The following is a 110,785-nucleotide window of genomic DNA, read 5'->3' on the forward strand; positions in this document are numbered from 1 at the left end:
AACATCCCCGCGTTCGTCGTCCCGGTCGTCGAGGACTCCGAGGACGAGCCGGGTCGCGAGACGGTGGTCGTCGAGGTCGGCGGCAAGCGCCTGGAGGTCTCCCTCCCGTCTGCGCTGGGTATGACCCTGGCCCGTACGGCGGCCGCGGGCGGCGCGAGGCCCAAGCGCCGCGCCGCCAAGAAGTCCGGCCCGGCCGCCTCCGGCGACACCCTCGCCTCGCCCATGCAAGGCACGATCGTCAAGGTCGCCGTCGAAGAAGGCCAGCAGGTCAACGAGGGTGATCTCATCGTCGTCCTCGAAGCCATGAAGATGGAACAGCCCCTGAACGCGCACCGCTCGGGCACGATCCTGGGCCTCGCGGCGGAGGTCGGCGCGTCCCTCACTTCGGGCGCGCCCATCTGCGAGATCAAGGACTGACGTCCTGGACCAGGGGTCCGGGGCTTCGGCCCCGGACCCCGACCCGGGCTGCGCCCGGCGCATCCCGCTACGCGGGGAGAAGTCCCCTACCCGCCCTTCCACCGTTCCCCGGGCACTGCCCGGACCCGGTCCTCAAACGCCGGACCGGCTGAAGGGGGAGAGGGTACCGGGCTGCGCCCGGACCCCCTGGGGCTCCGCCCCAGACCCCGGTCCTCAAACGCCGGACGGCTGAAAAACCCAAGCGCCGGACGGGGTGGGAGGCCTCGTGCGCCGGACGGCTGAAAAGCCTCGAACGCCGGACGGGCTGGAAAGTCTCAACCACCGGACGGCTGAAGGGCCTTGGGGCTGCGGGCCGGGTAACGTGCCTGATCATGCTCGCCATACGGTTCGACCGGTTCGGCGGTCCCGAAGTGCTCATGCCCGTCGATGTGCCCGTCCCGGTTCCCGGGCCCGGGGAGACCCTGATCACCGTGGAGGCGGCCGGCGTCAACTTCGCCGACACGTTTCAGATGGACGGGTCCTACCTCTCCCCCGACCTGCTGCCCCACATCCCCGGCAGCGAGGTCGTCGGCCGGACCGAGGACGGCCGCCGGGTCCTCGCCAAGGTCACCCACGGGTACGCGGAAATGGTGGTCGCCCGGGAGTCGGGCCTGGTCGAGATCCCCGAGGAGCTGGACGCCCCCCGGGCCCTCGCCCTGCTGATGCAGGGGGTCACCGCCTGGCACCTGCTGCGCTCCGCGGCGCGGCTCCGACCCGGTGAGAGCGTCGTCGTGCATTCCGCCGCGGGCGGTGTGGGCAGCCTCGCGGTGCAGCTGGCCCGGGAGTTCGGGGCGGGCCGGGTCCTGGCACAGGCGTCCACAGCCGAGAAGGAGCGGATCGCCTTGGGGCTGGGCGCCGACGAGGTCGCCCGGTATCCGCTGGCGCTGCGGGCCGACGTGATCCTGGACGCGGCCGGCGGCAGTCTCTTCGACCACGCGCTCGGCTCCCTCGCCGACTTCGGCCGGCTCGTCACCTACGGCAACGCCTCCCGTACCGCGTTCGCCGCGCTCGACCCGGCGCGGCTCAGCCGGCTCAACGCCGCCGTCGTCGGTTTCTGGCTGCGGCCCACCCTGGCCCGGCCGGGGGCCCTGGCCGAGGCGTTGGAGGAGCTCTTCGCGCTCACGCTCCGGGGGCGGCTGCGTCCGGTGACCGGCGCCGAATACCCGCTGGCCGAGGCCCGTACGGCCCACACCGACCTGCGGGAGCGCCGTACGACGGGCAAGGTCGTGCTGCGGCCCTGAAAGCTGCCGGAAGGCCGCGTGCGAGGCGATCCGCACGCGGCCTTCGTGGGAGGGGTCGGTGGTTTAGTAGAACTCGGTGTCCGGGTCGAGTCCGACGAGAACCCGGCCGTACGCCTCGAAACCGCCGAGCGGTGCCATCAGGCCGTGCAGCGCGAGCCCCTGGATGTCGCGGTGCACCCGCTGGAACGGCTGGGAGCGCTGGATGACCGAAGCACCGCTGACCGAGTGCAGGATGTCGACGGACTCCTTGGCCAGCAGGACCGCGTAAGTGATCTGGCTGCGGATCTCCACCCGGTCGTTCAAGGACAACCGCTCGTCCGCGTCCGCGGCGGCCTGCATGCGCAGGGTCCAGCTGTCGGCCAGTGCCTGGGCCGCGGAGATCTTGTTGGCGGCGGCGGCGACCTGGTACTGGATGTGGGGGTGCGCGCTCTGCTCTTCCCAGTGCGTGTAGGCGATGCCCTTGCCGGGCAGCCGGTCGAGGAAGAGTTCGAGGCCGGCCCGGGCCATTCCGACGTAGGCCGCCGCGGACAGTGCCATCACGTACGCGGTGAGTCCGTACTCCCGGCCGCTCCCCGCGGTGTGGGCCCGACCGGAGACCTGGCCCTCCAGTACCTCCATCCCGTCCACGACCCGGTGAGCCGGGACGAAGAGGTCGGTGACGGAGGAGGTGCAACTGCCGGTGCCCGCGGCCGAGGTGACGTCCCAGTCGTCGGCGATGCTCATCTCGTCGGCGCGCACCACCGCGTAGACCTCCTCGTGCACGCCGTCGGAGCGGTCGACGAGGGCGGCGAGGATGTTCCAGTCGGCACCGCGGATGCCGGTGTTGAAGCGCCAGCTTCCGTTGAGGACGAAGCCGCCGTCGGTGCGGGTCGCCCGGCCGGTGGGGGTGAAGCCTCCGGAGACCTTCAGCGAGCCCCCACTGGTGGCGTAGATCTCCTCCTGCGCGAGGTCGGGGTACTGGGAGATGATCCAGGCGCTGGAGATCCAGGCGTTGGCCACCCATCCCGTGGAGCCGCAGCCGCGGGCGATCTCGGCGATTATCGCGAACTGGTCGGCGAGCGGCAGGTCCAGCCCGCCGAACCTGCGCGGAACCGCGGACCGGAAGACGCCGGCCTGATCCAGCAGATCGATGTTTTCCTGCGTGAGCCAGCCACGCTCCTCGGTCAGGCGCCCGTTCTCACGGAGTACGGGGGCTATGTCCCGAACCGCTTTCAGTACCGTGCCGGTGTCGATGTCGACCGTGGCCATCCTGCCTCCTCTGCCGCGATATTCATTCGATTCGGCCCCGACTGTACCGCCGTTTCATTGCACCGCTTCCGGAATTCCCTCACACCTCGATCATTGCCGGGACTATGAATTGATGAGTGTCCGGTTACCGCTCTATGGGAATCTTGAAGGTTTTCACCGGCGGCCGAATGCTGATCACCAGGTTTCCGGAACGGGCCCGGCGCGGACAAGGGGCCGATTCACCTGTCCGCGCCGGGAGTCGGAGCCGGCGGTCAGCGCCCGCTCTCGTCGGTCCAGATGCGGCTGCTGAGGTCCGAGCCCCGGAGCACCTGCACCCGCCAGGGGTCGATGCGCAGGACGTGGTACTTGGGGTCCTCGGGGCCGCCGCGCCAGAAGTTGAGCGGGTTGTAGCCGACGCCCGCGGGGCTTCCCTTGCGGTAGAGGTCCCAGGCGTACTGCCTGGTCTCCTGGTCCTCGGCCCAGGTGGAGACGCTGTCGACGAACACCGCGTTCTGGCGGGGAGACCAGTACGAGTAGGTGGTGGCCGGGTTGTTGGCCAGATGGGCGACCTTGACGGGTGTCTTGTAGGCGGCCAGCCAGCCGACCGGCTTTCCGTCGACCACTTCCCAGATGGGCAGGAGCACCCGGGCCCGGGGGCGCGATTTCTTGTCCACTGTGATCATGGTGCAGTAGACGATGTCCTGGATGTAGGAGAAGAATTTGTCTTCGATTTCCGAGAAGGATTTCACGCTGGTAGCCATATCAAATTCCTCTCGGCATCCGACTCTTTGCGGCAAGGGCCACTGGAAAGCCCCTTCCGGTACAAGCATGCGACACGGCCGCCCGTCACGGAAGAAGGCACTTTGAAGTCACCGACTTATCTCGCGGATACCGTCAGGGACGTGGGCGGACCCGATCGATGACGGAGGCCCGGCTCCCGGCGTGACATCGGCGCCGGTCGTCCCGCTCTCCGCACCAGGTGGTCCATCGCGGCCGCACCGGATCCCGGGACTTGCCCGGCGCCCCGGCCGGGTCCCGCTTCCCGGGCCCATAATTTCCACGTCCGCTTCGGATTCGCCATCGGTCACGAGTTTCCGTATTTCCCGGCCCACGGGACGGGAATCATTCCCTTCACGCACTGCTCAAGATTCTTTCAAGGCTCCGGTGAGAGAGTGGTACAAGAATCCGAATATAGATTCAAACCTTGGAGCGGGGGGCAATGAGGTTCAGATTGCTAGGGCCGTTGGACGCGATATCGGCGGACGGACCCGTTGCCCTGGGCGGCACGAAGCAGCGCGCGACGCTCGGCTATCTGCTGCTGCACGCCAACCGCGTGGTGGCGACGAGCAAGCTCGTGGACGTCCTGTGGGAAACCGAGGACGCACCGGCCACGGCCCGGAAGATCCTGCACAACGCGATATGGGGGCTGCGGACGATCCTGGCCGAAGGCGCCGGTCCGGCCTCCCCCGATGCGCCGGAGCTCGTGACCAAGGCGCCGGGATACGTCCTGCGGGTCGATCCGGACGATGTGGATCTGCTGGTCTTCCGCCGGTGGGTGACCGCGGGCAGGGCCGAACTCGCCGCGGGTTCACCGGACGCGGCCTCGCGGCTGCTGAAAAAGGGGCTCGACCTCTGGGCAGGCCCGCTCCTCGCCGATCTGGCCGAGTCGGGCATCGCCTGGCCGGAGCTCGACGCCGCTCGCCGGGACCGGCTCGACGTCCTGGAAGACTTCTTCGAGGCCGAACTGGAGTGCGGTCGCCATCACTCCGTACTCGGCGAGCTGACGATGATGGCCGAGGCCGAGCCGTGGCGCGAGCGGGCCCGCGGGCAGCTGATGCTCGCGCTGTACCGCTGCGGACGGCAGGCCGACGCCCTGAACGTCTACGAGCGGGGGCGGTCCTCCCTGGTGGAGAACCTCGGTCTGGAACCGGGCCACGGCCTGCGTACGCTCCAGCACGCGATCCTGACCCACGACCCCGTGCTGGCCGCGCAGGTCCCGGCTCCGCGACGCGAGGCCGTCACCGCGGGCCTTGCGTCCCGGGCCCCGGCCGAACAGCCCGTCGCCGCCCCGCTCGTGGTTCCGCGCCCGGGCCGCACGGCCGCGGCGGACCGGATCCCGGTGAGCGCCCTGCTCGTGGGGCTCCGGCTGGGCAGCCTCGACGAGGCGTCCCCCGGGGAGATCGACGCGGCCCTCCACACCGTCGAAGACGTCATCACCCGGTTCGGCGGCACCGTGGTCGCCGCGATCGGATCGGTCACGCTGGCCCTCTTCGGCGTCCACGGACCCGGGGAGGACGATCCCGAACGGGCCGTACGGGCCGCCCTGACCCTGCGGGAGCGGTTCTCGATCGACGTGCGGACCTCCCTCAGGGCGGCGGTGACCACCGGCAGGGCCCTGGTCCGGCTCAGTGCGGACGCCGAAGTCGCTCGCCCCTCGCCCATGGGAGCCGTGCTGGACGACGGCCGGGCCATGCTGGCGCGGGTGCCGGACGGCGAGGTGTGGATGAGCGGTGCGGCGCGCCTGGCGACCACGGCGTCCGTCGCGGCGAAGCCGGCCGCCGGCTCGCCGGACGGGTGGCAGGTCCTGGGGCTGGTCGGGGACGAAGCCGGTTTCCGTACCGACCGCGAGCACGAACTGGGGGTGCTGAACGGTTTGCTCGACTGGGCCCGGCACAGCTCCGTTCCCCATCTGGTGACCGTCCTCGGCGCGCCGGGCGTCGGCAAGTCCCATCTGCTGGCGGAGTTCGAGCGCAGCATCGCCGTGCAGTCGCCGGCCACCGCGCGGGTACTGAGCGCCCGGGCCACCGGACGGGGCGAGCCGCTGTCCGTGGCCGGGCTGATCCTCTCCGGCTACTGCGGTGTGCTGGCCGAAGACGCGGCCGAGGTCTCCCGGGCCAAACTCGCCACGGCCGTCTGGCGGCTGCCCCTGCCCAAGGCCCGCCGCGTCCACGTGTACCAGCGCCTCCTGCCGCTCCTGCCCTCGGGCGGCTCGCCGGTGCACCCGGCCGACCGGGGCGAGGTCCTGGACGTGTGGGCGGAGCTCCTCGCGGCGGCTGCCGCGCTCGAACCGGTCGTGGTCTTCGTCGACGACGCCCACAGGGCGGCGGACGTCTTGCTGGACCGGCTCGAGTCGCTGTCCGACGGCGCCGGCACGGCCCCGTTGCTCACCGTCACCACGGCTCGGCCGGAGCTGCTCGACCGCCGCCCCGGCTGGGGCGGCGGAAAGCACCGCGCGTCGACGCTGACCCTGCTGCCGCCGCGGACGGACCGCTCCGCGGAGCCTTCGGCGGCCGATCCGTACGCGCCCTCGCGCGAGCGGAAGGTCGCCGTATGAGGCCGCGGGACCGGGAAGGGGCCCCGCCGGTGATCCGGCGGGGCCCCGGCACGTCGGGTCCGCGGCGAACTCAGACGTTCCAGACGCCCCGTGCGGCGGCGTCCTTCACGAAGTCGGAGAAGTCCCGGGGCTCACGGCCCAGCACGCGACGGACCGTGTCCGTGGGGGTGGCGTTCTTGTTGTCGCGGATCTGGGCGACGAGATCGGCGACGAAGAGCGCGTAGTCGGCGGGTACGTCGTAGCCCACGAGCTCGTCCACGTAGGCCTGGTGCTCGACGGGGACGTAGCGGATGTCCCGGCCGGTGGCCCGGGCGATCTCCCCGACGGCTTCCTCCAGGGTCAGGGCCCGGGCGCCGCTCAGCTCGTAGGTCTGTCCGGCGTGGCCGTCTTCCAGCAGGGCCTCGACCGCGACGGCGGCGACGTCCTCGGTGTCGACGAACGGCTCGCGGCCCGATCCCGCGGGCAGGGACAGCTCGCCGGCGCGGACACCGTCCAGCAGGACCCCCTCGTCGAAGTTCTGGAAGAACCAGTTGGGCCGCAGCACGGTCCACTCGGCACCGGACTCCTGGACGGCGCGCTCGCCGGCTATCAGGGACTTGCCGCCGACCGGCTCGCTCACCCGGGCCTGGAGCAGCACCAGCCGGCGGACCCCGTTGTCGACGGCGAGGCCTGACAGCTTGCGCAGGGCCGCCTCGGCGTCCCAGACGCCGGGCTTGTCCTGCGCGTCCACCAGGTAGGCGACGTCGACGCCGGCGAGCGCGGGCTCCCAGGTGCTGAAGTCGTCCCAGTCGAAGCGGACGTCTCCGGAGCGGCTGGCGGCGCGGACGGTGGCCCCGCGCTCCTTCAGCCGGTTCGCGACGCGGCGGCCGGTCTTTCCCGTGCCGCCGAGGACGAGGACGGTGGTGTCGGTCATGGCAATGGGCCTTCCTGCAAAGGGGATGTACGAGACCGGGCCGCCCGCGCGTGCGGGCGGCCCGGTGGCCGGAGCGTTCCGGTCATCCGGAACGGTGGATCACAGGAACGGGGTGTCGGGAGCGAGCCCGAGGATGGCCCGTCCGTGCACTTCCTGGTTGGTGTTGAAGGCGAACAGGGCGTGCAGGGCCAGGCCCTGGATGTCCCGGTGGAATCGCTGGAGCGGCACGTCCCGCATGATCACCGAGGCACCGCTGGCCTCGAACAGCCCGTCGACGGCTTCCTTCGCGAGCTGGATGGCGTAGGCGGCCTTGCCCCGGGCGGCGGCACGCTCGTCCACGGACGGACTCGTACCGGCGTCGGCGTGCTTCTGGAGCTGACGCAGCCAGGTCTCCTGGAGCGCCTCGGCGGCCGCGATCTTGTTGGCGGCGACGGCGACCTGGATCTGGGTGACCGGCGACTGGCTCTGGTCGGTCCAGGAGGTGTAGGTGATCCCGCGGCCCGGCAGGCGGTCCAGGAACAGCTCGTAGGCGCCCTTCGCGAACCCGATGTACGCCGAAGCGCCCTGGGCCATGAAGAAGGGGACGAAGGCGTAGTTGCTGCCGGTGGCGCCGGTGTTGGAACGGTCGCCGGTGGTGCCGCCGAGCACCTCGATCAGGCTGACCACGCGGTGGGCCGGGACCGTCACGTTCTCGGCACTGACCGTGGAGCTGCCGGTGCCCGCCGCGGACGAGGCGTGCCAGTCGTCGGCGATGCTGAGCTCGCTGAACGGGACGAGGGCCGCGTACGGGGCCGGGGTTCCGTCCGGTCCGGCGAGCAGAGCGGACAGCAGCGCCCAGTTCGCACCCCGGGAGCCGGAGATCCACTTCCAGGAGCCGCTGAGGGTGTAGGAGCCGTCGCCCGCCGTCAGCGTGCCGGAAGGGGTGAAACCGGTGGAGACGCGCACCGCGCCGCCGGCGTAGACCTCCTCCTGGGCCTTGTCGGGGAAGAGGCTGGGAACCCAGGAACTGGACACCCAGATCATCGAGACCCAGCCGGTGGCCGTGTCGGCACGGGCTATCTCGCTCAGGATCCTGACCTGGTCGGCGACCGGCGCTTCGAGGCCACCGAAGCGGCGCGGGACCGCCAGGCGGTACACGCCGGCCTTGTCGAGCAGTTCGATGTTCTCGTCGGGAATCCAGCGACGGTCCTCGGACTCGGGCCCGCTCTTGCGAAGCGTGGCGACGAGGGCTGTCACCTCGTCCAGCACCGCGGTGACGGCGCTGTCGGTCGTGGTCATCCTGTCTCCTAAGAATTTGCCACAGCAACTTTACGGCGCATGTTTTCTTTACGCCGACGGGCATTCGTATTCTCTCTGGGGACAGGTCATGTACAGGTAATCCAACACTCTCGGCAAACTGCTGAGCAGGCGATTACCGAGGAATGGGGCCACACAGGAAATGGCATTGCCCTGACCTCCCGGGGGATGGAGGCCAGGGCAATGCTGTCTGTGCGCGCCGGCTGGTTCGCAGGCGCGAGAACTACCTCGACGCCTCCACGGGCTCCACCGGAGCGAGCGTCTCGACGGGTGCGGAGGCGGCGTCGTCCGCCCCGTCCCGGCTGCGCAGACCGAAGGCGCTGATGAAGGCGGCGACGAGGGCGGCGACCAGCGGCACGACCAGGGCGGCCTGGTAGCCGTCGAGGAGGGCTGCCGGGGAGGTGCCGTCCGTGGCGGCGATGTTGACGGCGGCGACCGAGGACAGGCCGAGCGCGGCGCCGAACTGGAAGGACGTGTACAGCAGACCGCCGGCGACGCCCTGCTCCTCCTCGGCGATGCCGTCGGTGGCCACGATGGTGAGCGGTCCGTAGGCGAGGGAGAAGGCCAGGCCCAGGATGATCAGGCTCGGGAACATCGCCAGGTACGTCCAGTCCGCGCCGATCGGCAGGAACAGGGCGTAGGACAGGGCCGCGAGGAGCAGACCGCCGAAGATCACCCGGGCGTTGCCGAACTTGGCCACGAGCTTGGGGGTGAGGGTGGGAGAGAGGATCGCGTCCACACCGATGACGATGAGGGCGAAACTGGTCTGCAGGGTCGACCAGCCGCGCAGCTCCTGCAGGTAGAGCACCGCGATGAACTGGAAGCCGAAGAAGCCCGCGGCGAAGAGCAGGCCGGCCAGGTTCGCGCGGACCAGCGAGCCGTTGCGGAAGATGCCCAGGCGCACCAGGGGCGAGGACGACTTGCGTTCGATGGCGACGAAGGCGATGAAGAGGATCAGGCTGGCCCCGATCGTGGCGGTCGTCACGGCCGCGGAGGCGTGCGTGGCGCGCTCGACGCCGAAGACGAGGAGCAGGATGCCGCCGGTGACGGTGATCGCGCCCCCGAGGTCGACGCCCTGGCCCGTACGGTCCGGGCGCGCCGACTTGGGGATGAGCGCGATCGCGGCGATGAGGATGAGGAGCGAGAGGATGACCGGCGCGAAGAAGACCCAGCGCCAGTTGACGGCGGCCAGCAGACCGCCGACGACCAGGCCGATGGAGAAGCCGCCGGCAGCGGTGCCGGAGTAGACGAGCAGGGCCTTGTTGCGCTGCGGGCCCTCGTCGAAGCTGGTGGTGATGATGGACAGGCCCGCCGGGGTCATGAAGGCGGCGGCGACACCGGTGACGAAGCGGGCGACGATCAGCATCCAGCCTTCGGTGGCGAAACCGCCCAGGCCGGAGAAGAGCAGGAAGATCACGAGCCAGAAGACGAACATCTGGCGGCGTCCGAACAGGTCCGCGGCCCGGCCGCCCAGCAGCATGAAGCCGCCGTAGCCGAGTACGTAGGCGCTCATCACCCACTGGAGCATGCCCGTGGACATGTCCAGGTCCTCGCGGATCGAAGGCAGGGCCACGTTGAGCATGGCCACGTCGATGCCTTCGAGGAAGATCGCGCCACACAGCACGAACAGCACGCCCCACGCGCGCCCGCTCATGCGGTCGGTGCCGCTGCCTGACGGCGATTGCAGTGTGGACACAGAATTTTCTCCTTGAACGCGAAGGAATAGCGAGAGGGAACCATCCGCATTGTCGCGACGGGCGCGTGGCGTTCCCTTGAAGTTCGCGTGAGAACCCGGCCGGCTCGGACGAGTCGCAAAGAAGCAATTCTGCTGGTTCCCACTTGTAACCACTGGCAGCATGCGGCACCGTTGGGAGCTATGGAAGAACGCACTTTAAAGTCACCGAGTCACTGCACGGGTACCGACCAGGACTACGACATCCACCAGTGGGACACCCGCGAGGGGTGCGAGGTGAGGCAGATCCTCGACCGCGTCGCCGACAAGTGGTCGCTGCTCGCCATAGCGCACCTGGAGCGCCAGACCCTGCGCTTCTCCGAGCTGCGCCGACGCATCGAGGGCATCAGCCAGCGCATGCTGACGGTGACGCTGCGCCAGCTCGAACGGGACGGCCTGGTGAAGCGGACGGTGCACCCGGTCGTTCCGCCGCGCGTGGACTATGAACTCACCCCGCTCGGCGCGACCCTGCACACCACGATCCGGGCCCTGGTCGACTGGACCGAGGACCACCAGGACGAGATCGCCAAGGCCCGGTCCGAGTACGACAGCCGGCTGGACGCCTTGGAAACGGTCTCCTGAACCCGGCGATCCGAGGTGACGACCCGGCCCGTCCCGTGACTCGGGGCGGGCCTGCCGTTTTCTTTCGGGTCCCGTACAACCGTTGTGCGGTCTCGTGGGTCCTCCTTCTGCAGCGCCCGGTGCGCTGGCTTCGTTCGCATCTCTGAGGGAGAACCGTCCGTGCTTCAAGCCCGTTCGACCCTGCGTCCGGTTCTGTTGGCCGCCACCACCACCGTTCTCGCCGTCACGCTCGGCGTGGTCGGGCCCGTCGCCGTCGCCCCGTCCGCCGCTGCCGCGCACGCGGCCGGTGGGACGGCGGCCGGGGTGGCCGCCCCGATAGCGTTTCCCAAGGATTCGGAGGTGACCGAGGCCGGGCTGACCGGGTTCCTGTCGCGGCCGAAGGGCGGTTTGGAGAAGCGCTGGACCCGGTATTCCGACGGGGCCTCGACGGGGCAGAACTTCGCGACCGTGGTGCGGTCCTCGCGGACCGCGGACTATCTGGTCACGTCCGGGGGGTTGTCCGTGACGTCGGAGAACCTGTCGACGAAGTCCTGGCTGAGCGTCACGGTGGACACCAACGGTGCGACGTACCTCGGGTCGGCGGGGAACGCCGTGTTCACCAGGGCCGGCGACGGAAGCACGGTGCGGATGCACCGGCACGAAGCGGAGGGCGGCACGGTGAGCGTGGCCGGGCTGCCGGCCGGCGCGAGCGCCGTCCGCTTCTCCCCCGGTACCCCGGAGGACGCCCTGGTGACCTTCAACGACGGCGCGGTCGCGAAGTGGGGGCTGGTCGACCTCGCCGCCGGCACCGTCAGCGGGATCCGCACGCGGACCGCGGCTTCCGTGGGCGCTGCCATGGCCGTTTCGCAGACGCACGTCGCCTGGGCGGAGACGGAGTTGGGCGGGACGTACAGTCCCGCGCTGTTCCTGCTGGAGCGGTCGTCCGGCACGGTCCAGCAGGTCCCGCTCCCGAAGGAATGGTCGAGCGACCTGCGGATCGGCCTCGTCGGCGGCTGGGTGGTGTACGGCGAGGCGGGCGGCATCGCCAACGGTGACAGCAGTCCGCTGTACGCCCTGACCGGCTACGACCCGGCGACGAAGAAGACGGTGAAGCTGCTCGACCACCTCACCTCGCTCGCGGCGGCCCCCGACGCCCTGTACGTGCGGGGCGGAACCATTGCCCTGGGCGAGGGTCTGTACAAGCTCGCGCCCGGCGCGGGCGGCGCGGCCCCGGTCGTCGGCATGGTGGCGAGCACCGGCGAGCCGACCCATGTCGTCATCGAGGGCAACAGCGTCCCCGCCGTCGTCGACCTGGACCAGAACGGCGGGAAGGCGGACCTCACCTGGCAGCTCTCCCGGCACAGCGTGGACGTGAAGGTCACCCTGCGGCACGTCCGGACCGGGAAGACCCGGGAGTTCAGCGTCACCCACCCGCGGAGCCGTACGGTGACGTTCGCCTGGGACGGCACGATCGGGACGGACTCCACCAGCGCGTACAACGGCGCGTACACGTGGGAGATGACCGCGGCGCCGACCAACGGCATCGGTCCGTCCACCTCCGCGTCGGGCACCTTCCAGGTCTCCCGCAAGACCGTGCCGCACGACTTCGACGACAACGGCAGCGCGGACGTGATCGACCGGGACGCCGCCGGCCGGCTGTGGCTGAGCGACACCGCGTACTACAAGGAGTACGGCCAGCTGACGGCCCAGTCGCGCCGGCTGATCGGCTCGGGCTGGAACATCTACGACCGGATCGAGGCGACGGGGAACGTCGGCGGGACGGCGGTCGGCGACCTCGTGGCCCGCGACAAGGCCGGTGTGCTGTGGCTCTACCAGGGCAACGGCCGGGGCGGGTTCGCGGCGCGCACGAAGGTCGGCGCCGGCTGGAACACCTACGACCGGATCGCCGCGGGCAGCGACCTGAACGGGGACGGGCGTCCCGACCTGCTCGCCACCGACAAGGCCGGCGTGCTCTGGTACTACAAGGGCACCGGCTCGGCCGCCGCCCCCTTCGCCGCCCGTACGAAGATCGGCGGCGGCTGGCAGATCTTCAACGAGCTGACGGCCGTCGGGAACATCGCGGGCGGCCCTGCGGGCGACCTGCTGGCCCGGGACAAGGCCGGGGTCCTGTGGCTGTACCTGGGCAAGGGCGACGGCACGTTCACGGCGCCGACGCGGATCGGCGCCGGCTGGGGGCAGTACCAGCACCTCGTCGCCATCGGCGACGGAGACCGCGACGGCCGCCCCGACCTGGTCGCGCTCGGACCGACCGGCGGATACCTCTACGGGGGCACCGGCGCGTGGCGGGCTCCGCTGCGGGCGAGGCAGTCGGCCTCGCTGCCGTACGTCGGCGACGCGGGACATCACGTCGCCTGACGCTTGAACTTCTCTGCCGCCCCCGCCCGGTCCGTTCGACCGGCGCGGAGGGCTGTCAGAGGGCAATGAGAATGTGGATCTTGGGCGGCGGGCCATCCCACCGCCCTGTACTGAGCAGGGGGAATCCCATGAATTCAATTGCACGTCGCGGGCTGGTCGCGGCAACCGCCCTCGCGGTCGCCATGGGCGTGATGGCCGGTTCGGCGTTCGCCGCCGGGGACCCGGCCTCGGCCGAGGCCCTGCGCGAGGCCAAGAAGCAGCAGGCGCAGGGAGCGCCGGCGAAGCGTGCCGCCGTGACGGTGGAGACGCCCACCTTCCCGCTGTTCGGGGTGAACAAGAAGAACTTCCAGCTGGACCTGTTCTTCCCGAACGGCAAGGGCGGCTTCGCTCCCAAGCACAACCTGCCCCTCGACTATTCGGGGTTGTCCGACTTCATCGACGTGGACAACGACAAGGACGGTTTCAGCGACGGGACCTGGATCGCCGAGAAGAGCGGCCGGCTGTCCTACTCCTGGATCGACGACGCGGACGAGTACCAGGAGAAGCAGGTCGGGACCGGCTACCACATCTACGCCGGGAAGCTCCTGTCGCCGGGTCAGCTCGGCGGGGGCGCGTCGGCCGACCTGCTCGCCGTCGACAAGGCCGGCGTGCTGTGGGAGTACCTGGCCTACCCGAGCGGGTCGCTCACGGCCCGGATCAAGATCGGCGCCGGCTGGGGCCAGTACTCCCAGATCGCCGGACAGGGCGACCTGACCGGTGACGGCAAGGCCGACATCGTCGCCCGGGACACCTCCGGCGTGCTGTGGCTGTACAAGGGCACCGGCAACTACTCCGCGCCCTTCGCGCCGCGCACGAAGGTCGGTGCGGGCTGGAACATCTACGACCGGCTGGTGTCGGTCGGTGACCTGAACGCGGACGGCAAGAGCGATCTCGTGGCGCGCAAGCCCAACGGGGAGCTCTTCCGGTACTCGGGCACGGGCAGCGCCTCGGCGCCGTTCCAGAAGCCGGTGAAGATCGGCAGCGGGTTCCAGGTCTACAACATCCTCTAGGGGGTGGGACGGTACCCGCGGTGGGCAAGCCCTGAAGGGGGCCGCCCCGGCAGCATGCCTGCCGGGGCGGCCCCCTTCGGGGTGGTGCGGGTCGGTTCGGTGGGGCGGAGGATCAGGCGTTGATCCAGACCGGTGCGGTCTGACGGGAGATGCCGTAGACGAAGTTGGAGAGGGTGCCGTTCGCGTTCAGCACGATGATGGTGTTGTCGGACTGGAGGATCACGGACTTGCCCTTGGCGACGTAGGTCCAGTTGCTCCAGGTGCCGCGCGAGGTCATCTGGACGCCGTACAGACCGTCCTTCTTCACCAGGCGGACCTTCGTGCCGCCCGCGACCTTGTAGACGCCGAGCTTCGGGGAGACGGTGGTGGCACCGGTCCAGCTGTGGATCTCGCCGTCGCTGGTGAGGCGGACGTAACGGTCGCCGAGCTTACGGACGTCCTGGTAGGCGGTGGGCGCCGGGTTCAGGAAGCCCACGCGCTTGCCGTTCTCGATGATGTACGCGCTGAAGTCCTGCGCACCGGCCTTGTAGGTCTTGACGGTCAGGCCGCCGTACTTCGTCGTGGAGTAGAGGCTGCCGGCGGTGTGGCAGTCCTTGGGCAGCTTCGGGAACGCGGTGGCGGTCCACGGGGTGTCACCGCCCTGGGTGCGCTGCTTGAAGACCGGGGCGGTGGACAGTACGCCGTCGATCCGCAGGCCGCTGGACAGGTCCAGCGGCTTGGACTGGTCGACCGTGCCCAGCACCTTGCCGCTCTCGTCGCGCAACTGGGCCTTGGCGCCGGTGTGGGCGCTGTTGGTCAGCTTGACCGTCAGGCCCGCGAACACGGACGGGATGACCTTGGTCTTGACGCAGTTCTCGGCGACTACCTCGGTGCGCGCGGGGGAACCCTGCGGGGCCGGGGAAGAGGCCGCGAACGCCGTGGCGGGGACGGCGATCACCGCACCGAAGAGGGCGAGGGTGGCGGTGGTGGCGCGGAGGGCGGTGCGCATGACGACTCCTTGGAACTGTGCTGTGGGTGTAAGGAGAGCCGTATGCCGTGGTCTCTTCCGGTGGAGGCCGTCGAGTTCGGGCTGTTGGCTGCAGACAGAAAATTAGTGATCTTGTGGGGTGGAACGGTCCGGTCCGCGTCACAGGCGTGTGACGGAACATCCCGAGGCGTCCGCCGTACAACCATGCCGCGGGGAGGTGAGTCTTGCTGCTGCGGGCGGGAGCGCCCTTGACGGAGGAACTTCATGCGTATGCGTATGCGTATGCGTATGCGTTGTGCAGTGGCGGCGGCTCTGTGTGCCGCCGTGTCCAGTGGACCGGCCTTCGCGCAGCCCGTGGCGGCTCCCGGGGCCGTGCTGCCGGGCGACGTCAACGGTGACGGCTATCCCGACGCGGTGATCGGCGCCGCGCAGGCGAACGTGAACGGCGTCGGGTGGGCGGGGTACATGACCGCGCTGAACGGGTCGGCCCGTGGTCTGACCACGACGGGGGGCAAGCTGATCAGCCGGGCCAACGTCGCCGGGGATCCGTTGAGGACGGCATCCTGCCGGGGCACGTCACCATGGGGGACGTCAACCACGACGGCAAGGCCGACGTGGTGGTCCGGGGCATGACGGTGGGCGCGGACGGGAGGGCCTCGAAGGACACGGCCGATCTGGTCGTCGGCGCGTACCGCGACAACAACTACGCTCGGGCGGGCCTGGGTTCCGAAGGGGGCCGGCCACCGGCGGCATCACCGGCGCCGGCTCCATCGGCTTCACCGGCACCGCCTTCGGCGCCCCCGAGGGCCAGGACTGGTACGGCGCCGCGATCTCCGACTGACGGCGCGCGGTGCGGGCGGCGGGTACGCGTGAGGGGGTGGTGGCGCTGTGGCGCCACCACCCCCTCGTCGTGTCAGTTCACGGCGTGTCGGGTCAGCGGAGGCCGGACTGGTCGCGGATGGTGAGCTTGCCGTTCTCGAAGAGGAAGGTCGCGATGCCGAAGGTGGTGGCCTGCTCGCAGTTGTAGATCGACATGCTGTCCGTACGGGACAGGGTCTGGGCGACGCGCACGCAGGTGCCCTTGCCGGCGGTCTCGTGCATCTGGGTGATCGTGCTGCCGACCTTGATCTTGCCGTACTTGGTCCTGGTCATCTTGCCGTTGGACTCCACGCCGTCCAGGTAGAACTGACCCTTGATCTCCAGCTTGCCGTTCACGAAGTCGAACGAAGCGCTGCTGTAGGGCTTGTTGCCCTTGCACTCGTAGTGGCGGTAGGAAACGCCGCCGGAGGCTTCGCTGCTCTTGAGCTTGCAGGCGCCGCTGTCGGCGATGCTGTGCATCTTGGACGTGGTGGTGCCGAGCTTGATCAGGTCGTACTCGGCCTTGCTGATGGTGGCGGTGGCGGCGGCGCTTGCGCTCGGCGCGGCGACGAATGCGAGGCCGGCGGCCAGAACGGGCGCGGCGAAAAGGTGCATGCGGGACATCGGGATTCCCCCCAGAATCAGCGTCCTGCCGATGCAGGACTTGATCATGGTGCCAAACCCGGACGCATGCACGAAAGTCTCAGATTGTTGCAATTTCAACACGAGCATCGACCTGCCCCACCGTCACCACCCGTCACGGTGTATGGAGCCGGCCGGGCTCTTCATTTCCGCCCTACGCCTCGAGGGGCTCCAGGACGACGCCCCGTCGGCGCCGTCCCCGAAGAAGCCCTCCGCCCATCGGGTGCGGCATCAGGCCGCCTGGTCGGCGGTGGCCGGCGCCCCCTGGCGCCCGGCCTCCAGCTGGCGCAGGCGCGCCGCGCCTCCCGACTTCAGGTGCAAGCTGTACGAACCGGGCTTGCCCGCCTCGTCGGCCAGGTGCTTGGGGATGACCTTGCAGACGAGTTCCTTGAGCTTCGCGCCCGGACGGCCGTCGATGGTGAACCAGACGGCGACGTCGGCCCGGTTGGCGAACTGGAAGATGCCCGCGTTCCGGCCCAGGCTGATGCACTGGGCGGCGAACGGCCGGTTGAGGGTCGCCGGCGTCTCGTCCGCGATCCGGCTCAGGACCGTGTCCGCCGCCCGTGCGCCCAACGGCATCGCGGCCTGGCAGCTCATCCGCAGCGGCAGGCCCGACGGAGCCGCCGAGTCGCCGGCCGCGACGATCCGTACGTCGTCCACGCTGGTCAGCGTCTCGTCCGTGAGGAGGCGGCCCAGCGGGTCCGTGGTCAGACCGCTGCGCACGGCCAGGTCCGGCACGCTGAAACCGGCGGTCCAGATCGTCACCGCGCTCGCCACCTCGCGCCCGTCCTCGAGGCCCACGGCTTCGCGGGTCACCACCGTCACCTTGCTGCCGGGGCCGTCGACGACGCTCACCCCGAGGCGGGCCAGCCGCGCGGCGACCGAACGGCGGCCCCGGGCGTGCAGGTACGGGCCGAGCACCCCTCCGCAGACCAGGGTCACGGCCCGGCCCTGCTCGGCCAGTTCGGCCGCCGTCTCGATGCCCGTCGGCCCGGCCCCCACCACCGTCACCGCGGCCGCCGGGGACGCGGCGTCCAGGGCCGGGCGCAGTCGCTGCGCGTCCTCCAGCGTCGCGATCGGGTACGCGAACTCGGCCGCTCCCGGTACGCCCGGGTCGGCGCTGCCGCTGCCCACCGCGTAGACCAGGTAGTCATAGCCGAGCGTGGCGCCCGAGGTCAGCGCCAGGCCGCGGTCGCCGGCGTCGATCCGCGCCACCGTGTCGACGACCAGGCGGACGCCCTCGGCCAGGACGTCCCGGTAGGCGATGACCGCGGCGTCCGACCCGCCCACCAGCTGGTGCAGACGGACCCGGTGGACGAAGTCCGCACGCGGGTTGACCAGCGTCACCGTCACATCACCGCGCCGCGTCAGACGGTTCGCGGCCATCACGCCCGCGTATCCACCGCCGATGACGACCACTGCGGTGTTCGTGTTCGTGTTCGTGTTCGTGTTCGTGTGCGCGTTGGTGTTCGTGTTCTGGTTCATCGTGTCTCTCCGTCGCTCCGTCGCTTCGAGGCTTCCGGGCACAAGACACCGGTGCCCCGGCCCGTGTGACAGATCCGGTGATGTGACCTGGGCCACAGCGCTCGGCCGGGTGCGGGGCGGCGGTCACGGAGTCGGCCGGGCGGATCGGGACGGCACGGCGGGGGCCCAGGGAGGCGGCCGTCTGACGTGAACGAGCGGGCCGGGCGCCGGAGGTCGCCGCGGCGACCGGGACGGCCCTGAAGGCGCCGGACGCCTTGCCGTGATGAGTGGCCGGAAAGGGGTGGACCACTACGCCACGTCGGAGTGGTGGCGCTACAGGGTTCGTGGAATGTCACTCGAATCGGGCTCGAGTGATCCGCCGGATTCCGCCGAACAGGCTACGCGAGATGCTTCAATGGCCACCGTCAGGGGCGCTATTGGATCAGCAGGGAGCGGGCACGGGGATGCGTAAGTCGTACGTCGCGGCGCATGTTTACATGATCGTCGGAGTGCTCTCCGGGTTGTACTACCGCGAGCTCACCAAGATCAACGATTTCGAGGGCGAGACCCAGCTCGGCGTCCTCCACACCCACTTGCTCGCGCTGGGCATGCTGGTCTTCCTGATCGTCCTCGGCCTCGACAAGGTGTTCGGACTCTCGGGGGCGAAGCAGTTCACGTACTTCTTCTGGTTCTACAACACCGGACTCACGATCACCTGCCTGAGCATGTTCTACCGGGGCACCCAGACCGTGCTCGGCAATGAGGTTCCCGAACTCTTCTCCCTGGTGGGAGGCTTGGGCCACATCATCCTGACGGTGGGACTCGTCCTGCTCTTCATCCTGCTCGGCAAGCGGGTCAAGGAGCACGAGGGCGCGCGGCCCGGGCAGCCCGAGCAGTCCGAGCAGGTGAACAGCTCGGTCTGACCCCTCCTAGGCCGCCGGGCCGGCCAGGAGGCCGGTCAGGGCGGCCAGGCGCTCGCGCGTGAGGTCCGGGCGAAGGCGGCGGCCCCAGGTGAGGGTGGCCAGGCCGTGCCAGGCGCTCCACAGGACCTCGGCGACGAGGTCGGGGTCGCGGTCGGCCGCAACCGGCTCGACGGCCTGCCTGATCTCGGCGAAGGCCGCCAGGAGCGGCTGCGGCGTACCGGCCTCGGAGTGCTCCAGGCCGACGTCGAGGGTGAGCATGGCCTCGTAGAGGACCGGGCCGCGGGCCGCGAAGTCGGCGTAGGCGCGGGCGACCGCGTCGAGGGCCGCGTGCGGGTCCTTCGAGGAGAGCCGGGCCGCGTGCAGCGCCGCGGTCAGTTCGGTGAACCCCTCGAGCGCCACCGCGTTGACGATGGCGTCCTTGTTCTTGAAGTGCTGGTAGAGCACGGGCTGGCTGTACTCGATGCGCTCCGCCAGCCGTCGCGTGGTGACGAAGTCCCAGCCCTCCGCCTCGGCCATCTCGCGGGCCGTGGTGAGGATCAACTGGCGGCGCTGGGCCTGCTCACGGACTCGGCGCTCTTTCAGGGTCATGCGAACTACGGTAGCACTGTCGGTGAAATTCTAGTTGTCAGTGATAGGGTTTCTGTCTTTGGGTGGGGCCCTTTTCGGACGGTGTCCACAGCGGTCGTCTAGTGGCCTTCGAGGTGCGGTCGGCAGCATGCGGGGCAAGACCGCCCACGGAGAGGCCACCCCCATGCAGACCCCGACCCCCCTGGAGCAGCTGCTCGACCTGGCGGCGGACCTGCTGGGCCACGACCGGCGGACCCTGCCCGCCAGGGCCTCCGGTTCGCCGTTCATGACGCTGGGCGGTGGGCTCGGCCAGGCCATGCGGCTCCAGGCCCTGGCCGGCGAACAGCTGGAACTCTCGCTGGACATACCGCAGCTGCTCGGCCCCGTCCCCCTCGCGGACGTCCTCGCGCGGGCCGTCGCCGTCCCGCGCGGCCCGGAGTCCGCCGCGCCCCGGGCGGCGGACTCCGGGCCGCGCGCCCTGCTGCCCGGCCAACTGGCCACCCTCACCGCGCAGCAGTACACCGGGGCCGCCGCGGTGCACCGCATGCTCAGCGCCGAGCTCACCGGGCCGCTCGACCTGGGCGCGCTGCGTACGGCCCTGGACGCCCTGGGTTCGCGCCACGAAGGGCTGCGGACGGCGTTCGGGTCCTCGCCGGGAGGCCCCGTACGCCGTGTCCTGGACGCGTACACGCTGCCGCTGGTCGTCATGCCGAAGGTGCCCGCCGGCGTCGGCGAAGACCCGGTGGCCGCGGCGCACGCCCGGCTGGCGGCGGACGTGGAGCACCTGGCGGGACATCCCCGGCGGCCGCCGCTCGCCTTCGCCCTGACCCGGCTGGCGGCCGACCGGCACCTGCTGACCTTCCTGTACCACGAGGCCGCGGTGGACTGCTGGTCCGTCTCGCTGGTCTGGCGGGAACTGCTCGCCGACTACGGCCGCGCCGTACGGAGCCGGCCGCTCGACCGCAGTGAGCGCTCCGGTTCCGACGCGGTCGCACGGCGGGCCGAGGGACTCGACCGGTCCGGTGCGCTGCGCGCGCTGGCGGCCCAACGGGTCGAACGGCTGCGCGACTTCCCCGCCGTCGTGGACCTGACGGAGCCGGGCCGGCGGCCGGCGGTGTTCGACTTCCGCGGCGACCGGGTGCTGTTCGGCCTCGGCCCGGGACTGCGCGAGGCGGTCGACGCGACGGCCGCGCGGGCCGGGGTACCGCACGCGGTGGTCCTGCTCGCCGCGTGGGCGCTGACGGCGGGGCGGCGCTCGGGACACGAACGGCTGCTGGTGGGCACCGAGATGCCGCGGCGCCCCACGGCCGAGCTGCTGGGCACGGTCGCGCCGTGCTCGGCGACGGTGCCGGTGTGCTGCGAGCTGGAGGGCGGGGTCGACTACTTCCTGCGGGGCGTCGCCTGCGCGTTCGGCGAGGCCCTCGGTTACGCGGACCTCGATACGGCGGCCCTGGCGCGCGAGCTGGGAGTACCGGGCGACCGGTCCCGGCCCGCCCTGACGCAGGTGGTCTTCGCGGCCTGCGACGAACTGCTGCCCGAGACGCTGGAGGCGGGACCGCTCACGTCGCGCTTCCACCACGGGCACCTGGGCGGCACCACCGCGGACGCCGCACTGCGGGTGCTGCGGTGGGGAGGGGATCCGCTGCTGAGTCTGGAGTTCGCGTCCGGCGTGTTCACCCATGCCGAGGCGGAGAGGCTGGCGGGCGAGCTGCGGGACTGTGTGGAGGCGCTGACGGGCGCGGACCCGCAGGATCCCGTCGAGGACCTGCCGGCCCACGGGCTGGCGGGCCAGGGGCTGACAGGCCACGGGCTGGCGGGCCACGGTACATCCGGTGTGCGCGCGACCGGGGGATGATCCGCGCACACCGGATGCCATGGGCCCGGACGGCGGGGGATGGACGTCCGGGAGTTCGGGGTCAGCCGGCGAGGCCGGGGAGGCGGGTGGCGACCTCCTCCGGGGACGGCATCGCGGCGATCTCTGCCGCGATCTTGCGGGCCGCGTCCCGGTAGCTCTCGTCGGCCAGGATGAGGCGGGCCTTCTCCGTCACGGCGTCGGCCGCGAGGTCGAAGACGAACTCGCCGGCGCCGGCGGCGTGCAGGGCCTGGCCGTTGGCCGGGCCGTCCGCGCCCTGCGGGATGATCAGCTGGGGCAGTCCGGCCGAGAGCGCGGCCAGGGTCGTGCCGCTGCCACCGTGCTGGACCACCAGCGAGGCGCGCCTCAGGACCTCGGACTGCGGAACCCACGGCGCGGCGATCACGTTGTCGGGCAGTTCGCCGAGCTCGGCGAGCTGGATCCGGAACCCGGTGGCCACCAGGACCGGTACGCCCAGCGGGCGCAGCCCGTCGATCACGGTGCGCAGGTTGTCCGCGGAGCCGAGCGCGGTGCCCAGCGTGAGGTACACGAACGGGTCGCCGGAGGCGCCCAGTCCGCCCGGGATCTCGCCCTGCTCCACGTACGGGACGGGGCGCAGCTCGACGCGCGGCTGGCCGGACTCCAGGAGGCTCCGGTCCTGGATGGAGGGCGGGCAGATGTCGATGAGGGTGTTGCCGAGGGTGCTGACCCGGTCGGCGGGAACGTCGACGCCCAGGTCGGCCGCGGTGGCGAGGATCTCCTGCCGGAGCCGGTCGGCCTCGTGGTCCTGCGCGAGCAGGCCCACGTCGTGCGCGACGGCCGGGATGCCGGCGAGCCGCGCGGCGAAGCCGGCGCCCGGGTTGAGCACCTCGTGGACCACCAGGTCGGGGCGGTAGGTGGCGAAGGCCGTGGCCAGGTCGGCGGCGATCCACCGGGGCAGCACCGAGCCGAACACCTTGATGTGCAGGTCAGCGAGGACCGACGCCGGAACGTCCTGAGCGCCCACCTCGCCGCCGTGCGCCTCGAGGAACGCTTGACCGCCCGCTGCTTCGATGAACGCCTCGGGCACGGACCGGCCCGCCGTCACCGGCTCGAACCCCGCGTCACGGAGGGTCTGGTGGAACTGCTCACCCGTGGCGAACGCCACCTGGTGGCCGGCTGCCCGTGCGGCCCTCGCCAAGGGAAGCAAGGGGAAGACGTGCCCGAAATTGCCCACGCTGGCAAAGAGGATTCTCATGAGGCCTCAGCGTAGGGACGCCGCCGGGCTGTGTCTAGTGTTGCTAGAAATTTTGCCGCCGGTCTATTATCTGTCGAGGCTCGCTCCAGTGGCGGCCGATCGAGCTCCCCCATCCTCGCGATGCGGCCGCCTGCCCCTGGGCATGCGGAACAAGGCGAAGGAGCCATTGATGATCACAGCCCAGACGGTGCCCGCGGGCCTCGTTCCGAGTCTCGGGCGACGGTTCACGCTGTCGGCCCAGACCCTCGACAGCACGGTCACGCCCAACGCGGTGTTCCGCGCGTGGTTCGCGGAGCAGCGGCGCACCAACCGCTACGACGTGCGGCGCATCCCCTTCTCCGAACTGGTCGGCTGGCACTTCGAGGACTCCACGGGGAACCTCGTCCACGACAGCGGACGGTTCTTCTCCGTCGTGGGCCTGGACGTGCGCTCCGAGTGGAACGGGTTCGGCGCGTCCTGGTCGCAGCCGATCATCAACCAGCCCGAGATCGGCATCCTGGGCATCGTCGTCAAGGAGTTCGACGGCGTCCTGCACTGCCTGATGCAGGCCAAGATGGAGCCCGGGAACATCGAGACGGTCCAGCTGTCCCCCACCGTGCAGGCCACCCGGAGCAACTACACCGGCGTGCACAAGGGCGCGGCCGTCAACTACATCGAGTACTTCCGCCCGCCGCGGGTGGGCTCGCGGGTCCTCTACGACTCGCTCCAGTCCGAGCAGGGTTCCTGGTTCCTGCGCAAGCGCAACCGGAACATGGTCGTGGAGGCCATCGGCGACGTGCCGGAGCACGAGGACTTCATGTGGCTGACCCTCGGTCAGATCCACCAGCTGCTGAACGAGTCCAACGTGGTCAACATGGACGCCCGCACGGTCCTGTCGCTGATCCCCTCGTTCGCCAGCGAGGGCACTCCGCTGCACACCACGGAAACCCTGCTGAACCGGCTCACCGAGATCAAGGCGCTCCGGGAGCTCGTGCAGACCACCATGCCGCTGTCGGACGTACAGCGCTGGCAGCGCACGGACTACGCGATCGAGCACGAGACGGGCCACCACTTCAGCGTCATCGCCGCCTCCGTGCAGGCCGCGAACCGCGAGGTGAAGAGCTGGACCCAGCCGCTGATCGCCCCCGCCGAGCAGGGTCTCGCCGCCTTCCTGGTCCGCCGGATCGGCGGGGTGACGCACCTGCTGGCGCAGGCCAGGTCCGAAGCGGGCGTACTGGACGTGGCCGAGCTGGGCCCGACCGTCCAGTGCCAGCCGGCCCGGGCGCTGACCCTGCCCCCCGAGCAGCGGCCGCGCTATCTGGAACTGGTCCTGCGGGGTCAGGGCCGGCTGCTGTACGACACCGTGCAGTCCGAGGAGGGCGGCCGCTTCCACCACGCGGGCAACCGGTACGTGCTCGTCGAAGTGGGGGACGATTTCCCCCTCGACGTTCCCGAGGACTTCCTCTGGGTGACCCCGGGACAGCTCGCGGGCCTGCTGCGGCACAGCAACTACCTCAACATCGAGGCCAGGACGCTGCTGACCAGCCTGCGCGCGACCCGGGCGCTGGACGGGGAGTACGGCCTGTGAGCGGGAGCGGAATCGGAAACGGAATCGGAAACGGGAGCGGGAGCGGGAGCGGTACGGAGCCTGCGGCCGGGAGGCTGCGGATCGGCGTGCTGGGGTGCGCGGACATCGCCGAGCGCCGCATGCTGCCCTCGATGCTGGCGCAGCCGCTCGTCGAGGTGACGGCCGTGGCCAGCCGCGGGATCGAGCGGGCGCGGCGGTTCACCGAGCGGTTCGGCGGCGCCGCCGTGGCCGGGTACGAGCGGCTGCTGGAGCGGGACGACGTGGACGCGGTGTACGTGCCGCTGCCGCCCGAGCTGCACGTGGAGTGGACCCTGCGGGCGCTGGCCGCCGGCAAGCACGTGCTGTGCGAGAAGCCCTTCGCCACCAGCCTGGCCGACGCGGAGAAGGCCGTGTCCTTCGCCCGGGAGAGCGGCCTGCTGCTGATGGAGAACTTCATGTTCCTCCACCACTCCCAGCACGCGGAGGTGCGCCGGCTGGTGGCGGAGGGCCTGATCGGAGAGGTCCAGCTGTTCGGCTCGGAGTTCGGCATCCCGCTGCGCCCCGACGCGGGGCCCGGCGGCCTCCCGCGGCGCGCGAGCACCCTGCCGGAGGTCGCCGCGTACCCGATCCGGGCCGCCCGGCTCTTCCTCGGTGACGGACTGCGGGTGGCGGGTGCGCAGGTGCGTCCGGACAGCCCGTACGGTCCGCAGCCCGCGGGCAGCGCGCTGCTCGTCGCCCCCTCGGGGGTGGCGGCCCAGCTCGCGTACGGGGTCGAGCACGGGTACCGCAGCGGCTACGCGCTCTGGGGCAGCGAGGGCCGGCTGCGTCTGGAGCGCGCCTTCAGCACGCCGGACGAACTCACGCCCGTACTCAGGGTCGAGCGGGGTGGCGACGTCACCGAGATCCCGCTCCGGCCGGACCGGCACTTCACGAACATCGCCGGCGTGTTCGCCCGGGCCGTGCTGTGCGGGGAGGACTTCACCCCGCACACGGAGGCGATCCTGGCCCACGCCCGGCTCGTGGACGAGGTGGAGCGCGCCGCCTCGTCCTGACGGCGGACGGGGAGTGCGGGACGGCCGATGGGCCGGTGCGTGCGGTGAGTTCCACCGCACGCACCGGCCCATCGGCCCGTCGGCCGCCCGTGGGGTGCTACTCGCCCCGGCCCGCGTAGAAGTCGGCGCCGAGCTGGTGGAACATCCCCGCCACGTCGAGCTGGTCCCAGTGCTCGGCCAGCAGGCCGTCCTCGACCCGCCAGATGTCGATCGTCTGGAAGGTCAGGGTGCGGCCGGTGGCCGGTATGCCGAAGAACTCGCCCTGGTGGGTGCCGGAGTACTCGAAGCGGCCGACGATCCGGTCACCGTCCACGATCAGGTCGTGCACGAGGATCTTGACGTCCGGGAAGGCGTCGAAGATCTGCTGGAAGAAGGCCGTGTTGGCCTCGATCCCGTCCGCGACGATCGGGTTGTGGTCGATGTGCCCGGGAGCCGTGTGCTCGGCGATGGTGCTCACGTCGTGACTGTTGATCATGTCCACGAAGCGCTGGATGAGTTCGCGGTGGTTGTCAGACATATCGGGTGCCTCTCTCGGGCTCTCGTCACCGGTGGCCGGTGGATGGTCGGCGGTCCGAGGATCCACAACTCCGGTCGAGCCGTTCTTGAGGACGCCTCGCCCTCGGCCGGGCGGTCACTTCCGCCAGAAGAGGTGGTGCGTCACCCCGCTCGGGCTGGGGACCACGTCCATGTGGAACCGGTCGAGCAGTTCGTCGGGGGACTCCCAGAGGCGTACTCCGGTCCCGAGCTTCAGCGGTGAGACCACCACGTGCAGGGTGTCGACGAGGTCGGCGTCGAGGAACTCGCGGATGGTGGTGGCCCCGCCGCCGAGGCGGACGTCCTTGCCCCGCGCGGCCTCCCGGGCCTGCCGGAGGATCTCGGCGGGCTCGCCCCCGACGAAGTGGAACGTGGTGTCGGACAGCGTGATCGAGGGACGCCCGTGGTGGGTCAGGACGAACACCGGGGTGTGGAACGGGGGCTCCTCACCCCACCAGCCCTGCCACTCGTGGTCCTGCCAGGGACCGCGCTGGGGCCCGAATTTGTTGCGGCCCATGATCTCGGCGCCGATGTTGCGGGCGTAGTCCCGCGTGAAGTGGTCGTCGAGGCCGCGGCTGCCGCCGGGATCGGTGCGCATGGGCCAGCTCGCCGTGGCACCGGCCCAGGAGAACAGCCGCGCGGGATCGACATGGCCGAACGGCCTCTCCAGGGTCTGGTCCTCCCCGGCACCGATCCCGTCGCTGGAGACGTTGAAGTTCTGGACCCTCAGCAGCTGAGCCACGCGTTCCTCCTGGGTTGACGACGTCGACGACGGTACTGAGACCTGCCGGCCGGGGAAAACTCATCGCCGCGTCCGATACCCGTGTCACATCGGCGGTCCGGGTGACGCCGTACGGCCGGTCCCCCATCCCGGCTCAAGTGCCCGCTCCTAGCCTTCGGTGCCTTGACATCCTCCCCCTCCTAAAGGAGGGGGATTCCCACACCCTCGCGGGTCGGGGTTTTCTGCTTCACTGACTGTCGCCTCTCAGGAGTGCTCCGTTGAGGTCTTACACCGTCTCCACAGACAGACACCGCCAGCCCGGCGGCCAGAATGTTCTTCGCCGCGTTCACGTCCCGGTCGTGGGTCGTTCCGCAGTCGCACGTCCACTCACGGACGTTGAGGGGCATCTTCGACGCGATGGTGCCGCAGACCGAGCACAGCCTGGAGGAGGGGAACCACCGGTCGATCACGACCAGGTTCCGCCCGTACCACTGGGCCTTGTACTCCAGCATCATGCGCATCTCACGCCAGGCCGCATCCGAGATGGCGCGGGCGAGCGTGTGGCTCTTGACCATGTTGCGGACGGTCAGGTCCTCGATCACGACCGTTTGGTTTTCACGGACGAGTCGAGTGGTCAGCTTGTGCAGGTGGTCACGGCGCCGGTCCGCGATCTTCGCGTAGACCTTCGCCGCCCTCACACGGGCCCTGGACCGGTTCGCGGAGCCCTTCGCCTTACGAGCGAGGTTCTTCTGTGCCCTGGCCAGACGTTCGCGGTCACGGCGTTCGAACTTCGGGTTGGTGATCTTCTCCCCGGTGGAGAGCGTGACCAGGCTGGTGATCCCGGCGTCGATCCCGACGGCAGCGTTCGCGGGTACGGGCATCATGGTCCGGTCCTCGCACAGCATCGAGACGAACCAGCGTCCGGCCGCGTCACGGGACACCGTCACCGTGGACGGCGCCGACCCTTCCGGGACCGGCCTGGACCACACGATGTCGAGCGGCTCGGACATCTTCGCCAAGGTCAGCCTGCCGTCCCGGAACCGGAAGGCGCTGGAGGTGTACTCGGCACTGGCACGGGACGTGTGCTTCGACTTGAAGCGGGGGTACTTCGACCGCTTCCCGAAGAAATTAGTGAACGCGCCCTGCAAGTGCCGGAGCGACTGCTGGAGCGGGACCGAGGACACCTCGGTCAGGTACGACAGCTCTTCGGTCTTCTTCCAGGCCGTCAGCATCGCCGACGTCTGGTTGTAGTTGACCCGCTCCTGACGCGTCCACGCTTCCGTGCGGGCGGCGAGCGCCAGGTTGTAGACCTTGCGTACACAGCCGAACGTGCGCGACAGCTCGGCTGCCTGCGCATCGGTCGGATAGAAGCGGTACTTGAACGCCCGCCTCACCAGGTTCGCGGCCATGAGTCAAAAACTAGAGGCACAGAATGTGAAGACCAAACCTGCTGGTCAGGACACTGCGATCCGCCCCGGCGGCGAATCCCAGCCCATTGCCCCGCTCCGCAGGAGCTTCTTTTCCTCCCCCACCTAAAGGTGGGGGTATCCACGAAGGAGTCAAGATGAAAGCTCTCGTGCTCTCCGGCGGGGCCGGAACCCGCCTGCGCCCCCTCACCCACACATCCGCCAAGCAGCTCGTTCCCGTGGCCAACAAGCCGGTGCTCTTCTACGGCCTGGAGGCGATAGCCGACGCCGGCATCACCGAGGTCGGGATCGTCGTCGGGGACACCGCCGAGGAGATCCGGGAAGCCGTCGGCGACGGGTCGAAGTTCGGGCTCCAGGTCACCTACATCCCGCAGTCCGCGCCGCTGGGCCTGGCCCATGCCGTGGTGATCGCCCGCGAGTTCCTCGGCGACGACGACTTCGTCATGTACCTCGGGGACAACTTCATCGTCGGCGGCATCCGCGATCTCGTCGCGGCCTTCCGGGCGGAGCGGCCGGCCGCGCAGATCCTGCTCACCGAGGTCTCCGACCCGAGGGCCTTCGGGGTGGCCGAGCTGGGCCCCGACGGCCGGGTCGTGGGCCTGGAGGAGAAGCCGGAGGTCCCCAAGAGCAATCTCGCCCTGGTCGGGGTCTACCTGTTCACCGGCGCCGTGCACCGGGCCGTGCGCGCCATCGAACCCTCCTGGCGCGGCGAGCTGGAGATCACCCACGCACTGCAGTGGCTGATCGACGCGGACGAGGACGTCCGCTCCACGACGATCTCCGGGTACTGGAAGGACACCGGGAACGTCGCCGACATGCTGGAGGTCAACCGCTCCGTCCTCGAACTCGCCGAACCGCACACCCGCGGCGAGGTCGACGAGGCGAGCGAGATCATCGGGCGGGTCCAGATCGACGAGGGCGCCAAGGTGAGCGGATCGCGCATCGTGGGGCCCGCCGTGATCGGGCAGGGCACGGTGGTCTCGGGCTCCTACATCGGCCCGTTCACCTCCGTCTCCCGCGACTGCCGGATCGTCGACAGCGAGATCGAGTTCTCCATCGTCCTGGACGGGGCCTCGGTCCGCGGCGTCAGCCGTGTGGAGGCCTCGATCATCGGACGCCACGCGGAGGTGACCCCCGCCCCGCCGGTGCCCGCCGCCCACCGGCTCATCCTCGGAGACCACAGCAAGGTGCAGATATCATCATGACCACGACACGCATCCTGGTGACCGGCGGAGCCGGGTTCATCGGCTCCCACTACGTCCGTACCCTGCTGGGCCCCCAGGGGCCGGGCGACGTGGAGATCACGGTGCTGGACAAGCTCACCTACGCGGGCAACCCCGCCAACCTCGACCCGGTCCGCGGGCACGCCGGCTTCCGCTTCGTGCGGGGCGACATCTGCGACGCGGAGCTGGTGCGGGAGCTGGTGGCCGGGCACGACCAGGTCGTGCACTTCGCCGCCGAGTCCCACGTGGACCGCTCCATCCTCGGCGCCGGCGAGTTCATCACCACGAACGTGCTGGGCACCCAGACCCTGCTGGACGCGGCGCTGCGCCGCCCCGGCGGCAGCGCGCGCTTCCTGCACGTCTCCACGGACGAGGTGTACGGCTCGGTGTCCGAGGGGTCCTGGCCGGAGACCGATCCGCTGAAGCCCAACTCCCCGTACGCGGCCTCCAAGGCCTCCTCCGACCTCATCGCCCTGTCCTACCACCGCACGCACGGCCTGGACGTGCGGGTCACGCGCTGCTCGAACAACTACGGGCACCACCACTTCCCCGAGAAGGTCATCCCGCTGTTCGCCACCCGGCTCCTCGACGGGCTGCGCGTCCCGCTGTACGGGGAGGGGCTCAACGTCCGGGACTGGCTGCACATCGACGACCACGTGCAGGGCCTGGAACTGGTGCGCACCGGCGGCCGGCCCGGCGAGGTGTACAACATCGGCGGCGGCACGGAGCTCAGCAACAAGGAGCTGACCACGCTGCTCCTGGACCTGGCCGGCGCGGGCTGGGACAGCGTCGAGCACGTGGCCGACCGGCTGGGGCACGACCTGCGCTACTCGGTGGACTGCTCCAAGATCTCGGCCGAGCTGGGCTACCGGCCGCGCAAGGACTTCGCCGAGGGGCTCGCGGAGACCTTCGCCTGGTACCGGGACAACCGCGCCTGGTGGGAGCCGTTGCAGCAGCGGGCCGCCCTGTCCTGAGCGGAGGGCGCCAGGGGCGGGCACACGAAGACGCGGCGGGCACGCACATCGCCCGCCGCGTCTTCGTGTGTGCCCGGATCAGCGGGCGAGGCGGTCGGCGTGGGCGTCCGCGTAGGAGTCCCCGTAGGAGGCGACGGCCTGCTGGTAGGTCGGGAGCAGTCCGAGGGCGGCGGCCTGCGAGAGGCTCGGCGCGGCGGCGTCCTTCTCGGACCTGATGAACGGCTCCGAGCCGTTCCACGGTATGCCGATCTCCGGGTCGAGCGCCTGGATGTCCACCATGGTGCCCGGCACGTACTCCTCGGAGCAGAGGTAGTTCATGCAGGTGTCCTCGGTGAGGGCGAGGAACGCGTGGCCGAGGCCGTCCGCGAGGTAGACGCCGATGCCCGAGTCCGCCTCCTGGAGGGTGGTGTCGAACATCCCGAAGGTGGGCGAGCCGACCCTGAGGTCCACGACCACGTCGAGGGCGGCGCCCCGTACGCAGGTGACCAGCTTGGCCTGGCCGGGCGGCAGCAGCGTGCCGTGGATGCCGCGGAGCGTGTTGCGGCGGGAGACCGAGAAGTTGACCTGCCGCACGGTGAACGGCTGGCCGGACAGTTCCGTCAGCTCGCCGACGCGCCAGGCCTCGAAGAACCTGCCGCGGTTGTCCGAGAGCGGTGACGGCGTGATCCGGAAGGCGTCCTGGATCTTCATCTCCTCAATGGGCATGTTTCCTCGGTTCGTTGTCGTAGGGCGTGAACTGCGGGCCGGGTCAGAGTCTGTGACGGCCGGCTCCGGCACCGCTCGGAGCGGGCTGGAGCGGACATGGCGACGGCCTCCGCGCGCGGGCGCGGAGGCCGTCGACGTCGACGTGCGTACGGGGTACGGGGTACGGGGCTGCGGGCTAGCGGACCGCGGCCGGTGTGGACTCCTCGGCGGCGGCCACCGAAGCGGCCGGGGCCGGCGCCGGAGCGGAGGACCGGGACGCGGACTGGGACGCGGACGCGGACTGCGCGACGGGCGGTCCGCCCGCCTTACGGCCCGGGGCGATCAGCATGGACAGGGTCGCGGCGGCCACGGCGGCTGCGCCGACCCACATCGCGGGGACGAGGCCGTCGACGAAGTTCTCCGCGGAGGCGTACCCGCCGTTGGCGCTGAAGATCGAGGCCAGGAGGGCCACGCCGAGGGCCGCGCCGACCTCGCGGGTGGCGGCGGTGACGCCCGAGGCGATGCCCTGCTCGTGCTCCTTGACCGAAGCCATCGTCAGGTTCATCAGCGGGGCGTAGAAGAGGGCCATGCCGGCGCCGCAGATCATCAGGGAGGGCAGCTGGGCGACGTAGGAGGCGCCCGGTTCCAGGACGAAGGCCCACCAGACCATGCCGGCCGTCATCATGGCGAGGCCGAGGGTGACCACCGGCTTGCCGCCGATGCGGTCGGAGACCATGCCGCCGAGCGGGGCCACGACCATCGGCATGGCGGTCCAGGCGAGCAGCCGGACGCCGGTCTCCATGGCGCTGTAGCCCTGGATGCTCTGGAAGAACTGGGTCATCAGGAAGATCGCGCCGAACATGCCGATCGACATCAGGGTGCCGGCCAGGTTGATCGCGGTGAACGCCTTGATCCGGAACAGCCGCATCGGCACCATCGGGTGCTCGGTGTGGTTCTCCCAGAGGACGAAGAGGACCATGAAGACGGCTCCGCCGATCATGGAGCCGAGCACCAGCGGCGAGGTCCAGCCGTCGCCGTGGCCCTTGACGATGCCGAGGACGATGCCGAACAGGCCGATGCCGCCCAGGATGGTGCCGACGGCGTCGAGGCGGGAACCGGAGATCTTGCTCTCGGCCAGCATGCGCAGCGAGATCGGCGCGAGGATCAGGCCGATCGGGACGTTCAGCCAGAAGATCCACTGCCAGGAGAGGTGCTCGACGATGGCGCCGCCCACGAGCGGACCGGCGGCGACCGAGAGTCCGTTGACGGCGCCCCAGATGCCGAGGGCCGTACCGCGCTTCTCCGCGGGTACCGCGGCGGTCAGCAGGGTCACCGACAGCGGCATGATCATCGCCGCGCCCGCGCCCTGGACGGCGCGCGCCGCGATCAGTTCGTTGATGCCCGGGGCGAGCGCCCCGGCGGCCGAGGCGGCCGTGAAGAGGAGCAGGCCCAGGACGAAGACCTTGCGCCGGCCGAAGCGGTCACCCAGTGCGGCGCCGAACATCATCAGCACCGCGAAGGACAGCGTGTAGGCGTTGACCGTCCATTCCAGGTCCGTGAGGCTGCCGCCGAGTTTGTCCTTGATGGTCGGCAGCGCCGTGATGATCACTAGCTGATCGAGCCCCGCCATGAAGGAGGCGACGCTGGTGGTGAGGATGGCCCATAAGACCACCTTCTTGTTCCCACCGCCCGAGGCTGGGGGGTTGACGGCGCTCATTCAGAGCTTCCTTTCTGGAGGGTGACACATGCCGAGCCGGCGCTCCTGACGCTACGGACGGAACCTCAAGTTCAACTTGAGTTCCGGTCGGGTGCCGCAACGCTGCGGGGCCCCGCACCGGTGTCGGTACGGGGCCCCGCATCAGCGCGAAGGGCGTACCGGGTCAGCCGAGCTGACGCTGGAACGTGGCGATGTCGAAGTAGAGGGTCTCGTCGACCAGCACGTCGCCGTCGAAGTGGAAGAAGACGGCGACCGGGGCGTCGATGGACTTGCCGAGGTTGGGTATGCCCCGCCAGTCCGCCTCCTGCTTGCCGCGCGCCTGCGCCTCGAGGATGACCGCGGTGGGGGTGTGGTGCACGTGGTGCAGCTCGTGCTCCAGGTTCGGGAACGCGGCCTGGAGCTCGGCGAAGTAGCCCTTCTTGATGGCCTCCGCACCGATCAGCGGGCCCTCCTCGAAGGCCTGGATGCGGTAGATGCCACCGCGCGGGAAGGTGGCGAGCACACCGTCGATGTCCCAGGCGATCTCGGCGACCGTGTGCTCCAGGATGACCGCTTCGCGCTTCTTGCGCAGTTCGGCATCGGGCTGGGGCAGGTCCGCACCGGGCAGGATGAACTCGTGCTCCATGGCCATGACATTTCCTCCACGCAGGTGACCGTCTTCTGATGCGGCTGACGCTAGGAGGCGCGCCTCGGCGCGCCCTCGCGTCCCGCTCGAATACCGGTTCGTGCGGGTGGACGTACGGGCGAGGACGGGAGCGGTCAGGCGGCGCTCCTGCTCTGCTCGGCGCGCTGGGGCGGACGGTAGGTGGGGCGGTATCCGCAGGCCAGGCCGACCGGCGCGAGCAGGGTGGACAGGGCCATGTCCACGGCGTGGGGGCGGCCAGTGACGGCCCGGTACTCGTCGCGGAAGCCCAGGGCGAGCAGCGGCATCTGCAGGAAGGGAGTGCCGTCGGGGCGCAGCCGGCCTTCGCCGGCCAGTCCCCAGAGGGTTTCGAAGAGCTGCTCGGTCCGGTAGGCGGGAGTGACGCGCCAGGTCATCCGGGCCCGCTCCGGACCGTCGTTCCACATCGAGTGGGCCACACCCGGCGGGATGTGGAACTCGGCTCCCGCGCCGTACGTGTGCAGGGTGCCCTCGAGCCGGACGTTGATCTGCCCGCTCTGGACGCGGAAGAGTTCGGTCTGCTTCGGGTGGTAGTGCGCGGGCGGCATGTGGGCCGCGCTCGCGTAATCGACCTCGACTTCCAGGTAGGCGCCGTCCGTGTCGGCGGCCGTGGCCAGGAAGGTGAGCCGGTCGGCCCCCATGTGCAGGGTGTCTCCGGAGCGTGCCATCGGATGTTTCTCCCATCGGTCCGGACGGTCAGGCTGCGGGGGCCTCGATGTAGCTGAGGGCGTTGAAGATCGTGCGGTCCGGGTCGGTGATGGCCCGGCGGCCGTGCATGACCCGGGTGTTGTCGATGAGGGCGGCGTCGCCGTCCTGCCAGTCGAGGTTCTCCGTGAGGCGGGCCGTCACCGACTCGACCTCGGCCAGCAGCCGCGCGGACAGCTCGGTGCCGTCGGCGAAGGTGATCTTCGGCTTCTCGTAGTTGAAGGAGGGGCCCAGGATGCTGTTGGCGAAGGAGGGCCGCTCGGCGAAGACGGTGCGGCCGGCGGCGGGGGTCCGGAAGGAGTAGCGGACCCCGCCGTCCTCCTGGGCCACGATCTCGGTGCCGGGCGTCCGGTCGCCGAGCGCGATGAGGTCCGCGACGTCGATCTCCGCCGCGGGCGTGGTCCCGCCGAGCAGGTGGTGGGCCATGGCCCGCCACTGGGCCTCGGCGACGTACCGGCTGTAGACGATGTCCTGTGCGGCGAAGGCCTCGCGCGCGGCGGGGCTGAGGGCGTCCCAGACGCGGTAGCCGTCGCAGACGGTGGTCTGGGAGCCGGAGGACGCGGCCTTCTGGCAGAAGAACCAGGCCAGGTGGGAGCGGAAGGGGCTGTTGCCGTTCTCGGTGTGCAGACCGACCTCGTCGAAGCCGGCGTCCACCTTCTGCGCGACCTCGGAGTAGAAGTCGCGGGCGGGGTCGATGGTGGTGGAGGTGGAGGTGGACTGCACCAGTGCGGTGAAGCCGGCCATGTCGGAGCCGGTGAAGCCGCGGAGCAGCAGGAAGCCCGCCTCCGCCAGCAGGTCGCGCAGGACCTTCGGGTCGATGTCCGCGAGGCTTCCGCCCTCGACGGGCTCCACGAGCAGTCCGGTGCCGGTGCCGTAGGGGGTGGTTCTGACAGCGGTCCTCGTGGCGGCGGCCGTGGTGACAGCGGAGGTCATGCCTTCTCCAGGTTCTTCTCGTCGGTGGTGTGGTCTTGCAGTACGTGGGCCCGTACGACGTCGCGCCGCGGGCGGCCGGTGACGGTGAAACAGGTGGCGTACCGGGGGTCGTCCTCGGGCATGAGGTGGATGACCGCGGCGCGTTCGATGCCGGAGAGCCGCTCGCGGCCGAACTCCTCGATCCGGCTCCGTGCGGTGGCGGGATTCAGGGCGGCGTCGACGACGAAGAGGCCGTGGACCTGTTCGAGGCCGTCGGCGATGATCGCGGCCTCGCGGATGAAGCCGAGTTCGCGGTAGCGGGACTCGACCCACTCCGGGGAGACGTTGCGGCCGCTCGCGGTGATCACCATGCTCTTCTTGCGGCCGGTGATCCGCAGGTAGCCGTCCTCGTCGATCTCGGCGAGGTCGCCGGTGTGCAGCCGTCCCTGTTCGTCCACGACGACGCTGGAGGGGTCCTCCCGGGTGTACCCGGCGAAGAGCGAGGTGCTGTGGATCAGCAGTTCGCCGTCCTCGGCCAGTTCGGCCTTCACGTGGTCCAGCGGGCGTCCCACGGTGCCGAAGCGGACCTCTCCGGGGAAGTTCCAGGACACCACCGAGGAGTTCTCGCTGAGCCCGTAGCCCTCGTGGACGGTGAGGCCGTACGCGTCCAGGCGCCGCAGGACCTCGGCGGGCACGGGGGCTCCGCCGCAGGCGATGAAGACCGGGCCGTCGTGGCCGAAGATCCGCTGGTGGCGCTCCCGCACGCTCTCCCCGGGCCGCTCGTCGCACAGCGCGAGGAACAGGGCGGCGACCGTGGGCGGTACGACCAGGGCGGTGGGCCGGGCCTGGCGCAGCAGGGTCAGCATCCGGGGGCCGGCGTCGGCGGCGGTGCCGACCAGCGCGGTGCCGGGCGGCAGGAAGGAGACCGACCCGCCCGCCAGGAAGGGCATGTAGAGCCCGGCGACCTGCTCGATGAGCAGGCTCAGGGGCACGATCGAGAGGTAGCGCTCGAAGAGGGCCGGCCTGGCCCGGGCCCGCAGCGAGGTCAGCAGCTCGTCCAGGCCGTGCCGGCGGATCCGTACCCCCTTGGGGGCCGAGGTGGTGCCGGAGGTGTGGATGACCTTGACGACCGCGTCCTGTTCGGGGACTTCGGGGACTTCGGGGCGGGGTCCCGCGGCCGGCGGCCCGGCCGGCAGCGCCGGCAGGCCGACGGGGGTCACGGGGCAGCCGGCCGGCAGGACGGCGGCCCGGGTGTCCGCCGTCCAGCGCTCCAGGGCGCGGGCGCCGCTGTCGTCGACGAGGCAGATGTCGGCGCTCTCCAGGAGGGAGGCCGCCTGCTCGGCGGTGAAGGCGGTGGGGACCGGGATCTCCACGGCCCCGCTGAAGAGCAGCGCGAGGTCGGCGACGACCCACTCGGGGGAGTTCTCGGCGAGCAGTCCCACCCGGGCGGGGCGGCCGTGCTCCCCGGCCCAGTCCCGCAGGCGTCCGGCCCAGACGAGGGCCGCGCCGATGATCTCGCGGTAGCTCCAGGTGGCGGCGGCCCGCGCGGGGGCGCCGTCCGGGCCGGCGGCGGCGAGCACCCGTACCATCACGGCGTCGCTGTCGGCCTGTTCCAGCAGTCCCCCGGCGAGGGACACCCGGGGTGTGTCACGCGGCACGGGTCAGCACCTTCGCCTCAGGGCGGTTGCTGACGAACCGCATGTCGATCGTCTCGAAGCAGTAGCGGCCGATCGCGGCGAGCAGCAGCGTGCTCTGCTCGGCGGCTATGGCGTAGCCGACCATCGGCCGGGTTTCGTAGTACGAACCCCAGGTGGCGGCCTCCTCGGTGGACAGCCGGTCGGGCGAGGCGTCGGCGAGGGGGTGGAAGACCACGCCGAGGCGCTGCATCAGGGCGGCGAGCCGGTGGGTCATCGTCATCACCGCGTAGGGCCGGCCGAGGCAGGCCATGACCAGCGGGATGGCCTTGATGATCTCGGCGCCGGCGGTGGCCCGCACCGAGGAGATGTTGCCGACCTGCATGACCTGGGAGCGCTTGACCGGCCCGTCGACGGAGGCGCTGATGACGTCCTCGACGGGACCGTCGAGGTAGCGCTCCAGCAGGATGCTGCTGCCCTCCACCTCGGGGAAGGTCAGTCCCGCACAGGCGAGGGCTTCCTCGGTCCCGTCCTCGGCGTCCTCGAAGAAGGCGAGGAAGCTGTCCGGGTCGGGAGCGATGCTGGCCTGGTACTGCTTGGCGAACACCTTCTGGGAAAGCTCTGCGGCGACCAGCCAGTCGGGAGTGCCGCGCTCGGAAAGCGTGATTCTCATGTGCCGCCCCTTTTGGAGGGTGGAGTGGGAGGAGAGGTGGGGTGATCAGCGCAGGCTCGCGACGGCGGTGCGCCGTGTCACCGGCTTGGCGGCGACGGCGAGTCCGGCGGCGTGCACGGCGCTGTTGATCGAGGTCTCGGCGAGGATGCCGGGGGCGGCGACGGCGTCGCCGATCAGGAAGACGCCGTCCCCGCGGTCGACGGCGGGGCGGTCGCGCCAGCTCAGGCCGGGCAGGTCGAGGGCTCCGGTGCGGCCGCGGGAGACTCCGTCGCGGCGCCACAGGATGCGCTCGCGCCAGCCCGGGGTCGTCAGGTCGAAGAGCTTCTCCAGCCGGGCCAGCGCCTCGTTCTTGGACTCGCCGGGCCGCAGCGGCATGGCCCCCTGGAAGAGGGCCTCGCCCTTCGGGGCGAGCGAGGGGTCGTGGTCGGAGTACTGGGAGGTGAAGCCGCCCTCGTCCATGTCGAAGGAGACGTTGCCGTCCTTCTTGGAGCGGGTCACGGCCATGTCCAGCAGGGCGGAGGTGCCGCTGGGCCAGTCCAGCGATCTGTCGCCGAGCAGGCTGCGGGCCGAGGCCAGGGAGGTGGCGACGATCACCGGTCCGTCGGTGGGCAGTTCGGTGAGCCGCGACCCGGTCTCGATGACCACGCCGTGCCGCTTGGCGACCCGCTCCATGCGCTCGATGACGGTGCCCCAGCCTCCGATGAAGTACCGGCTGGGCAGCGGGAACCGGGGGGTGCCCACGCGCAGCAGCCGCTCCCAGACGAAGGCCGCGGACAGCCGGCCCGGATCCCCGTCGAAGAGGATGGGGCCGAGGAAGCCGAGGGCCTCGTTGACGGTCTGCTGCTCGAAGCGCTCGCTCGCCCAGTCCTGGAAGGAGCGGTCGACGGGGACCTCGATGTCCCGGTGGAGCCAGCACATCTTCATGTAGCCGCTCGGCAGGGTCATCCGGAGTTTGCCCTGGTGGCGGAAGCGCATCCGGGTCCACTCGTGGAACGACAGCCGTACGTAGCGGCCGGCCAGGCCTCGCTGGACCAGCCAGTGCCAGACGGGCCCGTTGTCCATGATGGTGTGCGGGCCGTCGTTGGTGACGTAGGGGGCGGAGGCCGACCGGGCGCGCCCGCCGAGGTGCGAGTGGGCCTCGTGGACGGTGACGCGGGCGCCCTGCTCGGCGGCGGAGATCGCCGCGGCCAGGCCGGCCAGTCCGCCGCCGATGATCGTGATGTTCGCCATGGTCAATCACTCACTCACGTTGGGATGGACGGTTTTCAGCCGTCGAGGGTGGCCATGGCGCCGGCGGGGTAGCGGTCGCCCACCGTGCTGCCGTGGGGGGCGATCCGGTCGAGGGCGGCGAGGTCGTCGGCGCTCAGTGCGACGGAACTGGCGGCGGTGTTCTCCTCCAGGTACTTCACCCGCTTGGTGCCGGGGATGGCGACGACGTCGTCGCCCTGGGCCAGTACCCAGGCCAGCGCGAGCTGTCCGGTGGTGATCCCCTTGGCCGCGGCCATGGCTTCCAGCTGCTCGACGACGTGCAGGTTGGCGTCGAGGTTGTCCTTCTGGAAGCGGGGGGCGATCCGGCGGAAGTCGTGGGCGGCCAGGTTGTCGAGGTTGCGGATGGCTCCGGTCAGCAGGCCCCGGCCGAGCGGGCTGTAGCCGACGAAGCCGATGCCGAGTTCGCGGACCGTCGCCAGGACGCCGTTGACCTCGACGTCGCGCGTGGAGAGGGAGTACTCCGTCTGCACGGCGGTGAGGGGATGGACGGCGTGGGCGCGGCGGATGGTGGGGGCGGCCGCCTCGGAGATGCCGAGGTGGCGGACCTTGCCGGCGGCCACCAGCTCGGCCAGGGCTCCGAAGGTCTCCTCGACGGGGACGTCGGGGTCGACCCGGTGCAGGTAGTAGAGGTCGATCCGGTCGGTGCCGAGCCGGCGCAGGCTGCCCTCGACGGCGGCGCGGATGTACTCCGGGCGGCCGTTCTGCTTGCCGGTGATCTGCCCGTCCGGGGTGACCTCGTTGCCGACCTTGGAGGCGACGACGACCTCGTCGCGCCGCCCCGCGATGGCCTTGGCGACGAACTCCTCGTTGGTGTGCGGACCGTAGAAGTCCGAGGTGTCGAGCAGGTTCACGCCGAGTTCGAAGGCCCGGTGGGCCGTACGCAGGGCCTCCTGGTCGTCGGCCGGGCCGTAGGCGAAGGTCATGCCCATGCATCCGAGACCCTGCTCGGACACCACCAGGCCCTGGCTGCCGAGCTTTCGTTGCCGCATCATCATGCGCCTTCCGCGGTAGTTATCGACGCTAGAAATACTAGCAGAGCTAGACTAGAGAGCTGCCGGAGCCGCCCTCGAGGCCTTGGGCCGGGAGGGCGGCGATCCGGCGTGGAGCCGTGGTCAGGCGGCGGAGGTCAGTTCGGTCGTGACGGAGGACCAGGTGTGCTCCCGCTCCGCCGTGTTCCCCGCGGCGAGCGCCTCCCAGGGATCGGCGCCGAGCGCCTCGGCCGCGGCCTCGCGCAGCCACACGTCGAAGGCCTCGCGGGACTGCCCCAGCCGGATCGCGGCCCCCGCCGGATCGCGCGCCTCCACCCGGTGCACCAGCACGTCCCGGTCGCCGAGCCGCTGGAGGGCGAAGGACTCCTGGAGGATGCCGGCCCTGCGCCGCGAAGCCTCGTACTCCCTCAGGCGCGGCCCGGAGAACTCCGCCTGTACGTCCTTCCAGCGCGCGGCGCCGCCCTCGGGCAGCGACAGCAGCACGGTGGCGGGCTCGACGCTCCGGCGCGCCGAGGCGCGGGCGGCGGTGCGCGAGGAGGGGGCCAGGCGGCGCATGCCGAGTACGGAGAGCATGTTGGACTCGACGCCGATGCCCCAGCGTTCGGCGATCAGGCCGTCGTCCAGCAGCCGCCAGACCACCACGCCCTGGAACTCGATGTAGCGCCCGGTGGGCGGCATGCCGAGGAACTCGCCCCGGTGCGTGCCGCGCCAGGTGTTGTGGATGACGACGTGATCGCCGTGGGCGCTCATGTCCTCGATGGTCACGTGCAGGTCGGGGAAGCCCTCGCGCAGGCCGGCGATGGTGTACTTGACGCCCTCCAGCCCCTCGGGCGCGCCCGGCAGCGGCTGGTGGTCGACCATGTCGGGGCTGTAGATCTCCTCCACGATGGAGAAGTCGCCCCGGTTCACGAAGGTGTCGAAGACCGCACGGATGGTCTTCTTGTTGCGCTCCTCCACGCTCACCGCGCTGCGCACCGTCTCTTGTATCGACACGTTCCGTCCTTAACTGGTGGGGAAGGGTGCTTCCCAGGTGAGGGTGAGTCCCGCGTACACGTAGCGGCTGGCCTCAATCGCGAGCAGCAGCACGGTGTCCCCGGGCCGGATGCGGCCCTCGGTCCAGCCGGCGTCCAGCGCGAGGGGGACCGCGGCGGAGCCGGTGGCTCCCACGTCGGTGAGGTTCTCCACGATGATCTTGCTGAGGGTCGCCTGGTCCTCGGCGGACAGTCCGGCCGTGCCGTACTCGCTCGCGAAGTACTCGGCGTTGCCCTCCGGCAGCACGCACGCGTCGATGTCCGAGAGGGCGAGCCCCGAGCGGCGCAGCATGTCGTGGATGCCCTCCACGAAGACCTTGGGGCCGAACTGCGCGGTGCCGGGGATGTCGAGCTTGATGTCCATCAGCCGCTTGCGCTGCTGCTGTTCGTGCAGCGGGGCGTCGGTGCCGCCGCCGACGATCAGCATGCCGGGCTTGCGGGCGCCGCCCATGGACCGCGTGGCGAACACCTGGCGGCTGCCCTCGTGGGCCGAGCCCTCCTCGCCGCCGCGCAGCACCACGGCGCCGGCGCCGTCGCCGAAGGTGTAGACGGTGAGCCGGTCGCGCATCCGCACCTTGTGCGGGTCGACGCCGAGGAAGACGGGTGCGAGCAGCGGCGAGACCGACTCCGCGCCGATGACGAGCGCGGTGCGGTAGGTGCCGTCGGCGAGCAGGCGCCGGGCGATGTCGAAGGCCTGGACGGCGCCCACGCAGCCGGCGCGGACCTCGATCACCGCGCAGTTGGCCAGGCCGAGCTGCTCCTGGACGTAGGTCGCCGCCACGGGCAGGAGGTAGTCCGGGCTGGCGGTGGAGAGCACGATCAGGTCGACCTCGGCCGCCTCCACACCCGCCCGCTCCAGGGCCTGTCTGGCAGCGGCGGTGGCCATGGCGGAGGTGCTCGTACGGTGTTCGCCGGTGACCGGGTCCACCATCCAGTGGCGGCGTTTGACCTGGATGCCCTCCAGGACGTCGTCGGGCAGCGGCCCGCAGACCCGGGCCAGGGCGTCGTTGTCGAGGGGCTCGCCCGGCAGGTGGGCACCGGTGGCGAGGATCGATACGTGTCGGTCGGTGCTGGGTGACATGGTCAGTTCTCCGTAGCGGGACGCAGGACGAGGCTGATGTGGGTCCCCCCGAGCGAGGAGCTGTTGATGAGGACCGGTCCTCGGTCCAGGCCGTTGTCCCAGCCCGTGAGGGCGAGCACGGCCGCCAGCTGCGCTCCCGCGCCCGCCGGTTCGCCGAGCGTCCGCTTGGGGGTGTGGACGGGGACGGAGCCCGCGCCTTCGAGCCGGCCGGCGGCCAGCTCCTCGGGGGCGTCGGCGCTTTCCAGGCCGGCCGCGTTGGCCCAGATCCCGGTCAGCTCGCCCGGCTGGACGCCCGCGTGGGCCAGGGCCCCGCGCATGGCCCGCTCCACGCCCTCGCCCGTGGCGTCCCAGCGGCCGATGCCCTGGGCGTCGCAGGTGGTGGTGTGGCCCGCGAACTCGGCCAGGATCCGGGCACCGCGGGCCCGGGCGCTCGACTCGCGCTCCAGGACCAGGGCGATGCCCCCTTCGGAGAGGGTGTAGCCCTCGTCCCCGAAGAGGGGCAGCCCGCGGTAGGCCTCCAGTACGCCCGGGGAGAGGTCCTCCACCGCCGGGCACAGCACCGCGTCCGCGCGGCCCTGGAGCAGCAGGTCGTAGGCGACGGTGAGGGCCGAGGCCCCGGCCGCGTGGCCGGTCGTCACCGTGGAGGTGGGGCCCTTGGCGCCGACGTTCATGGCGACCTGGCCGGCGGCGGCGTTGAAGACGGTGTTGGGGAACACCGCCGGGCTGCCGTAGGAGGGGCAGATGTCGAGGACGGGCCGCAGGAAGTCCTCGATGCTGCGCATCGGGCCGAGCCCGGTGCCCAGGACGACGCCGACCCGCTCGTCGGCGGTGAGGCCGGCGTGCTCCAGGGCGACGCGGCAGGAGGCCACGGCGAGCTGGCCGAGGCGGTCCACGCGGCGCCGCTCGGCGGGCGTGGTGTGCGCCGCCGGGTCGAAGTCGGCGCGTGCCACGCGCAGTCCGTCCTCGTCGGCGCCCAGCGGGCTGCCTTCGCTCCAGGCCCGCCACAGGGCGTCGGCGCCCGTACCGGCCGAGGTGATCGCGGCGAAGCCGGTGACCACCACCTTTTCTCCGGCGGGCGGGACCTCGGCGGTGAAGCGCCGGCCGTCGGGACGGCCGAAGGCCACGCACGCGTTGGCCCCGGCGAAGGCGAAGTTGTTCGACAGCGCGGCGTCCATGGCGTGCGGGCGCCCGGCGTCGGGCACGGCGTCCAGGCCGCACTTGGGGTCCACGCCGGTGAAATTGGCGGTCGGCGGGGCGATCTGCTCGACCAGCGCCTGGACGGTGACGATGGCCTCGACCGCGCCGGCGGCGCCCAGCAGGTGGCCGATCATCGACTTGGAGCTGCTGAGCGGGGTCTTCTCGGCGGCCTCGCCGAGCGCGGCGCGGACCGCGTTGCTCTCGGCGGAGTCGTTCTTGGGCGTGCCGGTGCCGTGGCCGTTGATGTAGCCGACGTCCTCGGGGGTGAGGCCGGAGGACCGCAGCGCGCCGCGGATCGCGCGGGCCGCGCCCTCGCCCTTGGGGTGCGGGGCGGTGGCGTGGTAGCCGTCGGCGGAGAGGCCGTAGCCCAGGACCTCGGCCAGGACGGTGGCGCCCGCGGCGCGGGCCACGGACTCCTCGGCCAGGACGAGCATGCCCGCGCCCTCGCCCAGCGAGAGGCCGTCGCGGTCCTTGGAGTAGGGGGCGGCCGGCTTGCTGGACAGCGACTGGAGGCTGGTGAACCCGGCCCACGCCGTCTCGGTGAAGGCGTCGCTGCCCCCGACGAGCATGGCGTCGGAGTGGCCCGAGCGGATCGACTCGACGGCGTGGGCGATGGCGTGGGCGCCGGAGGCGCACGCCGTGTTCACCGACAGGGACGGCCCCTTGAGGTCGAAGGCGCTGCTCAGCGCCTCGGCGATGGCCTGCGGCGGCACCAGCAGGTAGTGCCGGCCGTCGTCCTCGGGCGCCTCGCCGGCCCGGGCGCGGCGGGCGAGCTTCTCCGCACTGCGCAGCCCGCCGTTGCAGGAGCCGAAGGAGACGCCCCAGCGGGCGGCGGGCACACCGCCGAGGTCCGCCTGGTCCAGCGCCTCCCGGGCCGCCGCCAGCGCGAAGTCGACGGCGGGCTCGCGCTCCCGCCCGCCGAAGGCAGCCAAGTAGTCGTAGCCGGGGGCGAGTTCGCTCTGGACCTCGCCGCCGATATCGGTGCCGTAGCCGTCCATCGGCATGCCGCGCACCGGTCCGATGGCCGAGAATCCGGCCCGTACGCCCTCCCACAGCGCCGTGGCGGTGGCTCCCTGGGCGGTCACGGCGCCGACCCCGCAGACCACCACGGTCCGGGTCCGGCCGCCCGCGCCGTCCGGCGCGGTGTCGTGCTCGTACACGTCGTCGGTCATGTCCGCTCTCCGTCCGGGGGTGTCCGTATGTCCGTCATCAGGCCCGCCCCATGGCGATGGCCACCGCCTGGCCTTCCAGGCCGCGGGCGAGGGCCAGTGCGCTGTCGGGCCGCGTCTCGCGCGGGGTGAGCGGTACGTAGTCGAGGTCGCACTCGTCGGCGGGGTGGTGCAGGTTCTGGGTGGCGGGGACGACGCCGGAGTTCAGGGCGAGCGCGCTGACGGCCGCGTTCAGTGCCCCGGCTCCGCCGACCAGGTGGCCGGTCTGCGGTTTGATGCTGCTGATCTGCGCCGCCTTGGCGGCCGTGCCGAGCGCGTCGTGCAGGGCGAGCGTCTCGCTGGCGTCGCCCTGGACGGTGGCGCAGCCGTGCGCGGCGATGTAGCCGCCGTCGTGGAACACGCCGCCCGCGTCCTCGAGCGCCCGGACGATCGCCCGGGACAGGCCGCGGGCCCGGGCCTGCGGGCTGGGCGGGCGTACGCAGTCGTTGCCCGCGCCGTAGCCGGTGACCTCGGCGTAGCAGTGGGCGCCGCGCGCCAGGGCGTGTTCGCGCTCCTCCAGGACGAGGAGGGCGGCGCCCTCGCCGAACACGGAGCCGCTGCGGTCCCGGTCGAAGGGCCGGAAGGCCTCCTGACCGAGGTCGGTGCGGGTGGACAGCACGCCGAGGCCGTCCATCTTGGACATGGCCCACCAGCCGGTGGCGTCGTCGTACCCGCCCGCGAGCACGATGTCGGCCTCGCCGCGGCGTACGGTGCGCATGCCGCGGCCGATCGCCATGGCGCCGGCGTCGGCGGTGCCCGCGAAGTAGGCGTTGGCGCCGCGGATGCCGTACTTCTCGGAGATGTGGAAGCCGGCCGCGGGCTGCAGCCCCTCGACGAAGAACAGCGGGGCGATCACCGAGGAGGCGGTCTGGCCCAGCTTGTACAGGTCGGGGGTGCCGTCCTCGGCGCGGACCGCCTGGAGCTGGGCGATCAGCTCGTCCATGCGGGGCATTTCCTTGTTGCTGCCGAGGAACAGCCCGGCGCGCTGGCCGAGGTCGCCCGCGCCGTCCAGGCCGGCGTCGCGCAGCGCCAGGGTGGCGCCCGCCAGGGCCAGTTGGTCCCCGCGGCACAGCATGCGCAGGGTGCGCCGGCTGGCCCACTGCGTGGGGTCGAAGTCGGGGATCTCCGCGCCGATCCCGGTGCGCAGCGGCGCCGGGTCGTAGGCGCGCAGCGGGCCGATCCCGCTGCGGCCCTCGAGGAGGTTCTCCCAGGTGGGTGCGGCGCCCTGGCCGATCGCGGTCATCAGACCGATGCCGGTCACCATCACGCGCCGCCTGTCGTCGCTCATGCTGTGCCCTCCCTGGGCTTCTCTGCGCTCACCAGGGTGAGGAGGCGAGCGGCGGCAACCACACGGCCCTCGACCCGGGCGGTGGTCCGTACATCGGTCGTCTGCGGCGTGCGGCCCGTCACCTCGACGGTGATCTCGACCTGGTCGCCGGGGGCCACGAAGTGCTTCCAGCGGACGCCCCGTACGGAGGCGAGCCGCCATCCGGCCGGGTCCCCGCCCGCGACGGCCTTGGCCAGGTCGGCCATGCTCTCCAGGAGCAGTACGCCCGGCAGGATGGGGTGACGGGGGAAGTGGTGGTCGAAGACGGGCAGGGTCGCGGGGATGTTGCGGACGGCGGCCGCCCGTTCGCCCGGGGCGAGCTCGACGAGCCGGTCGAAGCCGTGGGGGACCTCGGCGGCCGGGGTGCCGACCTGCGTCGCGGTGCTCACCTCCGTCGCGGTGCTCACCCGCGTCGCGGTGCTCACGCCTCCTCCTGCGGGGCGCCTATGACGATGCTGGTGTTGCTGCCGCCGAAGGCGAAGGCGTTGATGAGGACTCCCGACACCGGCATGGGGCGCGCGGTGTGCGGTACGTAGTCCAGGTCGAGGCCCCGGTCGGGCCGGTCGAGGTTGAGGGTGGGCGGTACCAGGGAGTGCTGCATCGCGTTGACGGCCGCGAGCACGCCGAGTCCGAGGCTGGCCGAGGTCAGGTGTCCGGCCATGGACTTGGGTGCGCTGACCACGATCCGCTGGGCTTCGGCGCCGAACACCTTCTTGATGGCGGTCGTCTCCGACTGGTCGTTGCCGTGCGTGCTGGTGCCGTGCGCCACGACGTAGTCGATGCCTTCGGTGCCCAGGCCCGATTCGGCGATGGCGCCCTCCATGGCCTGGATCGCTCCGGAGCCGTCCGGCGGGGAGTCGGTGATGCGGTAGGCGTTGAGGGTGGAGCTGTAGCCGAGGACCTCGGCGAGGATGGTGGCGCCGCGCTCGCGGGCCGCGTCCATGTCCTCCAGGATGACGGCGACGGCGCCCTCACCGACCACGAAGCCGCTGCGGTCCGCGTCGAAGGGGCGCGAGGCGTGCTCGGGGTCGTCGTTGTACTGGTCCGTCAGGGCCCCGAGGAGGCTGAAGCCGAGCAGGTCGAGCCAGGTCGTCAGCGAGTCGTAGCCGCCGGCGATCATCAGCTTCGCGTCGCCCTCCTGAATGGCGCGGTACGCCTCCCCGATGGCGTGCCCGGATCCGGCGCAGGCGGTGCTGATGCCCAGCATCGGACCGGTGCCGCCGACCATCCGGGCCATGGCGGCCAGGGGCACGTTCTGGTCGTCGGTCAGGGTCAGGGCGGGGGGCTGGCAGATGAAGGCGTCCGCCTGGCCGGTGGTGGCCCGCAGGTGCCCGATGTCGAGCAGCGCCTGGAGCTCGGGGCGGCCGACGCTGGCCCCCATGGCGACGCCGCGCTCGTCGGCGGCGTACACCTCCTCGGAGAGCGTGTCGACCCCGGCGGAGCGCACCGCCTCCCAGGCCGCCGCGACGCCGAACTGGCCGACGCGCGAGAGGTGCTTGCGCCCGACCTTCGCCGGGATGGCGGCCGCCGCGTCGAAGTCCTTGACCTGCGCGGCGATCCGTACGGGGAAGCCGGAGGCGTCGAAGGTGGTCAGTGGACCCACTCCGCTGCGTCCGGTGGCCAGGCCTTCCCAGGTGCTGTCCGCATCGTTACCGAGAGGGGTGACCGCCCCGACTCCGGTGATGGCTACGCGCTTCATCCGACCGGTCCTCCGCCCTGCAGCTGTCGCGCCATGCGCGCCGTGTTCGCCGGGTCGTCGAGACGCTCGGCGTCGATGAGCGCGCACATGATGCCGCTCGCTTCCAGGACGGTCTCGCCGTCCACCGTGACGGTGCCGTCCAGGATCGCGGCGTCGTCGTTCATCGATTCGATCCTGGCCTCCATGCGGAGCACCTCACCGGGCACCACCGGACGGTGGGCGGTGGCCTCGCCGACCGCGAGCAGCGCCGCGCGGAGCTTGTGGTCGGTGCTGAGCATGATCAGCCAGGTGGCCGACTGGCACAGGGCTTCCAGCGCGAGTCCGAAGGGCAGTGCCGGGCCGTTCGCCGTGTCCTGCCAGTAGTCCTCGTCGACGGTGGTGACCTTGCGGGCGGTGATCCGCTCGCGGGGGGTCCAGGTCTCGATCCGGTCGATCAGATGGAATCGCATGGTCGTCTCTTCGTCTCTTCGTCTCTCGGGGTCTCTTCCGTTCCCTCCGGTGCGTTACGGGCGGCCGATGCCGAGCTGGGCGGAGAATCCGCCGTCCACGGTGAGCAGTTCGCCGGTGGTGTAGCCGGAGTCCGGGCCGGCCAGGAACACGGCGGCGGCGGCGACCTGCTCGACGGTGGCGAAGCGGCGCAGGGGGATCTGGCGCTTGATGCTCTTGCCCCCGTCGCGCTGGAGGACCTCGCCCACCAGTTCGGTCGGGGTGAAGCCGGCGAGGACCGCGTTGACCCGTACGCCGAACCGCGCGAGTTCGATCGCGGCGGAGCGGGTGAAGGAGTTCAGGGCGCCCTTGGAGGCGGAGTAGTTGGACTGTCCGATCCAGCCGCGCTCGCCCATGGCGGAGGAGATGTTGACGACGGTGGCGTCGCCCTGGGCCATGAAGTGCTCCATGACGGCGTGCGTGCAGTGGTACGCCCCGCCGAAGTTGACCTTCATGACGTTCAGCCAGGCGTCCGGCGCGGAATCGTAGATCAGGCCGTCGTCGCTGGTGCCCGCGTTGTTGACCAGTACGTTCAGGGAGCCCAGCTGACGGATCGCCTCGGCGACCAGTTCCGCGGCCTCGGCGGGGTCGGAGACGTCGGCGCCGATCGCCACGGCCCGGCCGCCCGCCGCCTCGATCTCCTTGACGACCGCCAGGGCGTCCTCCCGGCGTGAGCGGTAGTTGACTGCGACGGCCGCCCCCTGTTCGGCCAGGGCCAGGGCGATGGCCCGGCCGATGCCCCGCGAGGCACCGGTGACCAGGGCGGTGCGGTCCTTCAGCTTCATCTGTCTCTTCCCGTTTCTGCTACGAGGTAGGCGTCCTGGCTGCTGCGGCCGGCGGGCGCCCTGGGTCGTCTCTTTCGCGGGCCCGGCAAGATCCGAAAGAGACGGCCCAAGGGCCCCGGCGCCACCCCGCGTCCGCCCGGCCCGTCGGTGGGGGCCGGGCGGATGCGGGAGGGCATGTCAGGCTGCGGCGGCCGCGTGGGCGCGCTCGGTCAGCAGATCGGTGAGGTTCTGCACGGTGAACAGGCCGAGGACGCCTTCGGCGGTCAGCGGCTCGGCGAGCTGGTTGCGGTCGAACTGCGGCAGGACCTTCTCCAGGTGGCTCAGGCCGGTGTCGTTGACGACCTCGTTCTCGTCGCCGAACTCCTCGTCCGGGATGCCGCCCTGGAGCAGGTTGGCGATGTCGGCCACGGTGATCTTCACCTTGGTGGCGCGCTCCAGCCGGAAGAGGATGTCGAGCAGGTCGATGGACTCGGCACCCAGCGCCCCGAGGAGGGTCGCGTCGGGAACGGCCTCGGCCTCGTCGATGCCGAGGGCGTCGGCTATGGCGGCCTGGACCGCGGGGAGGTAGTCGGTCGACAGGGTGGTCAGGGTTTCGGGCACCGTTTGCTGCCTTTCAAGTGGATTCTCACGGAGGGGCGAGAAGGAGGGTGGAGTGAGGAGGAGGGGACGGAGGGACGGGCGGGCGTACGCGGCTACGCGGCGGCCGCGCCGATGACGGACTCCGCGCGCAGATCGCGCAGCAGGGTGGCGACGCGGCGCTCGTCGTTGGTGCTGCGCACCAGGGCGCCGGGCACGCAGCGATTGGCGAAGCCGCTGAGGACGCGGCCGGGGCCGACCTCCAGGTAGCCGTCCACGCCGTGCACCGAGGCGGCGGCCAGTACGTCGACCCAGCGGACCGGGCCGGCGAGCTGGCGCCGGAGCAGGTCGCGGGCGTGCGCCCCGTCCCGCACCGCGCCGCCGGTGACCGAGCTGATGACGAGCAGCCGGGGCGCGGAGAACGTGGTGCGCTCCAGTTCGGCGGTGAACTCGTCCTCGACCGCGCTCATCAGCGAACAGTGGAAGGGTGCGGAGACCTTCAGCGGCACGGCCCGTTCGGCACCCGCTTCCAGGGCGAGCCGGCTCACCTCGGCGACCGCCCCGCTCTGGCCGGAGACCACCGTCTGGCCGGCCTCGTTGTAGTTGGCGACCTCCACCACGCCGAGCGGTGCGGCGGCCGCGCAGAGCTGCTCGATCCGCTCGGGAGCCAGTCCCATGACCGCGGTCATGGCCCCGGACACCCGGCGCGAGACGCCGGCCATCAGCTCGCCGCGGCGGCGTACGAGGCGCAGCGCGTCGCGCGCTTCGAGGACGCCCGCGGCGATCAGGGCGGTGTACTCGCCCAGGCTGTGCCCGGCGACCGCGGCGGGCCGGAAACCGGTCTGCTCGCGCAGTACCTCGTACACCGCGAGGCTGGTGGCGACGATGGCGGGCTGGGCGATCTCGGTCGGCGCGAGGTCCGCGTCCGGGGCCGTGGTGCACAGTTCCGTCAGGGGGAGTCCCGTGGCCTCCTCCGCCCGGGCCAGGACGCGCCCGACCGTGCGGGGGTGTTCGCGGAGGAGGTGTCCGGCCATGCCCGCGCGCTGCGAGCCCTGACCGGGAAACATCGTGAAGAGATTGTCGATCATCCCCGTTCCTACCTCACTGAGTTGTGGGTGACAGGTCGTCGAGCCTTCGGGCCGTCGACCCGTTGGGCCGCAGAACCACAGGGCCTTCGGCGACCGGTCCTCGACCCCGTGAAATCTGGCATCACGTTCTGGCGCATTCCTCGAATGCGCCTCGACTCACTCGGCGGCCGCGCCGGGCGCGGTGGCCGGCTGCGCGGCCGCCCGTCCCGGGGCCTTGGCCCAGCGGGTGCCGTAGGCGACCTGGCCCTTCTCGGCGGCGCCGAAGGCCTTGGTGTTCCAGTTCTTGCGCATGAAGGCCTCCCGCGCCTTGATCAGCAGCGGGTTCTCGACCGAGCCCATCTGGCCGATGCGCCAGGCGATGCGCTGGAGGGGCGCCGTGCGCGCGCGGCGCTCGGTCTCGTAGCCGCGGAGCGCCGAGACGGGGTCGCTTCCCGCCCGCTCCAGGTGCTCGGCCAGGACCAGGGCGTCCTCCAGGGCCTGGCAGGCGCCCTGGCCGATGTTGAAGGTGATGGGGTGGGCGGCGTCCCCGAGCAGGGTGACGCGGCCCTTGCCCCAGTGGCGTTCGGGCTTGCGGCCCTCGACGTCGCCGCGCAGGATCCACTCCTCGGGGGTGGCGCGCAGGATGTCCGCGACCGGGCCGCCCCAGCCCTCGTGGCGGCGCAGCAGCATGTCCCGTACGCCGGGCTCGTCGCGCCCGCCGGGCGCTCCGTTGGCCACGCTCATCCAGTGCACCAGGCCCGGTGCGACGTCGTAGTAGGTGAAGCGGGTGCCCGGCCCGAACATCGCGTTGAAGGTGCCGGCCGGGATGTCGGCGTGCTCCATCGGGGCCCGGCCGCGCCAGGCGATGTAGCCGCTGAAGCGGTTCTTGGCGGGGCCGAACATGGCGTCGCGCACGGCTCCGTGGATGCCGTCGGCGCCGATCAGCAGGTCGCCGCGGTCGCTGCCGCCGTCGGCGAAGCGGACGGTGACGCCCTCGGCGTCCTGGTCGAAGCCGATGACCCGGGCGCCGGTGCGGACCACGGGGCCCTGGAGCGCGTCGCGCAGGATGCCGTGCAGTACGGAGCGTTCGACGGCGATGGTGGGCTGGCCGTACCGGGTGACGAAGTCGCCCACCGGCCAGGCGCCGAGCACCTCACCGCGCCAGGTGCTGAAGTGCGCCGTCTGCTGGGCCGGGGCGATCTCCAGGACCTTCTCGGCCAGGCCCAGGTAGTCCAGCGCGAGCACGCCGTTGGTCCAGATGTGCAGTCCCGCGCCGCCGTCGCGCAGTTCCTCGGCGCGCTCGAAGACGACGACCTCGAAGCCCTTGCGCTGGAGTGCGAGGGCCGCGGCGAGACCGCCGATCCCTCCGCCGGCGATGAGTACGCGACGGGGACGTCGTCCTATGGCCATGTCTAGCTCTCCTCAAGGCTGTCCGGGCGGCCGGGCCGCTCCCATCGGGTACGAGATCCCTGACGGACTCCGGTAGTTGTCAACGCTAGCATTACGAGCGCCGATGTTGATAGTGTCGGCAGGACATCTAGCATCGCTATATCCCCCGTGGCACGACGGCCACGCGGCAACCGGCAGAACGACAGAGGTGGTTGTGATGGAAGCGCTCCTGCTCACGCTGGCCGTGGTGGCCACCATGGCCAACGCGGTGGTCTACGGAACCGACGTGTTCTCGGCACTCGTCCAGCGGCCGGCCATGGCCCACGTCGACGACGCGGCCCTGACCAGTGCCATGGGCCAGATCCACCGCTTCGGCGACAGCCGGATGCCCGTACCGGGCGTCTTCGGCCTGGTGGCCACGGTCGGCACCGCGGCCGTGGCCGGATTCGAGGGCAAGACCACGCCGTCCGTGGCCTCGGGCGTGGCCGCCCTGGCCCTGGTGGTGTGGCTGGTCATCTACAACAAGGTGAGCGCGCCCGTGAACAAGGAACTGACCGGCGCGGCGCTGGACTGCCGCGTCGCGCCCGACGCCCGTGGCCTGCAGCGCACCTGGGACAGCGTCATCAACGTCCGGGTGCTGCTCCAGGCGGTGGCGCTCGGCGGGATGTGCGTCGCGCTCGCGGCCTCCTGAGCCGAGAACCCGCCGCGATCCCCCGCACCTTCCCGGCACCTCCCCGCACCTTCCCGCACCTCCCCGCACCTCCCGGAACCCCCCGGAAACCCACGCATCCCGGGGCTTCGAAGGGGACCCACCGACCGGTGGGTCCCCTTCGGCATGCGCCCCCGCCGCCGGGACGCGGCTGTGCGGGAGGCCGGGAGAGGGGGCCGGTTTTCGTGGTTTTCGCCAAGGCTGATGGCCCGTCCGTTGGGGAGAGACTGCCGGTCAGAGGGCTTGTCCGCCGTGTCCGAGGGCGGGCGCCGGGCCCTCCCGCACGGTGCGGAACCAACGGGGAGGACGGCACGATGAGTGCACAGGAGCAGTACGACGAGATCGGTGAGGCGTACGAGGGGTTCAAGGCCCTTCCGCTGGAGCAGTGGGCGATCGTGCCCGGGTTCCTGGCCCTGGTCGGGGACGTGGCGGGCAAGTCGGTGCTCGACCTGGCCTCCGGTACCGGCTTCTACAGCCGGGAGCTCAAGCGGCGCGGCGCGGGCGACGTGCTCGGGATCGACATCTCCGGCGAGATGGTCGCCGTGGCGCGGGCGATCGAGGAGCGCGACCCCCTGGGTGTCCGCTACGAGGTGGGCGACGCGGCCGAGCTGCGGTCCTTCGAGGAGCCCTTCGACATCGGGCTGGCCGTCCAGCTGCTCAACTACGCCTCGGACATCGCCAGCACGGAGCGGATGTGCCGCACCATCCACCGGAGCCTGAAGCCCGGCGCCGAGCTCTTCCTGATCAACCAGTCGCCCGACTACCGCTTCGACGGGCCGACCCCGGAGAAGTACGGCTTCCGCACCGAACTCACCGGTGAGGAGGTCGAGACCGGGTTCAAGGTGCGGACCACGGCGCTGCTCGACCCGCCGGTCTCGTTCGTCGCGAACTTCCCGCGCCGCGAGGTCTACGAGGCCTCCCTGAAGGCGGCCGGCTTCAGCGAGCTGACCTGGATCCCGGTGATGGTGTCGGAGGCCGGCCTGCGGGAGTTCGGTGCGGAGCACTGGGCGAACCTCGCCGACAACCCGCCGCTGGAGATGCTGCGCTGCGTCGCCTGACGGTGCGGTGTCCCGCTCCGGAGCGGCCGAAGGCACCCACCCGGTTGGCGCCGCCGCGAGGGGTTCCGCCTCGAGGCCCGCGGCCCGGTGGTGCTCGGTGCCGCCCGGTGCTGCCCGGTGCTGCTCAGAGGCTGCGGGCGGTGATGTCGCCGTACGAGGTGGTCGCGCGGATGTCCAGCCGCGCGGCCGCGTCCCCGGTGCTCCTCAGCGCGTTGTGGATCCTGCCGTAGGAGGTGCCCGCGTCCAGGGAGGCGCTGACTCCGGCGGCGGCGCCGACCGAGATCCCGCCGGACTCGGTGCGCAGCACGACCGTGCCGTGCACGGCCTCGGCGATGGCGATGTCGCCCTTGAGGGTGCTGACGTCCGCGGGACCGTTCAGGCGGCCGACCGCGATGTCGCCGGACTGGACGGTGAGGCGGGCGCTCGCGGTCTCGTCGAGCTTGACCGAGGCCTGAGCGCCCTCGAAGGCGACGTCGCCGAGCCGTCCGACGCCCCGGAGCTCGGCGGCGGCCGCCTTCGCCTCGACGCGGGAGCCGGCGGGGAGCTGGACGGTGACCTCGATGGATCCGGCGCCGCCGAGGATCCGGTTCTCCGGCTTGGGGACCTCGATGCGCAGGACGCCGTCGGCGTAGGAGACCGTCGTCCGCTCCGCCGTCTTCACGTCGCGGCCCTTCGAGGCGTCCGCGGGCAGGACCTCGACCGTGGTGTCGGCCCGGTCGGCGGCGATGAGGCGGATGCGGCCGGCGGGGATGTCGAGGACGGCGGCGATCGGGGTGGTGGTGGCGAACTTCTGCATGGTTTCTCTCCTGTGCGTTTCCGTGGTGCCGGTTGTTTCCGACAAGAGAAAAGCTACGTTGCGTTCCAATATCCCGCAACATACTCGTTGCACAGAACCCTTATATGCGCAGCTCAAAGGCCCATTATCGTTGCAATGGTCTTGAATTCAACGCAACGGAGGACGTGTAGACGTTGCAATGAACTGGGAGTGAACGCTATGCTGGCGATCATCGGGGACCTACAGAGGGAGATCACGGTGCCGGGAGGCAGACTCACCCAGCAGGAGCGCCAGCAGATCGCGCTGGGGCTGGCCGACGGGCTGGCCTACGCGGAGATCGCCCGGCGTCTGGACCGGCCGACCTCGACGGTCACCCGCGAGGTGATGCGCAACGGCGGCCCCGCCTCCTACCGCTCCGACCTGGCCCACCGCGCCACCGAACGCCGCGCCCACCGGAGCAGGCAGACCGCGCCCCGGGGGCCGCAGGCCTCCCCGCAGACCGACGGGCGCGACGCCGAGGCCGTGCGCGCGTACGAGGAGACCTTCGCCGGCATCTTCATGCAGTCGGGCCTGTCCCGGATGACGGCCCGGGTGCTGGCCGCGCTCTACACCACCGACGCGGGCAGTCTCACCGCGTCCGAGCTCGTCCGGCGCCTCCAGGTCAGCCCGGCGACCGTCTCCAAGGCCATCACCTTCCTCGAGGGCCAGTCCCTCGTCCGCCGCGAGCCCGACGAGGGCCGCCGCGAGCGCTACGTCGTCGACGACGACGTCTGGTACCAGGGCATGATCGCCAGCGCCCGTGCCCACACCCTGCTCGTGGAGACGGCCCGGCAGGGCGTCGGCGTCCTCGGTCCGGGCACTCCGGCCGCCACCCGCCTCGAAAACATCGCGCGCTTCGTCGACTTCGTGAGCGAGGGCATAACCCGCGCCGCGGAGCAGGCCCGCGAGGTCCTCCACACGAAGCCCGCGCCGCGGTCCCCGGAGGACTCCGCCTGAGGGCACGCGGGTCCCCCCTGTTCCTCCCCTGAACTTCACGTGGGTCGCTGCTTACACAGGTGAGCGACGTCTGCAGATTCTGGCCAGGCTCTGAAAACGCGGTGTGTTGAACCCGCGCCCCGGCCCGCGGAAGCTGTGAAGCACGGTCCGGTCAGCTGTCCGCCGGGATCGAGACCAAGGGAGTGAGCATGTCTCAGCTCGGCTCGCGCGAAGACCGGGTGGACCAGGTGGAGCGACTGGACCGGCCAGACCGGCCAGACCGGCTGGACACCGATGTCGTCGTCGTGGGCGCGGGGCCCGTCGGGCTGATGCTCGCCGGTGAACTGCGGCTCGGCGGCGCCGAGGTGACCGTACTGGACCGCGGGGAACTGCGCGGGCTCACCGTCACCGAGGAGCACGTGGAGGCCGAGGCCGTCGGCCCCGCGGGACCCGTACGCGTCCGTGGCCGCTACCTCGTCGGATGCGACGGCGGGCACGGCACCGTACGGCGCCTGACCGGGGCACGGTTCCCCGGCCGGGTGCTCTTCGCGGGCGACGCCGCCCACCGGCGGGCGCCGGCCGGCGGGCGGGCGCTCCACCTCGGCCTCCAGGACGCGGTCGACCTCGGCCGGCAGCTGGCCGCCGCCGTACGGGGCTGGGCGCCGCCCGGCCCGCTCGACAGCCACGACCCCGAGCGGCGCGGCCCCGAGCGGCCCGACCCCGAGCGGCGCGAGGCCGGCCGCCGGGGCCCGGCCACCATCAGGACCCGACCGCACCCGCCGCCCGGTACCGAGCCTCCGCGCACGGTGCCGGGTACGCGGATCCCGTACGCCCGGCTGGTCACGCCCTGGGGACCCGTCATGACGACGACGGCCATGCTGCGCCCGGGCCGCGGGCTGCTGCTGGACCTCGTCGGCAGCCCCGCCCTGCGCCGCACGGCCCGCCCCTGGGCGGACCGGGTCGTCTTCGTCACCGCCCGTCCCGAACCCGGAGCGCCGCCGGGCCCCCTGCACGGCACCGGCGCGGTCCTCGTACGGCCGGACGGCCACATCGTGTGGACCGCACCGGCCGGAACGGGAGCCGGTACCGACACCGGAGCCGGAGCCGGCCTGCCGCGGGCCCTGCTGCGGTGGTTCGGCGCCGGGCAGGACGCGCCACCCCCCAGCGGAACCGGCGACTGAGCCGGACGGAACGAGGCCAGAGCTCCGCCCGAGGGCCGCGCCCCCACCACCAGGAGGCGACGAGTCCCCCTCCGCCGTACCCCGGAACACCGTCCACCCTTCACAGAAGGCGGTACACACCATGACGTTCCAGAACACATCCACCTGGCTCGAACGGTTGCCCGATCTCCCGGCCCTGCGCGCCGCGGACACCGCGGCGCGCATACGGATCATCGAGCAGTACATCTGCCAGGAGCTCACCGAAACCCTCGACATCCCGCCGGCCTACCGGATCAACGTCCGCCGGCCGCTGCGCAGCCAGGGGGTGGATTCGATCATGGCCATCCAGCTCAAGCGGAAGCTGGAGACGGCGCTGGGCGTCACCGTGAAGGCGGCGGACCTGCTGCGCGACGACAGCGTGGCCGAGGTCGCCGCCCTGCTGTGCGCGCTGATGCCGGACCGCCGGGAAGCCCAGGCCCGGTTCGCCGCCACCGCCGGCGCGGGCCGATGAGCAACGCCGCCGGGACGGCCCGGATCACCCCACCCGACCAGGACATGCACCTGTGGGTGTGCCATCCGGACCTGACGGAGGAGAACCAGCACGCCCTGGTCACGGACGAGCTCGACGCGAAGGAGCACAAACGGGCCGCCGCGTTCATCAGGCCGAACGACCGGCTGACCTATCTGTCGGCCCACATCGCGCTGCGGCGGCTGCTCTCCGCCTACACCGGTACCGCGCCGGGCCTGCTCAAGTTCGGCCGCGACGCCTGCCCCTGCTGCGACCGCCCCCACGGCCGGCCGGTGCTCCTCGACTCGCCGCTGCCGCTGCACTTCTCCCTGTCGCACAGTCACGGGGTGGTCCTCATCGGGATCGCGACCTCGACCGTGGGCATCGACGTGCAGCGGGTGCCGTCGCTGGAGACGACCGACCTGTGCTCGCCCGATCTGCACCCGATGGAGCAGAAGGAGCTGGCCGCCATAGAGAAGGCGACGGACCGCCAACTGGCCTTCGGCCGGCTCTGGACGCGCAAGGAGGCCTACTTCAAGGGCCTGGGCACCGGGCTCGGGCGGGAGCTGTCCGCCGACTACCTCGGCACGGACGAGGGACCGGACGCGCCCGAGCGTCCCGAGGGCTGGATCGTCCAGAACCTGCCGAGCTGCCCCGCCCACGTGGCGGCGTCGGCCCTGCTCACGGACGGACCGCACGAGATCACCGCTCGCTTCGTGACGATGGAGATGCTGACCGCCGCCGACGCCCTGGAGCTGATCGCCGCGGAGCCGTCGATGTGCTCGGACTTCGAACCGTCTGCCGACCGGTAGACGCAATGACCCATACAACGGGGAGGAAGCAGCGCCGTGGTGACGACACAGCAAGGTGACGGGGTCGGCGCACCGCCCGACCGGCTCGGAGAACTGGCCCGCATCAAGGAGGAGACCCGCGAGGGCGCCAATCCGGCGGCCACCGAGCGCCAGCACGCCAAGGGCAAGCTGACCGCGCGCGAACGGATCGGCCTGCTCCTCGACAAGGGGAGCTTCACCGAGGTCGAGGGCCTGAGGAGACACCGGGCGACCGGTTTCGGCCTGGAGGACAAACGCCCTTACACCGATGGCGTGGTCACCGGCTGGGGCGAGGTCGACGGCCGGACCGTGTTCGTCTACGCCCACGACTTCCGGATCTTCGGAGGGGCGCTCGGCGAGGCCCACGCCCAGAAGATCCACAAGGTCATGGACATGGCCCTGGCCGCCGGGGCCCCGCTGGTCTCGCTCAACGACGGGGCGGGCGCCCGGATCCAGGAGGGCGTCTCCGCGCTCGCCGGCTACGGCGGCATCTTCCAGCGCAACACCAAGGCCTCGGGCGTGATCCCGCAGATCAGCGTGATGCTCGGGCCGTGCGCCGGCGGGGCCGCGTACTCGCCGGCGCTCACGGACTTCGTCTTCGCCGTCCGCGACATCTCGCAGATGTTCATCACGGGTCCCGACGTGGTGCAGGCGGTCACCGGGGAGCAGGTCACGCAGAACGGCCTGGGCGGCGCCGACGTCCACGCCGGGGTCTCGGGCGTGGCCCACTTCGTCTACGACGACGAGGAGACCTGCCTCGCCGAGGTGCGCTACCTGCTCTCCCTGCTCCCCTCCAACAACCGCGAGCTGCCGCCGGACGTGCACAGCGAGGACAGCGCCGACCGGCACTGCGACGCCCTGCTCGACACGGTCCCGGCCGACGGGAACCGCTCGTACGACATCCGCGAGGTGATCGCGGAGATCACCGACGACGGCGACTACATGGAGGTCCACGCCGGCTGGGCGCCGAACCTCGTCGTGGCGCTGGCCCGGCTGGGCGGCCAGGTGGTGGGGATCGTCGCGAACCAGCCCGCGGCCATGGCCGGGGTCCTGGACATCAAGGCGAGCGAGAAGGGCGCGCGGTTCGTGCAGTTCTGCGACGCCTTCAACATCCCGCTGGTCACCCTCGTCGACGTACCGGGATTCCTGCCCGGCGTCGACCAGGAGCACCAGGGCATCATCCGGCGCGGCGCGAAGCTGCTGTACGCGTACTGCAACGCGACGGTGCCGCGGATCTCCGTGGTGCTGCGCAAGGCGTACGGCGGCGCGTACATCGTGATGGACTCCCGCTCGATCGGGGTGGACATCGCGCTCGCCTGGCCGACCAACGAGATCGCCGTGATGGGCGCCGAGGGCGCGGCCAACGTGGTCTTCCGGCGGGAGATAGCCGCCGCCGAGGATCCCGAGGCCATGCGCCTGCAGAAGATCAACGAGTACAAGACCGAGCTGGTGCACCCCTATTACGCGGCCGAGCGCGGTCTCGTCGACGACGTGATCGACCCGCGCGAGACCCGCTCGGCGCTGATCCGCTGCCTGTCGATGCTGCGCACGAAGGACGCCGCGCTGCCCCGCCGCAAGCACGGCAACCCGCCCCAGTGAGGAGGACCCGGAGATGACCGAGACCGAGGTACGAGACGCGGTGCGCGAGAAGCACCAGCCGTTCCTGGTGCGCGTGGAGAAGGGCAGTGCGAGCCCGGAGGAGGTCGCCGCGCTCACCGCCGTCCTGCTGGCCAGGGCCGCGGAACCGGGGCCCGCCGCGGAACCGGTCCACCCGCGGCGGCCGGCGGCCGGCTGGCGCCGCCCCGAGCGGGTCGGCGGCTTCGACGGACCCCGCACGTGGCAGGCCCGTACGCACGGGCCGAACGCATGAGGGGCCTGCGCATCCATCGGTTCTCCTACGAGGTCGTGCGGAGCAACGGCGGACCGGCCGGGGCGGGGGCCGGCGACTGAGCCGGGGCGGTCCGCGCGAGGGTGTCCGCGGGGAGGACGGCCCTCGCGCGCAGACCGGGAAGGACTCCGCGCGCCCCGAGTTCGAGGCGGCCTCCCGAGGCGGCGAGCAGGGCGGCGGCGATCGTCAGCCCGAGGCCGCTGCCCCGGACGCCGCGGCCCGCACGGCCCCGCCAGAAGGGTTCGCAGGCGTGGGCGATCTCCTCGATGGTCATCCCCGGGCCCTCGTCGCAGACGTCCACGGCCACCTCGCCGGGGGCGTCCCGGCCCACCGACACCCGTACCGTCGCGCCCGGCGGGGAGACCTTGAGCGCGTTGTCCAGCAGGACGTCGAGGGTCTGCTCCAGCGTGCCCCGCTGCTGGAGCAGGGCCGCCCGCTCCCCGATGATCTCCAGGTGCGTGCCGGCGGCCCGCGCCGCGGCGGACCAGGCCTCCACGCGCAGGGCGGCGACGGCCAGGGCGTCCGCGGTCTCGGCCCGTACCGCGGCGTGCTCGACCGCGCCCCAGGCCAGTACCTGTTCAAGAACCTCGGAGAGCCGCGCCACTTCGCGCAGGATGGCGGCCACCTCCCGGGCCGGGGCGGGATCGGGCGCGTCCTGGAAGCGGTCCTGGAGGAGTTCGAGGCGCAGTCGTACGGAGGACAGCGGGCCGCGCATCTGGTGGGCGGCGGCCACCGCGACCGAGGGCGGCTCCGGCGCCCACTCGGGGGGCGCGTTCGTGGCGTTCACGACGCCTGCGGCTGCGGGACGGTCAGGCGGTAGCCGACGCCCCGGGCGGCCTCGATCCAGTCGTTGCTGCCGAGCTTGCTGCGCAGGGAGCCCACGTGGACGTCCAGCGTGCGGGTGGAACCGAACCAGTTCTCGTCCCAGACCCGCGCCATGATGTCCTGGCGTTCCATGACCGTGCCCGGTTCCTCCAGCAGCATGGCCAGCAGCTCGAACTCCTTGCGGGTGATGCGTACTTCCGTGCCGTCCAGGTACACCTTGCGGGCGCGCCGGTCCAGGCTGAGCGGGCCCGCCCGCAGGATGCCGCCGGCCTCGTGACCGGCTTCGCGACCGGCTTCGTGGCCGGGCTCGTGGCCGTGTACGCGGTCGTGGACGCGGTCGTGCACGTGTACGCGGCCGGCCCCGGGCGCCGGTCCGTTCGCGGCGGCCGCGCCGTCGTGCCAGGGGCAGTCGCCGGAGCGCCGGAAGACGGCCTGGATGCGCGCCATCAGTTCGTAGCGGCCGAAGGGCTTGGCCACGAAGTCGTCGGCGCCCATGTGCAGGGCCATCACGCGGTCGAGTTCCTCGGCCCGGCCGCTCAGCGCGATGACGGGGACGCAGGAGCGCTCCCGGATCCGCCGGCAGACCTCGTGACCGGCGAGGTCGGGCAGGCCGAGGTCGAGCAGGACCAGGGCGGCGTCGTCCAGCTGCTCCAGGGCCGCGGCCCCGGTGCCGGCGATGCACGTGGCATAGCCGTGCACGATCAGCGCCTGTTCCAGAGCCTCGGCGATTCCGTCGTCGTCCTCGACGATCAGTACGGTCCTCATCGGTGCCTCCCGGTCCGGTCCGCTGCCCGCGAGTGGACCCCACTTCGGGACAGTACCGCCGCCGGAAGGCCTGGGACGGGGCGCGAGAGCGGGCCGAGAGCGGGGCGCTAGCGGGCCTCCACCTGGGCCGACGCCCGCCGGGTGCGGCGCACCCGCGCGGTCACGGGCTCGGGTCCGCGGCGGGGACCGCCCGGGCCGCGCGCAGGGGCATGAAGCGGCGGGCCGCTTCCTCGGCCTCGGCCAGGGAGCCGAAGCCCCGGTCGCGGGCCGCCGCTTGCAGGGCCGCCGGGCTGCCGGAACCCCAGATCTCCCGCAGGTGTCCGCGGACCTCGCGCACCGGGATCCGGCGGGCACCGCGCCCCGCTCCGGTCGTCCCCGGTCCGGTCGCTCCCGGTCCGGCGGTCCCCGGCCCGGCGGTCCCCCGTCCCGTCGCCGCGGCGGCCTCGCCCAGCCGGTCGACGGCGGCGACCGCGCTGGTGCTCGCCGCCCACACCGCGTCGGCCCGGCGCAGCTCCGCGGGCACTCCGTGGAAGGGGGCGTCCCCCGGGGCGCTGCGGAAGGAGCGGACGAGCAGGGTGAGCAGCCGGTGCCAGGGGGTTCCGGAGCGGCGCTCGCCGGGGGTCAGCCAGTGCTCCCACGCCTGGGCGGGCAGCAGGTCCGCGGTGATGCCTGCCCGGGCGGCGGACTCCAGCGCGCAGGTCTCCAGCTCCGACTCCCCCACCGGCAGCAGCTGCCCGGCGATCCGGCGCAGGGCGAAGCCCCGGTAGCGGGCGGGGAAGTCGGGAGCGTAGAGCTGCTGGAAGCGGAGCACGTCGGACGCGCGGACGGCGGGGTGGCGCCGCGCTCCCGGGGTGGGCCGGAAGGTGCTGCGCCACTGCGCGCGGCGGCTCGTGGGCGCGAGGAACCAGGCGGGTACGAGCAGCGGTTCCGGTGGGGACGCCGCATCGGTCCCGGGCGATTCCTGCGCCAGCCAGGACAGCGCGAGCAGGGCGTCCACGCGCTGGAGATCGGTGGTGGAGCGGGTGCGCAGGGCGTACGCGCGCAGCGCGGTCGCGGCCTCGCCGGTGCTCGGCGCGTGCTCGCCGGCCAGCCGGATCAGCGCGGGCCAGCAGCGTTCGCCGCAGTGCAGCGAGCCGGCGAGGTCGAGGAGGGTGTCGCCGGTGGCGGCGTCGAGGAGCCGGTCGGTGACGGCGTTGGCCACCGTCCAGCGCAGGGTGACCAGCGCGAGGGTGGGGTGCGCGTGGGTGTGCGTGGGCCGGTGCGCGGCGACCTCGGCGTCGCCGTCCAGGGTGCCCTGGACGTACATGCCGAAGACGAGCCCGATGCCGCGCATGCCGTACGGCCACAGTTCCGCGGCGCGCAGGGCGCCGAACCCGGCGGCGCCGACGACCCGGGTGTCCTCGGCGAGGAGGTCGAGGATCTCCTCGTGGGACACCGGGGTGCCGTGGGACTGGACGCCGTCGAGGAGCACGACGGTGTCCCCGGGCCCGGTGCCCAGCGCGAGCAGATCGCCGTGGCGGGCCGGCGGGTGGAGGACCGCCCCGGGGTGCGCGGCGCGGGCCTCGCCGGCGTCGAGGGCTGCTCCGACGAACACATGGGTGGTCAACGGCGCTCCCCGGGCAGGCGTGCGGGGCCGGCGGCGGGGCCGGTGAGGCCCGCGGCGACGACCTTGACGACACGGAAGTCGGTTTCGGTGCTGAGGTCCACGGCCACCGGGCGGTGGCCGGTCACCGCGGTGACCAGGCCGGCGAGCCAGCGCATCTCGTCGGTGTCCTCGGCGAATTCGGCGGCGTGGGCGGAGGCCTCCCGCCAGTCGAGGAGCCGCCCCGCGGACGCCCCGGCGGGGCGGGGGGCGCGCGGCGGCCTGGCGCGGGCCGGGGACGCGGCGGCCGGGCCGTCGCCCACCAGGGCGCGCAGCCGGTCGCGGGCGGCGCCGGTCAGGGCGCGGCCCAGCGCGATGCCGGGGTCGCTGTGCACGCCGACGGCGGTGACGGGCACGGGGAAGGACTTCGACCACAGGCCCACGGAGAAGCAGGGCAGCGCCCAGCGGTTGGCCCGGCGGGTGAGGGTGACCCGGACTCCGGCGGCGGCGAGGCGGGCGAGGACCTCGGCGCAGAGCGGATCGTCGACGCCGGCCGGGTCGACGGGACCGGTGGTGTCGAGGCCGAACGGGGCGACGGCCGGGGCGGCCGGGGCGAGGGCGCAGTCCTGCTCGATCACCTTGTAGAGCGCGTGGACCACGGTCTCCTCGTAGCTGTTGCCGCCGGCCAGCCCGTCGGCCGTGGTGTGCAGCAGCGGGGGCCGCCACTCGGCGCCGGTCTCGTCGCCCGCGGCGACACAGTCCCGGGGGGCGGGTACGGGGGCGCCGGTGACCAGGTCGGCGCCGATCACCCAGTCCAGCGGGGTGTGTTCGCTCAGCAGGCTGCCGGGCCGCAGGGGCAGGGCCCGTACGTCGTAGGGCAGGGGGAGTTCGCGCGCGGGCGTGCGCAGCACTTCGGCGGGCGGGCAGGCGTACTCGGCGTGCCAGAGCTCCACGGACTCCATGACGGCGGAGATCCGGGCGAGCAGGGGGGTGGCTCCGCGGCCGTAGGCGAGCGGCCGGGTCCGGGCGGCGGGCCGGACCGCGGCGACGACCGGGACGCCGAGGGTGTCGAGGCCGGTGACATCGGCGATCCGGGTGATCCCGAAGGAATCGCGGAGCTCGCCGAGGCGGGCCCAGGTCTCCTCGGGGTGGCGGACCCGGTGCGTCCCCGCGAAGTGCACCTTCTTCACGCGTCGTCCTCCCCTGCCCCGTCCCGGAGGCCGTCGGGCGCCGTGTTCCCGGCTCCTGTCCACCAGCGTGCGCGAGCGACGGCCAGCCGATCGGCAAGGGAGCGGCAGAAGTTCGACACGGCTGGTGAAAACCTGCCGTGGGGCCCGTGGGGACGGTCGCGGGGGCCCGCCGGGGACCCGGTTCCATCGGCGCTCTAGCGGTGTGTGCCGACAATGCACCGGTTATGCCGTGCACGGAGCAGGAGGGGAGCCGCCGATGTCCCAGCGAGAGCGCGGCCGGCAGGTGACGGTCGTCGAGCGGATGACCACGACCGGGGATCCCTCCTCGTTCGAGCGGGCACTCGTCGACTACGCACGCCACCGGGAGTCCGCCAAGGGCTTCGAGGCACTCGTGACGGCCGCCTGCCCGGACCGCCCCGGCAGCTACGTCCACCTCGACCAGTGGAGCACCCTGGACCGGTTGCTCCAGGCCTCGCACGAGGACGGGCACGAGGAGGGGCCGTCGCCGCTGCGGCATCCCGGAATCGGTCCGGGCACGGTCTCCACCAGCGAACTGATGGTCACCGTCGGACGGATGACCGTCGGGGGCGAGCTCTCGGACGCCGCCCACGTCGTACTGGTCCGGGCCGTGCTCGACGGCCCGCCGAAGCAGTTCGAGCTCGACTTCGGCGCCCTGGTCGCGCAGTGCGTGTCGGACAGCGGTTTCGGCGGCAGCGATCTGCTCCGCTCGGCCGCCGATCCCCGGTCCTACCTGGGCGTGCTGTGGTGGCTGGACGCCGAGGCCTGTGCGCGGGTGCGCGCGGGCGACGGCTACCGCGGCCGGCTGGCGGGGCTGTCCGCCGCGGCGGAGGTCGGCGAGGAGTCGACCCGGGTGCTGCGGGTCGCCTGAGCCGCGGACTCCCGTCCGTCGCGCGTCCGGCCCTTGCGGGATGCTGCCCTTGCGGGATCCAGCCCCTACGGGATGCTGCCCCTACGGGATCCAGCCCGCCTCCTCGGCAATGCGGATGGCGTCGATCCGGTTGCGGGCGTTGAGCTTGTCCACGATGGCCGTCAGGTAGTTGCGTACCGTGCCCTCGCTCAGGAAGAGCTGCTCGGCGATCTCACCCGCGTCGGCTCCCCGGGCGGCCAGCCGGAGCACCTGGGTCTCGCGCGGGGATATCGGATTGTCCAGGGCCTCCCAGGCGCTCAGGGCGAGATCGGGGTCGATCACCCGCTGTCCGTTGGCCACGGCCCGTACGGCCTGGGCGAGCCGGGCCGGCGGGGAGTCCTTGAGCAGGAACCCCGAGACGCGGGCGGCCATCGCCCGGCGCAGGGTGCCGGGCCTGCCGAGGCTCGTGAGGATCAGCGTGCGGCAGGCGGGCAGGCGTTCGCGCAGTTCGGCGGCCGCGGTCAGCCCGTCCATCCCGGGCAGGTCGATGTCGATGATCGCGACGTCGGGACGCGATTCGAGCGCGGAGGCCACGATGAGGTCACCCCGGTCCACGGAGGCGACCACCTGGAAGTCAGGCTCCAGTTCGAGCAAGGCGATGAGTGCGCCGCGGACCATGTGGACGTCCTCGGCAAGAAGCAGCGACAGCATGGTTGTTCCCCCGTATACCCCTCGTGCCGGTCGGCTCGCGCCGCTTCAGCCGGCTCGACGTTCCAGCGATGCGACGGACGCCGTGTCCGCGCTCCCGACGTACCCGCGTCCCTGTGGCCCGACGGTGTCCGGGGAGTCGGGGGCGACCGGTCTCATCGGCGCCCTCGCCGTCACCCGGAACCGGCTCCCCGGTTCGACGCCCGCGGTCAGGGTCCCGCCGATCGCGGTGAGCCGCGTGGCCAGGTTGCCCAGACCGCTGCCCCGGTCCACGGGGTCCGCGAGCCCGGCGGCCACCACCCCGTCGTTCTCCATCACCAGTTCCACCATCTCCCCGTCGACGACCGCGGCCCTGATGGTGCAGGACTGCACCTTGCTGTGCCTGAGGATGTTGGTCACGCCCTCGCGCAGGGCGGTCGCCAGCACGGTGTCCACCAGCGGGTGCAGCCGGCCGCAGTCGATGTCGACGTCCGCCTCCACTCCGGCCGAGGCCATCACGTCGGCCACCGAGACGGCCTCCGCCGCCAGCGACATGTCGCTGTACCCCCGGGCCACCGCCCGTACGTCGACGAGTGCCTGGCGGGACACCCCGAGCACGGAGACGACCTCTTCGCGGGCCCGCTCGGGGTTGTTGACGACGAGCCGCTGGATCAGCTCGCACTTCAGCGAGATCGCCGAGAGGCTGTAGCCGAGCAGGTCGTGCAGGTCCCGGGCGAACCTCAGCCGTTCCTGGATGACGGCCATCCGCGCCATCTCCGCACGGGTCTCGTGCACTTCCTTGACCAGGTCGGTCAGCCGGGTGAGGCCGTAGATCACCAGTCCGGTCAGCGCGGTGGAGATGACCGCGTACGCGAGGTCCAGCACGGTGACGCCCTGACCCACCGCCCACCACAGCACCACGCCCGAGATGGCCGCGAAGGAGGGCCAGGCGATCCTGGGCGGTGCGAGCAGCAGGACCGAGGCGCTCAGGGGGCCCGCCACGCTGCCCCACAGCACGTTCAGCCAGACCAGGGGCAGGAAGGTCAGGAACAACTGCACACCCAGGGCGGCGCATTTGCGGCCGGTGGACCAGTGCCGGGCCTTGGGCGAGGTGAGGACCAGCTGGAGGCCGTAGAGGACCAGGACCGCCGCCGCGCAGACGAGGAGTTGGCGCCGCTGGTCGCGCAGCGCGTATTCCACGTTCAGCAGGGTGACGATCGCGTACCCGGACAGGACGGTGACCACGATGCCCTGCGCGAGGCGCGGGGCGAGCACGTCGGTGACCCGCCGCTTGTCCGGATTCTTGGTTTCCGCTTGCCCGTTCCCCTGAGCTAGGTCGTTGTCCGCAGTCCGGAAACGGCCCGTCATATGCTCACTCCTCGGTAGGAAAACGAGAGGGTCCGAGTCCGCACTATATGCCGAGCCCGGCGAAGATCGGAGAGGTAGCAGAGAGCTGATCTAGAGGGGGATCTGGAAGGCCGTCCACGAGGGCTTCGGCAAGGCCTTCTACAACGGCAGCGGAACCTCGTTGAGTTCACGGAATGCGGTGGGCGCATTCCGCTGACCGAGACGCACGGGCACTTCGAAAAGGCGTCCGGGAGCGAACCTGGCGTAAAACGGGCGCAGTCCGGGCACCAGCGTCTTGACCACGGGTATGCCCACGTCGGGCCGGGTCTGGTCGAGGACCAGCAGCTCCATCCCGTGCGATTCCAGCAGGGTCCGCAGGTGCGTGACGTCGTCGAGGAGGTCGGCGTTGCGTCCGGCGTACCGCCAGGACGCGGGGGTCCGCGGCGACTGCGCCGGGTCCGCGAAGAGCTGCGGCTGGCCCGGCAGGACCGTACCGGAACCGCCGGGGGCCGGCAGCATCTGCACCATCTCGGTGACCGCCCGGCGCAGCGCGAGCCGCGGGTCGAGGTGGGCTCCGAAGCCGTAGACGTACTCGTCCGCGGGCCCGTCCGTGCGCCGGGAAACGGCCGCCACGACCGGGATTCCCAGGTCGGAGGTGAGGTCGAGGGCCCAGACCTGGTGACCGGACCGGTCGAGGGCCGACCGGGTGGCCGCCAGCCAGGGCTCGTCGAAGGAGTCCAGGTCGAGGCCGGGCAGGCGCAGCTGGTTGTACCACCACAGCGCCACGGCGTCCCGCTCGACGAGTTCGAGCACGCCCTGGACCACGGCGTCCTCCGGGCTGCCGCCCGCGGCGTTGCCGTTGGAGTCGGCCCACAGGCCGTCGCGGGAGGCGCCCGCGCCGGTGTCGAAGTAGAGGGTCGAGGTGGGCAGCAGGCGGTGCGCCCCCGCGGTGAGCGACCACACGGGCGTCCACTCGGTGCCGGCGTCGGGGTCGAAGGGCCGGCTCACCCGGTGGAAGGGCGGCTGCAGGGCGTTCCAGCGCTCCCGGCCGGCGTACTGCCGTTCGTCGAACAGCTGGTACGTGTTGGGGTGGACGGCGGCGGAGCCCAGCCCGGACAGGGAGTCCCGGATGACCAGCTCGTCGCCCTGGCGGGCGGCGCTGTACCGTTCCGCCGCCTCGCACAGCGCGCTCGCCCGGGCCTCGGTGGCGGTCGCCCCCTTGCCCCCGCTGCGGGCCCGCAGGACCTGGTGGACCCCGGCCAGCGAATGCCCGCGCAGGGCGAGGTTGTGACCGGAGTCGTAGGCGTGCAGTCCATCGGGCAGTCCCGGGACCGGGCGGACGTTCGTCACGATGCCGGTGACCGGGCTGATGAGGTGGCGGTTCTCGATGAGGATGCCCTCGGCGCAGACGGCCCGGTCGTTGCTGCCGGTGCCCTCCGCCTTCGGCCGGGAGGCCAGCGCGAGCGGCCGCGCCGTCCGCAGGGCGACCAGCGAGGGGTCCCCGCAGTCGGGGCACTGCGGGCGGCGCAGCACGGTGTGGTGGGCGGTGCTCAGGTTGAGGCTGTCCAGGACGCACACGGAGCGCTGCTCCGGGTAGCGCAGTCCCGCGAGCCACTTGGACAGCTCCAGCACCGCGCACTGCAGACCCAGCGACCGTACGGCCGAGAGGGTCGGGGCCGGTCTGGGCGCCGGCCCGTCCAGGCCCAGGGCGCGCTGTACGGGAAGTTCCCCGGCGCGGTGCTCGGACAGCCGGTGCGCCAAGCAGGACCAGCAGGGCCCGTCGGGTCTGTCGGGTCCGTCGGGCCGTCGGTCGGGTCCGTCGGGTCCGTCGGCGTATGGCGAGAAGAACGGTCCGGTCCAGGGATCGGCGCCGAACGGCCTGGCCAGCAGCCAGGACCGGCCCTGGCGGCGCAGCCGCTCGGAGACGGCCCGCAGCCCGGGGTCCAGGTAGTCCGCGCACACCACCAGGGCCAGCGGGGTGTCGGCGTGCTCGTCCACGGCGTTGAGCCCGGAGGCGGCGCAGGCGGCGCGGACCGCGGCGGCGTCGACCCCGCCGACCGGGATCACCGCGACGGGCGCCGTGCCGACCTCGGCCGTCGCCTCGTACCCGTCGAGGCCCGCCCGGTCCCAGTAGGCCTGGGCCAGGGCGGTGTCCCCGCAGGCCGGGGCGGCGCCGGCGGTGTCGGCTCCGCCGTGTCGGTACCCGACCAGATTGGCCTGTGCGAGGCTCCGCAGCGCCCGCCCCACCTCGGCGACCGGCATGGTCCGCGAGGCGGCCCTGAGTAACGCGTCCAGGGTGTGGCTGCCGTCGAGCAGCGGGACGAGGCTCTCTATCCCGGCTCCGCGCAGGACCGTCACGCCCTGGTCGGACAGGACGAACGCGGCCTCGCCCGGGACCGCTTCGGCCCGCACGTGGCGCTTGAAGGCGACGAAGGGGCCCGCCTGGGCCTCGGGCGGGGGCGTCATACCGCGACCTGGAGGTCGGCCTGGTCGGTGAGGTTGCCGCCGGCGCAGGCGGTGCACCGCAGGCAGCTGGACAGCGAACCGGTGACGGTGCTGAGGTCGTCGATGGAGAGGGTCGCTCCGGACGTCCAGTCCAGTCCCCGGGCTTCGAGTCCGAACTCCAGCAGGACTCCTGCCGGGTCGGCGTCGAAGCGCCGGCCGAGCTTCGGCTCCAGAGCGGTACGGGCGGCGAGTTCCGCGAAGCGGAAGAGTTCCTGGGCCACGTTCATGACTTCCCCCTGAGACCAATGGTGCTGCACTGGTGTCTGCCTGGGACGAGAGTCTGGAGGGGGACCTCACGGGACCGGCAGTGCCACGTTCACCGGACGCGTATGACATTTTCATGATTCACCTCGTGCGCACCTCACTGGGCCGCCGAGGCCTCTGCTGCGAGGCTGATTGCCAGACTCCACAGGGGTCGTCGCACACTGTCCGGCGTCCGTGGCCCGCGATGAGGGAGAGCGCACAGATGGAGATCAAAGTACTCGGTTCGCTCACTGCCCAGGAGCGCGGCGTCTCGGTCGTTCCGACCGCCACGAAGCCCCGGCAACTGCTGGCCCTGCTCGCTCTGCACGCCGGCCGGGTCGTCACCGTGCCGACGCTGATGGAGGAGATCTGGGGCGAGGACATCCCCCGCAGCGCCACCACGACGCTGCAGACGTACATCCTCCAGCTGCGCCGGAAGATCGGCGGCGCCCTGGAGCGGGACCCGGGGCTCGACGCCAAGGAGGTCCTGGTCACCCGGTTCGGCGGCTACCTCCTCCAGGTGCCTCCGGGGCAGGTCGACGCCCACGAGTTCGAGCGGCTCGCGGGGCAGGGCCGGGCCGCCTACGACATCGGCGACTACCGTGCCGCGTCCGATCTGCTCGGCCGCTCGCTCGCGCTGTGGCAGGGCCCGGCGCTGGTGGACGTACGCGCGGGGTCGATCCTCGAACTGGAGGTGCTCCAGCTCAACGAGGAGCGCACGGCCGCCCTGGAGCGGCGCATCGAGGCCGACATCCGGCTCGGCCGCTGCGCCGAGGTGATCCCCGAACTGCGGGTGCTGGCGGCCCGCCACCCCCTCCACGAGGGCTTCTGCGGGCAGCTGATGCGCGCCCTGCACCGCTCGGGCGGGGGCTGGCGCGCCCTGGAGGCGTACCAGAAGCTGCGGGCCTCCCTCGTACGCGAACTGGGGCTGGAGCCGTCCGCTCCGCTGCAGCAGCTGCACCAGGCCGTGCTCTCCGGTGACCTGGCCCGGACCGATCCGGCCGGTTCTACGATCCCCCGCCGGCTCCAGCCGATCGCGGCCGCCGAATAACGGCGGAGGCCGAATTCCCGACCGGATCCGGCGGGAAAGGCAATTCGGCTCCGCAGCCGTTGGTTCGGTCCTTTCCGCGGGAATGGCCTCCGGCATCGGCGACCGGCATGTGCGCGGCAAAACCGGCGCCACCGGAGCGCTCACGCCGGAAACGCGGTCACGCCGGAAACCGGATCACGCCGACAGCGGGATCGCGCCGACGGCCGGATCACACCGACGGCCGGATCACACCGACAGCGGGATCACGCCGACAGCGGGGTCCGCAGCTCGTCCAGCCAGCTCTGCCACGCGGCGGCGCGCACCGGGGCGCCGGCCGGGAGGGAGCCTCCCGTCCAGGCGGTGACGGGGCGCAGCCCGTGGAGGGCGTTGGCCACCCAGACCTCGCGCCCGGCCAGCGCGGACAGCCTGCGCCGGGCGGGACGTACGCTCACGCCCGTGCGCGCCGCCCGCTCCAGCAGCAGCGCGGCGGTGACCCCGGGGAGAACGGGGAGCTCGGCGGGCGGATGGCACAGGACGTCCTCCTCCCACCACAGGACCGAGGAGTTGGCCGCTTCGAGCACCACCCCGTCCGCGGTGACCAGGAGCGCCTCGTCGGCCTCCGCGGCCGCGGCCCTGGAGCGGACGGCGGCCAGGGCGCCCAGGTCCGGCCCCTTGTGACGGGGCGTCCGGCGCGGGTCACGGACGGCCAGCCCCCAGACCCTGGCCGTCGTGGAGAGCGCGGGCGCGGGGCGCAGCCGGTACAGCAGCCGGTGGCCGCCGGGCAGGACCGTGTCCGGGGTCGCGCCGGCGGACGCGGTTTCCAGCTCGACGCGCGGGAACCAGCGGCCCCCCTCCCGGGGCAGGGTTGCGGCCATGCCGGTCCAGAAGGTGTCCAGGAGCGTGCCGGGCACTCCGGCGGCGGCGCAGGTCGCCGTGAAGCGGTGGCGGTGCCGGGCCAGGGCGCGGACCCGGCCGTCGGCGACCAGCCAGGAGTCCGCGGCGAGGAGCGTGCCCGGGGCGTCCGTCGCGGGGACCTCGCGCAGGGCGCCGTACGGGGTGAGCGCGAAGAGCCGTTCGGCGGCCCGGCCCGGCGCGGTCAACGGGACACCGCAGGCTCGGCGGACGCCGCCCCCGACGCCGCTCCCGACGCCGCCGCCCCGTCGCGGCCGGGGAAGCCCCTGCCGGGGAGGCGGAGCAGCGGGGTGGTCCTGGTGATGGTCTCCTCGTACTCGTACTCGTACTCGTACTCGTACTCGTCCGCGGGGTCGGAGAGCGCGACGATGGCGCCCCCGACGCCGTAGCGGATGCCCTCCTCGGTCACGACCGCGGTGCGGATGACGATGCCGAGGTCGGCGCCGCCGCACAGCGAGAAGGAGCCGATCGCGCCGGAGTACACCCCGCGCGGACCCTCCTCCAGTTCGTCGATGATCTGCATGGTGCGGATCTTAGGGGCGCCCGTCATGGAGCCGCCCGGGAGCGCGGTGCGCACGCACTCCACGGCGCTGGGCTGGTGCGGCGCAGGAAGCGGTACCCCTCCCAGGGGTCCACCTTCGCCTCGCTGCGCAGCTCGTTGGTGAGGCAGACCTCGTAGGTCTCGCCGGCGGCGATGTCCTCCTGGCTGCGCCGGATGCGGTCCAGGTAGGCGTCCCGGTCGTGGCGCAGGCTCAGGTCCCCGGCGTCCACGGGCTGCGCGGGGACCTCGGTGTCCGCCGCCTTGCCGGCGAGGGCGCGCAGCCGCCCGGCGGTGGCTCGGGCGGCGAGCACCATCGTGGCGTCGGGCTGCTCCGAGCGGTGCACGACCGGGCCCGCGCCGCACTGGGCCTTGAGTTCGTACCCGCGGTACCCGACCCAGCCGAGGGCGAAGTTGCAGGGGTTCTCGGCCCGGTCGGGCAGGTCCACCCGCAGGGACTTCAGGTCCTCGTCGATCCAGTCGAAGAAGGGACGCCGCTCGACCCGCGCGCTGCCGACGCCGTCCCGCTCGGACACGACGGTGACCGTGCCGGCCGCGACGTCGGCCGTGGCCACGCGGGCCGTTCGTCGAAGACGATCTCGGGGTCCCATGCGGTGGGCAGCCGCTCGGTGAGCACGCGCAGGTGCCGGCCCGGGGCCGGTCGGGCGGGCGCGGCCGCGGGAGCGGCCGGTGCGAGGGGCCGCGCGGCGGGGTGCCGCTCCTGCCAGCGGGCCGTGAGCTCGCGGAAGTTGCGCATCATCAGCGGTCCGTGCTCGCTGCTGATGGATTCGGGGTGGAACTGCACGCCCCACAGCGGGCGTTCGCGGTGGCGCAGGCCCATGAGGATGCCGCCCGGCGCCCACGCGGTGGCCTCGAAGACGTCCTCGGGCAGCTCCTCCACGGTGAGGGAGTGGTACCGGGAACTCCCGTACGGCGGTCGCGAAGCCCTCCGGGTCGCCCAGCCGCACGAAGTGGTCGCTGTCCGGGGCGCGGGACACCGTTCCGGGGCGCCGGGCGGTCATGCCCCGGGCCGGCCCACCGCGCCCCGCACCAGAAGTCGGAGCCGCGCCCGGCAGCAGGATCCGCGCCCCGGCCTCGGGCACCGGCGGTCTCGGGGCATCCGGAGCAGCGTCAGCGCGGCGAACGCGCCGGTCCGCGTCCCCGGCGTGCCCGTGTGGTCTCGTTCTTGTCCGTCGACGGCTCGCCGGCCGGCTCGGCGTTCCGCGGGATCGACCTCACGCAGAAGGCGGGCAGGTTCTTTGGCATCCGGATGGTTCACCCTCTCCGCCGTCTCCGCCCTCTCCGCCCTCTCCGCCGCCTCCGCCGCCTGCGTGCTCGCGGCCGTACCGGGCGCCGGGCCCGGTCCCGGCGGGCCCGACGGGGTCCGCTCCGCGGAGGCCTACTGGACGGCCGGGCGGATGGCGGCGGCCGTGCCCGTCGACGCCGTCCGGAGCCGCGCCGCGGTCGGTGCACGCGCGCCCTCCGCCATCCCGGCCGGCATCCACTTCGACGGCATGCCCATGGTGGGCACCTTCTTCTACCGGCAGACCGGGATCGGCACGGCGGACACCTCCTGCACGGGCAGCGTCGTCCGCAGTGCGGGCAGGAACATGGTGCTCACGGCGGCGCACTGCGCGGCCGGCATGCGCCGCCCGGCGAACCACGCCGTGTTCGTGCCGCGCTACCGCCACGGAAGGACCGCCGCCGCCCAGCCGTTCGGCATCTTCCCGGTCAGGGCCGGGGGCGTCTACACGGACCCCCGCTACCGGTCGCACGGCAGCGCCGCCGTGTCCGACCTGGACTTCGCCTTCGTCCTGGTCGGGCCGAACGCGAAGGGCCGCGTGGAGAACCTCACCGGGGCCCTGACCTTCACGCCCGTCAGCACGTACGAGCACAAGGTCACCGTGGTCGGCTACCCGTCCGCCTCGCGCGTGAACAAGGCGCACCAGGCCGTCCGGTGCGAGGTGCCCACCACGCGGCTGAGCGGCTTCCGGCAGCTGCGGATGGTGTGCAAGGGCTTCTACGGCGGCGTGTCCGGCGGCCCCTGGATCAAGGACTACGACCCCGCGCGCCGCACCGGCAAGGTCATCGGCAACACCGGCGGCCACCACGGCGGCGGCAACGACTCCTGGGTGACGTACGCACCGCTGTACGGCAAGGAGGCCCGGGACCTGTACCAGGACGCCGCCTCCGGCCGCGACCCCGCCACCCTCTCCCGGCCTCCCTACCGGAGCTCCCCGGCCGGCTTCCCGCTGCCCGGTTCCGGCGCGTTGTGGACCCATGCCAGGGCCATGGCCTCCGGCGACTTCACCGGCAGCGGCCGCGCCGGCCTGCTCGTGGTGTGGACGGACGGCGAGGTGACCCTCTTCCCCGGGGACGGCCGCGGCGGCTTCCTCCCGGAGCGCCGGCTCATGGCACCGAACGCGGGCTGGAAGGACGTCGCCGCCGTCACCGCGGGCGACTTCACCGGCTCGGACCAGTTCGACCTGCTGGTCCGCCGGAAGGACGGCCGGATGACCCTGTACGGCGACGTCGGCTCCCACGGGCTGGGCCGCGCCACCGGGATGGCCCCGGCCGGATCCGTCTGGAAGCACGCCGCCCAGATCAGCGCCGGACGCTTCAACGCGTCCCACTACGTCACCGACCTCGTGGTCCGCTGGTCCGACGGGGAGGTCTCCCTCCACACCGCCGTGGGCGCCGGCACCTTCGGCCGGGAGCACCGCCTCAAAGGGCCCGGCCCGGCCTGGAAGGGCGCGGCCCTGCTCGCCGCCGGGCAGTTCTCCGGCAACCGCAAGTGGGACCTGATGGTCCGCTGGTCCAACGGCGCCCTCGGCAGCCACCCGGGCATCAGCACCCGCGGCCTCGGCAGCGAACGGCGCCTGCGCGGTCCGAACCGCACCTGGACCCACAGCGTCCTGATGACCGCCGGCCGGTACACCGGCGACGGCCTCACCGACGACCTCCTCGTCCGCTGGAGCGACGGCGAGACCACCCTGTACGAGGACACCCGCGCGAGCGGCCTCGGCCCCGAGCGCATGCTCGTCCCGCCACGGGCCCCCACCCGGCCCGCCTGATCGAGGCCGGACCCGCGCCCCCTCAGCCCCGGACCGGGCCCGCATCGCGGCGCAGGCCGAAGACGACCACGAGGCCGACGGTCAGGTGCGTAAGCGCCAGGAGGATCTTCGTACCGCTGGCGGCCTCGACGCCGAACGGCAGGGCCAGCGAGGCGAGGAGCACCACGGAGGCGACGGCGGTCCAGATCTTCCGGGACGCGACCGGGACGAACTTCTCCAACAGGGCCAGCAAGGCCCAGCCGAGCAGGGCGGCGCCCGCGGCGGAGCCGAGGAAGCTGCCGAGGGCGAGGTCGACCGGCCCCTTGCCGTCGTTATGGTCCACGGCGAGGGCGACACCACCGGCCTTGCCGGCGAGGAAGACAACGGCGGCGCCGGCCGCGGCCCCCACGACCGCCAGGAGCCGCGAACGCCAGGTGGCGGAGGCGGTGGCGGTGGAGGTGGTGGTGTCGACGAGGCGGGTGTTCGTGGTCACGGAAGCTCCTTGGGCAGGCGAAAGGAAGAGGGGGACCGCGGTAGGTCCGCAGTAGGACCGTACTACATAGTTCCGTTCTTTATTATCGAGTCCAGGATTTTAATTTTCAGAACCGAACAGTCCAGACACTTCTGATCCGAAATGTTCTGGATCGGAAGCAGATTGGTTACACTCGGCCCATGACGACGACGCCCACCGCGGACCTCAGCTTCCTGCTCAACTGGGCCGGCCACTCGCTGGCGACCGAGATGACGGCGAACCTCGCCGAAGTAGGGGCGACTCCGCGCACCCACTGCGTGCTGCACCGGGCGCTGGAGGGTGAGTTCACGCAGAGTCAGATCGCGGACGCGGTCGGCCTCGACAAGACCACGATGGTCGTGATCACCGACAAGCTGGAGAAGGAGGGCCTCGCCGTCCGTACACCCTCCCCGGTGGACCGGCGGGCCAGGATCATCGCGGTCACCGACAAGGGCCGGGCCCTGCTCTCCCGGTCGGACGAGGTCGTCGAGAGCACGCACGAAAGCGTGCTCGCCGCCCTGCCCGAGGGGATGCGGGAGCCGTTCGTGGAGGCCCTGACCCTGCTGGTGGAGGGGCGCCTCGCGAAATTCGTGGAGTCCGCACAGCCACCCCGCCGCCGCTCGACCTCCTGAGCCGCCACCTTCGGCCCTTGCCGGTCGTCAGGATGGCGGAATGACCATGAGTGAGACGGAGTTGCAGGCCCTCCTGCGCGCACTCGACGCGATGGCCCGCGGGATGCGGATCGTGGTCTGCGTGAGCAGGTCGGCTCCCTCGCCGAGGTCTGCGCCGACAATCCGGGGGCCCGCTTCGGCACGGATGACGCCCGGGAGGAGGGAGCGCTGGACCCGGCCCCGGACCGGGCGGCCGCCGGTACGGAGCCCGGGTCAGTGCGGGGCGCGGGGTGTGTTCAGGCCCGTGACGATCATGTGCGTCAGGAGGGCATAACTCTCGTCAAGGGCTTCGGGGAGGGCGAAGCCGCCCCCCGTCTCCAGGGAGACGAAACCGTGGGCGGCGGCGCGCAGGCAGCGGGCCGCGTGGACGGCCGCGGAGTCCTCCAGGCCGTAGCCGCGCAAGGTGGCGAAGAGGACGGTGAGCAGGCGTTCCGCGGCTTCGGCCGTCCGCGGTTCGGGGCTGTGCGGCAGGGCCGCGTACCGGTGGGGGTGGCGCAGGGCGTAGCCGCGCCAGGCCGTCATGAACGCGCGGATCGCCTCGTCGGCGGAGCGTCCGATGACCGCCACCCCGATCTCGTCCGCCATCTCGTTCATGATCCGCGCCGTCAGGAGGTCGCGGAGTTCGGCGAGGTTGCGTACGTGCTTGTAGAGGGAGGGCGTCGCCACGCCCGCCCGCCCCGCCACCGCCGACAGGGTCAGGCCCGCCGGCCCCTCCGCGTCGACAAGGCCCAGCGCCACGTCGACCACCGCGTCGGCCGAGAGCGAGGCCCTAGGCACGGGCGGCCTGCTTCAGGAAGGACACGATGGCCGCGGCGGTCTCGGCGGGGAACTGCGCGTGGGCGTAGTGGCCCGCGCCCTCGATCATCACGAGGCTGCCGCGCCCCGCAGGCAGTTCGGCGACGATGGCCGCGCCCTCGGCGGCCGGGTCGGCCCAGTCGCAGTCGAGGGTGCCCTCGACGATCAGCGCGGGGCACCGGACGTCGCCGAGGCGGGCGCCCGCGTCGGTGGGGGCGGACATCCCCATCGCTTAGCCACCACCTTCAACCCCTACTTCGGGTCGCGCTGGAACAGGGACTTGGACCAGAGGTAACCGAGCACGGCCAGCCCCAGGCACCAGGCCACCGCGATCCACCCGCTGTTGCCGATCTCGGTGCCCAGCAGCAGGCCCCGCAGGGTCTCGATGGCCGGGGTGAAGGGCTGGTACTCGGCGACCGGCTGGAACCAGCCCGGCATCGCGTCGACCGGCACGAACGCGCTGGACAGCAGCGGCAGGATCATCAGCGGCATCGCGTTGTTGCTGGCCGCCTCGGCGTTCGGACTGGTCAGGCCCATCCCGACCGCGATCCAGGTGAGCGCCAGGGAGACGAGCGCGAGCAGGCCCAGCGCCAGCAGCCATTCCACGGCGGTGGCGTCCGTGGACCGGAAGCCGATGGCCACCGCGACGGCCCCGACGAGCACGACGCTCATCACGCACTGGATCACGCTGCCGACGACGTGCCCGATGAGCACCGACCCGCGGTGGATGGGCATCGTACGGAAGCGGGCGATGATGCCCTCGGTCATGTCCGTGGCGACGGACACCGCGCTGCCGATCGTCGTGCCGCCGATGGTCAGCATCAGGATGCCGGGGACGAGGTAGGCGAGGTACTCGCTGCGGCCCCCGCCGCCGTCCCCGAGGCCGGCGCTCATCACGTCGCCGAAGATGTAGACGAAGAGCAGGAGCAGCATGACCGGGGTGAGCAGCAGGTTCAGCGTCAGGGACGGATAGCGCCGCGCGTGCAGGAGGTTGCGGCGCAGCATGGTGGCCGAGTCGCGGACCGCGAAGGAGAGAGAGCTCATCGGACGTCTTCCTTGGTCTGGTGGGTGGAGGCGGTCAGGGCGAAGAACACGTCGTCGAGGTCGGGGGTGTGCACGGTCAGCTCGTCCGCCTCGACTCCGGCCGAGTCCAGCCGGCCGAGGAGGGAGGCCAGCGCGCGCTGGCTGCCGTCGCTGGGAATCTGCAGCGCCAGCGCCTCGTCGTCCCGGGTGACCTCGCCGAGCGCGGCGGCGGCGTTCCGGTACGCGGCCGGGTCGGAGAACCTCAGCCGTACGTGGCCTCCGGGGATCAGCCGCTTCAGCTCCTCGGCGGTGCCCTCGGCCGCGATCCTGCCGCCGTTCAACACCGCGATCCGGTCGGCAAGCTGATCGGCCTCCTCCAAGTACTGCGTGGTGAGGAAGACGGTGACGCCACCAGAGACCAGCTCCCGGATGATCTGCCACATGTTGTGCCGGGACCGGGGATCAAGACCCGTCGTCGGCTCGTCCAGGAAAATCACCCGCGGATCACCCACCAGCGTCATCGCGATGTCGAGCCGGCGCTTCATCCCGCCGGAGTAGGTCGAGGCCGGCTTCTTCGCCGCCTCCACCAGGTCGAACCGCTCCAGCAGCTCGGCGGCGACCCGCCGCCCCTCCCGCTTCGACAGGTGATGCAGATCCGCCATCAGCAGCATGTTCTCCTCACCCGTGATCAGCCCGTCCACCGCCGAGAACTGCCCCGTGACACCGATCGCGGCGCGCACCCCGCCGGGAGAGGCCGCGAGGTCGTGGCCCGCGACCCGGGCCTGTCCGCCGTCGGCGGTGATGAGCGTGGACAGGATCTTCACGACGGTGGTCTTGCCCGCGCCGTTGGGCCCGAGCAGTGCGAACACGGAACCGGCCGGGATGCTCAGATCGATGCCGGCGAGGACGGTCTTGTCTCCGTAGGACTTGCGCAGACCGACCGTGGAGACGGCGGCCGGGACCGCTTCACCTGATGTGGACATGACAGAAGAAGGCATGGAGCCCTCCATTCGAAGACTGAAGTGGCGGGAGGGGAAGCGCGATGACGGGGAGGGGTCAGGCCCCGGCGGCGATCGCGCGACGAATGTCGATGTTGCCGTACTTCGTCCGGGCGAGGACCTTGACGGTGTCCCCGGGCCCCTCGGGGCTCCCGGACGAGGTGAGCGTATTGCGGACCTGGCCGGAGCCCGAGCTGACGTCGAGCCAGGCGGCCGTGCCCTCACGGACGCCGATCTCGATGGCCCCGTAGGAGGTCTCCAGCTCCACGGTGCCGCGGGCGACTTCGCCCACCCGCAGGGTGCCGTGGGCGGTCTTGGCGGTGACCGAGTCCTCGGCGCGCCGGATCTCGATGTCGCCGTTGGCACCACTCACCCGCAGCTCGCCGGTCGCGGCGCCGACGGTCGTGGTGCCGTGCGAGTTCTTCAGGACGGCGGGGCCGTCGACGAAGCCGAGGCGCAGGCTGCCGGAGCTGGTGGTGATCTCCGTCGCGCCCTCGGCCCGGTCCACGGTGATGGAGCCGTGCGACGCGGTCAGCTTGAGCGGGCCGGTCGTGTCGAGCCGCACGTCGCCGGACGAGGTCTTCACCCGGACCTCGCCGAGCCGCCCCTCACCGAGCACCTGGGTCCAGGAGCCGGTCGTGTCAACGTGCGATCCCGTGGGCAGTTCGACCGTCACGTCGACGATGCCGGGCTTGCCGAACGGGTTGGACTTGGGCGTCCGGACCGTCAGCACACCGCTGCGGTACGCGACCTCGGTCTGCTCGGCGGACCGTACGTCCTTGTCGCGCTTCGGGTCCCGCGGCCGCACCGCGACGACGGTGTCGAGGCGGTCGCCCGCGGTGAACTGAATGGAGCCGGCCTCCACGTACGCGGTGACCGAGATCGCTTCGGAGGTGTCGAAAGAAGGCATGGCTGTCCCGTCCTCTTGGGTCTTCCGGGCGTCCCCGCTGGTGGGACGTGGTGTAGGGCGAACTGATGCGGTGATGGCGCCGGGCTAGCGGACCCAGCCCGTGAAGCTCTGTCCCACGCTCTGGGACTTCTCGGCCGTACGGGGCCTCGCGCCGCCGTCGACCGCGGCCGATACGGCGCGCACCAGCCAGGCGTTGACCGACAGCCCCTCGCGGCTCGCGGCCTCCTCGGCACGGGCCTTGAGGTGGGCCGGCAGGCGCAGGTTGACGCGGGCGGTGCCGCCCTCGTCGCCGTCGGCGGGTGCCTGCGGCGCGAGCGGTTCGGCGGCGGGCTCCGCGGGAGCGTGACTCTCGCGGGCGGGCACCGTCACCACGAACTCGGGGTCGAGCCCCCGCAGCCGTACGTCGACCGAGCCGGGGGCGAGTTCGCGGGTGATCTCGTCCATCGCGGCGGAGAGCACATTGAGCAGCGTCAGCCGGGCCGCCGACTCCAGGGGAGCGGTGAGCCGCTCGGCCAGCTTGCGGGCTTCGTCGCCGCCGGCCTCGGCGGCGACGGCGAGCTCTTGGCGGAGGGTGGTGACGTAGGGCGTGAGGTCCATGTCGCACAGCATGGCACAGCAATGGCGCCATGTCGAGCCAATGTGGCACCACTCCCCGACGAGGCGACACCGCAGCACCCAAACCAGCTGCTCAGACCACTGACACCACAGTGACACCAGAACGACATCACCACTGCACGAAGCAACCCCCCACTGCGCCCGTTGAACGCCGGACAGGCTGAAAGGGCGCGGCCGGGACTGGATGTTCCCCCAAACCGGGGTCGGTGGGGGCTGCGGGCCCGGGGTCGGGGACGGGGGCGGGGTGGGGTGTTGGCCGGGACGTAAAGCGTGATTTGTGGCGCCCTACTCGGCATCACTGTCGAAGCAAGGGACAGGGCGCCTAAATCATGCAGTCCAGGCCAACACCCCACCCCGCCCCCCGCCCCGGCCCCCCCCCCGCCCCCCGCCCCCCCCCCCCCCGGCCCCCCCCCGCCCCGCCGGCGGGGGGGGGGGGGGGGCCCGGGGACCGGTCCCCGGCAACGGCGCCGCACCGCTCAGGACGCCGACGCCGTCCTACGGGCATAGTGCCGAGCCGCCTTCGCCCGGTTCCCGCACCCCGTGCTGCTGCACCACCGCCGGGTGCCATTGCGGCTGACGTCGTGGAAGCGCAGCCCGCACGTCGGGTTGGCACAACTCCGCATCCGGTCCCCCGCGGTGCTGAGCAACCGGAGGTAGTCCGCCGCCACGAGGTACCCGAGCAGGCGCCCGGAGTCGGGCGCCTCCAGCCGTTCCACGGGCCCGGCGGCCGTGAGCAGCCGACGGATCCGCCCCGCGTCGAGCAGCCGGTTGAAGGCGTCGAGCGCCCCCGGCCCCGCATCGGCGCGCCCGGCCACACCGGCCAGCGCGGAGCGGGCGGCCCGGGCGGCGGTCAGGGTGGTCCGGTCGGCACGCAGCTCGCCGCCGGCGTACGCCGTGGCCACCCGGGACCCGGACAGCCAGCACGCGAGGCCGGAGATGGAGTCCAGCAGGTCGTACCGGCCGTACCGGTCGTGCCAATGAGTGTTGAGGAGGTCCAGACTCAGCGGCTCACCGGTCAGCGGACGCGGATCGGGCCCGCTCGCCCCCACCACGGCCCCCGTCCCCACCCCGGCCCCCGTCCCCACCCCGGCCCCAGCCCCCGCCCCGGCACCCGCCCCCACCCCGGCACCCACCCCGGCCCCAGCCCCCATCGCGGCCACCCGGTCCCCGCTCATCCCCGCGCCCCGGTGTACACCGGCTCGGGAGCCGCCGCGAAGGCGCAGTACGGCGAGGAGCCCTCGGCCCGGTACAGCTCCACGGCCTGCGGCGCCGCGAGCATCCCCGGCAGGATCAGCTGCCACATCCGGGTCAGGTGCCCGCGCAGCGGCCCGCAGGAACGGCCCGGGCGGTGCTCCTCCGCGCGCAGGCACACGTCCATCCCGATCAGGGAGTACACGAGTTGCGCGGCCGTCCCCCAGGGGTCGGCCGCGCCGGCCAGGGCGTCGGCCAGCTCCTCGCGGACGGCATCGGTCCAGGAAACGCTGCCGTCGGGGTAGCGCACGAACTCCCGCGTCAGCCGGGCGCCCGCCCGTACGACGGGGTCGTGCCCGAGCCGCCCGGCGACCGCGTGCGTCATGTCGACGGCGGTCTGCAAGGGCCGCGTCCGGCGGTGCGGTACGGCGTCCAGCGCGCCGACGATCGTCTGCCGCGCTTCGGTGCGCACCGCTCTGACCAGGTCGTCCTTGGCGGGGAAGTGGTACATCAAGGCGCCCTTGGTCACCCCCGCGGCGGTGCAGATCACCGCGAGCGAGGCCCCTTCGTAGCCGTAGAGGTCAATGGCCCTGGCGGCGCCGTCGATCAGAGCCCGTCGCGTCCGCTCGGCCCGCTCCTGCTGCGCCATGGGCGCTCCTCGTGCGTAGGGGAGGGGATGGTGCGGTCGGGGGGCCCGCCCCGGCCACCCGGACCGCACCATCCGTACGGTCAGGCCGCGCTGCCGGCCGGGACGGAGGCCGACTCGGGGGGCGGAACGGAGGCCGACCCGGAGGCCGAAACGGAGGCCAGGCCGTCCTCGAAGCTCTTGCGGAGCTGGGCGCGGCGGAGCTTGCCGATGCCGGTCTTGGGGATCTCCGACCGGTCGACGGGCAGCAGGTGCGGTACGTCGACGCCCAGCCGCTCGCGGACCCGCTCGCGGATCCGTTCGCCCTGCTCCCCCGTGATCGTGCCGGCGCGCGGGCTGAAGAAGACCGCGAGCTCCTCGGCGCCGCCGGGCTCGGCGGCGACCAGCGAGGCGACGGTGTACGAGGGCTCGATGAAGTCGAGTTCCTCCACGGCGGCCTCGATCTCGTGGCCGTGGTAGGCGATCTCCCCGAGCTGAATGACATCGTCGGTGCGGCCGGTGACGGTGAGGATGCCGTTCTCCACGTACGCCAGGTCGCCGGTCTTGAACCAGCCGTCGTCCGTGAAGGACTGCCGGTTCTGCACGGGGTTGTCGTAGTACCCGGAGGTGATGGTCGAACCGGTGACCTGGAGGCGGCCGGTGACGCCCCACGGCACCAGGGCGCCGTGCTCGTCGACGACCCGGATGCGGGTGCCGGGCTGCGGGCGGCCGACCGGCACGTAGCGGTCGTCGCCGGCGGCGGCCTCGGTGAACTGGCAGTCGGCCACGCCCGCGGTGGTCTCGGACATGCCCCAGCCGGGGAACATCGCGGTGGCGGGCAGCCCGTAGGGGGCCAGCAGGTCCAGGAAGCGGCGGACGACGCCGGAGCGGACGGCCTCGCCGCCGTTCATGATGTAGCGCAGCGAGCTCAGGTCCCAGCCGCGGCCCTCGAAGCGGTCGGCCTGGTCGTTGACGAGCACGAAGGCGAAGTTGGGCGCCCAGGTGGTGTCGGCCCGGTGGGCGGAGACGGCGTCGAGCCAGCGCAGCGGGTCCTCCAGGACCCACTGGATCTTGGCGTGGACCTGGGCGGCGCCGAGGAAGACGTCGCGCGCGTGGAACATGATCAGCCCGCCGATGTGGTCCAGCGGCATCCAGTTGAAGGTGCGCGTGTCCGCGTCGAGCTTGTTCACGCGGGAGGTGGCCGCGCTGCGCGTGAGGATGTTGCGGTGGGTCAGGCTGACGGCCTTGGGCACGCCGGTGCTGCCGGAGGTGAGCAGCAGGACGGCCGGGTCCGCGGCGTCGGGCTCGTGCCAGGCGAGGTCCGGCTCGTGGGCGGTGCGCAGGCTCGCCACGTCGCCCAGGTGGGCGGCGGCCCAGCCGGCGTCGGCGGTGACGGCGGGCGCGATCTCCTGGCCGGTGCCGGTCAGGACGCGGGGGCGGCCGTAGCCGGCCCAGACGCGCTCCAGCAGGCCGGGGCCGTTGACCGCGTCGGCGCTGACGGGCAGCGGCAGGAAGCCGCCCAGGACGCAGCCCCAGAAGCCGGCGAGGAGGTCGGCGTCGTCGGCGGACTGCAGGATGATCTTCTCGCCGGTGGCGGCGCCGGAGGCGCGCAGCCCGGCCAGGACGCGCGAGGCGTCGTCGAGCAGCCGGCAGTAGCTCTGGTGGACCTCGGTGCCGTCGGCGCGGATGTACGTCACCCCGCGGCCCTCGCTCGCGCCGACGGCGCGGACGAGGGCGGCGCCGAGGTGCCCGACGCCGGTTTCGGGGGCGGGCCCGCCGTCGAGCAGGGATATGCCGGTGCCGGTCATGCCTGGTTCTCCTCTTGCTGAGCGGTGTCGGACGCGGTGTCGGACGCGGTGTCGGCGGGGGTCGCGGTGGCCACGATGACGAGCGGGCCCCGGCCGTGGAAGGGCGCGGGCTCCTTGCGGAAACCGCCGTACTCGGCCGTGATGGTCAGTCCCGCCGCGGCCAGCAGCTCGCGCACCTCGGGGCCGGTCAGGACGGCCTGGTCGAAGAAGTTGTCGTACATGGCGACCGAGCCGTCCGCGGTGCGGACCAGCAGGGTCTCCTCGTTGCGCCAGTTCGCGGCGTGCGCGTTGATGAACTGGCGGGCGAGGCGGGTGATGAGGACCCCGTCACGGCGGTGGTGGCCGACGCTGTTGGGCTGGAAGGAGTCGACGAAGTTCAGCAGGTGGCCGAACTCCAGGACGACCTGCCCGCCGGGGTTCAGCAGCTCGCGGACGGAGCGCAGGACGGCCGGGAGCTGTGCCCGCTCCAGGTAGTTCAGCGTCATGAAGAGGCTGTACACGAGGTCGTAGCGCTCGTCGTGGCGCTCGTCGGTGCGGTACTCCTCGGCGCGGTACTCCTCGGCGCGGGCCTCCACGTAGGAGATGCCCTCGTCGCCGGCGGCGCGGGCGTACTCCAGGAACGCGGCGCTCTGGTCGACGCCGGTCCCGCGGTGCCCGCGCTCGCGCAGGGCCCGCAGGTTGGAGCCGGTGCCGCAGCCCAGGTCGAGTACGGTGCCCGCCTCGGGGAGCAGGGACGCGAGGAACTCCGTCTCGGCGTCGAGGTTGCGGAAGTCCTTCCGCATGATCTCGTAGTACTCACCGGGGAATTCGAAGCTCGTGCCGGTCAAATCCGTCATCCTCCTCGGATGTCAGTGCTCGTCGGTCGTCGGTGCGCGGCGGTACTCGGTACGCGCCGGTGCGCGGCGGTACTCGTCGGTGCGCGGCGGTACTCGTAGCTACTCGGCATTCGCCGGTGCGCGGCCTTCATCGGTCCTACGTGGGCACGGCCTCGCGCATGGTCCGGTAGCCGCGCGGGGTGAGCCCGTACCGGTCGCGGAACAGCCGGCTGAAGTGCGAGGCCTGGTAGAGGCCGGACCGTTCGCCGATCACCCCGACGGGCAGGTGTTCGAGCCGCGGGTCGCGCAGCTCGGACCGGCAGCGGGCGAGGCGTTCGTCCCGGATCCACCGGGCGGGGCTGGTCCCGTGCTCCTGGAAGATCCGCTGGAGGTAGCGCAGCGAGATGTTGTGGTGCTCGGCGACCGCCTGCGGGGTGAGGTCGGGGTCGGAGAGCCGTGCGCGGATGTACCCCTGGATGCCCAGCATCAGGTCGTGCCGGGCCACCTCGTCCTCGGCGGCGACGTGGCGCAGCCGGTCGGCGAGGACGGCCGCGGTCAGGCCCGCCACGGTGGCGCCGACCCGGTCCACGGCGGAGTGGATCTCGGTGCCGTGGTCGTGGAGTCCGGCGAGGAGCTGGGAGAGCAGGGCGCCCGCGCCCATCCGCCCGCACCAGCCGGTGGCGGTGAGCTTCGCGGTGTCGGCGGCCGACATGCCGAGGTGCCGGTGCGGCAGTTGGACCTCGACCAGGTGGAAGGGCCGGGGCAGCAGGAGGCGGTACGGCCGGCTGGTGTCGCAGCAGATGATCTGCGGGCCGCTCGCCTGGCCCCGGCGGCCGTCCTGGTGGACGTGGATCTCGCCGGCCAGCGCCCGGAACACCCGAAGGGACTCGGAGGGGTCCGGGCGGATGTGGCGGCCGGGGCGTACGGCCTCGTGGGCCTCCCCGGTGACGAGGGAGATGGTGACGTCGCCGAACTCGCGGCGGACGGTGGTCCCGTACACGGACTCGCCGTGGGCCCGGATGACCCGCGCCGCCGTACCCGCGGCGGGGACGGGGGGCGCGGCGAGCGCGGCGAGCGGTGGACTGCGGTCCGGCACGGATGTGCTCGGCCCGCGAAGGGGCGGCATGTCCATCGTTCTCCTCGCTCCGGGAGGCCGGGAAGCGTCGTGTCATCGTGACAGACAGGCCCATAAAAACATACCTGCATGCACGTACTCGACTACCATCAGATGTTCCAATGCGCGAGGCCCCACCTCGACTTTCGGGCGCGAACAGGCCATGGACAGGCGCATTTACGCAAGCCAGAGGACAGGTCGGCCAGTACAGTCAAAGATGAGGACTGGCCGGACATCGCGGCTTCACGTGCGGTCATGGATGTAGTTTCCGAACGAGGGGTATCACGTGACGATCAAGGTCGGCATCAACGGATTCGGCCGCATCGGCCGCAGCTTCTTCCGCGCCGCCCTTCAGCGGGGCACCGGCCTGGAGGTGGTCGCCGTCAACGACCTCACCGACGCCAAGACGCTGGCCCACCTGCTCAAGTACGACAGCACGCTCGGCAAGCTCGGCCACGAGGTCCGCGCGGTCGAGGGCAACCTCGTCATCGACGGGCGCACCATCCGCGTGACCGCCGAGCGCGACCCCGCCAAACTCCCGTGGGGCGAGCTGGAGGTGGACGTGGTCATCGAGTCCACCGGCGTGTTCACCGACGCGCACAAGGCACGCGCCCACCTGGAGGCCGGTGCCCGCAAGGTCATCATCAGCGCGCCCTCGAAGAACGAGGACCTGACGATCGCCTTCGGCATCAACGACGACCTCTACGACCCGGCCGTGCACGACATCGTCTCCAACGCCTCGTGCACCACCAACTGCCTGGCCCCGCTGGCCAAGGTCATCGACGACGCGCTCGGCATCGAGCACGGCCTGATGACCACGGTCCACGCCTACACCGCGGACCAGAACCTCCAGGACGGTCCGCACACCGATCTGCGCCGCGCCCGCTCGGCGGCGACGAACACCGTGCCGACCACGACCGGCGCCGCCAAGGCGATCGGCCTGGTCCTCCCCCAGCTCAAGGGCAAGCTCGACGGGTACGCGCTGCGCGTGCCGATCCCGACGGGCTCGGCCACCGACCTCACCGTCCGCGTCGGCCGTGCGACGACGGTCGAGGAGGTCAACGAGATCTTCGCGAAGGCCGCCGAAGGCCCGCTCGCGGGCATCCTCACCTACACCGACGAGCCGATCGTCTCCAGCGACATCGTCACCGACCCCGCGTCGTGCATCTTCGACTCGGGCCTGACCAAGGTGATCGGCGACGGCCGCCAGGTCAAGATCGTCGGCTGGTACGACAACGAGTGGGGCTTCTCCAACCGTGTCGTGGACACCGCCCTGCTGATCGGCGCCCGCTGACCGGCGCCCGCTGACCGGCGCCCCGCAGACGGGCGCCCGCCGACGGCGATCCCGTCCGTCGGCCGCGGTGCCCGTCCCGACCGGAGGTTCCCGATTCCCGTGATCAAGACCCCCCATCACGAGGGTGAACAGGCCGTCCAGAAGCAGGCCGGCGAAGGCGGTCCCGGCTGGGGCTCGCCGATGTTCGACGACGTGATCCAGCCCGGGTTCGACCAGTACCTGATGCGCCAGCGCATGCTCTTCCTGGGCGGCGCCGACGCCACGGGCGCCATGTGGTCCTCGCTGGTCACAGGCGACCCCGGCTTCGCCCTGCCCACGAGCCGGCGCACGATCACGCTGTCCTCCCTGCCCGTGCCGGGCGATCCGCTCGCCGAAGCCTTCGCGGAGACGGCCGACATCGGGCTGCTCGCCCTCGAACCGCACACGACGACCCGGATCCGGATCAACGGCGTGGCGCGGCGCGAGGGGGAGTCCCTCCGTATCCGCACCGAGCAGGTCCTGGGCAACTGCCCCAAGTACCTCCAGGTACGGGTCCCGGTCGCGGACGGGCCGGCCTCGGCGCCCCGGGAGGCCCGGGACGGCGACGAGCTGACGCCCGAACAGGAGAAGTGGATCCGCGGCGCGGACACCTTCTTCATCGCCAGCCAGGCCGACGGCTACGGCGCGGACTCCTCGCACCGGGGCGGCGACCCCGGTTTCGTCACCGTGGCGGGACCGCGCAGGCTCGTATGGCCCGACTACTTCGGCAATTCCTTCTACATGACCTTGGGCAATCTGCAGCTCAACGAGAACTGCGGACTGCTCTTCCTGGACTGGGAGTCCGGCCACACCCTGCAACTGACGGGCAAGGCGCGGATCAACTGGGCCGAGGGGGACCGGGCGGGCGTGCCCGGAGCCCTGCGGATGTGCGAGTTCGACATCGAACGCGTGGTGCAGATCGACGGGGCGACCCGGCTGCGCTGGGCGTTCGGCGGTCCCTCGCCCTACAACCCGCCGGCACCGGCGCGGGGCTGATCCCCCTCACCCCCGCGCCGTCCCCCTCGCCCGGCCCCTGGTCACCGTCCGGTCGTGCCGCCTCCCCCGTCGGCGCGGCCGGACGGTGTTGTACGCCCTGCCCGGCACGCTGCCCATCCGCCCGAGGACTTCCCGCTCGAGGACTTCCCCGCTCGAGGACTCCCCCGTTTAAGGACTCCCCCGTTTAAGGACTGCGCCATGCCCACCACGCCCGCCACGCCCGGTCCGGTCCTGCCCCGGCTGCGCGCCGACGTCTCGACGGTCCCCGCCTACGTGCCGGGCCGCGCGGCCCGCGACGAGTTCGTCGACAAGCTCTCCTCGAACGAGAACCCGTACCCGCCGCTCCCCTCGGTGATCGCCGCGGTCGAGACCTGGCTGGGCCGCCTCAACCGCTACCCCGACCCCACCGCGGCCGAGCTCGTCGCGGAACTCTCCGGGCGCCTCGGCGTGCCCGCCGACCACCTGGTGCTGGGCACCGGCTCGGTGGGCATCACCCAGCACCTGGTCGCCGCCGCCGCGGGCCCAGGCGACGAGGTCGTCTTCGCCTGGCGCTCGTTCGAGGCGTACCCGCTGCTGGCCTGGGCCGCCGGGGCGACCTCCGTCCAGGTCCCGCTGCGCGACGAGACCCACGACCTGGACGCACTGGCCGACGCGGTCACCGACCGCACCCGCCTGGTCTTCGTCTGCAACCCGAACAACCCGACCGGCACCGCCGTACGCCGAGCCGAGCTGGAACGCTTCCTGGACCGGGTGCCCGCCGACGTCCTCGTCGTCATCGACGAGGCCTACCGCGAGTTCGTGGACGCCGCCGAAGATATCCCGGACGGCATCGACCTCTACCGGGACCGCCCCAACGTGGCGGTGCTGCGCACCTTCTCCAAGGCCTACGGACTGGCCGCGCTCCGCGTCGGCTACGCGGTGGCCCATCCGCACGTGACGGCGGCCCTGCGCTCCTGCTCCGTACCGCTCGGCGTGAGCGGCCCCGCCCAGGCCGCCGCCCTGGCCTCTCTGCGGGCCACCGAGGAACTCCGCGAGCGCGTGGCCGACCTGGTGGCGGAACGCGACCGCGTCAGCGCCGGCCTGCGCGCGGAGGGGTACGAAGTCCCCGCCAGCCACGCCAACTTCGTCTGGCTGCGCCTGGGCTCCCGTACCTCCTACTTCGCGGACGCCTGCGAGGCGGCCGGCCTGATGGTCCGCCCCTTCGGCGACGAGGGCGTCCGCATCACGATCGGCTCCCCGGACGCCAACGACCGCCTCCTGAAAACCGCGGCCCACTGGGAGCACTGAGCGCAGCCGTCGGCGGCCACCGGGCGGTCAGCCGCCGACGAGCCTCAGCCGCCCGCCCGACTGCCCACGCTCCGCTCCCACGGTCGGCGTCAGCCGGAAGATCCTCACGGTGCCAACGCTGTCCACCTCTTCGAGCCACCCGAGGGCTTCGAGCTCCTTGCGCGTCCGAGAGAAGACCGGGGCGCTCATCCCCGCCGTCTCGGCCAGTTCGGCGCCTTTGATCCAGACCGACCCGTCCGGCCGCTGCTCGGAGGCCGCGTACAGCATGACCACGATCCGCTGATTCGGGTTGAGGACCCGCCCCGTGCGCCTGAGCACGTACAGCACGTCCTCACTGCCGTGGACCTTCATGTCGCGTCTCCCTTGGTCTTCGCACCTCGGCGGTCGCACGGCTTCGGAATCCGCATCTCCGGAGGGTTCCAGTCGCAAACCGCCTCGCGATGCTCCAAGCCCGTCCCGATGAACGCGAGGTACGGGGTCGTTCGGTAGAACTTCGTACGGCCGATCCCACCGGACTCCACCAGCAGGCGGGCGCCCTTGAGAACCTTTACGGTCTTCGAGAGTGCGCTCGCGCTCATGCTCAGTTCGGACGAGACGGCCCGGGCGGTCATCTGCACCGGCCCCTGACGCTCCTCCGTCGCGAACCAGTACCAGACCAGCACTCGGAACTCCCGGTCGCTCAGCCCGGAGTCAGCCGAGGCCAGCCGACGGCCCCGACGGATACCGACGTTGATGTGAGGTCCGTCGAAAGCGTACGGGGCACGGGGCACCTCTTCGACGACGCCGGTGTCCGGATCCACCAGTGCAAGGACCTTGCTCCGCACCGACTTCGCCATGCCTGAACCCGCCCCATCCCTCGCCCCACGAGCAGCACGGCCCGTCCCAGGATCGGATCGCTGGGCAAGTCGGAAATTACCTCTTAGCTAAGCAACCCCGCCCCGAGGAAAGGATTCTTTGCTCATTGATAAATTAGATCGAATCCAGGATCGACACACACCTACCCCGCAGCCCATGTGCACATAGCTAACCGATGTGTTCCCAGGAACACGTAACGTGTTCCCAGAAACACGATGAACTCGACGTTTTCGCAGGTCAGAAGCGCGCGGGGGGTTGCGTGCTCTTAATACACGGAAAGGCCGTACCCACCCACTGGCCGCCTGGGGCTGATGTCCGCCGGGTCCCGGCCCGGCAGCCGGCCGGGGCTACGCCCCCCGGCGGGCGGCTGCTCGCCCTGTCGCTCCGCTCCAGCGCTCCCAGGTGGGTCCGCCGCCTTGACCTCAGCTCACGATCACGGTGGTTGCGGCGGAGGCAAGCAGCAGCGTGGCTGATACCGGCTGGGGCTGAGCGAATCCGTCAACGCCGGTGACCTCGGTGACGGGCCTCGTCGGGGCGCGCCTTCTGTGGCCGGGGTCGAAACTTCTCGATCGTGCTGCAGGCCGCAACCGTGGCAGGCTGCTGGTTGCCGCAGCTTCTGCCCGCCGTCGTGGCCGTGCGGGTGGTCGGCTGTGGATCAGCGTGCGAAGGTGCTCCGGCGACGGCGGATGTCGGCCTCCATGGCGTGTGGGGCGGTGACGGTGCAGTCCTTCGGGACGGTGCGGATGGCCAGGGTGACGCCACTGGTGATCCGGCAACGGCGGCCGATGGCGACGCCGGGTCCGATGCTGATGTTGTTGCCGGTCTGGGTGTCGTCCCCGATGAGGGCCCCGAACTGGGTCGTGCCGCACCGGTAGAGGCCGGTCATGGTGCGGATGATCACCTCTCGGTCCGGCTTGCGCATGTCGGTGGTCATGTTGATCGCGGCGACGGTGACGCCGGCGGACAGGTGGGCTCGGGCCCCGAGGATCGTTCGGTTGACGCCGATCCGGTGCCCGAGGACGGCGCCTTCCCCGACGAACGTGGCGGTGACTTCGCAGTTGAAGCCGACCTGGACGCCGGCGCACAGGACACTGCCCTTCCGCACGGTCGTGAACTCGTGGACCTTGACGTCCGGTCCGATGATCACGTCGTCACCGATGATCGCCGAGGGGTGGATGAACGCAGAGGGGTGGATGCGCTGATTCTCCCCCAGCGTGACCAGGGCTTCGCGATGGAGGCCCTTCCACTGGGCCAGGAGCGCGGAGAGTTCGAACTTCTCCAGGCCGCCGTAGACGGTCGTAGCGATGGCGCCCTCGGTGGGGGCGGTGACGTAGTCGCCGAGGTTGATCCGTTCCATGCTGATGGCCTCTCGTACGGTCCGGGGCCTGCGTTCGGCGGGGGTACGCTCGCCGTTCACCTGGTGCCGAGGGAAGTGGTGGTGGTCGTGGTCCGGCCGCGTGTGGGTGTCGCCGTGCTGACGATGGGCGACCGGATGCCCGAGCTGCTGGCCCTGCTGGCCTCGGTGGCCAAGCAGGACGAGGCGGCGGCCCGGGTCGTGGTGGTCGGGAACGGGACGGCCTTGTCGGGCCTGCCCGAGGGTGTGACCGTGGTGGAGCTGGAGGAGAACCTGGGAGTGTCCGGCGGCCGGAACGTCGCCTGGCGCCGCCTGCGGGACTTCGGGGACGTCGATGTCCTGGTGGACCTGGACGACGACGGCCTGTTGATCGAGGCCGACGTCTTCCGGCGGATCGCCGACCTGTACGGGGCGGACCGGCGGCTGGGCATCGTCTCGTTCCGGATCGCGGACGAGACCGGGACCACGCAGCGGCGGCACGTGCCCCGCCTGCGGGCGGGGGACCCGATGAGGGGTGGCCCGGTGACGACGTTCCTGGGTGGCGGGCACGCCCTGTCGATGCCGATGCTGGAGGAGACCGGGGGCTGGCCCGACACCTTCTTCTTCACGCACGAGGAGACCGACCTGGCCTGGCGAGCCGTCGACCACGGCTGGGACATCCTCTACGAACCGCAGCTGGTGCTCCAGCACCCGAAGACGTCCCCGGCCCGGCACGCTGTCTACTACCGGATGACGGCCCGGAACCGGGTCTGGCTGGCCAAACGGCACCTGCCCGCCCCGCTGGTGCCGGTCTACCTCGGTGTGTGGGTGGCGCTGACCGTGGCCCGCACCCGGTCCGCGGCGGGACTGAGCGGCTGGTTCGCAGGGTTCGCCGAGGGCATCCGTACTTCCGGCGGCCCCCGGCGCCCGATGCGCTGGCGGACGGTCTGGCGACTGACCCGGCTGGGCCGGCCCCCGGTCATCTAAGCCGCGGTGTGCTCGCGCCGGAGCCAGGCCGGGGCGGCGGCCGGGGTGTCCTGGAGCCACTTCACGTAGCGCGCCACCCCCTCGGTGATGGTGACCTCCGGCTTCCAGCCTAGGATGTTCTCCATCCGGCGGGTGGCCGCGTACCCGCCGAGCGGGTCTCCGGCCGGGTGCGGCGTCTCCAGCAACGTCGTGCCCGGGTAGTGGGCCTGGACCAGCTGAGCGACCTTCCTGACACTGGTGGGAACGCCGGTGCCGATGTTCACGGTCTCGGTGTGCGCACGGGGGCTGACCAGGGCCCGCAACGTGCCCTCGGCAATGTCGTCCACGTGGACCATGTCCCGCACCTGCCGGCCGCCGCCGTTGAGGTGGAGCGGGAGACCGAGGTGGGCCCGCGCGGCGAACCAGGCCACGACCCAGGAGTGGGAGTTCGGTTTGACGGTCTGCGGTTCGCCGTAGACGGAGAAGTACCGGACGATCGCGTACGACGTGCTGACCTGGCCCAGCACGAGCGCGGTCTGCTCCTCGCCCCACGCCTTCGTGTTGCCGTACACGGACTTGGGGCGCATGCGGGTGAACTCGTGGAACTGGGGCGGGATGCGGCCGTGGACGGATTCCAGGAGCTGGCGCATGGTGAGGAGGTCGGGGCTGTCGGTCTCCTCGGGGTTGCCGTCGCCGTAGACGCTGGCGGAGGAGACGAACACCATCCGGCGGACGCGGTCGGTCGCGGCGACGGCGTCCAGGATGTTCTGGGTGCCGGCCACGTTGGTGTCGATGGCGGCCAGCGGTTCGCGGGTGCAGGCGGCGACGTCCGCGAGGGCGGCGGCGTGGATCACGTAGTCCGATTCCGCGACGAGCTTGCGCACCAGGGCGGTGTGCCGGATATCCCCCAGGACCACGTCCGGGTCTCCGGCGCGGACACCGAACAGGTCGGCGTACACGCGCTCGGGATAGGCGTCCATGGTGCACAGGGCAACTGGGCGGGCGCCCAGGTCCCGCAGCTGCGCGGTGATGCGGGAGCCGATTAGTCCAGCGCCGCCGGTGACCAGGACGGTGGCGCCCGCCAGGGCGCCGAGGTCTGAGCGGTGGTGCACGATGCCTCCATAAACAGGGTTCGGGGGAACCTGACGGGCGGCCGGCCTTGCAATCAGTGAAGCGGCGATCACTGTGCGCCGGTACCGTGAGCGAGGCAGCAGCCTGTTCAATCTGTTCAAGATCGGTTCAGGGAGCGCGAGTTGACGGAGAGCCGGAATCCGAACACCGCACTGGCGGACTGCATCGCCGAGGCCGGGTGCACCTACGAGGCTCTGGCCAGGGAGATCCGTACCGTCGCCGCCGAGGCCGGGGAGGAACTGCACACCTCCCGCTCAGCCGTCCACTCCTGGGTCGCCGGTGGTACCCCGAGCCGTCAGACCCGCTCCTACATCGCCGAGGCTCTCACCAGAAGGATGAAGCGGAAGGTCACGCTCACCGAGATCGGTCTAGGCTGCGCAGGCATCGGGGAGGCCTTGGGCGCCGATCCGCTGGCCAGCGCCACAGACCTCGGGAGATCCGTGATGCTCCGTCGCAGGGACTTCCTCAACGCCGCGTTCGCGACAGCCGCCGTCGGTCTGCCCCTCGCCTACGACCACGAAGCCGTCGCCGCCACCCTGAGGGCGGCCCAGCGCGGCGGCAGCGTCGGCGCCGAGGAGGTCGCCACCGTGGCCCACCTCACCGAGACCTTCCGCAGCGCGGACAACCGGCTGGGCGGCGGCCACGGGCTGACGACGGTGACCGCCTACCTCACGGACACGGTGGTCCCCATGCTGGAGGCGTGGTTCCCGTCCCAGGCGGTACGCCGCAGCGCCTTCGGAGCCGCGGCCACGCTGGCGTGCCTGGTGGGCTGGAAGCACCACGACCTCGGCCGCGAAGGCGCGGCCCAGCGCTACTACCTGCTCGGCTTCCAGCTGGCCTACGAATCCGACCCGGCCGGGCACGGCGCGTGGATGATGCGGGCCCTGACCCATCAGGCACTCGACCTCGGCCACCCCGGTTCGTGCATCGGCCTGGCGGAGGAAGCGCTGCGGCGCGCGTCGGGCAAGGTCGACCGGCAGACCGAGGCGCTCCTCCTCGTCACGTGCGCCCGTGCGTACGGCGCCGGCGGCGAGGGCGAGAGGGCGGCGGCCTCGCTGTTGTCCGCCGAAGACGCGATGCTTGCCGGGGACGATCAGGTGGCCACGTACGCCGCGGCTTCCGGGCCGGTCTCGGCCACGGTCGCCTCGCACACCGGCAAGACCCTGACCGAGATGAAGGACCACCGGGCAGCCGAGAAGCACTACCGGGCGGCGCTTCGGGGCCGGGTGCCCGGCACCTACCAGCGTGTGCACGGGCTCACCCTGGTCAACCTCGGCAAATCGGTCGCGGCCCAGCACCGGCACGAAGAGGCCGTGGCCCTGTGGAGTCGCTCCCTCGACTTCATGGACGGCGTGTCCTCCGACCGGAACCGGAAGGGGATCAGGTCGATCCAGTCCGCAGCGGCCGGCTACCGAAGGCGCAGGGTCCCTGGAGCCGAAGCCCTGAACCAGCGCGCTGCCGAACTGCTCCGGGCCCAAGCGTGAACGGCGCCTCTGCGGACATGCCTACGGTCGGCATCGTGATCCTCACCATGGGAGACCGGGAGAAGGAACTCCACGCCCTCCTCGACTCGGTGGCCGCCCAGGACGGAGACCCCGCGACGGTCGTCGTACTCGCCCAAGGAGTAGGACTGCCGAGCCTCCGCGACGGAGTCGTGGCCGTCGAGCTACCGGAGAACCTCGGCATCCCCGGGGGCCGGAACGCCGGGGTGCAATGGCTGCGTGAACACGGGGGCGTCGACATCGTGCTGGTCCTGGACGACGACGGCCTGCTGCCCCGGCCCGACACGCTGCGACTGGTCCGGGAGGCCTTCACCGCGAACTCCCGCCTCGGGATCGTGGGCTTCCGCATCGCGGACAAGGAGGGGATCTCGCAGCGCAGGCACGTACCCCGCCTCGGTGGCGCGGACCCTCTCGTCTCCGGGCCGGTCACCACCTTCCTGGGCGGCGCCCACGCCATCCGGATGCGCGTGATCGAGCAGGTCGGCGAGTTCCCCAGCCAGTTCTTCTACGCCCACGAGGAAACCGACTTTGCCTGGCGTGCACTCGACGCCGGCTGGGACATCGACTACCGGGCCGACCTGCTACTGACCCACCCCCGAACCTCGGCATCCCGCCACGCGGTCTACTACCGCAACACCGGACGCAACCGCGTCTGGCTGGCCAAGCGGCACCTGCCCGCCGTACTGGTCCCGGTGTACCTCGCCTCGTGGGCGGCCTACACACTGGTCCAGCGTCCCCCGCCGGCAGGGCTGAAGTCGTGGTGGGCCGGGTTCTTCGAGGGCGTACGCACAGCGTGTCCGCCCCGTCGTCCCATGCGGTGGCGGACGGTCTGGCGCATGACCCGGCTCGGTCGCCCCCCGGTGATCTGACCTCCCGGCATCCGGACATCCCAATCCGTATCCACTCCGAGGGACACGAACCAGGCGGCGTACTCCGACAGGTGGTCGGGTACGCCGCCTCGGGGCGGAGCGGGGGTGCGGGGAGTGGCCCGCGCTGTCACGGCGGTTACTTCGGGTCACTGTTGAACTTCGCGGCCGACCAGAAGTAGCCGAGCACCGCGAGGCCCAGGCACCAGGCGACCGCGATCCACCCGTTGTTGCCGATCTCGGTGCCGAGCAGCAGGCCGCGCAGGGTCTCGATGGCCGGGGTGAACGGCTGGTACTCGGCGACCGGCCGGAACCAGCCCGGCATCCCCTCGACCGGCACGAACGCGCTGGAGAGGAGCGGCAGCAGGATCATCGGCAGCGCGTTGTTGCTGGCCGCCTCCGCGTTCGGGCTGATGAGGCCCATGCCGACGGCGATCCAGGTGAACGCCATGGCGAACAGGACCAGCAGCCCCAACGCCGCCAGCCACTCCACGGCCGTCGCGTCCGTGGACCGGAAACCGATGGCCACCGCGACGGCGCCCACGAGGACCACGCTCGCGATCGACTGCAGCACACTGCTGACCACGTGCCCGATGAGCACCGCACCACGATGGATCGCCATCGTGCGGAAACGGGCGATGATCCCCTCGGTCATATCGTTGGACACCGACACCGCCGTGCCGATCGTGGTCGAGCCGATCGTCATCAGCAGCAGACCCGGCACGAGGTAGGCGATGTAGTCGGACCGGCCGCCACCGCCGATGCCCGCGCTCATCACGTCACCGAAGATGTAGACGAAGAGCAGCAGCAGCATGATCGGCGTCAGCAGCAGGTTCAGGGTCAAGGACGGGTAGCGCCGGGCGTGCAGGAGGTTGCGGCGCAGCATCGTGGACGAGTCACGGACAGCGAGGGACAGGGAACTCATCGGAGGTTCTCCTTGGACTGGTGGGGGACGTCGGCCGGGCCGGTCAGGGCGAAGAACACGTCGTCGAGGTCGGGGGTGTGGACGGTCAGCTCGTCCGCTTCGATGCCGGCCGAGTCCAGCCGGTCGAGGATCGAGCGCAGCGCGCGCTGACTGCCGTCGCCGGGAATCCGCAGCGCCAGCGCCTCGTCGTCCCGGGTGACCTCGCCGAGTACCGCGGTCGCGGACCGGTAGGCGTGCGGGTCGGAGAACCGCAGTCGTACGTGCCCACCGGGGATCAGCCGCTTCAGCTCTTCCGCGGTGCCTTCGGCCGCGATCCTGCCGTCGTTCAGCACCGCGATGCGGTCCGCGAGCTGATCGGCCTCCTCCAGATACTGGGTGGTGAGGAAGACGGTGACGCCACCAGAGACCAGCTCGCGGATGATCTGCCACATGGTGTGGCGGGAGCGGGGATCGAGCCCGGTGGTCGGCTCGTCGAGGAAGATGATCCGCGGATCACCCACCAGCGTCATCGCGATGTCGAGCCGGCGCCTCATCCCGCCGGAATAGGTCGAAGCCGGCTTCTTCGCCGCCTCCACCAGGTCGAACCGCTCCAAGAGTTCGGCGGCGACCCGCCGCCCCTCCCGCTTCGGCAGATGGTGCAGATCCGCCATGAGGAGCATGTTCTCCTCACCCGTGATCAGCCCGTCCACCGCCGAGAACTGCCCCGTGACACCGATCGCGGCGCGGGCCGCCCGCGGGTCGGCGGCCAGGTCGTGGCCGCCGACCCGGATCTCGCCGGAGGCGGGATCCGGGGAGACGAGGGTGGAGAGGATCTGGACGGTGGTGGTCTTGCCCGCACCGTTCGGGCCGAGCAGGGAGAAGACCGTTCCTTGCGGGACGGCCAGGTCGATGCCGTCGAGGACGGTCTTGTCGCCGTAGGACTTGCGCAGCCCGTTCGCGGTGATGGCCCAGCTGGTCATGAGCGGTGCTCCTTTACGGATGTCAGAGGCTGCGGGCGGTGATGTCGCCCTGGGCGGTGGTCGCGTGGATGTCGAGGGCCGCGGCGGCGCCGTCGGCGTTGTGCAGGGCGTTGTGGATCCGGCCGAGGGAGGTGCCGGCGTCGAGGGTGGCGCTGACCCCGTGGGCGGCGCCGATCGAGATCTCGCCGTACTCGGTGCGCAGTTCGACCGTGCCGCGCACGGCCTCGGCGATGCGCAGGTCGCCCTTCTGGGTGCTGATCCGGGCGGGGCCGCCCAGGCGGCCGACCGAGACGTCTCCGGCCGCGAGAGTCAGGTGGGCGCTCGCGGCCTCGTCGAGCTTGACCGAGCCCTGCCCGCCCTCGAAGACGACGTCACCGAGGCGTCCGACGCCGCGGAGTTCGGTGCCTGCCGCCTTCACCTCGACGCGGGAGCCGGCGGGCAGCTGGACGGTCACCTCGATGGAACCGGCGGCGCCCAGGAGCTGGTTCTTCGCCGGGACCGCGATCCGCAGGACCCCGTCGGCGTACTCGACCGAGGTCTGCTCGGCCGCCTTCACGTCGCGGCCCTTCGAAGCGTCGGCGGGCCGGACCTCGACGGCGGTGTCCGTGCGGTCCGCGGCGATGAGGCGGATGCTTCCGGCGGGGATGTCCAGAACGGCGGAGATCGGGGTGGGGGTGGCGAACTTCTGCATGATTCTCTCCTGCGACTCGTTGTTTCCGATGAATGAAAAGCTACGTTGCTTTCCATATCTCGACAAGCAAGTCGTTGCGAAGAATCTCAATACATGCAGGTCAAAGCCATCAAATCGTTGCGAAGGCTTAAAGTTGAATGCAACGACGAAGCCATCAACGTTGCAATGGAATGGAAGTGAAAGCTACAGCCGCACGGCTCCGGCGCTGCCGTCCGACCGCGCCGCGCCGCGCCGCGGGCATGGCGATGCCTCCGCGCGGTGGGTTTCCCAGCCGGCGGAGGCTCGCTCGCGGGGTGTCAGCCGCGCAGAGTGGCGACGGCCTTCTCGATGCGCCCCAGACGCGTCTCAGGCTTCTTCGCGCTCTCGATGGCGCGCACGTGCTCGCGCTTGCGGCTGTACGTCAGGTTGTCGTACGCGGCGCGGGCGGCGGGCTCTTCGTCCAGAGCCCGGGCGAAGTCATCGGGCTCGACGACGACGTGCGGCTCGGTGTCGAGCTCCAGCTCCAGCTCCACCTCGGCCTCCTCCCCGATCTCCACGCCCGCGGCCTGCCGGTGGGCATGGCTGAGGCCGATCAAGTGGCGGGCTCCGCGTAGGGCTGGTCGGTGCCCTGGTCGCTGTAGCCGAGGCTCCAGACGTAGCCCTCCGGGTCGGCGAAGGTGCCGCCGTACCCGCCCCACGGCAGGGCGCCGGCCGGCTTGAGGACCGTGGCGCCGGCCTTCGCGGCCTCCGCCATGATCTCGTCGACCCGCGTCTCGCTGCGGACGACGTACGTCAGGACCAGCCCGCTGAAGCCGCTGCCCTCCTGGTCCGTGCCCACCTGCTGGGCCAGGCCTTCGCGGCTGTAGAAGCCGACCGGCGAAGCACCGTCCGACTCGAAGAACACCGAGATGCCGAAGTCGCTCTGGATCTTCCAGCCGAGTCCCTCGGTGTAGAACTGCTTGGCCCGGTCCATGTCCCGGACACCCAGAAGGATCGAGCTGACGTGCGCCTTCATGTCCTGCTCCTCGCGCGTGAACGGCTGTGGTGGTTGCGGTCGCTGTGACCATCACGCTAGGGCCTGCGGGGCGGACGTGGCTTCTCGATTCCTGACCGGTCCGGACCACAAGAAATTTCTTGGTGACCGATGAGTTTTCCGGCGATCATCAGTCTTAGATCATGAAAGGCGCACCGCGGCGGCCACGGAAGTGGCCGCGGGCAGCGCGCCGGACGCACCACCTAGAGCCCGCCACGAGATACCGAGGACCCACGATGCGCACCCTGATCAGCTCCGCCTTCATCTCCCTGGACGGCGTCGTGGAGGCCCCCGGCGGCGAGCCCGGGTACCGGAACTCCGGCTGGACCTTCAAGGACGTGGAGTTCCTGCCCGAGGCGTTCGAGATCAAGGGCCGGGAGCAGAAGGAAGTCTCCGCGATGCTGCTGGGCCGGACCAGCTACGAGGCGTTCAGCCCGGTGTGGCCCGGCATGGAGGACTTCGCCGACTACAAGGTGATGCCGAAGTACGTCGTCTCCACCACCCTCGCCGAGGACGACCTCGTCTCGGACTGGGGCGACACGACCATCCTGCGCACGCTCGACGAGGTCGCCGCGCTGAAGGAGACCGAGGGCGGCCCGATCATCATGCACGGCAGCGCCGCCCTGAACCGGGCGCTCTCCGACGCCGGCCTGATCGACCGTTACCACCTGCTCGTCTTCCCGCTGCTGCTCGGCGCGGGCAAGCGGCTCTTCAGCGCCACCGACAAGGACGCGCAGAAGCTGAAGCTCGTCGAGCACGCGGCGTACGCCAACGGCCTGCAGCTGAACGTCTTCGACGTCGTCCGCTGACGGGACTCCGTCAGCGGACGACGTCAGCGGGACCCCGTCAGCGGGGCGCCCCTTCTGCCGGGTCCGGGGCGCCCGTCCTTCGGCTTCGTGCCGAGGCGCGCAGCGCCGCCCCGAGGGTGAGCACCATGGTCAGGGCGGAGATGGCGGTGATCACGTAGAGGCCCTGGTGGAAGCTGGTCAGGGTCTCTGCCTCGCCTTCGGGCGTACCGTCGGCCGCCATCGTGGCGGTCACGATCGCCAGGACGATCGCCGCGCCCACCTGGTAGCCCGTCTGCAGCACACCGGCCGCCAGGCCCTGCTCCGAGTCGGCCACGCCGGTGGTCGCCTGGACGTTGGCAGCGGGGAAGGAGAAGGGGAAGGCGATACCGATGAGCACGATGCTGGGCAGGATCACCCAGACGTAGGAGGACGTGCTGTCGATCCGGAGGAAGAGCAGGTACGAGGCGGTGTAGGCCACGAACCCGGCGAAGATCATCCACTGGACGCCGAACCGCGAGATCAGCTTGCCGGCCCGCGGTGCGATCGTGGCGATGAGCAGACCGATGGGCAGGAAGGCCAGCGCCATCTGCATCGGTGACCAGTCGCGCAGGGACTGCAGGTAGAGGCCGCCGATGAACTGGAAGCTCATGTAGGTGCCGAGGATCGCCGCGGCGACCAGGCTGGCGCCGACCAGCGCGCGGTTGCGCAGCAGGCCGAGGCGCAACAGGGGCTGGGCCGCCCGGCGTTCGATGACGACGAAGGCCGCGAGGAGGAGCACGGTTGCGGCGGACATCCCCAGCGTCTGCGCCGAGAGCCAGCCCACGTGGGGAGCCTCGACGATGCTGTAGACGAGGATCAGCATCGCGGCGGTGACGGTGAAGGCGCCGGCGACGTCGAACGTGCCCCCGGCCCGGTCCGTCTTGATGTCCCGGGGCACCAGCGCCATGGCGCCGATGAAGGTGAAGACCGCGACGACGACCGGGAGCAGGAAGGTCCAGCGCCAGTTGATCTCGGTGAGCGCGCCGCCGACGATGACGCCGGTGGAGTAGCCGACCGCGCCGCAGGCGGTGTAGATGCCGACCGCGCGATTGCGCTGCGGGCCCTCCGGGAAGTGGGTGAGGATGATGGACAGGCTGGCCGGGGCGCTGAAGGCGGCGCCGACACCCATGACGAACCGCGCGATGATCACCACCAGTCCGTCATCGGTGATCCCGCCGACCATCGATCCGGCGGCGAAGATGGCGACACCCCACAGGAACATGCGGCGCCGGCCCAGTAGATCCGCCATGCGTCCGCTGAGCAGCAGGAAGCCGCCGAATCCGAGGACGTAGGCGCTGACGACCCACTGCACGGCCGCCGTGGTCATGCCCAGATCGGCCTGGATGGGCGGGACCGCGACCCCGACCATGATGTTGTCGAGGGCGTCCAGGAAGAACGCGGCACAGACACTGACGAGCAGGCCCCATTGGCGTAATCCCCATCGCTTCTCGGTGGTGGGTCCTGGAGTCTCCATGACGGTCACTTGAACAGCCCCCCGTGCCTGTGCAGTCGTCCGGTAGGGAGCGAGGTGGCCTGCTCCTCCAAGCGATCATGGTACGTACGAGGACACCCCGGCTCTTGCCTGAACGCGCATGCGATCTGGCACGTGCGCGCACACCCCCGCTACGGGGGCGCCGCTCCGCGCGTCTCAGCCGAACAGCCGGCGCAGTTCCTCGTGGAACCCGGGGAAGGTCTTGGCCACGCAGGCCGGGTCGTCGAGGGTGATGCCGGCGGCACGCAGGCCCAGTACCGAGAAGGACATCGCGATGCGGTGGTCCCGGCGGCAGTCGATCGCCGCCGGGGCGGGGGCGCCGGGGTGCACGGTGATGCGGTCCGGGCCCTCCTCCACCTCGATGCCCAGCGCGCGGAGGTTCCCCGCGACCGCGGCGATCCGGTCGGACTCCTTCAGCCGCGCGTGCGCGATGCCCGTGATGGTGACCGGGGCGTCCGCGAGCGGGGCGATCGCGGCCATCGTCATGAAGGTGTCCGAGATGTCGCCCATGTCGACGGTGAATCCGCCGCGCAGCGCGCCGGTGCCCGTGACCTCGGTCCACTCCGCGGTCCTGGTGACCAGGGCGCCGGCCTGCCGCAGCACCTCCACGAAGGCGGTGTCGCCCTGCAGGCTGTCCGTGCCCAGGGCCCGGACCCGTACGGTGCGCCCGGTGACCGCGGCCGCCGCGAAGACGTACGAGGCGGTCGAGGCGTCCGGCTCGATGTCAAGGTCGGTGGGCCGGTAGCCGCCCGGGTGGACGGTGATCGCGCTGCCCTCCTCCTCGACCCGGGCGCCGAACTGCCGCATCAGGGCCAGGGTCATGTCCACGTACGGACGGCTGACCAGCCGCGGCACGTCCACCGTGAGCGGCCCGCCCATCAGCGGGGCGGCCATCAGCAGCCCGGAGAGGTACTGGCTGCTGAGCCCGGAATCCAGCTCGATGCGGCCCCCGGCCAGCCCCCGCGCGGTGAGGGTGAAGGGCAGGCCGCTGCCGCGCACCTTCGCCCCGAGCCCGGTGAGCGCCTCCAGCAGCGGCCGTAGCGGGCGCGCCCGCAACTGGTCGGAGCCGTCGAAGGCGATCTCCCCGCGCCCGGTGGCCGCGAAGGGCGGCAGGAACCGCGCCGCCGTGCCGGCGTCGGCGCACCAGACCCGGCCGGGTCCGGCCGGTCCGGCGCCGCGCCCGGTGACCTCCCAGACCTCGCCGGAGCCGTCGCCGTAGCCGGAGCCGTCGCCGTACCCGTAGCCGCTGTCGCCGATGTCGCGCACCCCGGTGCCCAGGTCCGTCAGCGCGGCCCGGAAGGCGAGGGTGTCGTCGCTGACCAGGGGCGCGCCGAGGCGGCTGCGGCCGGGGGCGGCGGCCGCGAGGAGCAGCGCCCGGTTGGTGATGCTCTTGGACCCGGGTATCCGGGCCCGAAGCACGGGAGTTGACGCGGCGCTCATCGTACGGAGCCTCTGCGCTGGGCCCGCTCGAAGCTCGCGCGGGCCGCCGCGGCGACCTTCGGCGCGGTCAGGCCGTGGAGTTCGTACAGGGACTGGTACGGGGCCGAGGCGCCGAAGGAGTCGATGCCCAGCGAGGTGCCGGCCGCGCCGACCAGGGCGTACCAGCCGAGGCTGGAGCCCGCCTCGACGGAGACCCGTGCGGCCACCCCGGTCGGGAGCACCTCCTCCCGGTAGGCCTCCTCCTGCGCCTGGAACCACTCCAGGCAGGGCATGGACACGACGCGGGTCGCCAGCCCCCCGTCCTGCAGGATGCGGCGGGCGTCGAGCGCGATGGGCACCTCGCTGCCGGTGGCGATGAGGATGGCCCCGGGGCGCCCGCCCTCGGCCTCGGCCAGGACGTAACCGCCGCGCGCGGCGCCCTCGGCGGGGGACAGCCCGCTCTCCTCGGTGCGCTCCAGCACGGGCAGGTTCTGCCGGGACAGGCACAGGCCCGCCGGACGGTCGTCGTTCTCCAGGATGGTGCGCCAGGCCACGACGGTCTCGTTCGCGTCGGCGGGCCGGACCACGTCCAGGCCGGGGATGGCGCGCAGCGACCAGAGGTGCTCGATGGGCTGGTGGGTGGGTCCGTCTTCGCCGAGCCCGATGGAGTCGTGGGTCCAGACGTAGGTGACGGGCAGCTTCATCATGGCCGCGAGGCGCACGGCGGGGCGCATGTAGTCGGAGAAGACGAGGAAGGTGCCGCCGTAGGGGCGGGTTCCGCCGTGCAGGGCGATGCCGTTCAGGATCGCGCCCATGGCGTGCTCACGGATGCCGAAGTGCAGGGTCCGGCCGTACCGGTGGCCGGAGTACGCCTCCGTCGCCAACTCCTCCGGGACGAAGGAGGGTTCGCCCTTCATGGTGGTCAGGTTGGACTCGGCGAGGTCCGCGGAGCCGCCCCACAGTTCGGGCAGCGTCGCGGCCAGCGCGCTCAGCACCTCCCCGGACGCCTTGCGGGTGGCCATCTGGCCGCCTCCGGCGAACACCGGCAGGCTCTCCCGCCAGCCCTCGGGCAGCCGGCGCTCGGAGAGCCGGTCGAAGAGCCCGGCGCGCCCGGGGTTGAGGGCGCGCCAGTCGGCGAGTGTCTTGTCCCACTGGCGGTGGGCCTCGGCGCCGCGGTCGGCGACCCGGCGGGCGTGGGCCAGGACCTCGGCGGGGACCTGGAAGGAGAGCGCGGGGTCGAGGCCCATCGCGGCCTTGGCGGCGGCGGCTTCCTCGGCGCCGAGGGCGGATCCGTGGACGGCGCCGGTGCCCCGCTTCTTCGGCGCGGGCCAGCCGATGATCGTGCGCAGCGATACGAGGGAGGGCCGGTCGGTGGTCTCCCGGGCGGTGACGAGCGCCCGGTTCAGGGCCTCGACGTCCTCGGCGTACCCGCGATCCTCCCCTCCCGCCGTCCAGTCGACCTCCTGCACGTGCCAGCCGTACGCCCGATAGCGGGCGAGGGTGTCCTCGGAGTGCGCGATCCGCCGGTCGTCCTCGATGGAGATGCGGTTCTCGTCGTAGAGGACGACGAGGTTGCCCAGGCGCTGGTGTCCGGCCAGCGAGCTGGCCTCGTGCGCGACGCCCTCCTCCAGGTCGCCCTCGGAGGCGATGGCCCAGACGGTGTGGTCGAAGGGGGAGGCGCCGGGCGCGGCCTCCGGGTCGAACAGGCCGCGCTCGCGGCGGGCGGCCATGGCCATGCCCACCGCGTTGGCGAGGCCCTGGCCGAGGGGGCCGGTGGTGGTCTCCACGCCCGGCGTGTGCCCGTACTCGGGGTGCGCGGGGGTCAGACTGCCCTCGGTGCGCAGGCCCTTGAGGTCGTCGAGGGTGAGCCCGTAGCCCGACAGGTAGAGCTGCGTGTAGAGGGTCAGGCTGGCGTGGCCGCAGGAGAGCACGAACCGGTCGCGGCCGGCCCAGCGCGGGTCGCGGGGGTCGTGCCGCAGCAGCCGCTGGAAGAGCAGGTACGCGGCCGGCGCGAGGCTCATTGCGGTGCCGGGGTGTCCGTGTCCGGCCGCCTCGACCGCGTCCACGGTCAGCGCGCGGGCGACCTCGACGGCCCGGCGGTCGGCGTCCCCCCAGAGCAGGGCGGGCGCGGTGCCCTGCGGGGCGGTGGCGACGGTCATGACGGGCCTTCCTGTTCGGGGGATTCGGGGGATTCGGGGGATTCGGGGGATTCGGGTACGGATGCGCGTCCGGGTCCCGCGGAACCCGCGGGCCCCGCGGCCCCCACCACTCCTGCGCGTACGAGGCCTGCGGTGCGTTCGGCCGCTGCGCCCCCGCCGGCCCACCCCGCCGGGCGGACCGATCCGCCGTGGCGGACCGCGCGGGCACGTTGCACCGCGCGGGCACGTCGGACCGCGCGGGCACGGGCGTAGCGGACGGGGGCCCGCTTCACCGGGAGATCCGCTCGTGGGCGGCCCGGAGCAGGTCCTCGTCCGGGGCGGTGAACAGGGCGGGCCGGCCGATGGCGTCGAGCACGACGAACCGCAGCCGGCTGCCCCGGGTCTTCTTGTCGATGCCCATCGCGTCGCGCAGCGGGGCCCAGGCCCCGGCGTGGGTGGTGGGCAGGCCGGCGGCGGCGAGGAGGGTGCGGTGGCGCTCGGCGTCGGCGGCGGACAGCCGGCCGTCGAGCCGGGCCAGTTCGGCGGCGAAGACCATGCCGACGGCCACCGCGTGGCCGTGCCGGACCCGGTAGCCGGCGACCCGCTCGATGGCGTGGCCCAGGGTGTGCCCGTAGTTGAGGTGCTCGCGGCGGCCGTCCTCCCGGAAGTCCTCGGTGACGACCTCCGCCTTGACCCGGACGGCGCGCTCCACGAGCTCCCGGGTGTGGACGGCCCCGGCGGGGTCCGCCTCGACCAGGCGCAGGATCTCCGGATCGGCGATGAACCCGGCCTTGATCACCTCGGCGAGGCCGCTGACGTAGTCGGCGGGCGGCAGGGTGGCCAGCAGGTCCAGGTCGCACAGCACCCCGGCGGGCGGGTGGAAGGCGCCGACCAGGTTCTTGCCCTGGGGCAGGTTGACGGCGGTCTTCCCGCCGATGGCGGCGTCGACCATGCCGAGCAGGGTGGTCGGTACGAGCACCAGCCGTACGCCGCGCAGCCACCCGGCGGCGGCGAACCCGGCGAGGTCGGTGGTGGCCCCGCCGCCGACGGCCACGACGGCGTCCGAGCGGGTGAACCCGGCGTCGGCGAGGGCCCGCCACAGGCCCGCGACGACGGTCATGTCCTTGGCGGCTTCGCCCTCGGGCACTTCCAGCGAGACGACGATGCGTCCCTCGTCGTTGAGTTCCCGCGCGATCCGCCGGGCGGTCGCCAGCAGCGTGCGGGAGTGCACGACGGCCACCCGCAGCGGTTCGGAGCCCAGTACGCGCCCGGTCTCGCCGGTCAGCCCGTGACCGACGACGACCTCGTAGGGACGCTCGCCCCCGACCGGTATCCGGGTGCTCCCCACCAGCGCCGGCGTGTTCAGCGTCGGGGCGCTCACCGGACGGCCAGGTTCTCGAGGTAGCTCCGGTGGTTGCGGGCGGTCTCGGCGAGGGAGTCCCCGCCGAACTTCTCCAGCGCGGCGTGCGCGAGGACCAGCGCCGTCATCGCCTCGGCCACGACGGCCGCGGCGGGCACCGCGCAGACGTCGGAGCGCTGGTGGTGGGCGACGGCCGGTTCGCCGGTGGCGACGTCGACGGTGGCCAGGGCCCGCGGCACGGTGGCGATGGGCTTCATGGCGGCGCGCACCCGCAGCGGTTCGCCGGTGGTCATCCCGCCCTCGACCCCGCCGGAGCGGGCGGTGCGGCGGCGGACGGCGCCGTCCTCGCCCCGCTCGATCTCGTCGTGGGCGAGGGAGCCGGGGACCCGGGCCAGGCCGAAGCCGTCGCCGAACTCCACGCCCTTGATGGCCTGGATGCCCATGAGGGCGGCCGCGAGCCGGGAGTCGACGCGCCGGTCGCCGTGGACGTAGCTGCCCAGGCCCGGCGGAAGTCCGTACGCGAGCACCTCGACGACCCCGCCGAGGGTGTCGCCGTTCTCGTGGGCCCGGTCGACCTCGGCGACCATCGCGGCGGAGGCCTGCGGGTCCAGGCAGCGCACCGGGTCGGCGTCGACGCGCTCGGTGTCGCCCGGCCCCGGCACCACGCCCTCGGGTGCGGCGGCCGCGCCGAGGGCGACGACGTGGCTGACGATCGTGATCCCGTACGCCTGCTGGAGGAAGGCCCGGGCGACCTCCCCGACGGCGACCCGGGCGGCGGTCTCGCGGGCGCTGGCCCGCTCCAGGACCGGGCGGGCGTCGTCGAACCCGTATTTCTGCATCCCGGCGAGGTCGGCGTGGCCGGGGCGGGGGCGCGAGAGCGGGGCGTTGCGCGCCCGGCCGGCCAGCACCTGCGGGTCCACCGCGTCGGCGGCCATCACCGTCTCCCACTTGGGCCATTCCGTGTTGCCGACCTGGATCGACACCGGCCCGCCCTGGGTGAGGCCGTGGCGGACTCCGCCGAGGAAGGTCACCTCGTCCCGCTCGAAGGCCATCCGGGCGCCCCGGCCGTGGCCGAGTCGGCGTCGGGCGAGGGAGTCGGCGACCGCCTTGGTGGAGATCTCCACGCCGGCGGGCAGGCCTTCGAGGACGGCGGTGAGGGCGGGGCCGTGCGATTCGCCCGCGGTGAGCCATCGCAAAGTACTCAAGGGTGATCCTCTGTCATGGGGCGGAAGGGTTCGTACGGGGATCCGCGGGCGCGGGGTCAGACGCCGACGGCCACCGGCGGAGCCTCGATCGGCCCCATCCGCTGGACCCGCCAGCCGGCGCCCATCAGGCCCTGGGCCAGGGTGACCGCGGTACCGCGGGCGACCATCAGCTCCACCAGGCCGCTCTCGTCGCCGGGCGAGTGGTCGATGGTCATGTCCTCGATGTTGACCGCGAGTTCGGCGGCGTTCGCGAGGAGCCGGGCGAGTTCGCCGGGCTGGTCCCCGATCAGGACGCGGACCGGAGCGCAGGCGGGCACCGGGTGCCCGTGCTTGCCGGGGATGCGGTCGCGGCCGCTGAGGCCGCGGCCGAGCAGGTCGGCCAGGAGCGTGGTGCCCTGGGCGCGTTCGTCGGCATCGTCGGTGGCGAGGCCCCGCAGGGCGGCCACGGTGACCTGGAGGTCCTCCGCGAGCTCGGTCAGCACGTCGGCGACCGCCGTGGCGTTGGACTCCAGGATGTCGCTCCACAGCCGGGGGTCGCCCCCGGCGATCCGGGTCACGTCGCGCAGCCCCTGCCCGGCGAGGCGGCAGGCGTCCTCCGGGAGGTTTTGGAGGCGGGCGGCCATCAGCGAGGCCACCACGTGCGGGGTGTGGGAGACGCGGGCCACGGCCCGGTCGTGGACGTCGCTGTCCATGACGACGGGCACCGCCCCGCACAGGGAGACCATCATGAGCGCCATGTTGAGCGCGTCGCGGCTGGTGTGGGCCGTCGGGGTCAGCACCCAGGAGCGGCCCTCGAAGAGGGTGGCGCAGGCGGCGAGCGGGCCGGAGCGCTCCCGGCCGGCCATGGGGTGTCCGCCGATGAAGCTGACGGGGTCCGCGCCGGCGGCGAGGACCCCGATCTCCGGTTCGGTCTTGACGCTGGCGACGTCGGTGTAGGAGCGGGCCAGGCCCCGCCTCTGCTGGGCGGCGAGCACGGTGCCGACCTGGGCCGGCGGGACGGCCAGTACGGCCAGGTCCACGGTGGCCTTCGGGGCGCCGACGGTGCCGGCGCCGAGCGAGGCGGCGGTGCGGGCGGCCGAGTCGTTCTCGTCCATGAGGTGGACGGCCACTCCGCGGCGGGACAGGGCCAGTGCGATGGAGGTTCCGATGAGGCCGGTCCCCACCACCGCGGCGGAGCGGATCATCTGGATTCTCCGGCGGTGACCAGGTCCTGGCGCAGGGCGGCCGCGCCGCGCAGGTAGATGTGCTTGATCTCGCGCTTGGACAGCTCCGTCTCGGCGTACGCGAGGATCCGCACGACCCGGGGCAGGGCCCCGGCGATGTCCAGTTCCTGCGCGCACATCATCGGCACGTCGGTCACGCCCAGATCGCGGGCGGCGACCGCCGGGAACTCACTGACCAGGTCGGGGGTCGCCGTGAAGAACAGGCTGACCAGCTCCTCCTGGTCGAGCCCGTTGGCGGCGAGCATCTCCTGGAACAGTGTGCGGACCCCGTCCAGCAGGTGGCCCCGCTCGTCGGCTTCCAGCTGGATGGCACCGCGCAGGGCACGCACGGACATGGGCTTCTCCCTTTGCTTCAGGTACGTCGATCGGCCGCTCGGGATCAGGCGGCGGCCGGTACGGCTTCGCGACGGGCGCCGGCCGTCCCGCGGTCGCGGTACGTCCCGCGGTCGCGGTACAGCTCGGCGACCCGGAAGGCCAGGTCGAGCGACTGCTTGCGGTTCAGGCGCGGGTCGCACGCGGACTCGTAGCGCTGTCCGAGGTCGGTGAGCCGGACCTCGGCGCCGCCCCCGACGCATTCGGTGACGTCGTCGCCGGTCAGCTCGATGTGGATGCCGCCGGGGTGGGTGCCGAGCGCGCGGTGGACCTCGAAGAAGCCGGTGACCTCGTCGAGCACGTCGTCGAAGTGCCGGGTCTTGTGGCCGCTGGGCGCCTCGAAGGTGTTGCCGTGCATCGGGTCGCAGATCCACGCGGGGCGCGCGCCCTCGGCGGTGACCTTGCCGATCAGCTCGGGGAGGATCTCGCGGATGTTGCGGGCGCCCATCCGGGTGATGAAGGTGAGGCGGCCGGGCTCGCGTGCCGGGTCCAGCTTGTCGATGAGGCGCAGGGCCTCGTCGACGGAGGTCGTGGGGCCGAGCTTGACTCCGATGGGGTTCTGCACCGTGGAGGCGAACTCGACGTGGGCGCCGTCCAGTTGACGGGTGCGTTCGCCGATCCAGATCATGTGGCCGGAGACGTCGTACGGCCGGCCGGTACGGGCGTCGACGCGGGTGAGCGCGGCCTCGTAGTCCAGCAGCAGGGCCTCGTGGCTGGCGAAGATCTCGGAGGAGTGGACGGCCGCCGGGTCGGCGCCGCAGGCGGCGAGGAAGGTGAGCGCGTCGTCGATGTCCCCGGCGAGACGCTCGTAGCGCTCACCGACCGGGGAGGCGGCGACGAAGTCGCGGTTCCACTCGTGGACCTGGCGCAGGTCGGCGTAACCGCCGGTGGTGAAGGCCCGTACGAGGTTCAGGGTGGCGGCGGAGGAGTGGTACATCCGCTTGAGCCGCTCCGGGTCCGGGGTGCGGGACTCGGGCGTGAAGGCGAGGCCGTTGACGGAGTCACCGCGGTAGACGGGCAGTTCGACACCGCCCTGGATCTCGGTCGGCTTGGAGCGGGGCTTGGAGTACTGCCCGGCGATCCGGCCGATCTTCACCACGGGCACGGAGCTCGCGTAGGTGAGGACGG

Annotated in this window: 105 protein-coding genes and 2 pseudogenes (1 of these 107 cut by a window edge); 32 read left to right on the forward strand and 75 right to left on the reverse strand. The window is 71.9% G+C overall.

The window, feature by feature from the left end; genetic code table 11:
- On the forward strand, window positions 1-417 hold a 417-nt coding region (locus tag ACIQV3_RS29815), incomplete at its 5' end, for a biotin/lipoyl-containing protein (RefSeq protein WP_403715760.1).
- 371 nt (window positions 418-788) lie between these two features.
- On the forward strand, window positions 789-1,697 hold the full coding sequence (locus ACIQV3_RS29820; RefSeq protein ID WP_403717259.1) for a zinc-binding alcohol dehydrogenase family protein: 909 nt from the start codon (window positions 789-791) through the stop codon (window positions 1,695-1,697).
- Between the two features lie 63 nt (window positions 1,698-1,760).
- Here the strand turns inward: ACIQV3_RS29820 and ACIQV3_RS29825 are convergent, their stop codons facing one another.
- Both ACIQV3_RS29825 and ACIQV3_RS29830 read right to left on the reverse strand, forming a co-directional pair.
- A complete protein-coding gene (locus ACIQV3_RS29825; RefSeq protein WP_403717261.1) occupies window positions 1,761-2,945 on the reverse strand; it encodes an acyl-CoA dehydrogenase family protein in 1,185 nt (394 codons plus the stop codon).
- A gap of 251 nt (window positions 2,946-3,196) precedes the next feature.
- Window positions 3,197-3,685 carry a pyridoxamine 5'-phosphate oxidase family protein gene (locus ACIQV3_RS29830; protein WP_403717263.1) on the reverse strand — a complete coding sequence of 163 codons (489 nt, stop codon included), beginning with the start codon at window positions 3,683-3,685 and terminating at the stop codon, window positions 3,197-3,199.
- 482 nt (window positions 3,686-4,167) lie between these two features.
- Here ACIQV3_RS29830 and ACIQV3_RS29835 point away from each other — a divergent pair, with 482 nt between their 5' ends.
- A complete protein-coding gene (locus ACIQV3_RS29835; protein WP_403717266.1) occupies window positions 4,168-6,258 on the forward strand; it encodes a BTAD domain-containing putative transcriptional regulator in 2,091 nt (696 codons plus the stop codon).
- Between the two features lie 70 nt (window positions 6,259-6,328).
- On the opposite strand, the gene ACIQV3_RS29840 is transcribed toward ACIQV3_RS29835, so the two are convergent.
- The 3 genes from ACIQV3_RS29840 to ACIQV3_RS29850 form a co-directional block, all read right to left on the reverse strand.
- Window positions 6,329-7,171, reverse strand: a complete 843-nt coding sequence (locus ACIQV3_RS29840; protein ID WP_403717268.1) for an NAD(P)H-binding protein — start codon at window positions 7,169-7,171, stop codon at window positions 6,329-6,331.
- A gap of 99 nt (window positions 7,172-7,270) precedes the next feature.
- Complete coding sequence (locus tag ACIQV3_RS29845) at window positions 7,271-8,449, reverse strand: acyl-CoA dehydrogenase family protein (RefSeq protein ID WP_403717270.1); 1,179 nt, start codon at window positions 8,447-8,449, stop codon at window positions 7,271-7,273.
- 241 nt (window positions 8,450-8,690) lie between these two features.
- Window positions 8,691-10,121 (reverse strand): MFS transporter, encoded by a 1,431-nt coding sequence (locus ACIQV3_RS29850; RefSeq protein WP_403717540.1) that lies wholly within the window; start codon window positions 10,119-10,121, stop codon window positions 8,691-8,693.
- 222 nt (window positions 10,122-10,343) lie between these two features.
- On the opposite strand from ACIQV3_RS29850, the gene ACIQV3_RS29855 reads away from it, so the two are divergent.
- From ACIQV3_RS29855 to ACIQV3_RS29865, 3 genes are all read left to right on the forward strand, one after another.
- Entirely contained in the window at window positions 10,344-10,781 is a 438-nt protein-coding gene (locus ACIQV3_RS29855; RefSeq protein ID WP_403717272.1) for a winged helix-turn-helix transcriptional regulator, read from the forward strand.
- Window positions 10,782-10,940: 159 nt separating this feature from the next.
- Window positions 10,941-13,136 (forward strand): FG-GAP repeat domain-containing protein, encoded by a 2,196-nt coding sequence (locus tag ACIQV3_RS29860; RefSeq protein ID WP_403717275.1) that lies wholly within the window; start codon window positions 10,941-10,943, stop codon window positions 13,134-13,136.
- Between the two features lie 128 nt (window positions 13,137-13,264).
- Window positions 13,265-14,185 (forward strand): FG-GAP repeat domain-containing protein, encoded by a 921-nt coding sequence (locus tag ACIQV3_RS29865; protein ID WP_403717277.1) that lies wholly within the window; start codon window positions 13,265-13,267, stop codon window positions 14,183-14,185.
- A 112-nt stretch (window positions 14,186-14,297) separates the two neighbouring features.
- Here ACIQV3_RS29865 and ACIQV3_RS29870 read toward each other — a convergent pair whose 3' ends face one another.
- Entirely contained in the window at window positions 14,298-15,173 is an 876-nt protein-coding gene (locus ACIQV3_RS29870) for a hypothetical protein (RefSeq protein ID WP_403717279.1), read from the reverse strand.
- 303 nt (window positions 15,174-15,476) lie between these two features.
- On the opposite strand from ACIQV3_RS29870, the gene ACIQV3_RS29875 reads away from it, so the two are divergent.
- Window positions 15,477-15,785 carry an FG-GAP repeat protein gene (locus ACIQV3_RS29875; protein ID WP_403717281.1) on the forward strand — a complete coding sequence of 103 codons (309 nt, stop codon included), beginning with the start codon at window positions 15,477-15,479 and terminating at the stop codon, window positions 15,783-15,785.
- A gap of 300 nt (window positions 15,786-16,085) precedes the next feature.
- On the opposite strand, the gene ACIQV3_RS29880 is transcribed toward ACIQV3_RS29875, so the two are convergent.
- Window positions 16,086-16,634, reverse strand: a complete 549-nt coding sequence (locus ACIQV3_RS29880) for a hypothetical protein (RefSeq protein ID WP_403717282.1) — start codon at window positions 16,632-16,634, stop codon at window positions 16,086-16,088.
- A 249-nt stretch (window positions 16,635-16,883) separates the two neighbouring features.
- Complete coding sequence (locus tag ACIQV3_RS29885) at window positions 16,884-18,137, reverse strand: NAD(P)/FAD-dependent oxidoreductase (RefSeq protein WP_403717285.1); 1,254 nt, start codon at window positions 18,135-18,137, stop codon at window positions 16,884-16,886.
- 443 nt (window positions 18,138-18,580) lie between these two features.
- On the opposite strand from ACIQV3_RS29885, the gene ACIQV3_RS29890 reads away from it, so the two are divergent.
- Window positions 18,581-19,039 carry a DUF2871 domain-containing protein gene (locus tag ACIQV3_RS29890; protein WP_403717287.1) on the forward strand — a complete coding sequence of 153 codons (459 nt, stop codon included), beginning with the start codon at window positions 18,581-18,583 and terminating at the stop codon, window positions 19,037-19,039.
- 6 nt (window positions 19,040-19,045) lie between these two features.
- On the opposite strand, the gene ACIQV3_RS29895 is transcribed toward ACIQV3_RS29890, so the two are convergent.
- The gene (locus ACIQV3_RS29895) at window positions 19,046-19,627 is read right to left on the reverse strand and encodes a TetR/AcrR family transcriptional regulator (RefSeq protein WP_403717289.1); all 582 of its coding nucleotides are present in this window, start codon (window positions 19,625-19,627) and stop codon (window positions 19,046-19,048) included.
- 127 nt (window positions 19,628-19,754) lie between these two features.
- On the opposite strand from ACIQV3_RS29895, the gene ACIQV3_RS29900 reads away from it, so the two are divergent.
- Window positions 19,755-21,461, forward strand: coding sequence for a condensation domain-containing protein (locus ACIQV3_RS29900; RefSeq protein WP_403717292.1), 1,707 nt, complete (start codon window positions 19,755-19,757; stop codon window positions 21,459-21,461).
- Window positions 21,462-21,522: 61 nt separating this feature from the next.
- Here the strand turns inward: ACIQV3_RS29900 and ACIQV3_RS29905 are convergent, their stop codons facing one another.
- A complete protein-coding gene (locus ACIQV3_RS29905; RefSeq protein ID WP_403717294.1) occupies window positions 21,523-22,695 on the reverse strand; it encodes a glycosyltransferase in 1,173 nt (390 codons plus the stop codon).
- Window positions 22,696-22,864: 169 nt separating this feature from the next.
- Here ACIQV3_RS29905 and ACIQV3_RS29910 point away from each other — a divergent pair, with 169 nt between their 5' ends.
- Window positions 22,865-24,262 carry an NDP-hexose 2,3-dehydratase family protein gene (locus tag ACIQV3_RS29910; RefSeq protein WP_403717297.1) on the forward strand — a complete coding sequence of 466 codons (1,398 nt, stop codon included), beginning with the start codon at window positions 22,865-22,867 and terminating at the stop codon, window positions 24,260-24,262.
- Window positions 24,263-24,348: 86 nt separating this feature from the next.
- Window positions 24,349-25,293, forward strand: a complete 945-nt coding sequence (locus tag ACIQV3_RS29915) for a Gfo/Idh/MocA family protein (RefSeq protein ID WP_403717299.1) — start codon at window positions 24,349-24,351, stop codon at window positions 25,291-25,293.
- Between the two features lie 97 nt (window positions 25,294-25,390).
- On the opposite strand, the gene ACIQV3_RS29920 is transcribed toward ACIQV3_RS29915, so the two are convergent.
- The 3 genes from ACIQV3_RS29920 to ACIQV3_RS29930 form a co-directional block, all read right to left on the reverse strand.
- The gene (locus ACIQV3_RS29920) at window positions 25,391-25,810 is read right to left on the reverse strand and encodes an ester cyclase (RefSeq protein ID WP_403717301.1); all 420 of its coding nucleotides are present in this window, start codon (window positions 25,808-25,810) and stop codon (window positions 25,391-25,393) included.
- Window positions 25,811-25,924: 114 nt separating this feature from the next.
- Complete coding sequence (locus ACIQV3_RS29925) at window positions 25,925-26,569, reverse strand: dihydrofolate reductase family protein (protein ID WP_403717303.1); 645 nt, start codon at window positions 26,567-26,569, stop codon at window positions 25,925-25,927.
- A gap of 179 nt (window positions 26,570-26,748) precedes the next feature.
- Complete coding sequence (locus ACIQV3_RS29930) at window positions 26,749-27,957, reverse strand: RNA-guided endonuclease InsQ/TnpB family protein (protein WP_403717305.1); 1,209 nt, start codon at window positions 27,955-27,957, stop codon at window positions 26,749-26,751.
- Between the two features lie 155 nt (window positions 27,958-28,112).
- On the opposite strand from ACIQV3_RS29930, the gene ACIQV3_RS29935 reads away from it, so the two are divergent.
- Entirely contained in the window at window positions 28,113-29,180 is a 1,068-nt protein-coding gene (locus tag ACIQV3_RS29935) for a glucose-1-phosphate thymidylyltransferase (protein ID WP_403717307.1), read from the forward strand.
- Complete coding sequence (rfbB, locus tag ACIQV3_RS29940) at window positions 29,177-30,172, forward strand: dTDP-glucose 4,6-dehydratase (RefSeq protein ID WP_403717309.1); 996 nt, start codon at window positions 29,177-29,179, stop codon at window positions 30,170-30,172. Before ACIQV3_RS29935 ends, rfbB begins: the two co-directional genes overlap by 4 nt.
- 78 nt (window positions 30,173-30,250) lie before the next feature.
- Here rfbB and ACIQV3_RS29945 read toward each other — a convergent pair whose 3' ends face one another.
- From ACIQV3_RS29945 to ACIQV3_RS30040, 20 genes are all read right to left on the reverse strand, one after another.
- Window positions 30,251-30,877, reverse strand: coding sequence for a dTDP-4-dehydrorhamnose 3,5-epimerase family protein (locus ACIQV3_RS29945; RefSeq protein ID WP_403717311.1), 627 nt, complete (start codon window positions 30,875-30,877; stop codon window positions 30,251-30,253).
- A 175-nt stretch (window positions 30,878-31,052) separates the two neighbouring features.
- Window positions 31,053-32,573, reverse strand: a complete 1,521-nt coding sequence (locus ACIQV3_RS29950; protein ID WP_403717314.1) for a DHA2 family efflux MFS transporter permease subunit — start codon at window positions 32,571-32,573, stop codon at window positions 31,053-31,055.
- Between the two features lie 163 nt (window positions 32,574-32,736).
- A complete protein-coding gene (locus ACIQV3_RS29955; protein WP_403717316.1) occupies window positions 32,737-33,204 on the reverse strand; it encodes an ester cyclase in 468 nt (155 codons plus the stop codon).
- Window positions 33,205-33,332: 128 nt separating this feature from the next.
- Window positions 33,333-33,902 carry a cupin domain-containing protein gene (locus ACIQV3_RS29960; RefSeq protein WP_403717318.1) on the reverse strand — a complete coding sequence of 190 codons (570 nt, stop codon included), beginning with the start codon at window positions 33,900-33,902 and terminating at the stop codon, window positions 33,333-33,335.
- 28 nt (window positions 33,903-33,930) lie between these two features.
- Window positions 33,931-34,872, reverse strand: a complete 942-nt coding sequence (locus ACIQV3_RS29965) for a TauD/TfdA family dioxygenase (protein ID WP_403717320.1) — start codon at window positions 34,870-34,872, stop codon at window positions 33,931-33,933.
- The gene (locus ACIQV3_RS29970) at window positions 34,869-36,509 is read right to left on the reverse strand and encodes an AMP-binding protein (RefSeq protein WP_403717322.1); all 1,641 of its coding nucleotides are present in this window, start codon (window positions 36,507-36,509) and stop codon (window positions 34,869-34,871) included. The genes ACIQV3_RS29965 and ACIQV3_RS29970 overlap by 4 nt, the downstream gene beginning before the upstream one ends.
- Window positions 36,499-37,158: a thermostable hemolysin gene (locus ACIQV3_RS29975; RefSeq protein WP_403717324.1), complete on the reverse strand. Its 660-nt coding sequence runs from the start codon at window positions 37,156-37,158 to the stop codon at window positions 36,499-36,501. The genes ACIQV3_RS29970 and ACIQV3_RS29975 overlap by 11 nt, the downstream gene beginning before the upstream one ends.
- A 45-nt stretch (window positions 37,159-37,203) precedes the next feature.
- Window positions 37,204-38,388, reverse strand: a complete 1,185-nt coding sequence (locus ACIQV3_RS29980) for an FAD-dependent oxidoreductase (RefSeq protein ID WP_403717326.1) — start codon at window positions 38,386-38,388, stop codon at window positions 37,204-37,206.
- Between the two features lie 35 nt (window positions 38,389-38,423).
- Window positions 38,424-39,416 carry an aldo/keto reductase gene (locus ACIQV3_RS29985; protein WP_403717542.1) on the reverse strand — a complete coding sequence of 331 codons (993 nt, stop codon included), beginning with the start codon at window positions 39,414-39,416 and terminating at the stop codon, window positions 38,424-38,426.
- A gap of 123 nt (window positions 39,417-39,539) precedes the next feature.
- Window positions 39,540-40,409: an ester cyclase gene (locus ACIQV3_RS29990; protein WP_403717329.1), complete on the reverse strand. Its 870-nt coding sequence runs from the start codon at window positions 40,407-40,409 to the stop codon at window positions 39,540-39,542.
- Between the two features lie 9 nt (window positions 40,410-40,418).
- Window positions 40,419-41,528, reverse strand: coding sequence for a 3-oxoacyl-ACP synthase III family protein (locus ACIQV3_RS29995; RefSeq protein ID WP_403717331.1), 1,110 nt, complete (start codon window positions 41,526-41,528; stop codon window positions 40,419-40,421).
- Between the two features lie 2 nt (window positions 41,529-41,530).
- A complete protein-coding gene (locus tag ACIQV3_RS30000; RefSeq protein ID WP_403717333.1) occupies window positions 41,531-43,897 on the reverse strand; it encodes a beta-ketoacyl synthase N-terminal-like domain-containing protein in 2,367 nt (788 codons plus the stop codon).
- Between the two features lie 37 nt (window positions 43,898-43,934).
- Window positions 43,935-45,221, reverse strand: a complete 1,287-nt coding sequence (locus tag ACIQV3_RS30005; RefSeq protein ID WP_403717336.1) for a beta-ketoacyl-[acyl-carrier-protein] synthase family protein — start codon at window positions 45,219-45,221, stop codon at window positions 43,935-43,937.
- Complete coding sequence (locus tag ACIQV3_RS30010) at window positions 45,218-45,685, reverse strand: 3-hydroxyacyl-ACP dehydratase FabZ family protein (protein WP_403717338.1); 468 nt, start codon at window positions 45,683-45,685, stop codon at window positions 45,218-45,220. Before ACIQV3_RS30010 ends, ACIQV3_RS30005 begins: the two co-directional genes overlap by 4 nt.
- The gene (locus tag ACIQV3_RS30015; RefSeq protein ID WP_403717341.1) at window positions 45,682-46,959 is read right to left on the reverse strand and encodes a beta-ketoacyl-[acyl-carrier-protein] synthase family protein; all 1,278 of its coding nucleotides are present in this window, start codon (window positions 46,957-46,959) and stop codon (window positions 45,682-45,684) included. The genes ACIQV3_RS30010 and ACIQV3_RS30015 overlap by 4 nt, the downstream gene beginning before the upstream one ends.
- On the reverse strand, window positions 46,956-47,408 hold the full coding sequence (locus ACIQV3_RS30020; protein ID WP_403717343.1) for a 3-hydroxylacyl-ACP dehydratase: 453 nt from the start codon (window positions 47,406-47,408) through the stop codon (window positions 46,956-46,958). Before ACIQV3_RS30020 ends, ACIQV3_RS30015 begins: the two co-directional genes overlap by 4 nt.
- A gap of 54 nt (window positions 47,409-47,462) precedes the next feature.
- On the reverse strand, window positions 47,463-48,230 hold the full coding sequence (locus ACIQV3_RS30025; RefSeq protein ID WP_266914467.1) for an SDR family NAD(P)-dependent oxidoreductase: 768 nt from the start codon (window positions 48,228-48,230) through the stop codon (window positions 47,463-47,465).
- Between the two features lie 177 nt (window positions 48,231-48,407).
- Entirely contained in the window at window positions 48,408-48,830 is a 423-nt protein-coding gene (locus ACIQV3_RS30030) for an acyl carrier protein (protein WP_389690616.1), read from the reverse strand.
- Window positions 48,831-48,922: 92 nt separating this feature from the next.
- A complete protein-coding gene (fabD, locus tag ACIQV3_RS30035) occupies window positions 48,923-49,894 on the reverse strand; it encodes an ACP S-malonyltransferase (protein ID WP_403717346.1) in 972 nt (323 codons plus the stop codon).
- 156 nt (window positions 49,895-50,050) lie between these two features.
- Window positions 50,051-51,283, reverse strand: a complete 1,233-nt coding sequence (locus ACIQV3_RS30040) for an FAD-dependent monooxygenase (RefSeq protein ID WP_403717349.1) — start codon at window positions 51,281-51,283, stop codon at window positions 50,051-50,053.
- Window positions 51,284-51,479: 196 nt separating this feature from the next.
- On the opposite strand from ACIQV3_RS30040, the gene ACIQV3_RS30045 reads away from it, so the two are divergent.
- Window positions 51,480-51,953, forward strand: a complete 474-nt coding sequence (locus ACIQV3_RS30045) for a DUF1772 domain-containing protein (protein WP_403717351.1) — start codon at window positions 51,480-51,482, stop codon at window positions 51,951-51,953.
- Between the two features lie 332 nt (window positions 51,954-52,285).
- Window positions 52,286-53,029, forward strand: a complete 744-nt coding sequence (locus ACIQV3_RS30050; protein WP_403717354.1) for a class I SAM-dependent methyltransferase — start codon at window positions 52,286-52,288, stop codon at window positions 53,027-53,029.
- 124 nt (window positions 53,030-53,153) lie between these two features.
- On the opposite strand, the gene ACIQV3_RS30055 is transcribed toward ACIQV3_RS30050, so the two are convergent.
- Window positions 53,154-53,825, reverse strand: a complete 672-nt coding sequence (locus ACIQV3_RS30055) for a DUF4097 family beta strand repeat-containing protein (RefSeq protein WP_403717356.1) — start codon at window positions 53,823-53,825, stop codon at window positions 53,154-53,156.
- A gap of 237 nt (window positions 53,826-54,062) precedes the next feature.
- Here ACIQV3_RS30055 and ACIQV3_RS30060 point away from each other — a divergent pair, with 237 nt between their 5' ends.
- The 6 genes from ACIQV3_RS30060 to ACIQV3_RS30085 all read left to right on the forward strand — a co-directional run bounded on the left by ACIQV3_RS30060 (window position 54,063) and on the right by ACIQV3_RS30085 (window position 59,147).
- Window positions 54,063-54,800, forward strand: a complete 738-nt coding sequence (locus ACIQV3_RS30060) for a helix-turn-helix domain-containing protein (protein ID WP_403717544.1) — start codon at window positions 54,063-54,065, stop codon at window positions 54,798-54,800.
- 188 nt (window positions 54,801-54,988) lie between these two features.
- Window positions 54,989-55,960, forward strand: a complete 972-nt coding sequence (locus ACIQV3_RS30065; protein WP_403717358.1) for an FAD-dependent monooxygenase — start codon at window positions 54,989-54,991, stop codon at window positions 55,958-55,960.
- A 121-nt stretch (window positions 55,961-56,081) separates the two neighbouring features.
- Complete coding sequence (locus tag ACIQV3_RS30070; protein ID WP_403717360.1) at window positions 56,082-56,450, forward strand: acyl carrier protein; 369 nt, start codon at window positions 56,082-56,084, stop codon at window positions 56,448-56,450.
- A complete protein-coding gene (locus ACIQV3_RS30075) occupies window positions 56,447-57,259 on the forward strand; it encodes a 4'-phosphopantetheinyl transferase family protein (RefSeq protein ID WP_403717362.1) in 813 nt (270 codons plus the stop codon). Before ACIQV3_RS30070 ends, ACIQV3_RS30075 begins: the two co-directional genes overlap by 4 nt.
- 39 nt (window positions 57,260-57,298) lie before the next feature.
- Window positions 57,299-58,876: an acyl-CoA carboxylase subunit beta gene (locus tag ACIQV3_RS30080; protein ID WP_403717363.1), complete on the forward strand. Its 1,578-nt coding sequence runs from the start codon at window positions 57,299-57,301 to the stop codon at window positions 58,874-58,876.
- Between the two features lie 13 nt (window positions 58,877-58,889).
- Window positions 58,890-59,147 carry an acyl-CoA carboxylase subunit epsilon gene (locus ACIQV3_RS30085; protein WP_403717365.1) on the forward strand — a complete coding sequence of 86 codons (258 nt, stop codon included), beginning with the start codon at window positions 58,890-58,892 and terminating at the stop codon, window positions 59,145-59,147.
- 25 nt (window positions 59,148-59,172) lie between these two features.
- Here ACIQV3_RS30085 and ACIQV3_RS30090 read toward each other — a convergent pair whose 3' ends face one another.
- From ACIQV3_RS30090 to ACIQV3_RS30105, 4 genes are all read right to left on the reverse strand, one after another.
- On the reverse strand, window positions 59,173-59,952 hold the full coding sequence (locus ACIQV3_RS30090) for a sensor histidine kinase (RefSeq protein ID WP_403717367.1): 780 nt from the start codon (window positions 59,950-59,952) through the stop codon (window positions 59,173-59,175).
- The gene (locus tag ACIQV3_RS30095; protein ID WP_403717369.1) at window positions 59,949-60,755 is read right to left on the reverse strand and encodes a response regulator transcription factor; all 807 of its coding nucleotides are present in this window, start codon (window positions 60,753-60,755) and stop codon (window positions 59,949-59,951) included. The genes ACIQV3_RS30090 and ACIQV3_RS30095 overlap by 4 nt, the downstream gene beginning before the upstream one ends.
- A gap of 160 nt (window positions 60,756-60,915) precedes the next feature.
- Window positions 60,916-62,361 (reverse strand): TfuA-like protein, encoded by a 1,446-nt coding sequence (locus tag ACIQV3_RS30100; RefSeq protein ID WP_403717372.1) that lies wholly within the window; start codon window positions 62,359-62,361, stop codon window positions 60,916-60,918.
- Window positions 62,358-63,527, reverse strand: coding sequence for a YcaO-like family protein (locus tag ACIQV3_RS30105; RefSeq protein ID WP_403717375.1), 1,170 nt, complete (start codon window positions 63,525-63,527; stop codon window positions 62,358-62,360). The genes ACIQV3_RS30100 and ACIQV3_RS30105 overlap by 4 nt, the downstream gene beginning before the upstream one ends.
- Before the next feature lie 256 nt (window positions 63,528-63,783).
- Between ACIQV3_RS30105 and ACIQV3_RS30110 the strand changes: the two genes are divergently transcribed.
- Complete coding sequence (locus ACIQV3_RS30110) at window positions 63,784-64,416, forward strand: hypothetical protein (protein WP_403717377.1); 633 nt, start codon at window positions 63,784-63,786, stop codon at window positions 64,414-64,416.
- 81 nt (window positions 64,417-64,497) lie between these two features.
- Here ACIQV3_RS30110 and ACIQV3_RS30115 read toward each other — a convergent pair whose 3' ends face one another.
- The 4 genes from ACIQV3_RS30115 to ACIQV3_RS30130 form a co-directional block, all read right to left on the reverse strand.
- Entirely contained in the window at window positions 64,498-65,106 is a 609-nt protein-coding gene (locus tag ACIQV3_RS30115; RefSeq protein ID WP_250745316.1) for a DNA-binding response regulator, read from the reverse strand.
- A 45-nt stretch (window positions 65,107-65,151) separates the two neighbouring features.
- The gene (locus tag ACIQV3_RS30120) at window positions 65,152-66,450 is read right to left on the reverse strand and encodes a sensor histidine kinase (protein ID WP_403717380.1); all 1,299 of its coding nucleotides are present in this window, start codon (window positions 66,448-66,450) and stop codon (window positions 65,152-65,154) included.
- A 138-nt stretch (window positions 66,451-66,588) separates the two neighbouring features.
- A complete protein-coding gene (locus ACIQV3_RS30125) occupies window positions 66,589-68,895 on the reverse strand; it encodes a TOMM precursor leader peptide-binding protein (RefSeq protein ID WP_403717382.1) in 2,307 nt (768 codons plus the stop codon).
- Entirely contained in the window at window positions 68,892-69,161 is a 270-nt protein-coding gene (locus ACIQV3_RS30130) for a hypothetical protein (protein WP_403717384.1), read from the reverse strand. The genes ACIQV3_RS30125 and ACIQV3_RS30130 overlap by 4 nt, the downstream gene beginning before the upstream one ends.
- Before the next feature lie 239 nt (window positions 69,162-69,400).
- Between ACIQV3_RS30130 and ACIQV3_RS30135 the strand changes: the two genes are divergently transcribed.
- Window positions 69,401-70,228 carry a BTAD domain-containing putative transcriptional regulator gene (locus ACIQV3_RS30135; protein WP_403717386.1) on the forward strand — a complete coding sequence of 276 codons (828 nt, stop codon included), beginning with the start codon at window positions 69,401-69,403 and terminating at the stop codon, window positions 70,226-70,228.
- 242 nt (window positions 70,229-70,470) lie between these two features.
- On the opposite strand, the gene ACIQV3_RS30140 is transcribed toward ACIQV3_RS30135, so the two are convergent.
- From ACIQV3_RS30140 to ACIQV3_RS30155, 4 genes and pseudogenes are all read right to left on the reverse strand, one after another.
- A complete protein-coding gene (locus ACIQV3_RS30140) occupies window positions 70,471-71,307 on the reverse strand; it encodes an aminotransferase class IV (protein WP_403717389.1) in 837 nt (278 codons plus the stop codon).
- Window positions 71,304-71,642: a chorismate-binding protein gene (locus tag ACIQV3_RS30145; protein ID WP_403717391.1), complete on the reverse strand. Its 339-nt coding sequence runs from the start codon at window positions 71,640-71,642 to the stop codon at window positions 71,304-71,306. Before ACIQV3_RS30145 ends, ACIQV3_RS30140 begins: the two co-directional genes overlap by 4 nt.
- Before the next feature lie 23 nt (window positions 71,643-71,665).
- Window positions 71,666-72,193 carry a chorismate-binding protein gene (locus tag ACIQV3_RS30150; RefSeq protein WP_403717393.1) on the reverse strand — a complete coding sequence of 176 codons (528 nt, stop codon included), beginning with the start codon at window positions 72,191-72,193 and terminating at the stop codon, window positions 71,666-71,668.
- Window positions 72,118-72,585, reverse strand: a pseudogene (locus ACIQV3_RS30155) (hypothetical protein); the annotation flags it as partial. The gene ACIQV3_RS30150 and the pseudogene ACIQV3_RS30155, both read right to left, overlap by 76 nt.
- Window positions 72,586-72,916: 331 nt before the next feature.
- On the opposite strand from ACIQV3_RS30155, the gene ACIQV3_RS30160 reads away from it, so the two are divergent.
- Window positions 72,917-74,731, forward strand: coding sequence for a trypsin-like peptidase domain-containing protein (locus tag ACIQV3_RS30160; protein WP_403717395.1), 1,815 nt, complete (start codon window positions 72,917-72,919; stop codon window positions 74,729-74,731).
- A gap of 22 nt (window positions 74,732-74,753) precedes the next feature.
- On the opposite strand, the gene ACIQV3_RS30165 is transcribed toward ACIQV3_RS30160, so the two are convergent.
- Entirely contained in the window at window positions 74,754-75,203 is a 450-nt protein-coding gene (locus ACIQV3_RS30165; protein WP_403717397.1) for a DUF6069 family protein, read from the reverse strand.
- A gap of 179 nt (window positions 75,204-75,382) precedes the next feature.
- Between ACIQV3_RS30165 and ACIQV3_RS30170 the strand changes: the two genes are divergently transcribed.
- Window positions 75,383-75,853, forward strand: a complete 471-nt coding sequence (locus ACIQV3_RS30170) for a MarR family winged helix-turn-helix transcriptional regulator (protein WP_403717399.1) — start codon at window positions 75,383-75,385, stop codon at window positions 75,851-75,853.
- A gap of 252 nt (window positions 75,854-76,105) precedes the next feature.
- Here the strand turns inward: ACIQV3_RS30170 and ACIQV3_RS30175 are convergent, their stop codons facing one another.
- From ACIQV3_RS30175 to ACIQV3_RS30225, 11 genes and pseudogenes are all read right to left on the reverse strand, one after another.
- Complete coding sequence (locus ACIQV3_RS30175; protein ID WP_403717401.1) at window positions 76,106-76,669, reverse strand: TetR/AcrR family transcriptional regulator; 564 nt, start codon at window positions 76,667-76,669, stop codon at window positions 76,106-76,108.
- Window positions 76,662-76,919, reverse strand: a pseudogene (locus tag ACIQV3_RS30180) (alpha/beta fold hydrolase); the annotation flags it as partial. The pseudogene ACIQV3_RS30180 and the gene ACIQV3_RS30175, both read right to left, overlap by 8 nt.
- 20 nt (window positions 76,920-76,939) lie before the next feature.
- Window positions 76,940-77,731, reverse strand: a complete 792-nt coding sequence (locus tag ACIQV3_RS30185) for an ABC transporter permease (protein ID WP_403717403.1) — start codon at window positions 77,729-77,731, stop codon at window positions 76,940-76,942.
- Window positions 77,728-78,708 (reverse strand): ATP-binding cassette domain-containing protein, encoded by a 981-nt coding sequence (locus tag ACIQV3_RS30190; protein WP_403717405.1) that lies wholly within the window; start codon window positions 78,706-78,708, stop codon window positions 77,728-77,730. The genes ACIQV3_RS30185 and ACIQV3_RS30190 overlap by 4 nt, the downstream gene beginning before the upstream one ends.
- Window positions 78,709-78,766: 58 nt before the next feature.
- Window positions 78,767-79,618, reverse strand: coding sequence for a DUF4097 family beta strand repeat-containing protein (locus ACIQV3_RS30195; protein ID WP_403717407.1), 852 nt, complete (start codon window positions 79,616-79,618; stop codon window positions 78,767-78,769).
- A gap of 84 nt (window positions 79,619-79,702) precedes the next feature.
- Complete coding sequence (locus ACIQV3_RS30200) at window positions 79,703-80,215, reverse strand: toxin-antitoxin system HicB family antitoxin (protein ID WP_403717409.1); 513 nt, start codon at window positions 80,213-80,215, stop codon at window positions 79,703-79,705.
- Window positions 80,216-80,709: 494 nt separating this feature from the next.
- Entirely contained in the window at window positions 80,710-81,285 is a 576-nt protein-coding gene (locus tag ACIQV3_RS30205) for a CGNR zinc finger domain-containing protein (RefSeq protein WP_403717411.1), read from the reverse strand.
- 119 nt (window positions 81,286-81,404) lie between these two features.
- Entirely contained in the window at window positions 81,405-82,073 is a 669-nt protein-coding gene (locus tag ACIQV3_RS30210; protein WP_403717412.1) for a TetR family transcriptional regulator, read from the reverse strand.
- A gap of 80 nt (window positions 82,074-82,153) precedes the next feature.
- Window positions 82,154-83,857 (reverse strand): AMP-binding protein, encoded by a 1,704-nt coding sequence (locus tag ACIQV3_RS30215; RefSeq protein ID WP_403717414.1) that lies wholly within the window; start codon window positions 83,855-83,857, stop codon window positions 82,154-82,156.
- The gene (locus tag ACIQV3_RS30220) at window positions 83,854-84,693 is read right to left on the reverse strand and encodes a class I SAM-dependent methyltransferase (protein ID WP_403717416.1); all 840 of its coding nucleotides are present in this window, start codon (window positions 84,691-84,693) and stop codon (window positions 83,854-83,856) included. The genes ACIQV3_RS30215 and ACIQV3_RS30220 overlap by 4 nt, the downstream gene beginning before the upstream one ends.
- 136 nt (window positions 84,694-84,829) lie before the next feature.
- Window positions 84,830-85,798 carry a helix-turn-helix domain-containing protein gene (locus tag ACIQV3_RS30225; protein ID WP_403717419.1) on the reverse strand — a complete coding sequence of 323 codons (969 nt, stop codon included), beginning with the start codon at window positions 85,796-85,798 and terminating at the stop codon, window positions 84,830-84,832.
- A gap of 274 nt (window positions 85,799-86,072) precedes the next feature.
- On the opposite strand from ACIQV3_RS30225, the gene gap reads away from it, so the two are divergent.
- From gap to hisC, 3 genes are all read left to right on the forward strand, one after another.
- On the forward strand, window positions 86,073-87,080 hold the full coding sequence (gap, locus tag ACIQV3_RS30230; protein ID WP_403717421.1) for a type I glyceraldehyde-3-phosphate dehydrogenase: 1,008 nt from the start codon (window positions 86,073-86,075) through the stop codon (window positions 87,078-87,080).
- Window positions 87,081-87,179: 99 nt separating this feature from the next.
- Window positions 87,180-88,094 carry a pyridoxamine 5'-phosphate oxidase family protein gene (locus ACIQV3_RS30235; protein ID WP_403717424.1) on the forward strand — a complete coding sequence of 305 codons (915 nt, stop codon included), beginning with the start codon at window positions 87,180-87,182 and terminating at the stop codon, window positions 88,092-88,094.
- Between the two features lie 198 nt (window positions 88,095-88,292).
- Window positions 88,293-89,381: a histidinol-phosphate transaminase gene (hisC, locus tag ACIQV3_RS30240; protein ID WP_403717426.1), complete on the forward strand. Its 1,089-nt coding sequence runs from the start codon at window positions 88,293-88,295 to the stop codon at window positions 89,379-89,381.
- Between the two features lie 27 nt (window positions 89,382-89,408).
- Here hisC and ACIQV3_RS30245 read toward each other — a convergent pair whose 3' ends face one another.
- The 3 genes from ACIQV3_RS30245 to ACIQV3_RS30255 form a co-directional block, all read right to left on the reverse strand.
- A complete protein-coding gene (locus ACIQV3_RS30245) occupies window positions 89,409-89,732 on the reverse strand; it encodes a replication initiation protein, RepL2 (RefSeq protein ID WP_403717428.1) in 324 nt (107 codons plus the stop codon).
- Complete coding sequence (locus tag ACIQV3_RS30250; RefSeq protein WP_403717430.1) at window positions 89,729-90,217, reverse strand: winged helix-turn-helix domain-containing protein; 489 nt, start codon at window positions 90,215-90,217, stop codon at window positions 89,729-89,731. The genes ACIQV3_RS30245 and ACIQV3_RS30250 overlap by 4 nt, the downstream gene beginning before the upstream one ends.
- Before the next feature lie 674 nt (window positions 90,218-90,891).
- Window positions 90,892-91,593, reverse strand: a complete 702-nt coding sequence (locus ACIQV3_RS30255) for a DapH/DapD/GlmU-related protein (RefSeq protein WP_403717432.1) — start codon at window positions 91,591-91,593, stop codon at window positions 90,892-90,894.
- A gap of 123 nt (window positions 91,594-91,716) precedes the next feature.
- On the opposite strand from ACIQV3_RS30255, the gene ACIQV3_RS30260 reads away from it, so the two are divergent.
- Window positions 91,717-92,556, forward strand: a complete 840-nt coding sequence (locus ACIQV3_RS30260; protein WP_403717547.1) for a glycosyltransferase family 2 protein — start codon at window positions 91,717-91,719, stop codon at window positions 92,554-92,556.
- Here the strand turns inward: ACIQV3_RS30260 and ACIQV3_RS30265 are convergent.
- The gene (locus tag ACIQV3_RS30265) at window positions 92,553-93,647 is read right to left on the reverse strand and encodes an NAD-dependent epimerase/dehydratase family protein (RefSeq protein ID WP_403717434.1); all 1,095 of its coding nucleotides are present in this window, start codon (window positions 93,645-93,647) and stop codon (window positions 92,553-92,555) included. The two genes, ACIQV3_RS30260 and ACIQV3_RS30265, sit on opposite strands and share 4 nt — an antisense overlap.
- Window positions 93,648-93,788: 141 nt before the next feature.
- On the opposite strand from ACIQV3_RS30265, the gene ACIQV3_RS30270 reads away from it, so the two are divergent.
- Both ACIQV3_RS30270 and ACIQV3_RS30275 read left to right on the forward strand, forming a co-directional pair.
- On the forward strand, window positions 93,789-95,150 hold the full coding sequence (locus tag ACIQV3_RS30270) for a tetratricopeptide repeat protein (protein WP_403717436.1): 1,362 nt from the start codon (window positions 93,789-93,791) through the stop codon (window positions 95,148-95,150).
- Window positions 95,151-95,167: 17 nt separating this feature from the next.
- Window positions 95,168-96,037, forward strand: coding sequence for a glycosyltransferase family 2 protein (locus tag ACIQV3_RS30275; protein WP_403717437.1), 870 nt, complete (start codon window positions 95,168-95,170; stop codon window positions 96,035-96,037).
- A gap of 136 nt (window positions 96,038-96,173) precedes the next feature.
- Here the strand turns inward: ACIQV3_RS30275 and ACIQV3_RS30280 are convergent, their stop codons facing one another.
- The 5 genes from ACIQV3_RS30280 to ACIQV3_RS30300 all read right to left on the reverse strand — a co-directional run bounded on the left by ACIQV3_RS30280 (window position 96,174) and on the right by ACIQV3_RS30300 (window position 99,603).
- Window positions 96,174-96,959, reverse strand: coding sequence for an ABC transporter permease (locus ACIQV3_RS30280; protein WP_403717439.1), 786 nt, complete (start codon window positions 96,957-96,959; stop codon window positions 96,174-96,176).
- Window positions 96,956-97,918 carry an ATP-binding cassette domain-containing protein gene (locus ACIQV3_RS30285; RefSeq protein WP_403717441.1) on the reverse strand — a complete coding sequence of 321 codons (963 nt, stop codon included), beginning with the start codon at window positions 97,916-97,918 and terminating at the stop codon, window positions 96,956-96,958. The genes ACIQV3_RS30280 and ACIQV3_RS30285 overlap by 4 nt, the downstream gene beginning before the upstream one ends.
- Before the next feature lie 22 nt (window positions 97,919-97,940).
- The gene (locus ACIQV3_RS30290) at window positions 97,941-98,609 is read right to left on the reverse strand and encodes a DUF4097 family beta strand repeat-containing protein (RefSeq protein ID WP_403717443.1); all 669 of its coding nucleotides are present in this window, start codon (window positions 98,607-98,609) and stop codon (window positions 97,941-97,943) included.
- A gap of 296 nt (window positions 98,610-98,905) precedes the next feature.
- Window positions 98,906-99,184: a YdeI/OmpD-associated family protein gene (locus ACIQV3_RS30295; protein WP_403717445.1), complete on the reverse strand. Its 279-nt coding sequence runs from the start codon at window positions 99,182-99,184 to the stop codon at window positions 98,906-98,908.
- Window positions 99,181-99,603 carry a VOC family protein gene (locus ACIQV3_RS30300; protein ID WP_403717447.1) on the reverse strand — a complete coding sequence of 141 codons (423 nt, stop codon included), beginning with the start codon at window positions 99,601-99,603 and terminating at the stop codon, window positions 99,181-99,183. Before ACIQV3_RS30300 ends, ACIQV3_RS30295 begins: the two co-directional genes overlap by 4 nt.
- 254 nt (window positions 99,604-99,857) lie before the next feature.
- On the opposite strand from ACIQV3_RS30300, the gene ACIQV3_RS30305 reads away from it, so the two are divergent.
- Complete coding sequence (locus tag ACIQV3_RS30305) at window positions 99,858-100,430, forward strand: dihydrofolate reductase family protein (RefSeq protein ID WP_403717448.1); 573 nt, start codon at window positions 99,858-99,860, stop codon at window positions 100,428-100,430.
- 37 nt (window positions 100,431-100,467) lie between these two features.
- Here the strand turns inward: ACIQV3_RS30305 and ACIQV3_RS30310 are convergent, their stop codons facing one another.
- The 8 genes from ACIQV3_RS30310 to ACIQV3_RS30345 form a co-directional block, all read right to left on the reverse strand.
- The gene (locus ACIQV3_RS30310) at window positions 100,468-101,922 is read right to left on the reverse strand and encodes an MFS transporter (RefSeq protein WP_403717450.1); all 1,455 of its coding nucleotides are present in this window, start codon (window positions 101,920-101,922) and stop codon (window positions 100,468-100,470) included.
- Window positions 101,923-102,096: 174 nt separating this feature from the next.
- Complete coding sequence (gene aroA, locus ACIQV3_RS30315; RefSeq protein WP_403717452.1) at window positions 102,097-103,380, reverse strand: 3-phosphoshikimate 1-carboxyvinyltransferase; 1,284 nt, start codon at window positions 103,378-103,380, stop codon at window positions 102,097-102,099.
- A complete protein-coding gene (gene tkt, locus ACIQV3_RS30320; RefSeq protein WP_403717454.1) occupies window positions 103,377-105,518 on the reverse strand; it encodes a transketolase in 2,142 nt (713 codons plus the stop codon). The genes aroA and tkt overlap by 4 nt, the downstream gene beginning before the upstream one ends.
- 268 nt (window positions 105,519-105,786) lie before the next feature.
- A complete protein-coding gene (gene aroB, locus ACIQV3_RS30325) occupies window positions 105,787-106,878 on the reverse strand; it encodes a 3-dehydroquinate synthase (protein WP_403717457.1) in 1,092 nt (363 codons plus the stop codon).
- Window positions 106,875-108,062 carry a chorismate synthase gene (gene aroC / locus ACIQV3_RS30330; protein WP_403717458.1) on the reverse strand — a complete coding sequence of 396 codons (1,188 nt, stop codon included), beginning with the start codon at window positions 108,060-108,062 and terminating at the stop codon, window positions 106,875-106,877. The genes aroB and aroC overlap by 4 nt, the downstream gene beginning before the upstream one ends.
- 56 nt (window positions 108,063-108,118) lie before the next feature.
- Entirely contained in the window at window positions 108,119-109,243 is a 1,125-nt protein-coding gene (locus ACIQV3_RS30335; RefSeq protein ID WP_403717549.1) for a prephenate dehydrogenase, read from the reverse strand.
- The gene (aroH, locus tag ACIQV3_RS30340) at window positions 109,243-109,620 is read right to left on the reverse strand and encodes a chorismate mutase (protein WP_403717460.1); all 378 of its coding nucleotides are present in this window, start codon (window positions 109,618-109,620) and stop codon (window positions 109,243-109,245) included. The genes ACIQV3_RS30335 and aroH overlap by 1 nt, the downstream gene beginning before the upstream one ends.
- A gap of 44 nt (window positions 109,621-109,664) precedes the next feature.
- Window positions 109,665-110,785, reverse strand: partial view of a class II 3-deoxy-7-phosphoheptulonate synthase gene (locus tag ACIQV3_RS30345; protein WP_403717462.1) — the 3' portion only. It continues 286 nt past the right edge of the window; only the last 1,121 of its 1,407 coding nucleotides appear in the window; its start codon lies beyond the right edge, outside the window — the gene reads right to left on this strand; its stop codon occupies window positions 109,665-109,667.

It is taken from the genome of Streptomyces sp. NPDC099050 (genome assembly GCF_044759865.1).
GTDB lineage: Bacteria > Actinomycetota > Actinomycetes > Streptomycetales > Streptomycetaceae > Streptomyces.

Coding starts and splice junctions, on each gene's coding strand:
- ACIQV3_RS29820 (WP_403717259.1), top strand. CDS start 789: ATGCTCGCCATACGGTTCGACCGGTTCGGCGGTCCCGAAGTGCTCATG.
- ACIQV3_RS29825 (WP_403717261.1), bottom strand. CDS start 2,945: ATGGCCACGGTCGACATCGACACCGGCACGGTACTGAAAGCGGTTCGG.
- ACIQV3_RS29830 (WP_403717263.1), bottom strand. CDS start 3,685: ATGGCTACCAGCGTGAAATCCTTCTCGGAAATCGAAGACAAATTCTTC.
- ACIQV3_RS29840 (WP_403717268.1), bottom strand. CDS start 7,171: ATGACCGACACCACCGTCCTCGTCCTCGGCGGCACGGGAAAGACCGGC.
- ACIQV3_RS29845 (WP_403717270.1), bottom strand. CDS start 8,449: ATGACCACGACCGACAGCGCCGTCACCGCGGTGCTGGACGAGGTGACA.
- ACIQV3_RS29850 (WP_403717540.1), bottom strand. CDS start 10,121: ATGAGCGGGCGCGCGTGGGGCGTGCTGTTCGTGCTGTGTGGCGCGATC.
- ACIQV3_RS29855 (WP_403717272.1), top strand. CDS start 10,344: ATGGAAGAACGCACTTTAAAGTCACCGAGTCACTGCACGGGTACCGAC.
- ACIQV3_RS29865 (WP_403717277.1), top strand. CDS start 13,265: ATGAATTCAATTGCACGTCGCGGGCTGGTCGCGGCAACCGCCCTCGCG.
- ACIQV3_RS29870 (WP_403717279.1), bottom strand. CDS start 15,173: ATGCGCACCGCCCTCCGCGCCACCACCGCCACCCTCGCCCTCTTCGGT.
- ACIQV3_RS29880 (WP_403717282.1), bottom strand. CDS start 16,634: ATGTCCCGCATGCACCTTTTCGCCGCGCCCGTTCTGGCCGCCGGCCTC.
- ACIQV3_RS29885 (WP_403717285.1), bottom strand. CDS start 18,137: ATGAACCAGAACACGAACACCAACGCGCACACGAACACGAACACGAAC.
- ACIQV3_RS29890 (WP_403717287.1), top strand. CDS start 18,581: ATGCGTAAGTCGTACGTCGCGGCGCATGTTTACATGATCGTCGGAGTG.
- ACIQV3_RS29895 (WP_403717289.1), bottom strand. CDS start 19,627: ATGACCCTGAAAGAGCGCCGAGTCCGTGAGCAGGCCCAGCGCCGCCAG.
- ACIQV3_RS29900 (WP_403717292.1), top strand. CDS start 19,755: ATGCGGGGCAAGACCGCCCACGGAGAGGCCACCCCCATGCAGACCCCG.
- ACIQV3_RS29905 (WP_403717294.1), bottom strand. CDS start 22,695: ATGAGAATCCTCTTTGCCAGCGTGGGCAATTTCGGGCACGTCTTCCCC.
- ACIQV3_RS29910 (WP_403717297.1), top strand. CDS start 22,865: ATGATCACAGCCCAGACGGTGCCCGCGGGCCTCGTTCCGAGTCTCGGG.
- ACIQV3_RS29920 (WP_403717301.1), bottom strand. CDS start 25,810: ATGTCTGACAACCACCGCGAACTCATCCAGCGCTTCGTGGACATGATC.
- ACIQV3_RS29930 (WP_403717305.1), bottom strand. CDS start 27,957: ATGGCCGCGAACCTGGTGAGGCGGGCGTTCAAGTACCGCTTCTATCCG.
- ACIQV3_RS29935 (WP_403717307.1), top strand. CDS start 28,113: ATGAAAGCTCTCGTGCTCTCCGGCGGGGCCGGAACCCGCCTGCGCCCC.
- rfbB (WP_403717309.1), top strand. CDS start 29,177: ATGACCACGACACGCATCCTGGTGACCGGCGGAGCCGGGTTCATCGGC.
- ACIQV3_RS29945 (WP_403717311.1), bottom strand. CDS start 30,877: ATGCCCATTGAGGAGATGAAGATCCAGGACGCCTTCCGGATCACGCCG.
- ACIQV3_RS29950 (WP_403717314.1), bottom strand. CDS start 32,573: ATGAGCGCCGTCAACCCCCCAGCCTCGGGCGGTGGGAACAAGAAGGTG.
- ACIQV3_RS29955 (WP_403717316.1), bottom strand. CDS start 33,204: ATGGCCATGGAGCACGAGTTCATCCTGCCCGGTGCGGACCTGCCCCAG.
- ACIQV3_RS29960 (WP_403717318.1), bottom strand. CDS start 33,902: ATGGCACGCTCCGGAGACACCCTGCACATGGGGGCCGACCGGCTCACC.
- ACIQV3_RS29965 (WP_403717320.1), bottom strand. CDS start 34,872: ATGACCTCCGCTGTCACCACGGCCGCCGCCACGAGGACCGCTGTCAGA.
- ACIQV3_RS29975 (WP_403717324.1), bottom strand. CDS start 37,158: ATGAGAATCACGCTTTCCGAGCGCGGCACTCCCGACTGGCTGGTCGCC.
- ACIQV3_RS29980 (WP_403717326.1), bottom strand. CDS start 38,388: ATGGCGAACATCACGATCATCGGCGGCGGACTGGCCGGCCTGGCCGCG.
- ACIQV3_RS29985 (WP_403717542.1), bottom strand. CDS start 39,416: ATGCGGCAACGAAAGCTCGGCAGCCAGGGCCTGGTGGTGTCCGAGCAG.
- ACIQV3_RS29995 (WP_403717331.1), bottom strand. CDS start 41,528: ATGTCACCCAGCACCGACCGACACGTATCGATCCTCGCCACCGGTGCC.
- ACIQV3_RS30000 (WP_403717333.1), bottom strand. CDS start 43,897: ATGACCGACGACGTGTACGAGCACGACACCGCGCCGGACGGCGCGGGC.
- ACIQV3_RS30005 (WP_403717336.1), bottom strand. CDS start 45,221: ATGAGCGACGACAGGCGGCGCGTGATGGTGACCGGCATCGGTCTGATG.
- ACIQV3_RS30015 (WP_403717341.1), bottom strand. CDS start 46,959: ATGAAGCGCGTAGCCATCACCGGAGTCGGGGCGGTCACCCCTCTCGGT.
- ACIQV3_RS30020 (WP_403717343.1), bottom strand. CDS start 47,408: ATGCGATTCCATCTGATCGACCGGATCGAGACCTGGACCCCCCGCGAG.
- ACIQV3_RS30025 (WP_266914467.1), bottom strand. CDS start 48,230: ATGAAGCTGAAGGACCGCACCGCCCTGGTCACCGGTGCCTCGCGGGGC.
- fabD (WP_403717346.1), bottom strand. CDS start 49,894: ATGATCGACAATCTCTTCACGATGTTTCCCGGTCAGGGCTCGCAGCGC.
- ACIQV3_RS30040 (WP_403717349.1), bottom strand. CDS start 51,283: ATGGCCATAGGACGACGTCCCCGTCGCGTACTCATCGCCGGCGGAGGG.
- ACIQV3_RS30045 (WP_403717351.1), top strand. CDS start 51,480: ATGGAAGCGCTCCTGCTCACGCTGGCCGTGGTGGCCACCATGGCCAAC.
- ACIQV3_RS30050 (WP_403717354.1), top strand. CDS start 52,286: ATGAGTGCACAGGAGCAGTACGACGAGATCGGTGAGGCGTACGAGGGG.
- ACIQV3_RS30055 (WP_403717356.1), bottom strand. CDS start 53,825: ATGCAGAAGTTCGCCACCACCACCCCGATCGCCGCCGTCCTCGACATC.
- ACIQV3_RS30065 (WP_403717358.1), top strand. CDS start 54,989: ATGTCTCAGCTCGGCTCGCGCGAAGACCGGGTGGACCAGGTGGAGCGA.
- ACIQV3_RS30070 (WP_403717360.1), top strand. CDS start 56,082: ATGACGTTCCAGAACACATCCACCTGGCTCGAACGGTTGCCCGATCTC.
- ACIQV3_RS30075 (WP_403717362.1), top strand. CDS start 56,447: ATGAGCAACGCCGCCGGGACGGCCCGGATCACCCCACCCGACCAGGAC.
- ACIQV3_RS30085 (WP_403717365.1), top strand. CDS start 58,890: ATGACCGAGACCGAGGTACGAGACGCGGTGCGCGAGAAGCACCAGCCG.
- ACIQV3_RS30095 (WP_403717369.1), bottom strand. CDS start 60,755: ATGAGGACCGTACTGATCGTCGAGGACGACGACGGAATCGCCGAGGCT.
- ACIQV3_RS30110 (WP_403717377.1), top strand. CDS start 63,784: ATGTCCCAGCGAGAGCGCGGCCGGCAGGTGACGGTCGTCGAGCGGATG.
- ACIQV3_RS30115 (WP_250745316.1), bottom strand. CDS start 65,106: ATGCTGTCGCTGCTTCTTGCCGAGGACGTCCACATGGTCCGCGGCGCA.
- ACIQV3_RS30120 (WP_403717380.1), bottom strand. CDS start 66,450: ATGACGGGCCGTTTCCGGACTGCGGACAACGACCTAGCTCAGGGGAAC.
- ACIQV3_RS30125 (WP_403717382.1), bottom strand. CDS start 68,895: ATGACGCCCCCGCCCGAGGCCCAGGCGGGCCCCTTCGTCGCCTTCAAG.
- ACIQV3_RS30130 (WP_403717384.1), bottom strand. CDS start 69,161: ATGAACGTGGCCCAGGAACTCTTCCGCTTCGCGGAACTCGCCGCCCGT.
- ACIQV3_RS30135 (WP_403717386.1), top strand. CDS start 69,401: ATGGAGATCAAAGTACTCGGTTCGCTCACTGCCCAGGAGCGCGGCGTC.
- ACIQV3_RS30145 (WP_403717391.1), bottom strand. CDS start 71,642: ATGCAGATCATCGACGAACTGGAGGAGGGTCCGCGCGGGGTGTACTCC.
- ACIQV3_RS30170 (WP_403717399.1), top strand. CDS start 75,383: ATGACGACGACGCCCACCGCGGACCTCAGCTTCCTGCTCAACTGGGCC.
- ACIQV3_RS30185 (WP_403717403.1), bottom strand. CDS start 77,731: ATGAGCTCTCTCTCCTTCGCGGTCCGCGACTCGGCCACCATGCTGCGC.
- ACIQV3_RS30190 (WP_403717405.1), bottom strand. CDS start 78,708: ATGCCTTCTTCTGTCATGTCCACATCAGGTGAAGCGGTCCCGGCCGCC.
- ACIQV3_RS30195 (WP_403717407.1), bottom strand. CDS start 79,618: ATGCCTTCTTTCGACACCTCCGAAGCGATCTCGGTCACCGCGTACGTG.
- ACIQV3_RS30200 (WP_403717409.1), bottom strand. CDS start 80,215: ATGGACCTCACGCCCTACGTCACCACCCTCCGCCAAGAGCTCGCCGTC.
- ACIQV3_RS30210 (WP_403717412.1), bottom strand. CDS start 82,073: ATGGCGCAGCAGGAGCGGGCCGAGCGGACGCGACGGGCTCTGATCGAC.
- ACIQV3_RS30215 (WP_403717414.1), bottom strand. CDS start 83,857: ATGACCGGCACCGGCATATCCCTGCTCGACGGCGGGCCCGCCCCCGAA.
- ACIQV3_RS30220 (WP_403717416.1), bottom strand. CDS start 84,693: ATGACGGATTTGACCGGCACGAGCTTCGAATTCCCCGGTGAGTACTAC.
- ACIQV3_RS30225 (WP_403717419.1), bottom strand. CDS start 85,798: ATGCCGCCCCTTCGCGGGCCGAGCACATCCGTGCCGGACCGCAGTCCA.
- hisC (WP_403717426.1), top strand. CDS start 88,293: ATGCCCACCACGCCCGCCACGCCCGGTCCGGTCCTGCCCCGGCTGCGC.
- ACIQV3_RS30245 (WP_403717428.1), bottom strand. CDS start 89,732: ATGAAGGTCCACGGCAGTGAGGACGTGCTGTACGTGCTCAGGCGCACG.
- ACIQV3_RS30250 (WP_403717430.1), bottom strand. CDS start 90,217: ATGGCGAAGTCGGTGCGGAGCAAGGTCCTTGCACTGGTGGATCCGGAC.
- ACIQV3_RS30255 (WP_403717432.1), bottom strand. CDS start 91,593: ATGGAACGGATCAACCTCGGCGACTACGTCACCGCCCCCACCGAGGGC.
- ACIQV3_RS30260 (WP_403717547.1), top strand. CDS start 91,717: ATGGGCGACCGGATGCCCGAGCTGCTGGCCCTGCTGGCCTCGGTGGCC.
- ACIQV3_RS30275 (WP_403717437.1), top strand. CDS start 95,168: ATGCCTACGGTCGGCATCGTGATCCTCACCATGGGAGACCGGGAGAAG.
- ACIQV3_RS30280 (WP_403717439.1), bottom strand. CDS start 96,959: ATGAGTTCCCTGTCCCTCGCTGTCCGTGACTCGTCCACGATGCTGCGC.
- ACIQV3_RS30285 (WP_403717441.1), bottom strand. CDS start 97,918: ATGACCAGCTGGGCCATCACCGCGAACGGGCTGCGCAAGTCCTACGGC.
- ACIQV3_RS30290 (WP_403717443.1), bottom strand. CDS start 98,609: ATGCAGAAGTTCGCCACCCCCACCCCGATCTCCGCCGTTCTGGACATC.
- ACIQV3_RS30300 (WP_403717447.1), bottom strand. CDS start 99,603: ATGAAGGCGCACGTCAGCTCGATCCTTCTGGGTGTCCGGGACATGGAC.
- ACIQV3_RS30305 (WP_403717448.1), top strand. CDS start 99,858: ATGCGCACCCTGATCAGCTCCGCCTTCATCTCCCTGGACGGCGTCGTG.
- ACIQV3_RS30310 (WP_403717450.1), bottom strand. CDS start 101,922: ATGGAGACTCCAGGACCCACCACCGAGAAGCGATGGGGATTACGCCAA.
- aroA (WP_403717452.1), bottom strand. CDS start 103,380: ATGAGCGCCGCGTCAACTCCCGTGCTTCGGGCCCGGATACCCGGGTCC.
- tkt (WP_403717454.1), bottom strand. CDS start 105,518: ATGACCGTCGCCACCGCCCCGCAGGGCACCGCGCCCGCCCTGCTCTGG.
- aroH (WP_403717460.1), bottom strand. CDS start 109,620: ATGTCCGTGCGTGCCCTGCGCGGTGCCATCCAGCTGGAAGCCGACGAG.